Annotated in this window: 84 protein-coding genes and 3 tRNA genes; 39 read left to right on the top strand and 48 right to left on the bottom strand. The window is 69.0% G+C overall.

Annotated features, from left to right (window positions below; translation table 11 throughout):
* Nucleotides 1–158: 158 nt before the first annotated feature.
* A tRNA-Gly gene (locus tag ACIRGA_RS25800) sits at nucleotides 159–232 on the bottom strand.
* Between the two features lie 83 nt (nucleotides 233–315).
* Here ACIRGA_RS25800 and ACIRGA_RS25795 point away from each other — a divergent pair.
* From ACIRGA_RS25795 to ACIRGA_RS25755, 9 genes are all read left to right on the top strand, one after another.
* A tRNA-Pro gene (locus ACIRGA_RS25795) sits at nucleotides 316–389 on the top strand.
* Nucleotides 390–692: 303 nt separating this feature from the next.
* Nucleotides 693–1133: a GNAT family N-acetyltransferase gene (locus ACIRGA_RS25790; protein ID WP_400945246.1), complete on the top strand. Its 441-nt coding sequence runs from the start codon at nucleotides 693–695 to the stop codon at nucleotides 1131–1133.
* 60 nt (nucleotides 1134–1193) lie between these two features.
* On the top strand, nucleotides 1194–2360 hold the full coding sequence (locus ACIRGA_RS25785; RefSeq protein ID WP_400945244.1) for an ROK family protein: 1167 nt from the start codon (nucleotides 1194–1196) through the stop codon (nucleotides 2358–2360).
* 90 nt (nucleotides 2361–2450) lie between these two features.
* Nucleotides 2451–3470, top strand: a complete 1020-nt coding sequence (locus tag ACIRGA_RS25780; protein ID WP_400945242.1) for an ABC transporter substrate-binding protein — start codon at nucleotides 2451–2453, stop codon at nucleotides 3468–3470.
* A complete protein-coding gene (locus ACIRGA_RS25775; RefSeq protein WP_034313935.1) occupies nucleotides 3467–4228 on the top strand; it encodes an ABC transporter ATP-binding protein in 762 nt (253 codons plus the stop codon). Before ACIRGA_RS25780 ends, ACIRGA_RS25775 begins: the two co-directional genes overlap by 4 nt.
* Nucleotides 4228–5067 carry an ABC transporter permease gene (locus ACIRGA_RS25770; protein WP_400945239.1) on the top strand — a complete coding sequence of 280 codons (840 nt, stop codon included), beginning with the start codon at nucleotides 4228–4230 and terminating at the stop codon, nucleotides 5065–5067. Before ACIRGA_RS25775 ends, ACIRGA_RS25770 begins: the two co-directional genes overlap by 1 nt.
* Nucleotides 5064–6398, top strand: coding sequence for an LLM class flavin-dependent oxidoreductase (locus ACIRGA_RS25765; RefSeq protein ID WP_400945237.1), 1335 nt, complete (start codon nucleotides 5064–5066; stop codon nucleotides 6396–6398). Before ACIRGA_RS25770 ends, ACIRGA_RS25765 begins: the two co-directional genes overlap by 4 nt.
* On the top strand, nucleotides 6395–7297 hold the full coding sequence (locus ACIRGA_RS25760; protein ID WP_400945235.1) for a TauD/TfdA dioxygenase family protein: 903 nt from the start codon (nucleotides 6395–6397) through the stop codon (nucleotides 7295–7297). The genes ACIRGA_RS25765 and ACIRGA_RS25760 overlap by 4 nt, the downstream gene beginning before the upstream one ends.
* Before the next feature lie 25 nt (nucleotides 7298–7322).
* Nucleotides 7323–8540: an RNA polymerase sigma factor gene (locus tag ACIRGA_RS25755; RefSeq protein ID WP_400945233.1), complete on the top strand. Its 1218-nt coding sequence runs from the start codon at nucleotides 7323–7325 to the stop codon at nucleotides 8538–8540.
* On the opposite strand, the gene ACIRGA_RS25750 is transcribed toward ACIRGA_RS25755, so the two are convergent.
* Together ACIRGA_RS25750 and ACIRGA_RS25745 are read right to left on the bottom strand one after the other, a co-directional pair.
* Nucleotides 8537–8983: a nuclear transport factor 2 family protein gene (locus tag ACIRGA_RS25750; RefSeq protein WP_400945231.1), complete on the bottom strand. Its 447-nt coding sequence runs from the start codon at nucleotides 8981–8983 to the stop codon at nucleotides 8537–8539. The genes ACIRGA_RS25755 and ACIRGA_RS25750 overlap by 4 nt on opposite strands.
* Before the next feature lie 3 nt (nucleotides 8984–8986).
* Complete coding sequence (locus tag ACIRGA_RS25745; RefSeq protein WP_400945229.1) at nucleotides 8987–9862, bottom strand: TIGR03619 family F420-dependent LLM class oxidoreductase; 876 nt, start codon at nucleotides 9860–9862, stop codon at nucleotides 8987–8989.
* A 111-nt stretch (nucleotides 9863–9973) separates the two neighbouring features.
* Between ACIRGA_RS25745 and ACIRGA_RS25740 the strand changes: the two genes are divergently transcribed.
* A complete protein-coding gene (locus tag ACIRGA_RS25740; RefSeq protein WP_400945227.1) occupies nucleotides 9974–10771 on the top strand; it encodes a hypothetical protein in 798 nt (265 codons plus the stop codon).
* 387 nt (nucleotides 10772–11158) lie between these two features.
* Here the strand turns inward: ACIRGA_RS25740 and ACIRGA_RS25735 are convergent, their stop codons facing one another.
* Together ACIRGA_RS25735 and ACIRGA_RS25730 are read right to left on the bottom strand one after the other, a co-directional pair.
* Nucleotides 11159–11968: an Fpg/Nei family DNA glycosylase gene (locus ACIRGA_RS25735; protein ID WP_400945225.1), complete on the bottom strand. Its 810-nt coding sequence runs from the start codon at nucleotides 11966–11968 to the stop codon at nucleotides 11159–11161.
* A gap of 1 nt (nucleotide 11969) precedes the next feature.
* Nucleotides 11970–12443, bottom strand: coding sequence for a ribose-5-phosphate isomerase (locus ACIRGA_RS25730; protein ID WP_007034718.1), 474 nt, complete (start codon nucleotides 12441–12443; stop codon nucleotides 11970–11972).
* A 45-nt stretch (nucleotides 12444–12488) separates the two neighbouring features.
* Between ACIRGA_RS25730 and ACIRGA_RS25725 the strand changes: the two genes are divergently transcribed.
* Both ACIRGA_RS25725 and ACIRGA_RS25720 read left to right on the top strand, forming a co-directional pair.
* Entirely contained in the window at nucleotides 12489–13208 is a 720-nt protein-coding gene (locus ACIRGA_RS25725) for a 2-phosphosulfolactate phosphatase (protein ID WP_400945223.1), read from the top strand.
* A complete protein-coding gene (locus ACIRGA_RS25720; protein WP_400945221.1) occupies nucleotides 13205–14008 on the top strand; it encodes an MBL fold metallo-hydrolase in 804 nt (267 codons plus the stop codon). Before ACIRGA_RS25725 ends, ACIRGA_RS25720 begins: the two co-directional genes overlap by 4 nt.
* Here the strand turns inward: ACIRGA_RS25720 and ACIRGA_RS25715 are convergent.
* Nucleotides 14005–14625: a hypothetical protein gene (locus tag ACIRGA_RS25715; RefSeq protein WP_005158288.1), complete on the bottom strand. Its 621-nt coding sequence runs from the start codon at nucleotides 14623–14625 to the stop codon at nucleotides 14005–14007. The two genes, ACIRGA_RS25720 and ACIRGA_RS25715, sit on opposite strands and share 4 nt — an antisense overlap.
* Nucleotides 14626–14792: 167 nt before the next feature.
* Here ACIRGA_RS25715 and pepN point away from each other — a divergent pair, with 167 nt between their 5' ends.
* Entirely contained in the window at nucleotides 14793–17366 is a 2574-nt protein-coding gene (pepN, locus tag ACIRGA_RS25710) for an aminopeptidase N (RefSeq protein ID WP_400945219.1), read from the top strand.
* 76 nt (nucleotides 17367–17442) lie between these two features.
* On the opposite strand, the gene ACIRGA_RS25705 is transcribed toward pepN, so the two are convergent.
* Nucleotides 17443–17925 carry a DUF5130 family protein gene (locus ACIRGA_RS25705; protein ID WP_400945217.1) on the bottom strand — a complete coding sequence of 161 codons (483 nt, stop codon included), beginning with the start codon at nucleotides 17923–17925 and terminating at the stop codon, nucleotides 17443–17445.
* Entirely contained in the window at nucleotides 17912–18175 is a 264-nt protein-coding gene (locus ACIRGA_RS25700; RefSeq protein WP_400945215.1) for a hypothetical protein, read from the bottom strand. Before ACIRGA_RS25700 ends, ACIRGA_RS25705 begins: the two co-directional genes overlap by 14 nt.
* Before the next feature lie 278 nt (nucleotides 18176–18453).
* Here ACIRGA_RS25700 and ACIRGA_RS25695 point away from each other — a divergent pair, with 278 nt between their 5' ends.
* Complete coding sequence (locus ACIRGA_RS25695) at nucleotides 18454–18789, top strand: hypothetical protein (protein ID WP_400945213.1); 336 nt, start codon at nucleotides 18454–18456, stop codon at nucleotides 18787–18789.
* A 118-nt stretch (nucleotides 18790–18907) separates the two neighbouring features.
* Here the strand turns inward: ACIRGA_RS25695 and ACIRGA_RS25690 are convergent, their stop codons facing one another.
* A complete protein-coding gene (locus ACIRGA_RS25690; RefSeq protein ID WP_007034711.1) occupies nucleotides 18908–19402 on the bottom strand; it encodes an HNH endonuclease in 495 nt (164 codons plus the stop codon).
* A 419-nt stretch (nucleotides 19403–19821) separates the two neighbouring features.
* On the opposite strand from ACIRGA_RS25690, the gene ACIRGA_RS25685 reads away from it, so the two are divergent.
* Genes ACIRGA_RS25685 through ACIRGA_RS25675 form a run of 3 tightly spaced genes read left to right on the top strand, consistent with a single transcriptional unit; the run spans nucleotide 19822 to nucleotide 22768 of the window.
* Nucleotides 19822–20799: a mechanosensitive ion channel family protein gene (locus tag ACIRGA_RS25685; protein ID WP_400945211.1), complete on the top strand. Its 978-nt coding sequence runs from the start codon at nucleotides 19822–19824 to the stop codon at nucleotides 20797–20799.
* 20 nt (nucleotides 20800–20819) lie between these two features.
* A complete protein-coding gene (locus tag ACIRGA_RS25680) occupies nucleotides 20820–21215 on the top strand; it encodes a globin (protein WP_125676391.1) in 396 nt (131 codons plus the stop codon).
* Nucleotides 21215–22768 (top strand): glycoside hydrolase family 13 protein, encoded by a 1554-nt coding sequence (locus ACIRGA_RS25675; protein WP_400945209.1) that lies wholly within the window; start codon nucleotides 21215–21217, stop codon nucleotides 22766–22768. Before ACIRGA_RS25680 ends, ACIRGA_RS25675 begins: the two co-directional genes overlap by 1 nt.
* A 21-nt stretch (nucleotides 22769–22789) precedes the next feature.
* Here the strand turns inward: ACIRGA_RS25675 and ACIRGA_RS25670 are convergent, their stop codons facing one another.
* A complete protein-coding gene (locus ACIRGA_RS25670; protein ID WP_400945207.1) occupies nucleotides 22790–24241 on the bottom strand; it encodes an LVIVD repeat-containing protein in 1452 nt (483 codons plus the stop codon).
* An 87-nt stretch (nucleotides 24242–24328) separates the two neighbouring features.
* On the opposite strand from ACIRGA_RS25670, the gene ACIRGA_RS25665 reads away from it, so the two are divergent.
* Nucleotides 24329–24970, top strand: coding sequence for a DUF305 domain-containing protein (locus ACIRGA_RS25665; RefSeq protein WP_400945205.1), 642 nt, complete (start codon nucleotides 24329–24331; stop codon nucleotides 24968–24970).
* On the opposite strand, the gene ACIRGA_RS25660 is transcribed toward ACIRGA_RS25665, so the two are convergent.
* The 9 genes from ACIRGA_RS25660 to ACIRGA_RS25620 form a co-directional block, all read right to left on the bottom strand.
* Complete coding sequence (locus ACIRGA_RS25660) at nucleotides 24967–25257, bottom strand: hypothetical protein (protein ID WP_400945203.1); 291 nt, start codon at nucleotides 25255–25257, stop codon at nucleotides 24967–24969. The genes ACIRGA_RS25665 and ACIRGA_RS25660 overlap by 4 nt on opposite strands.
* Nucleotides 25258–25320: 63 nt before the next feature.
* Nucleotides 25321–25956, bottom strand: a complete 636-nt coding sequence (locus ACIRGA_RS25655) for a hypothetical protein (protein ID WP_400945201.1) — start codon at nucleotides 25954–25956, stop codon at nucleotides 25321–25323.
* Complete coding sequence (locus ACIRGA_RS25650) at nucleotides 25949–26368, bottom strand: acyl-CoA thioesterase (protein WP_400945199.1); 420 nt, start codon at nucleotides 26366–26368, stop codon at nucleotides 25949–25951. Before ACIRGA_RS25650 ends, ACIRGA_RS25655 begins: the two co-directional genes overlap by 8 nt.
* Nucleotides 26368–31341: an NAD-glutamate dehydrogenase gene (locus tag ACIRGA_RS25645; RefSeq protein WP_400945197.1), complete on the bottom strand. Its 4974-nt coding sequence runs from the start codon at nucleotides 31339–31341 to the stop codon at nucleotides 26368–26370. The genes ACIRGA_RS25650 and ACIRGA_RS25645 overlap by 1 nt, the downstream gene beginning before the upstream one ends.
* 343 nt (nucleotides 31342–31684) lie before the next feature.
* On the bottom strand, nucleotides 31685–34291 hold the full coding sequence (locus tag ACIRGA_RS25640; protein ID WP_400945195.1) for a hypothetical protein: 2607 nt from the start codon (nucleotides 34289–34291) through the stop codon (nucleotides 31685–31687).
* A 16-nt stretch (nucleotides 34292–34307) separates the two neighbouring features.
* The gene (ettA, locus tag ACIRGA_RS25635; RefSeq protein WP_400945193.1) at nucleotides 34308–35984 is read right to left on the bottom strand and encodes an energy-dependent translational throttle protein EttA; all 1677 of its coding nucleotides are present in this window, start codon (nucleotides 35982–35984) and stop codon (nucleotides 34308–34310) included.
* A gap of 96 nt (nucleotides 35985–36080) precedes the next feature.
* Nucleotides 36081–36530, bottom strand: coding sequence for a single-stranded DNA-binding protein (locus tag ACIRGA_RS25630; RefSeq protein ID WP_400945191.1), 450 nt, complete (start codon nucleotides 36528–36530; stop codon nucleotides 36081–36083).
* Between the two features lie 186 nt (nucleotides 36531–36716).
* Nucleotides 36717–37259 (bottom strand): hypothetical protein, encoded by a 543-nt coding sequence (locus ACIRGA_RS25625; RefSeq protein WP_400945190.1) that lies wholly within the window; start codon nucleotides 37257–37259, stop codon nucleotides 36717–36719.
* Between the two features lie 92 nt (nucleotides 37260–37351).
* Nucleotides 37352–39379: a cytochrome c oxidase assembly protein gene (locus ACIRGA_RS25620; protein ID WP_400945188.1), complete on the bottom strand. Its 2028-nt coding sequence runs from the start codon at nucleotides 39377–39379 to the stop codon at nucleotides 37352–37354.
* Between the two features lie 42 nt (nucleotides 39380–39421).
* On the opposite strand from ACIRGA_RS25620, the gene ACIRGA_RS25615 reads away from it, so the two are divergent.
* The gene (locus tag ACIRGA_RS25615) at nucleotides 39422–40060 is read left to right on the top strand and encodes a histidine phosphatase family protein (protein ID WP_400945186.1); all 639 of its coding nucleotides are present in this window, start codon (nucleotides 39422–39424) and stop codon (nucleotides 40058–40060) included.
* On the opposite strand, the gene ACIRGA_RS25610 is transcribed toward ACIRGA_RS25615, so the two are convergent.
* Both ACIRGA_RS25610 and ACIRGA_RS25605 read right to left on the bottom strand, forming a co-directional pair.
* On the bottom strand, nucleotides 40034–41191 hold the full coding sequence (locus tag ACIRGA_RS25610) for a sensor histidine kinase (RefSeq protein WP_400945269.1): 1158 nt from the start codon (nucleotides 41189–41191) through the stop codon (nucleotides 40034–40036). The genes ACIRGA_RS25615 and ACIRGA_RS25610 overlap by 27 nt on opposite strands.
* Before the next feature lie 108 nt (nucleotides 41192–41299).
* Nucleotides 41300–42478, bottom strand: coding sequence for an MFS transporter (locus ACIRGA_RS25605; protein WP_400945184.1), 1179 nt, complete (start codon nucleotides 42476–42478; stop codon nucleotides 41300–41302).
* 121 nt (nucleotides 42479–42599) lie between these two features.
* Here ACIRGA_RS25605 and ACIRGA_RS25600 point away from each other — a divergent pair, with 121 nt between their 5' ends.
* The 4 genes from ACIRGA_RS25600 (at nucleotide 42600) to ACIRGA_RS25585 (ending at nucleotide 45433) form a co-directional block, all read left to right on the top strand.
* Nucleotides 42600–43649 (top strand): LacI family DNA-binding transcriptional regulator, encoded by a 1050-nt coding sequence (locus tag ACIRGA_RS25600; RefSeq protein ID WP_400945267.1) that lies wholly within the window; start codon nucleotides 42600–42602, stop codon nucleotides 43647–43649.
* A 188-nt stretch (nucleotides 43650–43837) separates the two neighbouring features.
* Entirely contained in the window at nucleotides 43838–44227 is a 390-nt protein-coding gene (locus ACIRGA_RS25595; protein WP_400945182.1) for a peptidase inhibitor family I36 protein, read from the top strand.
* 242 nt (nucleotides 44228–44469) lie between these two features.
* Nucleotides 44470–44543: transfer RNA gene (locus tag ACIRGA_RS25590), tRNA-Arg, on the top strand.
* Nucleotides 44544–44785: 242 nt separating this feature from the next.
* Entirely contained in the window at nucleotides 44786–45433 is a 648-nt protein-coding gene (locus tag ACIRGA_RS25585) for an MFS transporter (RefSeq protein WP_400945180.1), read from the top strand.
* Between the two features lie 3 nt (nucleotides 45434–45436).
* Here ACIRGA_RS25585 and ACIRGA_RS25580 read toward each other — a convergent pair whose 3' ends face one another.
* Nucleotides 45437–45847 (bottom strand): MarR family transcriptional regulator, encoded by a 411-nt coding sequence (locus tag ACIRGA_RS25580; RefSeq protein ID WP_400945178.1) that lies wholly within the window; start codon nucleotides 45845–45847, stop codon nucleotides 45437–45439.
* Nucleotides 45848–45934: 87 nt separating this feature from the next.
* Here ACIRGA_RS25580 and ACIRGA_RS25575 point away from each other — a divergent pair, with 87 nt between their 5' ends.
* The 4 genes from ACIRGA_RS25575 (at nucleotide 45935) to ACIRGA_RS25560 (ending at nucleotide 49124) form a co-directional block, all read left to right on the top strand.
* A complete protein-coding gene (locus ACIRGA_RS25575) occupies nucleotides 45935–47011 on the top strand; it encodes a substrate-binding domain-containing protein (RefSeq protein ID WP_400945176.1) in 1077 nt (358 codons plus the stop codon).
* Between the two features lie 84 nt (nucleotides 47012–47095).
* Nucleotides 47096–47605, top strand: coding sequence for an AmiS/UreI family transporter (locus ACIRGA_RS25570; RefSeq protein WP_400945174.1), 510 nt, complete (start codon nucleotides 47096–47098; stop codon nucleotides 47603–47605).
* Nucleotides 47606–47631: 26 nt separating this feature from the next.
* Nucleotides 47632–48630: an aliphatic amidase gene (locus ACIRGA_RS25565; protein ID WP_400945172.1), complete on the top strand. Its 999-nt coding sequence runs from the start codon at nucleotides 47632–47634 to the stop codon at nucleotides 48628–48630.
* Nucleotides 48631–48659: 29 nt separating this feature from the next.
* Complete coding sequence (locus ACIRGA_RS25560; RefSeq protein WP_400945170.1) at nucleotides 48660–49124, top strand: SRPBCC family protein; 465 nt, start codon at nucleotides 48660–48662, stop codon at nucleotides 49122–49124.
* Here ACIRGA_RS25560 and ACIRGA_RS25555 read toward each other — a convergent pair.
* Nucleotides 49064–50479, bottom strand: a complete 1416-nt coding sequence (locus ACIRGA_RS25555; RefSeq protein ID WP_400945265.1) for an MFS transporter — start codon at nucleotides 50477–50479, stop codon at nucleotides 49064–49066. The genes ACIRGA_RS25560 and ACIRGA_RS25555 overlap by 61 nt on opposite strands.
* A 127-nt stretch (nucleotides 50480–50606) precedes the next feature.
* On the opposite strand from ACIRGA_RS25555, the gene ACIRGA_RS25550 reads away from it, so the two are divergent.
* Complete coding sequence (locus tag ACIRGA_RS25550; RefSeq protein ID WP_395881947.1) at nucleotides 50607–51035, top strand: winged helix-turn-helix transcriptional regulator; 429 nt, start codon at nucleotides 50607–50609, stop codon at nucleotides 51033–51035.
* Nucleotides 51036–51043: 8 nt separating this feature from the next.
* Nucleotides 51044–52018 (top strand): ROK family protein, encoded by a 975-nt coding sequence (locus ACIRGA_RS25545; RefSeq protein WP_400945168.1) that lies wholly within the window; start codon nucleotides 51044–51046, stop codon nucleotides 52016–52018.
* Here the strand turns inward: ACIRGA_RS25545 and ACIRGA_RS25540 are convergent.
* The 5 genes from ACIRGA_RS25540 to ligD (ACIRGA_RS25520) all read right to left on the bottom strand — a co-directional run bounded on the left by ACIRGA_RS25540 (nucleotide 51996) and on the right by ligD (ACIRGA_RS25520) (nucleotide 56754).
* On the bottom strand, nucleotides 51996–53384 hold the full coding sequence (locus ACIRGA_RS25540) for an amino acid permease (protein ID WP_400945166.1): 1389 nt from the start codon (nucleotides 53382–53384) through the stop codon (nucleotides 51996–51998). The two genes, ACIRGA_RS25545 and ACIRGA_RS25540, sit on opposite strands and share 23 nt — an antisense overlap.
* Before the next feature lie 32 nt (nucleotides 53385–53416).
* The gene (locus ACIRGA_RS25535) at nucleotides 53417–54781 is read right to left on the bottom strand and encodes a pyridoxal phosphate-dependent decarboxylase family protein (protein ID WP_400945164.1); all 1365 of its coding nucleotides are present in this window, start codon (nucleotides 54779–54781) and stop codon (nucleotides 53417–53419) included.
* 79 nt (nucleotides 54782–54860) lie between these two features.
* Nucleotides 54861–55394, bottom strand: a complete 534-nt coding sequence (locus tag ACIRGA_RS25530; protein ID WP_400945263.1) for a MarR family winged helix-turn-helix transcriptional regulator — start codon at nucleotides 55392–55394, stop codon at nucleotides 54861–54863.
* 109 nt (nucleotides 55395–55503) lie between these two features.
* Nucleotides 55504–55776 carry a hypothetical protein gene (locus ACIRGA_RS25525; RefSeq protein ID WP_400945162.1) on the bottom strand — a complete coding sequence of 91 codons (273 nt, stop codon included), beginning with the start codon at nucleotides 55774–55776 and terminating at the stop codon, nucleotides 55504–55506.
* 60 nt (nucleotides 55777–55836) lie between these two features.
* Nucleotides 55837–56754: a non-homologous end-joining DNA ligase gene (gene ligD / locus ACIRGA_RS25520; RefSeq protein WP_400945160.1), complete on the bottom strand. Its 918-nt coding sequence runs from the start codon at nucleotides 56752–56754 to the stop codon at nucleotides 55837–55839.
* Between the two features lie 46 nt (nucleotides 56755–56800).
* Between ligD (ACIRGA_RS25520) and ligD (ACIRGA_RS25515) the strand changes: the two genes are divergently transcribed.
* Nucleotides 56801–57766, top strand: coding sequence for a non-homologous end-joining DNA ligase (gene ligD / locus ACIRGA_RS25515; protein WP_400945158.1), 966 nt, complete (start codon nucleotides 56801–56803; stop codon nucleotides 57764–57766).
* A 13-nt stretch (nucleotides 57767–57779) separates the two neighbouring features.
* Here ligD (ACIRGA_RS25515) and ACIRGA_RS25510 read toward each other — a convergent pair whose 3' ends face one another.
* Together ACIRGA_RS25510 and ACIRGA_RS25505 are read right to left on the bottom strand one after the other, a co-directional pair.
* Nucleotides 57780–58826: a polymorphic toxin type 44 domain-containing protein gene (locus ACIRGA_RS25510; protein ID WP_400945156.1), complete on the bottom strand. Its 1047-nt coding sequence runs from the start codon at nucleotides 58824–58826 to the stop codon at nucleotides 57780–57782.
* A gap of 6 nt (nucleotides 58827–58832) precedes the next feature.
* Entirely contained in the window at nucleotides 58833–59135 is a 303-nt protein-coding gene (locus ACIRGA_RS25505; protein ID WP_400945154.1) for a hypothetical protein, read from the bottom strand.
* A gap of 174 nt (nucleotides 59136–59309) precedes the next feature.
* Between ACIRGA_RS25505 and ACIRGA_RS25500 the strand changes: the two genes are divergently transcribed.
* The 3 genes from ACIRGA_RS25500 to ACIRGA_RS25490 all read left to right on the top strand — a co-directional run bounded on the left by ACIRGA_RS25500 (nucleotide 59310) and on the right by ACIRGA_RS25490 (nucleotide 62008).
* On the top strand, nucleotides 59310–60125 hold the full coding sequence (locus ACIRGA_RS25500) for a DUF4097 family beta strand repeat-containing protein (protein ID WP_400945152.1): 816 nt from the start codon (nucleotides 59310–59312) through the stop codon (nucleotides 60123–60125).
* A gap of 128 nt (nucleotides 60126–60253) precedes the next feature.
* A complete protein-coding gene (locus ACIRGA_RS25495; protein ID WP_400945150.1) occupies nucleotides 60254–61510 on the top strand; it encodes a DUF222 domain-containing protein in 1257 nt (418 codons plus the stop codon).
* A 363-nt stretch (nucleotides 61511–61873) separates the two neighbouring features.
* Nucleotides 61874–62008 (top strand): hypothetical protein, encoded by a 135-nt coding sequence (locus ACIRGA_RS25490; RefSeq protein WP_400945148.1) that lies wholly within the window; start codon nucleotides 61874–61876, stop codon nucleotides 62006–62008.
* Between the two features lie 184 nt (nucleotides 62009–62192).
* Here ACIRGA_RS25490 and pip read toward each other — a convergent pair whose 3' ends face one another.
* On the bottom strand, nucleotides 62193–63137 hold the full coding sequence (pip, locus tag ACIRGA_RS25485) for a prolyl aminopeptidase (protein ID WP_400945146.1): 945 nt from the start codon (nucleotides 63135–63137) through the stop codon (nucleotides 62193–62195).
* 135 nt (nucleotides 63138–63272) lie between these two features.
* Between pip and ACIRGA_RS25480 the strand changes: the two genes are divergently transcribed.
* Entirely contained in the window at nucleotides 63273–64370 is a 1098-nt protein-coding gene (locus ACIRGA_RS25480; protein WP_400945144.1) for a glutamate--cysteine ligase, read from the top strand.
* A gap of 11 nt (nucleotides 64371–64381) precedes the next feature.
* On the opposite strand, the gene ACIRGA_RS25475 is transcribed toward ACIRGA_RS25480, so the two are convergent.
* The gene (locus ACIRGA_RS25475) at nucleotides 64382–64987 is read right to left on the bottom strand and encodes a DNA-binding response regulator (RefSeq protein WP_037347878.1); all 606 of its coding nucleotides are present in this window, start codon (nucleotides 64985–64987) and stop codon (nucleotides 64382–64384) included.
* A 456-nt stretch (nucleotides 64988–65443) separates the two neighbouring features.
* On the opposite strand from ACIRGA_RS25475, the gene ACIRGA_RS25470 reads away from it, so the two are divergent.
* Complete coding sequence (locus ACIRGA_RS25470; protein WP_400945141.1) at nucleotides 65444–66142, top strand: AraC family transcriptional regulator; 699 nt, start codon at nucleotides 65444–65446, stop codon at nucleotides 66140–66142.
* A 69-nt stretch (nucleotides 66143–66211) separates the two neighbouring features.
* Here the strand turns inward: ACIRGA_RS25470 and ACIRGA_RS25465 are convergent, their stop codons facing one another.
* Nucleotides 66212–67207 (bottom strand): DUF1702 family protein, encoded by a 996-nt coding sequence (locus tag ACIRGA_RS25465; protein WP_400945139.1) that lies wholly within the window; start codon nucleotides 67205–67207, stop codon nucleotides 66212–66214.
* Nucleotides 67208–67641: 434 nt separating this feature from the next.
* On the opposite strand from ACIRGA_RS25465, the gene ACIRGA_RS25460 reads away from it, so the two are divergent.
* The 3 genes from ACIRGA_RS25460 (at nucleotide 67642) to ACIRGA_RS25450 (ending at nucleotide 69929) form a co-directional block, all read left to right on the top strand.
* Nucleotides 67642–68247 carry a DNA-binding response regulator gene (locus ACIRGA_RS25460; RefSeq protein ID WP_396564849.1) on the top strand — a complete coding sequence of 202 codons (606 nt, stop codon included), beginning with the start codon at nucleotides 67642–67644 and terminating at the stop codon, nucleotides 68245–68247.
* Nucleotides 68248–68414: 167 nt separating this feature from the next.
* Nucleotides 68415–69194, top strand: coding sequence for a BTAD domain-containing putative transcriptional regulator (locus ACIRGA_RS25455; RefSeq protein WP_400945137.1), 780 nt, complete (start codon nucleotides 68415–68417; stop codon nucleotides 69192–69194).
* 48 nt (nucleotides 69195–69242) lie between these two features.
* Nucleotides 69243–69929, top strand: coding sequence for a winged helix-turn-helix transcriptional regulator (locus ACIRGA_RS25450; RefSeq protein WP_400945135.1), 687 nt, complete (start codon nucleotides 69243–69245; stop codon nucleotides 69927–69929).
* Between the two features lie 39 nt (nucleotides 69930–69968).
* Here ACIRGA_RS25450 and ACIRGA_RS25445 read toward each other — a convergent pair whose 3' ends face one another.
* A complete protein-coding gene (locus tag ACIRGA_RS25445) occupies nucleotides 69969–70589 on the bottom strand; it encodes an L-threonylcarbamoyladenylate synthase (RefSeq protein WP_400945133.1) in 621 nt (206 codons plus the stop codon).
* Nucleotides 70590–70941: 352 nt separating this feature from the next.
* On the opposite strand from ACIRGA_RS25445, the gene ACIRGA_RS25440 reads away from it, so the two are divergent.
* Complete coding sequence (locus tag ACIRGA_RS25440; protein WP_400945131.1) at nucleotides 70942–73263, top strand: sensor histidine kinase; 2322 nt, start codon at nucleotides 70942–70944, stop codon at nucleotides 73261–73263.
* Here ACIRGA_RS25440 and ACIRGA_RS25435 read toward each other — a convergent pair.
* The 14 genes from ACIRGA_RS25435 to ACIRGA_RS25370 all read right to left on the bottom strand — a co-directional run bounded on the left by ACIRGA_RS25435 (nucleotide 73260) and on the right by ACIRGA_RS25370 (nucleotide 87554).
* Nucleotides 73260–73868 (bottom strand): DNA-binding response regulator, encoded by a 609-nt coding sequence (locus ACIRGA_RS25435; RefSeq protein ID WP_400945130.1) that lies wholly within the window; start codon nucleotides 73866–73868, stop codon nucleotides 73260–73262. The genes ACIRGA_RS25440 and ACIRGA_RS25435 overlap by 4 nt on opposite strands.
* Nucleotides 73869–74087: 219 nt before the next feature.
* The gene (locus tag ACIRGA_RS25430; protein WP_400945128.1) at nucleotides 74088–74279 is read right to left on the bottom strand and encodes a hypothetical protein; all 192 of its coding nucleotides are present in this window, start codon (nucleotides 74277–74279) and stop codon (nucleotides 74088–74090) included.
* 269 nt (nucleotides 74280–74548) lie between these two features.
* Nucleotides 74549–75094 (bottom strand): carboxymuconolactone decarboxylase family protein, encoded by a 546-nt coding sequence (locus tag ACIRGA_RS25425; protein WP_400945126.1) that lies wholly within the window; start codon nucleotides 75092–75094, stop codon nucleotides 74549–74551.
* Entirely contained in the window at nucleotides 75066–75542 is a 477-nt protein-coding gene (locus ACIRGA_RS25420; protein WP_400945124.1) for a DUF6187 family protein, read from the bottom strand. Before ACIRGA_RS25420 ends, ACIRGA_RS25425 begins: the two co-directional genes overlap by 29 nt.
* Nucleotides 75535–76851: an FAD-dependent oxidoreductase gene (locus ACIRGA_RS25415; RefSeq protein ID WP_400945122.1), complete on the bottom strand. Its 1317-nt coding sequence runs from the start codon at nucleotides 76849–76851 to the stop codon at nucleotides 75535–75537. The genes ACIRGA_RS25420 and ACIRGA_RS25415 overlap by 8 nt, the downstream gene beginning before the upstream one ends.
* An 8-nt stretch (nucleotides 76852–76859) precedes the next feature.
* On the bottom strand, nucleotides 76860–77345 hold the full coding sequence (locus tag ACIRGA_RS25410) for a DUF6423 family protein (RefSeq protein WP_395881971.1): 486 nt from the start codon (nucleotides 77343–77345) through the stop codon (nucleotides 76860–76862).
* A 240-nt stretch (nucleotides 77346–77585) separates the two neighbouring features.
* Nucleotides 77586–77894 carry a DUF6235 family protein gene (locus ACIRGA_RS25405; RefSeq protein ID WP_400945120.1) on the bottom strand — a complete coding sequence of 103 codons (309 nt, stop codon included), beginning with the start codon at nucleotides 77892–77894 and terminating at the stop codon, nucleotides 77586–77588.
* A gap of 101 nt (nucleotides 77895–77995) precedes the next feature.
* On the bottom strand, nucleotides 77996–78145 hold the full coding sequence (locus ACIRGA_RS25400) for a hypothetical protein (RefSeq protein WP_400945118.1): 150 nt from the start codon (nucleotides 78143–78145) through the stop codon (nucleotides 77996–77998).
* Nucleotides 78146–78621: 476 nt separating this feature from the next.
* The gene (locus tag ACIRGA_RS25395; protein ID WP_400945116.1) at nucleotides 78622–78813 is read right to left on the bottom strand and encodes an acyl-CoA carboxylase subunit epsilon; all 192 of its coding nucleotides are present in this window, start codon (nucleotides 78811–78813) and stop codon (nucleotides 78622–78624) included.
* An 11-nt stretch (nucleotides 78814–78824) separates the two neighbouring features.
* On the bottom strand, nucleotides 78825–80528 hold the full coding sequence (locus ACIRGA_RS25390) for an acyl-CoA carboxylase subunit beta (protein WP_400945114.1): 1704 nt from the start codon (nucleotides 80526–80528) through the stop codon (nucleotides 78825–78827).
* Nucleotides 80525–80692 (bottom strand): DUF6222 family protein, encoded by a 168-nt coding sequence (locus ACIRGA_RS25385; RefSeq protein ID WP_400945112.1) that lies wholly within the window; start codon nucleotides 80690–80692, stop codon nucleotides 80525–80527. The genes ACIRGA_RS25390 and ACIRGA_RS25385 overlap by 4 nt, the downstream gene beginning before the upstream one ends.
* A 17-nt stretch (nucleotides 80693–80709) precedes the next feature.
* A complete protein-coding gene (locus tag ACIRGA_RS25380; RefSeq protein ID WP_400945110.1) occupies nucleotides 80710–81282 on the bottom strand; it encodes a flavin reductase family protein in 573 nt (190 codons plus the stop codon).
* Nucleotide 81283: 1 nt separating this feature from the next.
* Nucleotides 81284–81724, bottom strand: a complete 441-nt coding sequence (locus ACIRGA_RS25375) for a thioesterase family protein (protein WP_005154182.1) — start codon at nucleotides 81722–81724, stop codon at nucleotides 81284–81286.
* A 1-nt stretch (nucleotide 81725) separates the two neighbouring features.
* Nucleotides 81726–87554: an SDR family NAD(P)-dependent oxidoreductase gene (locus ACIRGA_RS25370; protein ID WP_400945108.1), complete on the bottom strand. Its 5829-nt coding sequence runs from the start codon at nucleotides 87552–87554 to the stop codon at nucleotides 81726–81728.
* Nucleotides 87555–87963: the final 409 nt, after the last annotated feature.

Below are 87963 nucleotides of genomic sequence, written 5' to 3'. Positions count from 1 at the left end.
GCCCAGCCCCCGCTCGGGGCTGGCGGCGTGGGGGGGGGGCTGGGCGGGGGGGCGTCCCCCCCCCCCCCCCCCCCCCCCCCCCCACCACCCCGGCCGATGTCTCCCTCTACACGAAAGAACCCGCAGGCCAGAAGGTCTACGGGTCTCGTTTGGAGCTGTGGAGCGGGTGACGGGAATCGAACCCGCGTAGCTAGTTTGGAAGACTAGGGCTCTACCATTGAGCTACACCCGCATGCCCCCGGAGTACCGGGTGCGAAAACAGCTTAGCGTGACCCGCTAGGCTGTGCGCACACCCCCCGGGAGATCGGGGAGTCACGGGATGTGGCGCAGCTTGGTAGCGCATCCGCTTTGGGAGCGGAGGGTCGCAGGTTCAAATCCTGTCATCCCGACTTCAGGCCTCTGGCCTGCGAGTTCACCGGCGTTTTGGCATGGCCGAGCCGGATCGAGGGCCGGCGTCGCACTCAGCGACCCTCCGCTTCGAGGGTTCGTTGCCGCACCAGGACGTGGACCGGCGACATCGACCGTGTGGATTTTGTTGCGTTGGATGACCCGAAACCCACACGGTCGCGCATGACCGGTCCGATCGCGACGGGTGTGTGGAAACAGGGACACTCAACGTCCCTGTTTCCACACACCCCTCACTCCAAGTCAGCGACCGACTTCCTCCGTGACTCTCCGCTTTAATCGGGATCATGGAGATCCGCCACGCCGTCAGCACCGACGCCCCCGCCGTGACCACGCTGCTCGCCGAGCTGGGCTACCCGGACAACAACGAAACCGACGTGCGCCGCCGGCTGGAACGCTGGGCCCGTCATCCCGAAGGCGCCGCGTTCGTCGCCGAGGCGGACGGCACGGTGGTCGGCGTCATCGCGGTGGTCGCGATCCCGCTTCTCGAGCGGCCAGGTTCCGGCGGACGGATCGTGGCCTTGGTGGTGGACGAGACCCGGCGCGGCTCGGGCATCGGTCGTGAGCTGGTCGCGGCGGCCGAGGCGGAGGCGCTGCGCTTGGGCTGCGACACCATGGAGGTCACCAGTTCCCGCCACCGGACCGGCGCGCACGCCTTCTATCGCGCCCGGGGCTACGAGGACCGTTGTGAACGCAGCGCCCGGTTCATCCGAACGCTGAACGCCTGACCAGCTCCCGGATGCTGAGAGCCCTAGGCCCACCGGCACCCGCTTGCGAACATCGGCACCGTGACCGGCAGGCGGAGCGCCAGTGCCAGCGCGGTGCTCCGCGTGGTGCTGGACGAAGGGGCGATAGCGCGCAGCACCATCGCGCGCCGCACCGGGCTGAGTGCCGCGGCCGTCACGGGGCATGTGGCGGAGTTGATGCGCCGCGGGTTCCTCATCGAGCTGCCCGAGGTCGCCGGAGCGGTCGGCAGGCCGTTCGTGCCGGTGGACCTCGACGCGGAACGCTTCGTGGTGTGCGGAGCGCATGTCGCGGTCGACCATCTCACCGTCGGGCTGCTCGACCTGCGCGGGAAAGTGTTGGCGCAGCTGGAAGCCCCGCATCACGGCGCCGAGCCCGCCGTGCAGGCCGCGCAGATCGCGGAGCTGCTCGACGACCTCCTCATCGGACACGCGCCGGAGCGGACGCCGCTCGGGTTGGGGGTGGCGACCGGCGGGTGGGTCGACGAGGCCTCGGGAACGGTGGTGGAGCACGGGTTGCTCGGCTGGCGAGGGGTTCCGTTGCGCGATCTGCTCACCGAGGTCACCGGTCTCGACGTCCGCGTCGACGGGCATTCGCGGGCACTCATCCACGCCGAACGCCTGCTGGGGCAACCGAGAGCGCGCAGCAGTGTCGTGCAGTTGTTCACCGGCAACGTAGTCGACGCCGCCTTCGCCACCGGTGACACCGTCCATCATGGACCGAGGTCGGCGGCGGGCGCGGTCGCGCATCTGCGGGTCGACGACAGTGACGAGCCTTGCCGCTGCGGGCGTTCCGGCTGTCTCGAAGCGACGGTGTCCGAGCGCACGGTGGCCCGTAAAGCCGCCGAAGCACAAATCATCAAAGAACCGGATTTCGCCGACGTGCTCCATTTGGCGGCATCGGGAAATAAAAGCGCCATCGCTATTTTCCAGGAACGCGCACGGATCATCGGACAGGCCGCCGCGTTGCTCTTCGACGTCCTGAATCCGGAAATCCTCATCGTGCTCGACCAGAGTGTACGCGACGTCGAAGGATGCCTTTCCACGATCCGGGACGAGGTCGCCCAGCGCTCCTGGATCTGCCAGGACGCGGCGAAACACGTTGTGGCGTCGAGCTTTCCGGGGACCGAGCTGGCAACGGCCGGCGGGGCGGTCATGCTGAACGCCCTCTACGAAGATCCGCTCTTCGCCAATCTCGCCAATGCCTCCTGAGTTACTTCACTAAATCGCAAAATTGACGCTCTCCGCCGGGCCTGCGAAGAATCTTCTTCAACGACGCGAACCCGAACGAAAGAGCCCACCGTGAAGAAACCAGTGCCCTTGATCGCCGCGCTCCTCGCCGGACTGGCGCTGTCGGGCTGCGGCGCCTCCGCGACCCCGGCGGGCGTGGCGGGCCAGCCGGAGAAGCTCGAACTCCGCTACCAGGGGTCGGCGAACAACGTCACCTTCCCCGAACTCGCCGAAGACCTCGGCTACTTCGGCCCGGTCAAACTCAAATGGGTCGGCAACACGATCAGCGGACCGCAGGACATCCAGTCCGCCGCGACCGACCAGACCGACTTCGGCGGCGCCTTCACCGGCGCGGTCGCCAAACTCGTCGACGCCGGCGCCCCGATCAAGGCCGTCGTCAACTACTACGGCTCCGACGCGAAGACCTTTTTGGGCTTCTACGTCAAGGCAGACAGCCCGATCCGCACGCCGCGCGACCTCATCGGCAAGAAGGTCGGCGTCAACACCGTCGGCGCGAACCTGGAGGCCGCCCTCGACACCTGGCTCAAACGCAGCGGCCTCACCGACGCGGAGATCGACCAGGTGCAGCTGGTCGTCCTGCCGCCGATCAACACCGAACAGGCCCTGCGCAACGGCCAGATCGACGTCGCCGCGCTCAACGGTGTCCTCCAGGACCGAGCCCTCGCGGGAGGCGGGGTGCGGCCCATCGTGAAGGACGTCGAGGCGTTCGGGCCGTACAACGGCGGGCCGTACGTGCTGCGGACCGACTTCATCAAGAAGTACCCGGAGACCACGAAGACCTTCGTGACCGGCGTGGCCAAGGCGATCGAATGGGCGCGCACCACACCGCGCGAGGAGGTCATCGCCCGGTTCACCAAAATCATCCAGAACCGTGGCCGCAACGAGAACACCGAAACGCTCAAGTACTGGAAGAGCACCGGTGTCACCAAGGGCGGGCTGATCTCCGACAACGACTACACGCTCTGGACGGACTGGCTCAAGCAGTCCGGGTTCATCAAGAAGGACCAGATCGACCTCAAGAAGATCTACACCAACGAATTCAACCCGTACCGCGAAGGCGGTGGCGCATGACCGCCAAGATCAGCCTCCGCTCGGTCACCAAGACCTTCGACACGCTGACCGCGCTGGACGACGTCTCCCTCGACATCGAGGACGGAACGTTCCTCTCGCTCGTCGGACCGAGCGGTTCCGGCAAGTCCACCCTGCTCGATCTGCTCGGCGGGCTCGCGAAACCCACCTCCGGCGAGGTCCTGATCGATGGGAAACCCGTCACCGGACCGGGTTTGGATCGCGGTGTCGTCTTCCAGCAGTACGCGCTGTTTCCGTGGCGCACCGCGCGCGCCAACGTCGAGTTCGGTCTCGAGGGCGGCACCCTGACCAAACGGCAGCGCGCCGAGCGAGCGAGGGAATTCCTTGACCTGGTCGGGCTTTCCGGCTTCGAGGAGCATCTCCCCCACCAGCTTTCCGGTGGCATGAAACAACGTGTCGCGATCGCGAGAAGCCTCGCCTACGACCCGGACGTGCTGCTGATGGACGAGCCGTACGCCGCGCTGGACTCCCAGACGCGTGAGCTCCTGCAAGAGGAACTGCGGCGGATCTGGCAGCGCACCGGCAAGACCATCGTCTTCATCACCCACAGCATCGAAGAGGCCGTCTACTTGGGACAGAAGGTCGCGGTGCTCACGTCGCGGCCGGGCAGGCTCAAGGACGTCGTCGACATCGACCTCGGCGACCGCTCGAACGACGACCTGCGCTCGGCGCCCGCCTTCGTGGCCCATCGCCACCGGCTGTGGGAACTCCTGCACGACGAGATCCGGAGGGCCGCCTGATGACCGCCACCCTCGATGCGCCGACAGTCCACACAGGACCGAAACCCGTCGCGCAACCTCACAAGAAGAAGCACAGGCTGAGCAAGGCTTTCCGCAGTTCGGCGGCGATCCTGCTGTTCCTCGCCGTTTGGGAGCTCGCTCCCCAGTACGTGCTCGACGAAGGCACGAGAACCTTCCTTCCTCCGCTGTCGGAAGACCTCGTCGCGCTCTGGGAGCTGATCCTCAACGGGCAGCTGGCCGACCATCTGCTGGCGAGTCTCGGCCGGTCCGCCGCCGGATTCGTGCTCGCGGTGGCCGTCTCGGTGCCGCTCGGCCTGCTGATCGCCTGGTACCGCCCGCTCGCCGAATTCCTCAACCCGTTGCTGGAGCTGGCCCGCAACACCGCCGCGCTGGCGCTGCTGCCGGTGTTCACGCTCCTGCTCGGCATCGGCGAGCTGTCCAAGATCGCGCTGATCGTCTACGCCTGCGTCTGGCCGGTGCTGCTCAACACGATCGCCGGGGTGAACACCGTGGATCCCTTGCTGGTCAAGGCCGCGCGTTCGCTCGGGCTGTCGAGCCCGAGCCTGTTCCGCAAGGTGATCCTGCCCTCTGCCGTGCCGACCATCTTCACCGGCATCCGGATGGCCGCGGCGTACTCGATCCTCATCCTGATCGCCGCGGAAATGGTCGGTGCCAAGGCCGGGCTCGGCTATCTGATCAACAACTCGCAGGTCAACTTCCAGATCCAGCAGATGTACGCCGCGATCATCACGGTCTCGGTGCTGGGCCTGGCCATCAACGCGGGCTTCGTCGCACTCGAGCGGCGGTTCTCCACCTGGCGTGTCAAGGAGAAGGCATGAACTCGCCGAAGAAACACCTGCACCTCAACGCGTTCGTGATGCCGAACGGTCATCACGAGGCGGCGTGGCGGCATCCGAGCACGGATCCGCACCGCGCCGCGACGCTGAAACACTACGTCGACATCGCCCGTACGGCGGAGCGCGGCAAGCTGGATTCGCTGTTCCTCGCCGACGGCGTCGCCTTGTGGGGCAACGTCCGCTACAACTCGCACACCCTGTTCGAGCCGCTGACGCTGCTTTCCGCGCTGGCCGGGGCGACGGAGCGCATCGGGCTCATCGCCACCGCGTCGACGACCTACAACGAGCCGTACCACCTGGCGCGGAAGTTCGCGTCGCTCGACCATCTCAGCGGCGGGCGCGCGGGCTGGAACATCGTGACGTCGGCGGGTGAGGACGAGGCCCGCAACTTCAATCGCGACGCCCGGCCGGCGCACGCGCTGCGTTACGAGCGAGCCACCGAATTCGTCGAAGTGTCCAGGAAACTCTGGGACAGCTGGGACGACGACGCGGCAGTGATCGACAAGGCGAGCGGGGTCTACGCCGACACCGACCGTATCCACCCGATCGACCACAACGGCCCGCATTTCCAGGTCCGCGGCCCGCTCAACATCCCGCGCCCGGTGCAGGGACATCCGTTGCTCGTCCAGGCCGGTTCGTCGGAGACGGGCAAGGAGTACGCGGCCCGGTTCGCCGAGGCGGTGTTCACCGCGCAGCAGACTTTCGCCGAGGGCAAGGCTTTTTACGACGACGTCAAGGGCAGGCTCGCGAAGTACGGCCGCTCGCCGGACGAGATCAAGATCCTGCCGGGGATCAGCCCGATCCTGGGCCGCACCGAGGCCGAGGCGAAGGAACGCGAGGCCGAACTCAACGCCCTCATCACGCCCGCGTACGGCGTGCGGCAGTTGTCGAACATGCTCGACCACGACCTGACGCCGTATCCGCTCGACGGTCCGCTGCCCGACGTCGGCACGTTCACCGAAGGCGCGCAGAGCCGGTTCGAGCTGGTCACCGGCCTGGCGCGGCGCGAGAACCTGACCATCCGCCAGCTGATCGAGCGGCTGGCGGGCGGCCGAGGCCACCGCGTCTTCGCCGGCACCGCCACGCAAGTGGCCGACCAGCTGGAGCACTGGTTCACCGAAGGCGCCGCGGACGGCTTCAACGTCATGCCGCCCACCCTGCCCGGCGGTCTCGAGGACTTCGTCGACCTCGTGGTCCCGGAACTCCAGCGGCGCGGGCTGTTCCGCACCGAATACACCACCACGACTTTGCGCGGCCACTACGGCCTCGCCCGCCCCGTCACCCGCACACCGGTAAAGGAGCACGCCGCATGACCGCACTCAACACCCAGGTCGAGGTCCGCAAGATCACCGGCAGGATCGGCGCGCAGGTCCTCGGCGTCGACCCGGCCAAGGAACTCGACGCCGCGACCGTCGCGTTCGTGACCGACGCCCTGCACGAGCACAAGGCGCTCGTCTTCTCGGGCGTCGACCTCGACGACGCGGGCCAGCAGCGGTTCGCCGAGCAGTTCGGTGAGCTGACCAAGGCGCACCCGACCGTCCCGTCGGTCGACGGTGAGCCGGCCATCCTGCCGGTCGACAGTGAACAGGGCCGCGCGAACCAGTGGCACACCGACGTCACCTTCGTGCTCAACCCGCCGAAGGCCAGCACGCTGCGCAGCCTGGTCGTGCCGCCCTACGGTGGCGAAACGCTGATCGCCAACTCGGCCGCCGCGTACCGGGATCTGCCGGAGCCGCTCCGGGCGTTCGCGGACACGCTGCGCGCCGAGCACACCAACGACTACGACTACGCGAAGGCGCCGGAAACCCTTGACGAGGCGGAGCAGGAACGCCGGAAGGTGTTCGTCTCGCAGAAGTTCCGCACGGTCCACCCGGTGGTGCGCGTGCATCCGGCGACCGGGGAGCGCGGGCTGTACATCGGCGGGTTCGCGCAGCGGATCGTCGGGCTGTCCAAGGGCGAATCGCGGGACATCCTGCGGCTGCTGCAGTCGTACGTGACGCGGCCGGAGAACGTCGTCCGGGTGAGCTGGGAGCCGAACCAGCTGGTGCTGTTCGACAACCGCATCACCCAGCACTACGCCGTCGACAACTACGACGACCTGCCCCGCCGCCTGAACCGGGTGACCGTGGCGGGCGACGTGCCGGTGGGCATCGACGGGGTGCCGAGTGAATCCCTCGAAGGCGACGCTTCGCACTACTCCCCCGTCGCCTGACGACCGAAGTGGTAAGACTGGCGTTGTGAAGGACGATCGTCAGGTGGAAGCGCTCCTGAGGGAGCTGGCCCCGCAGGTCATCGGGTTGCTGGTGCGCAAGCACGGGCAGTTCGACGCCTGCGAGGACGCCGTCCAGGAAGCCCTGCTCTCGGCCGCGCGGCAATGGCCGGAGCAGGGCATCCCGGACAGCCCGAAATCCTGGCTCGCGACGGTCGCCTCCCGGCGGCTGGTGGACGAGTGGCGCAGCGAGAGCGCGCGACGGCGGCGCGAGGAGAACAACGCGCTGATGGACCTGGCCGGTCCCGCTGAACCATCCGAATCGGACGACACGCTCACCGTCCTTTTCCTTTGCTGCCACCCTTCTCTGTCCGCGCCGTCGCAACTCGCGCTCACGCTGCGCGCCGTCGGCGGCCTGACCACGGGCGAGATCGCGAACGCTTTCCTGGTCCCGGAATCGACGCTCGCCCAGCGGATCAGCCGGGCGAAACAGACCATCAAGAAGGCGGGCGCCGAATTCGTCCTGCCGCCTGTCGGGGAGCTGGCCGAACGGCTCCGCGTCGTCCTCCAAGTGCTGTACCTGATCTTCAACGAGGGCTACACGACCAGCGGCGGCCCCGACCTGCACCGAGCCGACCTGACCGCCGAGGCGATCCGGCTGACCAGGCTGCTCCGGCGGCTCATGCCGGACGAGGACGAGGTCACCGGCCTGCTCGCGCTCATGCTGCTGACCGACGCCCGCCGGGCCGCCCGCGCCGGCGAGGACGGCTCGCTCGTCCCGCTCGCCGAGCAGGACCGCTCACGCTGGAACGCGGAAACGATCACCGAAGGGGTTTCGCTGGTGAGCGAGGCTTTGGCGACGGGTCCCGTCGGGCCGTACCAGGTGCAGGCCGCGATCGCCGCCGTCCACGACGAGGCGGCCACCGCGGCCGACACGGACTGGTCGCAGATCCTCGCGCTCTACGACGTCCTCGAGAAGGTCTCGCCGGGCCCTATCGTGACGCTCAACCGCGCCGTCGCGGTCGCGGAGGTCAACGGGCCGGAAGCAGGGCTCGAACTGCTGGCCACACTCGACGGCGACAGCCGGATGAGCCAGACGCACCGGCTCGATTCCGTGCGCGGGCATCTGCTGGAACTGGCCGGGGACACCGGTGCCGCGCGCGAGGCCTACCTCCGGGCGGCGGGCAAGACCGCGAGCGAACCCGAGAAGCAGTACCTGACCCGGCGCGCGGAGCGGCTCTCCTAGTCCTCGGCTTTGCGGGCCGTGGCCATGGCGCGTTCGGTCTCCCAGAACGCGCGCATCGACACGATCAGCCCGTCTTCGCGTACCCGGTAGACGAACACGCCGTCGGTGTCGACGCGATAGCCGCCGGGCAGATACGTCGTGATCGTGCCGACGTTCGCGACCTCGTCCCCGGCCGCGTGCGAATCGCGGATGGTGAACCGGAAGCGTTTGACGTTCGCGATCGTCTTGTCCCAGAAGGCACTGATCCCGTCGTGCCCGTGGTGTCCCTTGCCCTCTTCGTCGAACATCGACCGGCCGATCGGATCCTCGACGACGGCGTCCCCGGCGAAGAGGCCGAGCCAGGCGGCCTTGTCCCCGGCGGTGACGGCGGTCATCGAGCGGAACGCGGCCTGCCGCGCGGGCGGCTGTTCGGCAGCCGGATCCCAGCAGACGTCGACACCCATGGTTCAGTCTCCCATCTTCGCGATGATCTCGTCGCCGAACTTCTTGATGGAATCGAGCTTCGGACCGACTTCGGCGTCGAAACCGAGGCCGTCGAACACCCACGGCATGGTGATGATGTCGGTGACGCCGATGTCGCCCTGCTCGCGATAGCCGTCGAGACCGAACTTGTCGATGCAGACGGCCTGGTACTCGAAGGGATCGTCGGCGCGGCCCCGGTCGGCCAGCAGCCCGCGCAGCTTGGCGATCGTGTCGCGGAGATCGTCGAACTTCATCATCGCCGAAGACCAGCCGTCGGCGACGCGCGCGGCCCGGCGCAGCGCGACGTCGGTGTGACCGCCGATGTAGAACGGCACTCGCGACGGCGGTGTCGGGCTCATGCGGAGCTTGTCGAAGTCGAAGAACTCGCCGTGGAACTCGACCATCCCGCCGTCGAGGATCAGGCGCAGCACCTCGATGGCCTCGTCGACGCGTTTGCCGCGCTTCTCGTACGGCGCGCCGCACCAGCGGAACTCCTCGGGTGACCAGCCGACGCCGAGCCCGAGCCCGAACCGGCCGCCGGTCAGCGCCGCGACCGAGTTCACCTGACGGGCGAGCAGGACCGGGTTGCGGGAGCCGAGTTTGAGCACGGAGGTGTAGAACGTGAGCCGCTCGGTGACCGCGCCCATCGACGCGGCCGCGACCAGCGGATCGGCCCAGGGCGTCTCCTCGGTCCAGAAGCGGCTGCCGTCGGGCGTGTACGGATAGTCGGCCGAGACCGTTTCGGAGTAGAACAGGGAATCCGGGAGCGCGATCGACGAGAAGCCCGCCTCTTCGGCGGCCCGGGCGAGCTCGCCCAGCTGATCGAGCGGATTCATCGCGATCGACAGGGTGAACTTCATGGAGCCGAACTATAACGTGTTCTAGTTTCGCCCGCCAGTGCGCGCGGGAACCCCCGGCGGGTTCTCCGCGTTGATCCGGTCAAAGGCCGAACGATTCCTGGAGTTGAACCCATGGGCACCGCGATCTTCCTGATCGTGCTCCTCGTCGTCGTGGTCGGCGGCGGCATCTACTTCGCGAAATCCCAGGCGGCGGCCAAGAAGCGCCAGCTGGACGACGCGAAGGCGGACGCACGGCGCCTCGTCGAACGACTGGGCGGTCAGGTCATGAACCTCACCGGCACGGACACCGCCTCCCAGCAGGCGATGGCGGACGCGTCCGAACGCTTCACCGCGGCGGGCTCCCAGATGGAGCAGGCACAGACCGTCGAGCAGGCCCGGCTGGTGCGCGAGACCGCCATCGAAGGGCTCTATTACGTCCGCGCGGCGCGGCTCGCGATGGGCATGGACCCCGGACCCGAGCTGCCCGGCAGCGAAGAGCGCGATCGGGCGGGCAAGGTCACCGAGTACCGCTCGGTCGACGTCGAGGGCGAGCACTACGAGGCCTCGCCGGACCCGAGCCAGCGGACGCCGCACTACTACCCCGGCGGCCGTGTGGCAGGCCGTCCGGTGCCGCAGGGCTGGTACAGCGAGCCGTGGTGGAAGCCCGCGCTCGTCGCCGGTGCCTGGGGTCTCGGTTCGATGCTGCTGTTCAGCGCGATGTTCTCCGGGATGGCGGGGATCGCGAGCGCGTCGGCCTGGGAGTCGGGTTACGACGCGGGCCAGGAGGACGCGGGTGCCGCGGACGCCGGCGGTGACGCGGGCGACGCCGGAGGCGACATGGGCGGAGACGCCGGTGGTTTCGATGGCGGTGGCTTCGACGGTGGCGGCTTCGATGGGGGCGGTTTCGACGGCGGAGGCTTCGACTTCTAGCGCGGGCTGAAAGGGCCCTTTACCGCATGCGATGCGGTGAAGGGCCCTTTCGCTGCATCCAGACCCGAGGCTCGTCAGGCGGGCTGGCAGGTCGGACGGGTCGCGAGTGGCGATGTCACGTGATCGACTGGACGACACGCGTGATCCGGCGGACGACACGCGCGCGGGAACTCTCTTCCTTGTGCCCGACTGAAGTCCACTTAGATACCTGACCCACCCTTGGTTTCAACCCGAATCGCCTCACGACCACCGTGACTCCCGACTTGGCACGGAGGCATCCTCCGCGGCGCCCGCGCCGAGCTCAAAGATGTCGCGAAAGCCACTTTCGAGACGTCAGACGTCCCGAAAGTGGCTTTCGCGACACATCGCATCAGTGCCACCCGGCCGTCAGGCGGGCTGGCAGGTCGGGCACCAGAAGAGGTTCCGCGCCGCCAGATCGCTCCGCAGCACCGGTGTCCCGCACACGAGACAAGGCATCCCCTCGCGGCGGTAGACGTAGACCTCGCCCCCGTGCCGGTCCTGCCGCGGCGCGCGGCCGGTGACCTCGGGCAGATGCTCCGGCGCGACGGTGTCGATCCGTCCCACCCGGACACCGTGCCGCATCAGCGTTACGAGATCCGCCCACATGTCGTCCCACAGCCCGCGGTCGAGCGCGCGGCCCGGGACGAGCGGGGCGACACCGTGCCGGAAAAGCACCTCGGCGCGATACACGTTGCCGACGCCCGCCAGCACCGACTGGTCCATCAGCAGTGCCGCGATCGACGTCTTCGACCGCGAGATCCGGTCCCACGCCTTGTCCGGCTTCGCGTCACGGCGCAGCGGATCCGGGCCGAGCCGCGCCTTGATCGCGTCGACCTGGGGCGCGTCCAGGAGTTCGCACTGATTCGGGCCGCGCAGGTCTGCGGAATGCGTCGGGCCCGCCAGCCGCATCCGCACCTGCCCCACCGGCTCCGAAACGGGCAGTGGCTCGTCGGAGAACGTGCCGTAGAGGCCGAGGTGGACGTGCACCGTCCCGTGTGGACCGTAGTCGTGGAACAGATGCTTCCCGTACGCCTCGGCCTTCACCAGCACCCGGCCGTCCAAACGGGACGCTTCGGCGGCGAACCGTCCCTGCGGGCTGCTCACCTCGACCGGGTGACCGGCGAAACGGCGTTTGTGCAGACGTGCCAAGCGATGGAGCGTGTGCCCCTCGGGCATGTCAGTGCTCGGGGAGCGGCGGCGGCCAGCCGGTGTTCTCGTAGTCCAGGATCTGCTGGACGCGGCGGCCGTGGCGCTCGTCCGGGCTCGGCGGGGTCGCGAGGAACGCCTCGACGATCTCCGTGGCCTCTTCAGTGGTGTGCATCCGCGCGCCGACGCCGATCAGCTGGGCGTGGTTGTGCTCGCGGGTGAGCTTCGCGGTCTCGACACTCCACGCGAGGCCGGCGCGGGCGCCCTTCACCTTGTTGGCCGCGATCTGCTCGCCGTTGCCGGAGCCACCGACGACGATGCCGAGGCTGCCCTCGTCCGCGACGACGCGGCGGGCCGCCTCGATGCAGAACGCCGGGTAGTCGTCGGCCGCGTCGTAGACGAAGGGGCCGACGTCCTCGACGTCGTGGCCCTGCTCCTTGAGGTGGGCCACGAGGTGGTTCTTCAGTTCGAAACCGGCATGGTCGGAGCCAAGGTAAACACGCACAGCGCGGAGTCTGCCATCACGTTCCGGCGCGGGCATGCTGTGGGGGTGGACATCAGGCTCGAATGGGGACCCGAGGGTGTCGCCGCCTTGGGCGGGGACTGCGCCGTGCTCGTCATCGTCGACGTGCTTTCCTTCTGCACCACAACGGATCTCGTGCTCGGCAACGGCGGACGCGTGCTGCCCGTCCGCTGGCGCGATCGCCGCGGCGAGGAGGCCGCGAAAGCGCGAGGCGCCATCCTCGCGGGTGAAGAACACTGGACCTTGCGACCTTCGTCTGTGACGGAAATCCCTTCCGGCACGCTTCTCGCGCTTCCTTCACCCAACGGCGCCACGCTCTGCGACGCCGCCGCCACGACCGGTGCCGTGGTCTTGGCGGGATGCCTGCGCAACGCGACCGCCGTCGCCGCCCGCGCGGCCGAACTGGCGGACGGACGTCCGATCGGCGTCGTCCCCGCCGGGGAACGCTGGGGCATCGACCTGCGCACCGAAGCCAAGACGTTCGGACCGCTGAGGCCGTGTGTCGAGGATCAGCTCGGCGCAGGCGCGATCGTCGCGGCTCTGGACGGCTACGGCCGTCTCTCCCCCGAAGCCCGTCTCGCGGCCATCGCGGCAAAAGCGATCGACATCGCCGAAGCACTGACAGAGTGTTCCTCCGGGCTCGAACTCGCCGCGGCCGGGCACGCGAACGACGTGAAGCTCGCCGCGAAGCTCGATACGAGCGGCACGGTTCCCGTGCTGCGCAACGGAATTCTGGAGGATTCGTGACTTGGCTCGAACTCGCGGACGGCGTGTACGCCCGCCGTTACGAGGAGCTGGACCTGACCGTCGGACTCGTCGTGGGCAGCGAACGCTGCCTGGTCGTCGACGTTCGCGGTGACGTCGAGCAAGGCGCCGAACTGGCGGCTGCGGTACGCGAGATCACGCCGCTGCCGTGGTCGGTCGCCTACACCCACGCGCATTTCGACCACGCCTTCGGCACGACGGCGTTCCTGCCGTGCGATGTCTGGGCGCACGAAGGGTGCGTGGCCGAGCTGACCACCTACGGCGAGGGCGCGCGGCGCAAGTGGATCCAGCACTACCTGGGTGAAAACCGCCCCGAAATGGCGGAAGCGCTGGAGCGCACCACGATCACTCTTCCGGACAAACCGGTCGTCGACACCGCCGAGATCGATCTCGGCGGCCGCACGGTCGTGTTGCGGTTCCTCGGCCGGGCCCACACCGATCACGATCTGTTCGTGCACGTGCCCGACGCTGGCGTGATCTACGCGGGCGACGCCGTCGAGAACGCCGAAGCCGGCTTCAGTGCGTTCTCCTTCAACGACGGAAGTTCGCTGGCCGAGTGGCCCGGGGTGATGGACGCGATCCTGGCGCTGGAGCCGAAGAGCATCGTCGCCGGGCACGGGGACCCCGTCGACACCGCCTTCATCGAGAAGCACCGCGACGGGCTGCGCGAACTCGTCGCGCTCAAGACCCGGATCGCGGCAGGAGACCTCACGACGGACGAAGCCGTCGCGAGGTCCCCCTACCCCGACGACGTCACCAAGGCGGCGTTGGAGACCCCTTAGTCGAAGTTCAGGTCCCCGGACCGGGTGCGCTTCAGCTCGAAGAAGTCCGGGTAGCTCGCCAGCGCGCGGGCGCCGTCGAACACCTTGACGGCGTCCTCGCCGCGCGGGATCGAGCTCAGCACCGGGCCGAAGAAGGCGACGCCGTCGATGTGGATGGTCGGGGTGCCGACGTCCATTCCGACCGGATTCATACCTTCGTAGTGACTCTTTTTGAGCGCCTCGTCGTATTCGGTCGACTCGGCGGCCTCGGCCAGCTCCGCCGGGGCACCGATGGCCTCGAGGGTCTCCTTGATGACCTTCGGGATGTCCTTGTCGCCCTGGTTGTGGTGGCGCGTGCCGAACTCCGTGTAGAAGTCGCGCAGCGCCTCCTCGCCGTTCTTCTGCGCCAGCGCGGTGGCGACGCGGACGGGGCCCCAGCCGCGGCCCAGCAGCTCCTTGTACTGCTCAGGCAGGTCCTCGCGGCCGCTGTTGAGCTCGGACAGGCTCATGATCCGGAACCTCAGGTCGAGGTCGCGGTGCTTCTCCACTTCGAGGATCCAGCGCGAGCTGATCCAGGCGAAGGGACAGATCGGGTCGAAGTAGAAGTCGACCTTGGTCGTCTCGGACGGGGCGGTCATCAGGTTCTCCCAGTGCCATCGTCTTGGTGGGCCGGAACACACTCCGGTGCTACACAGCGAGCCAACATCGCGGCCGTCGGCGTTGTTCCCGTCGTCAGCACCGGCCTCGACATGATTGGATGCCAGTAGTTGGAAACCAAAACCGATACCGATGACCAGAGGTGCCAGTGCCCGCCCCCAACCTGACCCGAGACCAAGCCAAGCTGCGCGCGGAGCTGCTCGACGTCGAGTCCTACGACATCGAGCTGGATCTGACCGACGGCCGTGGCGGTCCCGGTGAGAAGACCTTCACGTCGAAGACGACGATCAAGTTCGCGAGCGCCAGAAGCGGCGAAGCGTCGTGGGTCGACATCGTCGCCGAGGGGATCGAGTCGGCCGTCCTCAACGGGACGGACCTCGACGTCAGCGGGTACGTCGAGGACAAGGGCGTCGAGCTGCCCGGGCTCGCCCAGTCGAACGAGCTCGTCGTGGACGCGGTCTGCCGGTACATGAACACCGGCGAGGGCCTGCACCGGTTCGTCGACCCGGTCGACGACGGCGTCTACCTCTACACGCAGTTCGAGACCGCGGACGCGAAGCGTATGTTCGCCTGCTTCGACCAGCCCGACCTCAAGTCGGTCTACCGGCTCACCGTGATCGCGCCGAAGGACTGGAAGGTCATCTCGAACGCGCTCATCGAATCCACGGAGGAGACCCCGGAAGGGGCCGTCCGCACCGTGTTCAAGGTGTCCGAGCGGATCTCGACCTACCTGGTCGCGCTGATCGCGGGCCCGTACAGCGAGTGGCGCGACGAATTCTCCGACGAGCACCGCACGATCCCGCTGGGCATCTATTGCCGCGCCTCGCTCGCCGAGCACATGGACGCCGACAAGCTGTTCACCGAGACCAAACAGGGTTTCGCCTTCTACCACGAGAAGTTCGCGACGCCGTACCCGTTCTCCAAGTACGACCAGCTGTTCGTGCCGGAGTTCAACGCGGGCGCGATGGAGAACGCCGGCGCGGTCACCTTCCTGGAGGACTACGTCTTCCGCAGCCGCGTCACCCGCTACGCCTACGAGCGCCGCGCCGAGACGCTGCTGCACGAGATGGCGCACATGTGGTTCGGCGACCTGGTCACCATGCGCTGGTGGGACGACCTGTGGCTGAACGAGTCGTTCGCGACCTTCGCGAGCGTGCTGGCCCAGGCCGAGGCCACCGAGTACAAGAACGCGTGGACCAGCTTCGCGAACATCGAGAAGTCGTGGGCGTACCGGCAGGACCAGCTGCCCTCGACGCACCCGATCGCCGCGGACATCGTCGACCTGCACGCGGTCGAGGTGAACTTCGACGGCATCACCTACGCCAAGGGCGCGAGCGTCCTCAAGCAGCTCGTCGCCTATGTCGGCCTCGACCACTTCCTCGAAGGCCTCAAGGTCTACTTCGGCAAGCACGCGTGGGGCAACGCGACCCTCGCGGACCTGCTGGGCGCGCTGGAAGAGGCCTCGGGCCGCGACCTGTCGTGGTGGAGCGCGCAGTGGCTGGAGACCACCGGTCTCAACTCGCTGAGCCCGCGCTACGAGGTCGGCGCCGACGGCACGTACACCTCGTTCGCCGTCACCCAGACCGGCGCCAAGCCGGGCGCCGGTGAGCTGCGGACGCACCGCGTCGCGGTCGGCGTCTACGACGAGGACGAGAACGGCAAGATCGTCCGCAAGCACCGCGTCGAGCTCGACGTCGACGGCGAGCGCACCGAGGTCCCGGGGCTCGTCGGTCTCCCGGCGGGCAAGCTCGTGCTGGTCAACGACGACGACCTGACCTACTGCACGATGCGGCTCGACCCGGCGTCGCTGACCACGCTGATCGACCGCATCGCCGACATCACCGAGCCGCTGCCGCGCACGCTGTGCTGGTCGGCGGCGTGGGAGATGACGCGCGAGGCCGAGCTCAAGGCCCGCGACTTCGTCACCCTGGTGCAGCGCGGAGTGCACACCGAGACCGAGGTCGGCGTGGTGCAGCGGCTGCTGCTGCAGGCGCAGACGGCGCTGAACTCGTACGCGAACCCGGCATGGGCGGCGGACAAGGGCTGGCCGGAGTTCTCCGCGCGGCTGCTGGAGCTGGCGCAGGGCGCCGAGGCCGGTTCGGACCACCAGCTCGCGTTCGTGAACTCGCTCGCCGGGTGCGTGCTCGACGACAAGACGCTGGCGATCATCGCGGGCTGGCTCGACGGCACCGCTCCGCTGGAGGGCCTGACCGTCGACACCGACCTGCGCTGGCGGCTGCTGCACGCGCTCGTCGCGCACGGCAAGGCGGAGAACCCCGAGATCGACACGGAGCTCGCGAAGGACGACACCGCCGCCGGACGACGTCAGGCGGAGCGTTCGCGGGCGCTGCGGCCGACCGACGAGGCGAAGGCCGACGCGTGGCAGCGGGCGGTGTACGACGACGAGTTGCCCAACGCGGTCAGCGACTCGCTCATCACCGGCTTCTCCCACCCGGGCCAGAAGCACCTGCTCGGCGGCTACGTGACGCGCTACTTCGAGGTCATCGACGAGGTGTGGCAGCGGCGCTCCAGCGAGCGAGCGCAGCCGACCGTGGTCGGGCTGTACCCGTCGTGGGCCGTCGAGCCGGCGACCGTCACGGCGTCGGACGAGTGGCTGGCCGGCGAGCACCCGGCGGCGCTGCGCCGTCTCGTGTCGGAAGGCCGGGCCGGGATCGTGCGGGCGCTGGCCGCCCGTGAGTTCGACTCGCAGGCCGGGATCTAGAAAAAGCTGAAGGGGCCCTTCACCGCATGTGCTGCGGTGAAGGGCCCCTTTGCTGCGTCTTATGCGGGAAGCTCCGTCAGTGCTGCGGAGCGCCCGCCTGGTCGCTCAGCATGCGGAGGGCGTTCACGAGGCCACCGACGAGGTCGCCTTCCTTGAACGAGGCCACCATGCTGGCCACGGCGAGCTTCGCGCCGCGGTCGGGCAGGCGGTGCCGGGCCTGCGAGCCCGTCACGATCTCGATCGCCCGCTGGCCCGGCGACACGGCGACGACGACGCCGTCGGCCGGGTTGTCGGTCGAGCTCAGCAGGCCTTCGGCGGTGACGCGGGTGTCCTCGCCGAGGTCACCCAGGTACACACTGAAGTCCAGGCCGGTCTCGCGGCTGGCGAGGGTCAGCGCCTCGTCCAGCCGGGCGAGCTGCTGGGTCGTGAATGGGCTGATCGGACCAGCCGGTTCGTACATCTTGGCGGCGGAAATCCGGCCGCTCGAAGTAACGGCGGCGCCGTAACCGGGCTCTTCGTCAACAGCGGTGGACGAATGGGTCAGTTCACCAGTTGCCACGAGCGCCTCCCGTCACCGAAGCTCCGTCCGCCGCGACGACGGCGGTCGCGCCGCCCGTGTTCGCGTGCGAATGCCTTGCGCCGACACCGTCGGGGTTGGCGCTCCACCACATGGCCGGGTACTCCCACGGCTGCCCCGGCCGGTACCGGGCGACGCCCGCGCCCTTCGACCGCAGCGTGGCCACTCCGCAAAGCGCGTAGATGGCCAAGGGGATCACCGCGAAGACCAGGATCGTCTCGACAAGGTTCACGCGCGTGAGCGTATCCGATGGCGTGCGGCCGCACCCGCTCGCAGGGCCCCTACCGCTCGTCGTCCGGAGAGGGCCGTCCGCCGCTTGCCGCGAAAGCGCTCCCACGTTGGGGCGAAGCCCTCAAGGCCGAAAGGTTGCAACTCAACGTACGGGCGGCCGCACCCGGCGCTGTCGTCTTGTCGCGGCCTTGAAATCCTCGTAGCTTTTTCACCTGTACGGGCCTTGCGCCCAGCTCCCCCACCCCAGCAGGTAACGCACCGGTCGCAGGAGGATATGTCATGCAGAGCACCCAGACACCCGGCCAGGCGATCATCGACGACGTTTCGTCACTCTTCGAAATTGGATTCGTCCCCGGTACGCGTGTGACGGCGGGCACACGGGTTACGCGCGGTACTCGGGTCACTCGCGGTACGCGGGTCACCGCCGGCACCCGGGTCACCCGCGGCACTCGCGTCACCCGAGGCACCCGCGTCACCGCCGGAACCCGCGTCACCCGCGGCACGCGAGTCACCCGCGGCACCCGCGTGACGGCAGGCACCCGCGTCACCCGGGGGACCAGGGTCACCCGTGGCACCCGCGTGACCTGCCAGAGCGACTTCTCGCTCGCCGCCTGAGTTCGAGCACGACCGGTCAAGTAGGGGACGGCGTACTCGTAACGAGCTTCACCACGGCATCATCGGCTCGCCCCGGCCGCCGAAAGGCAGCCGGGGCGCCGACGTGTTCAGGATGCGATCAGGCCGCGGTTCCCAGGTACGGCCGCCACAACGGGTCGGCCTCCTTCGAATGCGCGAGCAGCCGCCAGTGCGGCCCGTGCGGGGCCCTCGGCACGACGCGCAGGCGCCAGCCGATCTCGGAAAGCAGCTTGTCCGCCTTCCGGTGGTTGCACTTGGCGCAGCAGGCCACGCAGTTCGTCCAGCTGTGCGGGCCACCGCGACTGCGCGGGACGACGTGGTCGATCGTCTCGGCCCGTCCTCCGCAGTAGGCGCAGCGGTACCGGTCGCGGTGCATCAGCCCGGCCCTGGTCAGCGGCACCTGCGCGCGGTAGGGCACGCGCACGTAGGTGCTCAGCCGGATCACCGAAGGCACGGGCAGCGAGACCGTGGCGGCGTGCAGTTCGAGCCCTGCCGGGTCTCCGTGCACCACCTCGGCCTTGCCGCACATCACGAGGACCACCGCGCGCCGCAACGGCAGCGCCGTGAGCGGTTCGAACGTGGCGTTCAACAGCAATACCCGTCTGCGACCCCATGACGACGCTGAATTCGTAGTGGGTGCCGCCGTGGTCGACGGGTCCCGCCCTCTACGCTGTCCGGGCGGGCGGGCAACACCCCCTGGCCGCGTTCCCGGCCCGCCCGGTGGAGCCCCGTGCGAGGGGGCACCTCCCGGATGGGCGCGCAACACGACCTCCGGCGCCTGTCCGGCCACGGCTTGGCTCGGGACGCCGAGGGGGATGGGTTGTCGGTCTGGCACTCGACCACCTCCACCGGTGCAGGCATAGTCGACCACAGATCAGCCCCAAAGTGCACGTGTGTTACTGGACGTGTCACATGCGCGCGACCCGGCGGCCACATGAAGTTGGGTGTTTCGCATCCGCCGGGGCCGCGCGGCGTGACCGATCCCCGCCGAGTACGAAAGGACATTTCCTCTCCGTGAACCTGCTGCCCACCGAACCCCCGGCCTGCACGCGCGAGGCCGGCAGCCTGTGCTACCAGGTGTTCCAGGTCACAAAGAACGAATGGCTCTCCGCCTCCGCGGGCTGGCTGCTGACGAAGCCGCTCAGGATCCTGATGATCGTCGCCGTGGCGTTCCTGCTGCGCTACCTGGTGCGACGCCTGATCAACCGCGTGACGCGGATGCCGAGCGGCTCGTCGAAGCTGCCCACCCTCTTGAGACCGCTGCGGGAGAAGGCTCCCGAAGTGCTCGGGTCGGCGGTGATGGAACGACGCCGTCAGCGCGCCGCCACCATCGGCTCGGTGCTCAAGTCGATGGCGACGTTCCTGATCTACGGCCTCGCGTTCATCCTGGTGCTGGGCGAACTGGGCATCGACCTCGCGCCGATCATCGCTTCGGCGGGCATCGTCGGTGTCGCGCTCGGTTTCGGCGCGCAGAACCTGGTCAAGGACTTCCTGTCCGGCATGTTCATGATGATCGAGGACCAGTACGGCGTCGGTGACGTCGTCGACGTCGGCGAGGCGTCCGGCACCGTCGAGGCCGTCGGCCTCCGGATCACCACCTTGCGTGACATCAACGGCACCGTCTGGTACGTCCGCAACGGCGAGATACTGCGGGTCGGCAACTCGAGCCAGGGCTTCGCGGTGGCCGTCGTCGACGTCCCGCTCAGCTACTCCGCCGACGTCGAGAAGGCCACCGAGCTGATGGCGGACAAGGCGAAGACGCTCTTGGAGAGCGAAGGACTGGCGCCCAACGTGCTGGAGCCGCCGGAGATGCTCGGCGTGGAGACCGTCACCCCCGAAGGCATCAAGCTCCGCCTGACGGTGAAGGTCCGGCCGGGCAAGCAGTGGGCCGTGCAGCGCGCACTGCGGGCGCACCTGCTCGCCGCGCTCGACGAAGCCGGTTTCGAGCCGCCGCTGGGCCGCTTTATGTCCGCCGGCCCCGCCGCGCAGTAGGACAAGGGCAGAATGGAGCTGTGTCCGTGACCGAACCTGACCCCACCACCTTGTACGAAGCGATCGGCGGTGAACCCGTCTTCACCCGGATCGTCGCGCGGTTCTACGCCGAAGTCGCGGTCGACGAGGTGCTTCGCCCGCTGTATCCGGAGGAGGACCTCGGCCCGGCCGAGGAGCGTTTCCGGCTGTTCCTCATGCAGTACTGGGGCGGCCCGCACACCTACTCGGATCAGCGCGGTCACCCGCGGCTGCGGATGCGGCACGCTCCGTTCAAGATCGGCCCGATCGAACGCGACGCCTGGTTGCGCTGCATCAAGATCGCGGTCGACGAGGAGAACATCGAGGAGCCCTACCGCTCGCAGCTTTGGGCGTACCTGGAGATGGCCGCCAACAGCATGATGAACAGCTTCGTGTGATGGAGCGCGACGTGGCTTGGTGGGACCAGGCGGTCTTCTACCAGGTCTACGTGCGCTCGTTCGCCGATTCGGACGGGGACGGCGTCGGTGACCTGGAAGGCATCCGCGGCAAGCTCGGGTACCTGGAGCTGCTCGGGGTCGACGCGCTGTGGCTGACGCCGTTCTACCGCTCCCCCATGGCCGATCACGGCTACGACATCGCCGACCCGCGCGACGTCGACCCGATGTTCGGCACCCTCGGCGATTTCGACGTGCTGCTGACCGAGGCGCACAAACGCGGCATCAAGGTCACCGTCGACGTCGTCCCCAACCACACCAGCAACACCCACGCCTGGTTCAAATCGGCGATGGCGGCGCCGCCGGGGAGCCCGGAGCGGGATCGCTACATCTTCCGTGACGGCCTCGGCCCGCGCGGCGACCTGCCGCCGAACAACTGGGTCAGCGCGTTCGGCGGCCCGGCGTGGACGCGGGTGCCGGACGGCCAGTGGTACCTGCACCTGTTCTCGCCGCAGCAGCCGGACCTGAACTGGGCCAACCACGAGGTCGCCGCCGATCTGGAGCGGACCCTGCGGTTCTGGCTCGACCACGGCGTGGACGGGTTCCGCGTCGACGTCGCGCACGGCATGGCGAAACCGCCGGGCCTGCCGGACATGGACCCGCGGGTGAACCCGCTCGGGCCGAGCGAGTTCTACGATCCGCGCTTCGACAACGACCGCGTCCACGAGATCCACCAGATGATCCGCAAGGTGCTCGACGAGTACCCGGGCACCATGGCCGTCGGCGAGATCTGGGTGACCGACGAGGAGCGTCTCGCGCGCTATCTGCGGCCGGACGAACTGCACCTCGCGTTCAACTTCCGGCTCGTGCTCACGCATTTCGACGCGGACGCGCTGCGGACGGCCATCGAGCGGTCCTTGGCGGTGCCGAAATCCGCCGGAGCTCCAGCCACCTGGACGTTGGGCAACCACGACGTCTGGCGGCAGGTCAGCCGGTACGGCGGCGGCGAACGCGGCGTCCGGCGCGCCAGGGCGATGGCGCTCGTCGAGCTCGCCCTGCCCGGAGCGGTCTATCTGTACAACGGCGAAGAACTGGGGCTCGGTAACGTCGACATCCCGCCGGAAGCGCTCGCGGATCCGCGCGCGAAGACCTCCGGCCCCGAGTTCGGCCGGGACGCGTCACGGGTGCCGCTGCCGTGGGAAGGCGACCTGCCGCCGTTCGGGTTCTCGCGTAATCCGCGGACATGGCTGCCGATGCCGGCTTCCTGGGCGTCGGTGACCGTCGAAGCGCAGCTGGAGGATCCGGCGTCGACGTTGTCCCTGTACCGGCGGGCGATCGAGATCCGTAAGTCGCACAAGGCTTTTCGCGGTGACGAGCTCGAGTGGTACGGCGCCCCGGCCGGCTGTTTCGCGTTCCGGCGGCGCGGTGGCGGGCTGGTGTGCGCGCTGAACACGTCGGCGAGCCCGATCACGCTGCCGCCGGGTGAGGTACTGCTGTCGAGCGTGCCGTTGGTGAACGGGAAACTCCCGCCGGACGCGGCCGCCTGGCTCGTCTGAGCCAGGCGGCCGCTCAGGCGATCAGTTGTTCATGCCCGGGTGCAGCCTGTACTGCGTCTGGGCGTTGAACTGGTTCTGCCGGACGAACTTCGCCGGGAAGGTCCGCCAGTCGTTGAGGTCCAGGACGTCCAGGCCCTTCACGATGTCGGACGAGAAGATGTAGCCGTTGTACCAGTACGTCGACCACGTCCCACCGCCGATGAGCTTCTCGTTCGAGAGCGGGCCACGCTCCCAGAACGCGATCTCCTTCGGGTTCTTCGCGTCGGTGAAGTCCCACACCGAGACGCCGCCCTGGTACCAGGACTGGACCATGATGTCCTTGCCCGGCACCGGGATCAGCGAACCGTTGTGCGCCACGCAGTTCTCGGTCTCGGACTGCAACCGCGGGATCTTGTAGTAGCTGACGAACTCCAGCTTGCGGTCGTCGCCGCGGCCGGTGATCTGGTAGATGCCGTTGGCGCCGCGGGTGGAGCCGAACTTCTCCAGGCAGGTCGCCATCCCGCCGCCGCCGAGTTCGTCGGTGAAGACGACCTTGGTGGCGTCGTTGTTGAAGGTGGCGCTGTGCCAGAACGCGAAGTTCACGTTGTCCTGGACCCGGTTGATGACCCGCGGCTTGAGCCGGTCGGAGATGTCGATCAGGACGCCGTCACCCATGCAGGCACCGGCCATCAGGTCCTTCTCCGGCAGCGCCGTCAGGTCGTGGCAGCCCGTGGTCGCGGAGCGGCGGGTGCCGTCGGGGTTCGGGCCGCCTTCGTTGCCGCCGTCCGGGAACAGCACCGGCGTCGCGACCAGCGAGGCCTTCGCCGGCTCCTTCACCGGGACCTTGATGATCGACACCTTGTCGTGCGGCGGCTGGCAGTCGGGCAGGTTCGCCGCGGGCGCGTACGACGAGACGTAGATGTAGACGTCCTTGCCGCGCTTGTCCGGCACCAGGGTGTTGGTGTGCGAACCGCAGTCGGTCTCGACCGCGGCGACGTACTTCGGCGCCGCGAGGTTCGAGATGTCGAAGATCTTGATGCCCTCCCACGCCGACTTCTCCGACGCGGGCTTCGCGACGCTGTTGCACGAGTTGTCGCTGCGGGACGAGTCGGTCGACAGGAAGAGCAGGTCTCCGGAGATCGACACGTCGTTCTGCCCGCCGGGGCACAGGACCTGGCTGACGATCTTCGGGCGGTACGGGTTGCGGACGTCGAAGACGTTGAACCCGTCGTAGGTGCCGATGATCGCGTGGCCCTTGGTGAACGCGATGTCGGTGCCGGTCGAGTCCTTGGTGAACGGTCCCTGCTGCGGGACGTTCGCGATCGACCGGAGGTTCGGGCTGTGGACGATCTCGTCCACACCCGGGATCGTGGTCGCCGACGGTTCGGCGACGACGGCCGGCGCGACGAAAGCGCTGGAGGCCCCGAGGGCGGCGACTGCGGCCGCCGACACGAAGACCCTGGTCAAGCGACGTTTCAGCCCAGGCTGCAGCACGATATGGCTCTCCTTCCACCCAGCTTTACGAAGACCTTATTCCTTATTTAGGCTCAGCAGATACCGACCAACGGAGGAACTCCCGGGATGCGAAAAAGTTTGACATCGGCGCTGGTCGCCGCCGCTTTCCTCGTCTCGGGCTGCACCGGTGGACCGGAGCCCGCCGCACCGGCGCAGAGCGCTCCGGTGATCGTCCCCGGCAAACCCGGCGAGCAGGCGGGCACCGGCTCCCCCGGCCCGGTCGACCGCGATCAGCCGAACGAGGCCGACGTCGAGTACATGACGATGATGATCCCCCACCACCAGCAGGCGAAGGTGATGACCGATCTGGTGCCGGGCAAGACGGCGAACGAGCAGATCCGGGCGATCGCCGGGCGGATCTCCGTCGCGCAGGACGGCGAGGTCGCGATGATGAAGACCTGGCTGGCCGATCGCGGCAAGCCGGTGCCGGGCGAAGGGCACGCCGGGCACGGCGGAGGGCACGATCACGCGCTCATGCCGGGGATGGCGACCGAGGCCCAGCTGGCGGATCTGCGCGCGGCGAGCGGGGCGGCGTTCGAAAAGCTGTTCCTCGACCTGATGATCGCGCATCACCAGGGCGCGCTGACGATGGCCGAAGCCCAGCTCGGCAAGGGCGTGGAGGTCAAGGCGCAGGAGATGGCGCAGGAGGTCATCACCGGCCAGACCGCCGAGATCGAGCGGATGAAGACCATGCGCTCGAAGCTCTAGGCGTCGCCGGAGCCCATATCGCCGAAACCGGAGTCGCCGGAGTCGTCGTCGAGAGTGCCCGAGACGATCCAGGTCGCCAGCGCGGCGGCCTGGACGTAGGGCGCCGCCTTCGCCGCGGCCCGTCCGGCACTCTTGGCGCGGCCCCACTTCTCCGGGCGTTCGGCGCGTTCGGGCGCCTCCTCGCCCGGCGGGCGCTCGGTCCGCCACGGAGTCTCCTCCGGCCGGACCTCGGCGAGGAAGTCCGCGGTCGGGTCCTCGCCGTCCTTACCAGCGTCCTTGTCGGTCATGGAGACAGCCTGACACCGCGGGCGGCCGGAAGCCACCCGCGGCGTGAAGCGGTAAGAAAGCCGTCAGAACAGCAGCGGCAAAAGCGCGTGGCGGCGCTTGAGGACGGCGCCGTACCGGGCGTCGATGCGCATCCACGAATCCGTCGCGGTGACACGGACGACGTCACCGTCGATCGACGAGTCCACGAAACCCATCCCCGACAACGCGAACAGGCACCGCATCTGGACCTTGATCTCCAGCTCGTTGCCCGAAACGGTGAGCACCGCCTGGTCCATCAGCGACGCCGGCGGCGTGCCGTGCGGGCCGACGTTGTCGCGGGCGAGGGTGACCCCGCGCTCGGCCAGCTCCGAGATCACCGTCGCCGGCAGTTCGTCCACCAGCTGCCAGCGGCCGGGGGCGGGCAGCTCCGAATGCCACATCAGGTCGCGGGCCGGGCCCGGATCCATCCGCTCGCCGCCGGCGACGGTCAGCGCGGCGAGCAGCTCGTTCCCGGACACGGTGATGTCCGACGGCGTGATGTCGCCGGCGACGGCCCTGGTGGCGAGGACCTCGAACGGCGTGGCGCACCACGCCTCGACGACGCCGTCACCACGCTGCCGCAGCCGCACCAGCGTGTTCTGGTCGAGCCGGACCGCCCTGGCCACGAACGCGCCGAGCGTTTCGCGGTCGCCCGCGTCCGGGATGACGAGCTCAGGCATCCGCGAACCCCTTCTCCAGGAAGGCGCGTTCGTCCTCGGTCAGCCGCCGGGGCCGCTCCGACCCGGTGTCGTACGGCGCGAGCACCGTCTCCGCGGTGACCGCGACCTTGTCGGACTCGGCGGGCCCGGCGTGCACCCGATAGCCGAGCGTGAAGCTGGCGTGCTTCAAGTCCTTCAACGAGATCTCCACCCGGATGTCCTGATCGGACACCACGATCGGCGAACGGTAATGGACGGCCAGCTTCACCACCACGATGCCCTTCGGCAGTTCGGTGAGCCCTGCCCGGACGGCGTCCCCGAACAGCAGGGGAATCCGTGCCTCTTCGAGCAGGGTCACCATGTTCGCGTGGTTGACGTGCCCGTAGACGTCCATATCCGACCAGCGTGGCCGGATCAGGGAAATGTAGCTCACTACCTCACCGTGCTCCGGATCTGCCTCGCCGCCACCGACAGCGTCGCCAGGTCGAGCTTGCCGAACTGGCTGATCTCGTCCAGCGCGACACGGGCCCGCTGCAGCCGTGAGGCGTTCGTCTTCTCCCAGTGGGCGATCTTCTCGTCCGGGTCGGTGCCCGAATCGCTGTGCCGCAACGCGTCCAGCGTGATCGTCCGCAAGGAACCGTAGACGTCGTCCCGCAGCGCCAGCCGCGCGAGCGCGTGCCAGCGGTTGCCGCGTTCGAGACCGCTGATCGACGTCAGCATCTTGTCGATGCCGAGGTGGTCGGACAGCGCGTAGTACAGGCCCGCGGTCTCCGCCGGGGTGTGCACCGCGTCGATCCCCGCCTGCTGCTCGGCCAGCTCCGCGACGTCGGTGACGTCGAGCAGGCCGTAGGTGTGCAGCAGCAGCGCCACCCGTCCGGCGAGTTCCGCCGGAACGCCCTTCTCGATCAGCCGCTCGGTGTTCGCGTCCACCGAAGCGCACTCGACACCGCGAAGCAGCTCGTGCGCCCTCGGGGCCAGCTCGCCGACGACCCGGCCGAACCGGTTGATCTCGGCGAGCGGGGCCAGCGGCTGCGGCCGGTTGGTGAGGAACCAGCGGGCGGCCCGGTCGAGCAGCCTGCGGGTCTCGAGCATCATCTCGTCCGCGACCTCGGTCGCCACGACGTTGTCCAGCGCGTCGATCTGGGCCCACAGCGAGGGCAGGTCGTACACGTGGGTGACCACGGCGTACGCGCGGACGGCGTCGGTCGCGGTCGCGTTCATCTCCTCCATCAGGCGGAAGACGTACGAGATCCCGGCGCCGTCGACGACCTCGTTGGCCACCATCGTCGTGATGATCTCGCGCTTCAGCGGGTGCTGGAAGATCGCGTCGCCGAAGCGCTCCCGAAGCGGCTTCGGGAAGTACTCGGGCAGACGGCGCGAGAACACCTCGGAGTCCGGCAGCTCGCTGGCCAGCAGCTCGTCCTTCAGGTCGAGCTTGACGTGCGCGAGCAGCGTCGCCAACTCCGGCGAAGTGAGGCCCTCGCCCGCCTTCTCCAGGGCACGGAACTCCGCCGAACTCGGCAGCGCTTCGAGCTTGCGGTCGAAAGCGCCCTTCGCGACGAGCGCCGCGACGAGCCGCTGGTGCACCGAGACCATCGGGCCGGCGTGCGCCCGGCTGACCCCGAGCACGGCGTTCTGCCGGTAGTTGTCGGCCAGCACCAGCTCGCCGACCTCGTCGGTCATCTGCTCGAGCAGTTCGTTGCGCTGCTCGGCGCCCAGCGATCCGGTCGAGACCAGGTGATCCAGCAGGATCTTGATGTTGACCTCGTGGTCGGAGCAGTCGACGCCCGCCGAGTTGTCGAGCGCGTCGGTGTTGATCTTGCCGCCCGCGCGGGCGAACTCGATCCGGCCGAGCTGGGTCAGGCCCAGGTTCCCGCCCTCGCCGACGACCTTGACGCGAAGCTGGTTGCCGTTGACGCGCAGGGCGTCGTTGGCCTTGTCCCCGGCGTCGGCGTGGGTCTCGTTCTCGGCCTTGACGTAGGTGCCGATGCCGCCGTTCCACAGCAGCTCGACCGGTGCCAGCAGGATCGCCTGCATCAGGTCGTTGGGCGCCAGTTTCGTGACGTCGTCACCGAGGCCGAGCGCCTCGCGGACCTGCGGGCTGATCGGGATCGTCTTCGCCGAGCGCGAGTAGATCCCGCCGCCTTCGCTGATCAGCGAGCGGTCGTAGTCCTCCCACGACGAACGCGGCAGATCGAACAGCCTGCGCCGCTCGGCGAACGAGGTCGCCGAATCCGGGTTCGGGTCGAGGAAGATGTGCATGTGGTTGAACGCGGCCACGAGCCGGATGTGCTCCGAGAGCAGCATTCCGTTGCCGAAGACGTCACCCATCATGTCGCCGATGCCGACGACGGTGAAGTCCTCGGTCTGGGTGTCCTTGCCCAGCTCGCGGAAGTTCCGCTTGACGCTCTCCCAAGCGCCCTTCGCGGTGATGCCCATGGCCTTGTGGTCGTAGCCGACCGAGCCACCGGACGCGAAGGCGTCGCCGAGCCAGAAACCGTAGTTCGCCGAGACCTCGTTCGCGATGTCGGAGAACTTCGCGGTGCCCTTGTCCGCGGCGACCACGAGGTAGCTGTCGTCGCCGTCGTGGCGGACCACGCGCGGCGCCGGGACGGTCTTGCCCTCGACCCGGTTGTCGGTCACGTCGAGCAGGCCGGAAATGAACATCCGGTAGCAGGCGATGCCCTCGTTCAGCTGGGCGTCGCGGTCCAGACCGGCGTCACCCGTGGCCGTCGGCGGGCGCTTCACGACGAAGCCGCCCTTCGCGCCGACAGGCACGATGACCGCGTTCTTGACCGCCTGCGCCTTGACCAGGCCGAGGATCTCCGTGCGGAAGTCCTCCCGGCGGTCGGACCACCGCAGGCCACCGCGCGCGACGTCGCCGAAGCGCAGGTGCACACCCTCGATCCGGGGCGAGTACACGAAGATCTCGTACTTCGGCCGCGGCTCGGGCAGCTCGGGCACCGCGCTCGGGTCGAGCTTGAGCGCCAGGTACTGGCGGGAATTCCCGTCCCCGTCGGTGACGTGGTAGTTCGTGCGCAGGGTCGCGAGGATGACCGCCATCAGCCGTCGCAGGATCCGGTCCTCGTCGAGGCTCGTCACCTCGTCGACCAGCTTGCCGATCTCGGTGGTGAGCTGATCGGCCTGCGACGCGCGGGCCTCGTCGCCGAGCGTGAGGTCGAAACGGGTCTCGAACAGCCGCACCAGCGCGGTGGCGATGTCGGTGTGCGCGAGGACGGTGTTCTCGATGTACTCCTGCGAGAACGGGATCTTCGTCTGGCGCAGGTACCGCGAATACGCCCGCAGGATGGCCGCCTGGCGCCAGGTGAGCCCGGCGCGCAGGACGAGACCGTTGAAGCCGTCGACCTCGCAGTCGCCGCGCCAGGCGGCGTGGAAGGCGTCCTGGAAGCGGGTGCGGAGGTCGTCGTCCGCGTGGTCCAGGACCTGCGGATCGATCCGCAGGCCGAAGTCGTAGATCCAGGACCGGCCGCCGTCCTCGCGGCGCAGTTCGTACGGCCGCTCGTCGACGACCTCGACGCCCATCCGCTGCAGGACCGGGAGCACCTGGGAGAGGGTGACGCCCTCGCCGCGCAGGTACAGCTTGAAGCGCCGCTCCCCCGCCTCGGCGTCGGCGGGCAGGTAGAACGACATCGAGAGGTCGCCCTCGTCGGTCAGCGACTCCAGGGCGCGGAGGTCCGCGAGCGCTTCGAGCGCGGTGAAGTCCTCCTTGTAGCCCTCGGGGAACACCGCGGCGAACCGCTGCCCCTGCTCGCCCGCGGACTCCTCGACCAGCAGGCCGATCGCGACGCCGCTGTCGCCGGCGCGCTCGCGGCGCTCGGCGAGGATCGCCTCGACCATCCGGTCGTCCCAGCTGCGAACGGCTTCGTTGAGCCGTTCCTGGATGCGCAGGGTGTCCGGTTCGGAGCGCTGCGACGGATCGGTGTGCACGATGAAGTGCACCTGCGCGAGCACGGTCTCGCCGATGCGCGCGCTGTACTCCAGTTGCGTGCCTTCGAGCTCTTCGAGCAGGACCTCCTGCATCGCGAGCCGCGAACGGGTCGTGTAGCGGTCACGCGGGAGGTACACGAGGCACGAGTAGAAACGGCCGTACGGGTCGCGGCGCAGGAACAGGCGCAGCCGTCTGCGATCCGAAAGCGTGATCGCGCCCGTCGTCGTCGAGTAGAGCGAGTCGGTGTCGGCCGAGAAGAGGTCCGCGCGCGGCCAGTTCTGCAGCACTTCGAGCATCCGCTGGCCGGAGAAGGACTCCATCGGGAAGCCCGCGCGGTGGATGACCTCGCGGACCCGGTTGCAGACCACCGGGATGTCGAGCACGTTCTCGTGCAGCGCGGTGGTGGTGAACATGCCGAGGAACCGGTGCTCGCCGGTGACGTTCCCGTTGTCGTCGAACGTTTTCACGCCGACGTAGTACGGATACACCGGGCGGTGCACGGTGGACGGCGCACTCGCCTGGGTCAGCACCAGCAGCGTCGGCGCGAGCGCGGAGGCCGCCGTGTCCGGACCGGCGGTGAGGCTGCGCGCGGCCAGGCTGTCCTGGCGCAGCACGCCCAGCCCGGTGGCGAGGACCGCGCGCAGGGCGGGTTCGTCGCTGTCCGGGTGCGGGTTGTCGATCAGCTCGTAACGGCGGTAGCCGAGGAACGTGAAGTGGCCCTCGGCCAGCCAGCGCAGCAGCCGGGCGCCCTCCGCGACCTCGTGCCCGGGCAGCCGCGGCGGGTTCCCGTCCAGCTCGTCGGCCAGGCGGCGCGCCGTCTCCGTCATCTTGTCGGTGTCCTCGACGACCTCGCGGACGTCACCCAGCACCGAAGACAGCCGGTTGTCCAGCTCGCGGGCCCGGTTCGGGTCCGTGACCAGGTCGATCTCGATGTACATCCACGACTCGGCGGCCGAATTCGCCGGCGGCTCCGCCGGGTCGGCGTCCGGGTGGACCTCCAGCAGCTCACCGGTCAGATCGCGGGTCACCACCACGATCGGGTGCACGATGCGCTGCACCTGCACCCCGTCCCGCGCGAACTCGGCCGCGACCGAATCCACGAGGTACGGCATGTCGTCCGTGACGACCTGCACGACGGTGGCCTCACGCGTCCAGCCGTCTTCGGGCCCCGTCGGGTTCAGCAACCGCACCGCGGGGCGGCCGGGCATCCGGTCCTTCGCGAGCTGCAGGTGCGAACGGACGGCGCCGACGAGGTCGACCGGGTCGTCACCGAGAATCTCTTCGGCCGGGATGTGCCGGTAGTACAAGCGGATCAAGTCGCCGATCTCCGGGGCGTACGCCGCGGCGGCGTCGATCAGGTCGTCCCGGATCTGCTCCGGGTTCGCCGACCGGCGCCGGGCGCCATCCTCGGTGCCGACATCTTTTCCGGGCGGGGACGAGACTCCCGTCGAGCTCATTTGAGGCAACTCTCCACTGTAGCGAGATTGACACCGCGACCGGCACGACTCTGTACCGGCCAAGACCCAACCTACAGCTCCGGACAGTCGGCTCCACAAGGCCGGGTCATTCCCGCCCGTCGAAGATTTCCCTGCTCAGATACCGGAATCGCCGTGATCGGTTCAGCTACTCGCCGGTCACATCGGCGGTCTGTCCGGGCCGGCCGACACCTGGCCGCACCGGGGTGACCAGCACCCATTGCCGCGCGACGCCTCGGCGAGCGATCTCACCCGGTCAGCTGAATCGTTCAAGCCGACTGCGTCTCCCCTCGCGGTGAGCAAGGGACCTTTGCTACCGCCGGGGTCAGTCGCTCCCGTTGGCGCGGTGCCGGTCGTGGCCGTTGACCGGACGCTTTCCCGAGTCCTGGGAGCCGAGCTGCTTCACGAGAGCGGCGGCGCTGGCGGTGCCCGCCTGATGTTCGGCGAGCGCGCGGGCGAGCAGGTCGGCGAGACCGGCGTCCGGCGGCGGTTCGTCCTCCGCGATCGCGCGGGCGTAGCTCTCCGGGAACGGCGTGATCGGCCGCCAGGAACCGGTGTCGGTCAGCGGGTCCAACGCCGGTGGCATCCGCAACCGCGGCAGCCAGGGATCCGCGACCTCTTCCTTGGCGGTCGGGCGCGGGTTCTCCTGGGCACCGCCGCCAGGCGACGGATCTTCCCGAGGCGGCGGAGCGAGTGGGACGGCGGGTTCGCTGTACTCGACCGGAGGCTGTTCCCGGCGGGCACGGCCGGTGTCGGCGCGTTCTTCGATCACGGGCTCGGGGTGCACGGGATCCGCGGCGCCGTCCGCACGGCGACGGCCACCCCCCTGTCCGCCGGTGCTCGAGATCCCGAGCCGGTCCAGCACCGATTTCGCCGCCACGGAACCGTGTTCGGCGTCGTGCCTGGTCTTGCGCGAAGCGGGCGCCGAAGACCGGCGAGCGCGCTCTTCGGCCGCCCACTCGTCGCTCTCCCACAACGGCGCGGCGGTACCGGGCGGACGCGGCGGCGAGGCCTCCGCCGCCATCCGCGGCCGGGGCTCGGCCGCGGGCTCGGGAGCGAGAAGCAATTCCGGGACGACGGCTTCCGAAGCCGCCGGCTCCTCGGTCCGGGCAGGAGTCTCGGGCCGCACGGGCGCCTCTGGCCGCGCAGGCGTCTCGGCCTGGACAGGCGCCTCGGCGTCGGGCCGCCGCCGCGCGGCCGGGGTTTCCGGCTGGGCGACCGTTGGTTCGGACTTGACGGCCTCGCGAGCCGCAGGAGTCTCCGGACGGCGTCGACGCCCGGACTCCGCTACCGGACGCGAAACGGCCTGTGGCGCGGGTTCCGGTTTCGGCGGCGGCATCAGTTTCGGCGCGGCGGGTTCGGCCTTGGGCTCGAACCTGATCGACGGCTTGACCTTCTTCGGCACCCGACGACGCCAGTCGCTGTCGGACGCCGCCACTTCCCGAGCGGGCTCCGGACGGGACGGCGGCTTCAATACCGGCGCTTCGGTCTTTTCCGCGACCGGCACCGCAGGACGCTCCACCGGACGCGGTGGCTCGGCTTGACGCGAAGGTTCGGCGGGACGCGGCGGCTCGACCTGAGCCTGCCGCACCGGCGCGGGTTCCGCCGGCCTGCTCTGCCGCACGGGCCGCGACTCGCGACGGACCGGCGGCTCGGCCGCGGCCCGCTTCGGCGGTGCCACGTCGATCGGCGGCATCACCGCGGTCACTTCGGCCGCTTCCGGCGCGGGAACCGGCGTCGGAGCGGACGGCGGTGTGGGCACGGCGGACGACCGCGCGGCGACGGACCGCAGGACGTCGTCGAGGTCGACAGCGGCGTTCTCGGCGGAGCCGAACTCGCCGACCAGGACATTGCACGCCTGCCTGCGCGCACGGGCGTGCAGATGCTCGGCGGCCCGCGAACGGTGCAGGCAGCCGATGGCCTCTTCGGCCCGGCCGAGCCGTTCCTCGATCTGCGCGAGCTCCAGCCACAGCCGTGCCGTGACGGCGTGCAGGTCGTGGTCCCCGGTCCCGGCGACCGCCTCGCGGACGAGCATCCCCGCGGCCTCACCGGATCCCGCGGGCAGCAGGACACGGGTGGCCACCGCCAGCCGCAGCCACGCGGCCGGGGCGATGCCCGCGGCCCGGACGGGGGCATCGAGGATCGGCTGCGCGACCTCCAGCGCCATCTCCGCGTCGCCCCGGTCCAGCAACGTGCAGACCAGTTGCAGGATCAGCCTGATCCGGACGAGACCGCCGTCGTCCTCGGGGTTTCCGAGCTTTTCGAGCATGCCCAGCCCGGTCCGCGCGGCATCGGCGGCCGCCGTCAGGTCTCCGTGACGGCGACGGTGCGCCGACACCCCGACCCGCAGCATCGCGCGGATCAGCAGCTGCGAGTCCGCTGTCATCGAGCCGTCGCCAAGCACGAGCTTGTCCGCCTCGGCGAGCACCCGGTCCAGCTCCGCCTTCCGGCCGAACTGCGCCAGACAGCCGACGAGGTGGCACAACGCCTCGGCGCGGTGCGACGGCGAAACCGCCGGATCCGCCAGCAACGGACGCAACGCGGCCAGCCCGGTCAGCGGGATGCCGACGCTGCGCGCGCAGACCGCCAAGTCGATCCTCAGCCGGGCGGCGATGTCGCCGTAGCCCGCGTGTTCCGCGGCACGCAGGGCGGCCACGGCGCGGCCGACCGTCCGGGGACGGCCACCGAGCCGCACCCGGGCGCTCACCACCAGGCTCTCCGCGCGGATCCACTGCTCGTCGGCCCCGGCGGCCTCGGCGAGCGCGGCCGCGCGCTCCCCGAGGACCAGGGCGAGCTCGGGCGCCCTGAGGTGCAGGGCGTCCGCGCGTTCGATCAACCTGCCGACAGCGGACAGGGTTCCCCCGGTGGCAGCCGTCCGCCCACCCACCATGGTGGTGGGCGAGCCCGGCCGTTGGCGCTTGCTGGCTTCCACGGGGAACCCCCGGCCCTCAGTCGCGGGTCAGCTTGCGATGGGTGACGCGGTGCGGACGAGCCGCCTCGGCACCGAGACGCTCGACCTTGTTCTTCTCGTAGCCCTCGAAGTTACCTTCGAACCAGAACCATTGCGAGGGGTTCTCGTCCGTGCCTTCCCAGGCGAGGATGTGCGTCGCGACCCGGTCGAGGAACCACCGGTCGTGCGAGATGACCACGGCGCAACCGGGGAACTGCTCGAGAGCGTTCTCCAGCGAGCCCAGGGTCTCGACGTCCAGGTCGTTCGTCGGCTCGTCGAGCAGGATCAGGTTCCCGCCCTGCTTGAGGGTCAGCGCCAGGTTCAGCCGGTTGCGCTCACCGCCGGAGAGCACGCCCGCCGGCTTCTGCTGGTCCGGGCCCTTGAAACCGAACGCGCTGACATAGGCACGCGAAGGCATTTCGGTCTGCCCGACGTGGATGTAGTCCAGCTTGTCCGAAACCAACTCCCATACCGTCTTCTTCGGGTCGATCCCGCCGCGGTTCTGGTCCACATAGGACAGTTTGACCGTCTCGCCGATCTTGACCCGGCCGTCGTCCGGCTCCTCGAGCCCGACGATCGTCTTGAACAGGGTCGTCTTGCCGACACCGTTCGGCCCGATCACGCCGACGATGCCGTTGCGCGGCAGGTCGAACGACAGCCCGTCGATCAGCACACGGTCGTCGAAACCCTTGCGCAGCTTCTCGACCTCGACGACCACGCTGCCCAGCCGGGGCCCCGGCGGGATCTGGATCTCTTCGAAGTCGAGCTTGCGGTGCTTGTCCGCCTCCGCGGCCATCTCCTCGTAGCGGTCGAGCCGGGACCGCGACTTGGTCTGACGCGCCTTGGCGTTGGACCGGACCCAGTCGAGCTCGGACTTCAGCCGCTTCGCGAGCTTGGCGTCCTTCTTGCCCTGGACTTCGAGGCGCTCGCGCTTCTTCTCCAGGTACGTCGAGTAGTTGCCCTCGTAGCCGACGACACGGCCGCGGTCGAGCTCCATGATCCACTCGGCGACGTTGTCCAGGAAGTACCGGTCGTGCGTGACGGCGAGGACGGCGCCGGCGTAGTTCGCCAGGAACTGTTCCAGCCACAGCACGCTTTCGGCGTCCAGATGGTTGGTGGGCTCGTCGAGGAGCAGCAGGTCGGGCGCGGACAGGAGCAGCTTGCACAGCGCGACCCGGCGGCGCTCACCACCGGAGAGGTGGGTGACCGGCTCGTCCGGCGGCGGGCAGCGCAGGGCGTCCATCGCCTGCTCGACCGTGGAGTCGATCTCCCAAGCGTCGGCGTGGTCGAGCTCCTCCTGGAGCTTGCCCATCTCCTCCATCAGCTCGTCGCTGTAGTCGGTCGCCATGAGCTCGGCGACCTCGTTGAAGCGATTGAGCTTGACCTTGATGTCGCCCAGGCCCTCTTCGACGTTCTCTCGGACGGTCTTTTCCTCGTTGAGCTCCGGCTCCTGCATGAGGATGCCGACGCTGGCGCCAGGCTGGAGGAAGGCTTCGCCGTTACTGGCCTGCTCGATCCCCGCCATGATCTTCAGAACGGTGGACTTACCCGCGCCGTTCGGCCCCACCACGCCGATCTTGGCGCCGGGGTAGAACGCGGTGCTGACGTCGTCGAGGATGACCTTGTCCCCGACGGTCTTGCGCACCTTCTTCATGGTGTAGATGAACTCGGCCATACAAACGATCGTAGAGCGAGCCGATCGCGGCCTTGACGGCGGTCACCACCGAGCTACCGACAGTCAGCCCGATATCACTGAGTGAGCATCGGCACCTCACCCCACGGGTGCGTCCTCCAGTGCGATGACCATGGGATTCCCCGCGGGCGGCGGTACCGACGGGATCGCCCTGGGCCGATCCCGTCCCATCCGGTGGATCTCGGCCGAGCACCGCGCGAGGTTGGGGCCGATGGAGAAGGCCTCAAGCTCAGGTAGACCCAGAGGTGCCGGGATCTCCTCCGCCGTCTCGGCACCGCGAAGCCGCCCGGCCACGATCACCGGGTCGCCCTTGCTCAGGCAGGAGAACGCCGCCATCGCCAGCTTGCGCCAGCAGGTGACCTTGACCGCGAGCTGCCGCCCCTCGCCCCACTCCCCTCTTTCCTTGTCGTACCGGCGCTCGACACTGCGCAAGCCGAACGACACGACGTCGTGCCCGTGCACCCGCTCCGGATGGTGGATCGGTTCGCTGGTCAGGTTGCCGATCATGGTCACCCACGTTTCGCCCATCGCCATCACACTCGCCCTTCTCCTCGACCCGGGACCTTCCCGGTGTTTCCCTTGATCACAGACTGCCCCGGATCAAGGGCGTAAAAGGACGTGAGCCGGATCTGTGGACAACTCCGGGCGATGTGGGCTTCCTGTGGACAACTCGGACCGGAAAACGGCAACAGCGACGGAGATGTGGTAGCGGACTTACCGGTCCCGCGTCAGCTTGTACGTCGTGAAATCGAGGATCAGCTGGTCGCCCTGGACTTCGACGAAAAGCGAGAGCGGTGGCGGCGGGTTTCGCAGGTAGGCGACCGCGGACTCGGTGAACCGGACCTTGTCGTCGCTGAGCCTGGTGATGCCCCGCGGTTCTTCGAGCTTGGCGAGCCATTCGGCGTGTCCTGGGTCCACCACGGCGGTGTACGTCTTCGTGGCCCTGCCGGGACTCCGTTCGACGGCACGGAGGTAGTCGGCGTATCGAGCGTGGTCGAGGACGGCGCGGACGGCCGCGTCACACGTCGGCAACCCGACGGCCACCTGCGCCGAATCGAAGTAGGTTCCCTGGGGGACCCGGGCGTACGCGAGCCACACCCCTCCGGCGGTCCCGATGGCATGGCCGACGGGGTAACCGCCGGGCTCTCCGTCGTCGACGCACACGTACACGATCTTTTCGGGACCGTCGTGCTCTGTTTTGAGAAAAAGGTTCCGTTGCTCCAGAAGCTTGCGGACGGCCGCTCCGACGTCTGCCACTGCGCTCTCCCCACGATGGTGAACCTGCACTGAAACCCAGGTTCCCACCGTGGAAGGCGCCGCGGCCCGCTTGTCCTGTTGCGGCCAAAGCGCTACGAGCCGGAGCCAGGCCCCCGACCCTGATCGGCGAGTTTCTTCAGCATCGCGTTGTAGGCGTTCAGATCCGCGTCGCCCGAGGCCTCCTCGCGGCGATCCCGGCGCCGCGCCTCCCGCTCGTCCTGACGCGCCCACTGCACCAGCAGCGCGACGAGCACCAGCAGCACCGGCAGCTCACCGGACGCCCACGCGATCCCGCCGCCGAGCCGCTGATCGGTCAGCAGATCGGTGACCCACGGCAGTTTCAGCCCGCGGTAGAAGTCCTGCCCGAGCACGGTCTGCATGCTCATCAGCGCGATGCCGAAGAACGCGTGGAACGGCATGGCGGCGAACATCATCCCCAGCCGTCCCAGCGGCGGGAGCCGTCGTGGCGCCGGGTCGACACCGATCACCGGCCAGTAGAAGACGTACCCGGCGAGCAGGAAGTGCGCGTTCATCGCCAGATGTGCCCAGTGGTAGTTCAGCGCGGCGTCGAACAGGCCCGAGAAGTACAGGCCGTAGAAGGAACCGACGAACAGCAGCAGCGCGACGATCGGATGCGTCAGGAACCGGGAAAGCGGCGAGTGCACGAACGCGAGCAGCCATTCACGCGGTCCGGGCGGGGCGTCCTTGCCCGCCGCGGGCAGCGCGCGCAGCGCGAGCGTCACGGGTCCGCCGAGCACGAACAGCACCGGCGCCACCATGGACAGCAACATGTGGTTGCCCATGTGCACGCTGAACATCGCGGGCGCGTACCGCCCGATGCCGGACGACGTCGCGATCAGCAGCACGAAACAGCCCCCGAGCCAGGCGACCGTCCGGCCGGTGGCCCAGGTGTCGCCGCGGCGCCGCAGCCGCCGGACCCCGGCGAGGTACAGCCCGGCGAGAACGAGCGCGAGGGTGCCGTAGACGAGGTCGAACCGCCAGTCCGTGAGCAGCCGGAAGACGGTCGGCGGACCGTAGAGGTCGTAGCCGATCAACAGTTCCGTGGTCGACGGCTGGATGAGCGATTCCTGCGGCGGCGGGGTCTTCGCGAGTCCGGTGGCGATGCCGATCGTGATGAACATGATCAGCACCTCGACCGCGGCGAGCCGCAGCAACTGACCGCCGCCGGCGCCGTTCACCAGCCCGGCGACGCCCTTCTGCCGTTGCTGATGCCCGAAGACGCCGAGCAGCAGCAGCGCGACGATCTTCGCGACCACCAGCAGGCCGTAGTCCGTGGTGAACAGGTCGGCGATCCTGATCCGCACCAGCGCGTTGACGATGCCGGAGACCGCCATCACGATCCAGCAGACCAGTGCCAGCTTGGAAAACCGCGTCGCGGCGAGCTTGAGGTTCTCGCCGCGGCGCCAGCCGAGCGCGAGCAGCGCCACCAGGCCGCCGACCCACAACGCGGCGGCGACCAGGTGGTACAGCAGGCTGTTGGTCGCCATGTCGTGCGAGCCGCCGCTCGCGGAATGCCCCGTGACCGCGACCGGCACGAGGCCGCCGACGGACAGGAAGAAGACCACCGTCGTCCAGCCCCAGGTCAGCGCGAGACGGCAGCCGAGCGCGACCAGCAGCGCGATCAACGCGGTGAACAGCCAGGCTTTGGGCTGCTCGATGGCGTCCACGAGGTCGATCAGCACCTGCGGCGAGAGCACCTCGGTGAACGGGCGCCCCGCGCCGTCGGCGGCGGAGAAGAAGATCGACGCGGCGGCCGCGAAGAACCAGACCCACGCGGCGGCGCCCGCGACGCGGATGGCCGCGTAACCGTCGGCCGCCAGCGTGCCGGATTTCTGCGGCGGGACGAGGAACGCGGCGAGCAGCAGCGAACCCACGCACAGCACCGAAGCCGCCTCCGCGAGCACCCGGACGACGGTGATGCCGTAGCGGGTCACCAGCCCCGGGTCCGGGAGTCCGGCGATGACGTAACCAGCGCCACCGGTCAGCGCGACCAGGCCGACGGCCACCACCGCGGCCAGGAGCGCCCCGATCGACACCAGCGGCAGGACACCGGCCTTCCGCGCGGATGGGGCCGGTTTCGTCTCGGGGTCTGAAGGCACGTCACGAGGGTATGCCGGGCGCGCAACCGGCAAGATGGCGGCGTGCGGATCATCCTGCTGAGGCACGCCGAGTCGCTCGGCAACGTCGACGAGCTCGCCTACACCCGGATCCCCGACCACGCCCTCCCGCTCACCGACGCCGGCCGCGAGCAGGCGAAGCTGGCGGGTCCGGTGATCGAGGAGATCCTCGACGGGCAGCGGCCGGCGGTCTACGTCAGCCCCTATCTGCGGACGCGGGAAACGTTGCGGCTGCTGGACATCGGCGCGGCCTGCGAGCGGATCGTGCCGGAACCGAGGCTGCGGGAACAGGACTGGGGCAACCTCCAGGATCCGCTGGAGCAGGAGGTCCAGAAGCAACGCCGCCACGAGTTCGGGCACTTCTTCTACCGGCTCCCGTTCGGCGAGTCCGGCGCGGACGTCGACGACCGGGTCGCGGCGTTCCTCAGCGAGCTGGCTGCGTGCGGCGAAGATCACCCCGAAACCGTGCTGGTCGTCTCACACGGGCTGACCATCCGCTTGCTGTGCCGGCGGCTCTTCGGCTGGAGCATTGAGCTGTTCGAGTCCCTGTCCAACCCGACGACCTGCGAATACCGGGTCGTGGAGCGGGTGGGCGGCAAATGGACGCTGGACCGCCCGTTCCGCCAGTGGCGGGACTCACCCGACGGGGAGACGCAGGACTGAGGGAGCGAGGAGCACCACTCTCGTTCCCAGCCCCGGACTGGATTCGATCCGCGCGAAACCGCCGATCTCCGCCATCCGCGCGATGATCGAGTGCTCGAGGCCGAAGCCGTGCCGCCGGTCGCCGACGTCGAAACCGGCGCCGTGATCGCGCACCGTCAGACAGACCCCGCCGCCGATCTCCTCGACGCTGACCACGGCCCGCCTGGTCCCGGAGTGCTTCAACGTGTTGCGCAAGGCCTCCCTGACCGAGTCGTGCAGTGCCACGGCCGCTTCTTCCGCGAGCTCCGGCGCGCAGTCGTCCTGGATGACGACCTCGGCCCGCAAGCCCTCCGCGGCCATTTCGGCGGCGAGCAGCCGCAGCCTCTGGTGCAGCCCGATCCCTTCGGTGGATTCGTGTTCGAGACTGATCCGGATGCGCATCGCCTGGGCGCGAGCGGTGCGGCGGACGCGGTCGAGGCTGGCCGCCGGGTCGAGTTCGTCGGCGGGCGCGGGGATCGCGAACGACTCCATCACCTGCAGGACGGTGTCGTGGACGTCGCGGCGATGCCGTTCACGTTCCGCCGCCCGGCCCTGCTGCTCCCCGAATCCGAGCGCGAACCGCATCGAAGCGCCGACCACGCCGACGATCGCGAGTGACGCCACCAGCGCGGTCGCGAGCGTGAGCAAGAGAGTGAGCGAGGAGGCGGGGTGCAGAGCGGTGTTCAGCGCCACCGCGCCCCCGATGGTCAAGACCCCCGCCAGCGCGCCTCGCAGCAGGGCGCAGATCATCACCGTGCCCATCAGATGGGTCCAGGTGATCGACGTGATCGCGCTGTCCTGCGCGAACGGCGCGGCTCCCAGGACGAAGAGCGCGGCGAACCCGGCGTCGGCCACCGGGACCAGCCGCATACCGGCCGAAGGGCGGCGGAAGATCCAGACGGCTTCGGCGACGTTCGGCACCAGGTGCGCCAGCACGAAGATCCACAGCGCCGACCCGGTCGGCCCCGCCGTCCACAGCGCCTGCGCCAGCATCACCAGCCGGAACGCCACCGGGACCAGGATGAGCCAGGGCAACGTGGTCTGCACCAGCCGCGCCGGGATCCCCGGAACCTGATGACGGCCGGCCAGGACCCCTATGCCGCCTCCGAGCATCAGCACTCTCACGCCGCTCCTCCCCGGATCAGCCTGCCTGAAATGGCGACCAGGTCGCATTCATTTCAGTTTACGCTCGACAAGCTTGCCCGGGCTCCGGCGAAGATGTCAACGGGTGACGGGTTCGGCGGTCTCCTCCCGTTTCCGCGCCCGCGCCGCGCCCACCGCGGACGGCACGATCAGCGCGGCGGTCAGGCTGACGAACAGGAACGACACCGAAAGCGACGTCACCTGCGCGATCCCGCCGATCAGCGGCGGCCCGGCGAGGAAGCCGGTGTAGGCGATCGCCGTGACAAAGGCCAGCTCTCGCTCGCCTCCGGTTCCGTCGGCGCGTTTCCCCGACGCTCCCGCGAGGCTCAAGGCGATCGGGAAGGCGGCGGCCAGCCCCGCACCCGCCAGCGCGAAGCCGACGAACCCGAACACCGGAAGGCGCGCCACCGCGGCGAGCACCAGGCCTGCCGCGGCGATCCCGGCACCCACCGCCAGCGCACGCGTCGCCCCGAAACGGTTCTGAAGCCAGGCGCCCGCGAGCCTGGCGAGCGCCATGGCCAGGGCGAACCCGGAGTAGGCGAAGGCCGCGGCGCCCTCGCCGACCCCGTGCACGGACGTCATCAGCAGGGCAGACCAGTCCGAGCTCGCGCCCTCCGCGATCGCCGAGAACAGCGCGATGGCGGCGAGCAGCCAGAGGACGGGCCGTTTGATCGGCGGCACTCGCGGCTTCTCGACGGGTTCGGTGTGCACGGGCCGCGCGCCGGGCACGGCCGCGACGACGAAGGCCAGCACGACGAGCGCGGACAACGCGGCGACCGTGAGATGCCGTCCCGGCGACCACTCGTGCGACGCGGCGAATCCGGCGGCGACGGATCCCGCCAGCGCGCCGAAGCTGAACCCGGCGTGCAGGACCGGCATGATGGCCCGCCCGGACCGGCGCTCCACCTCGACGCCCGCGACGTTCATCGCCACGTCCAGCGCGCCGACGCTCGCGCCGAGGACGAACAACGCCCCGGCGAGCAGGACGACCGACGTGGAGAAGCCGATCATCGGCAGCGCGGCGCAGGCGATGATCGTGCTGCCCGCGACGACCGCGCGGGCGCCGTGGCGTTCGATCAGCCGCCCCGAAACCGACGCCGCGATCAGCATGCCGACGCTGGCGCCCAGCAGGGCCAGCCCGAAAACACCCGGTGAGGCGTTCACCCTTTCCGACAACGCCGGAGTCCGCGGTGCCCAGGAGCCGAGCGCGGCCCCGTTGAGCGCGAACACGACGAAAACGGCCGTACGGTCACGCATAGACCCCAGTCTCCCTTCGATTCTTCTTCCCCCAGAATGACTTAAGCGCTTCAGAAAGTCCACCCGCGCGGACCGGGACTAGACTGCGGCGGTGACCAGCACGCGACGGCGACGGCCGACGTTGGACGATGTCGCCGACGCCGTCGGGGTGTCGCGGGCGACCGTGTCCAACGCCTACAACCGGCCCGATCAGCTGTCCGCCCAGCTGCGGGAAGAGGTCCTTCGCGCGGCCAAGAAGATCGGGTACGCGGGACCGAACCCGACCGCGCGCAGCCTCGCCACGAGCCGCACCGGCGCGATCGCCGTCCTGCTCGACACGAACCTTTCGACGGCGTTCTCGGATCCCGCGCTGTCGCTCACCCTCGACGCGCTCTCGACCGTCGTCGACCCCGAGGGCCACGCCCTCCTGCTGCTCCCCGGCGACGGCGAGAGCGGCGGCCCGCGCCCGGAGCGGATCCTGACCGCGCAAGCCGACATCGCGGTGGCGTATTCGCTGGCAGACGGCGCGCCGGTGCTGCACGCCGTCCGGGACCGGGGGATGCCGCTGGTGGTGATCGACCAGCCGCATATCCGCGGTGCGGCCAGGATCGGGGTCGCGGACCGGGCGGGAGCGGCCGCCGCGGCCCGGCACCTGGTGGAACTCGGGCACCGGCGGATCGGGATCTTCTCGGCGCAGTGCCTCTCGGCGCCCCGCGGCGGGGAACTGAGCGTGGCCGAGGCCGGGAACAGCCGATTCCACGACAACCGCGAACGGATGGCCGGCTACCTGGAGACGCTGACCGAGGCGGGGATCCCGGCGGCGGACGTGCCGATCTGGGAGGCGTCCGGGCTCTCGGTCGAAGCAGCCCTGCCGAGCGCTTTCGGCCTGCTCGACCGGCACCCGCGGCCGACGGCGCTGCTGTGCATGTCGGACCTGTTGGCACTCGCGGCGATCTCGGCGGCCAGGCATCTCGGCCTGTCCGTCCCGGGTGATCTTTCGGTCGTGGGCTTCGACGACGTCCCGCCCGCTCGATGGTCCGAACCACCGCTGACGACCGTCCGGCAGGATCTCGCCGCCAAGGGACGGGCGGCGGGCGAGCTGGTGCTGGCCCTACTACGCGGGGAGAAGGCCCCCGCCCCCGCCGAGATACCCGCCGAGCTGGTCGTCAGGGACTCCACCGCGCCCGCGTAGCAGCCGATTTCGGCAAGCGCAAGGCGGTCCCGGTGATATGTGGACAACCCGCCCCGATCGAGCGGCGCACAACTACTTATCCACAGAAGTAGAAATGCGGGCAGACAAAGCCTTCCCCTCGCGTCATCGTGGAATCACACATTCACCGACGGCCATCGAGCCGCCGATTCACGGGGGAGAACCCAGCCATGCAACGACGTTTGACGAACCTGCGCGCCCGCCTCCCGCACGTGCTCCTGCTCGCCCTGGCAGGCCTGCTGACCAGCGCCGGCGTCGCCGGTGCCGCCACCGCGCCGCCCCAGCCCGACTGCCAGAAGGGCGAGTTCTGCGTATGGGGCGCGGAATCGTACGGCGGCGTGGTGCACAAATTCGACCTGCGCACCTCCAATCCCGAGGAATGCATTCCCCTGCCCGAAGGCTTCGACGGTCATTCGTTCGTGAACCGGCTGAGCCGGGACGTGACGATTTACCAGAGCGAGGAATGCACGACCGAAGGAGATTTCATCACCTATCCGGGTGGCGGCACCTATGTACCCCAGGGACCGTTCGTGATCCGCGCCCTCAAGATCTGGGACTGACCACCCCGGCGGTTCGTGCCGGTCGCTCGCGGAAGAGTCGACTCGCGACCTGCACGAACCCAGGGGCCGCTCCCCCGAAGCGGCCCCGGCCCGTGAGCGCGTCACCCCGCGTCGTGACGCGCTCACGGGTGTTCCAAAAAACGGTGGGCTCGACCTGAAACGATCTGGCGGTGTCGAACGATCGACAGGTTGGCGACGGCTAAGCTGCCGATGCTGGGCGACACCCAACGTCGCCGACGTCGGCCCTCGTAGCTCAGCTGGATAGAGCAAGAGCCTTCTAATCTCTAGGTCGCAGGTTCAAGTCCTGCCGGGGGCACGCCGCCAGAGGTCCTGCCGCGAGGCGCAACGCGCTTCGCGGCAGGGCTTCGAACTCGGGTGGGACGCCGTCGGGCCCGATTCGCCGCTCGTTCACCTTTCGACCGGGCAGTTCGTCAATTTTCCCCGGTACACCGGTGTTTCCGTCTGTCGGAAAGATCACGTCCGAGCCAAGCCGCGTGGCGGGCCACGGTTTCCCGTGAACTGGTCCATCCGCATCGCCGGTCGCTATAGGTTGTCTCCATGTACGTGCCGACGCCGACGCATCCCGACCAGCAGCCGACCGCCGGACAGCCCTGGTGGCTGGTCATCGGGCCGGGGTTCGCCGCGCTCATCGGCCTGTTCCTGCTCACCGTGATCTACCGTTTCGACGGCGAGTCGGCCCTGCGGATCGATCTGGCCATGTCGAGCCAGTCCCTGCTGTTGAATGGCGTCGTCTCGTACGTCGTCGCGGCCGCGCTCGCCTTCCCGGCGGGTCTGCTGCTCGGCGGGCGCTTCCCGACGGCGGTGACGGTGCCCGCGATCGCCTTGATGCTCCTCGGCGTGCTGGTGGTCGCCTTCGTCCCCAGCAGTGGCCTGCTCCTGGTCGGCCGGGTGCTCAACGGGCTCGGCGCGGGCGCCGTCCTGGGCGTGACCGTCGCGTTGATCCGCCAGCTCCAGGCCGGTCGCGGCGTCGCGGCCGGGTTGACGGCCGGGCTCGGTGTCCTCGCCTTGGTGATCGCGCCGGTCCTCGGCGGGCTGCTTTCGGACGTCATCGGCTTCCGCGTGGTGTACGTGGTGGCCGCGCTGTTCGTGGTCGTCGCGCTCGTCGTCGCCGGGGTCCTCGGCATCGTCGCGCTGACCAAGGCGAAAGCACCGGCACGGCCGATGTCGTACCCGCCGCACGCCTGACCTTCAGTCGCCGAGACCCCGCAGCGCCACGAGCACTTCGTCCGGCACGTCGAGCCGGGCTTCCACTCCCGACACCTTCGTGGCCACGCGCCGGTACGTCGCCCGGCCGCGGGCGCTGAGGTGGACGAGCACGCGGCGTCTGTCCGCGGCGTCGACCTCACGGTAGGCCTGCGCGGTGGTCACCAGTTTGTCCACGACCCTGGTCAACGTCGGGGCGGTGGCCAGCGTCCGGTCGGCGAGGTCGGCCATGGCGAGACCGCCCTTGCCGCTCAGCGCGTCCAGTACCAGCCACTGGTCCAAGGTGAGGCCTTCCTTGGCGAGCACCTGTTCGACCCTGGCGGCGACGGCCCGGGCGGCGCGGGTGAGCGAGCCGGTGAGCGACGTTCCGGCGGTCGTGACGCCGCGTGTCCCCATATCCCGTCCCCTTGCCAAAACCGGACACCCTCGCAATACTTCCAGGTGAAAGCACTTTGACCTTACCGGGCCACCGCACGGAGCGCCATGCCCCCACGCCTCGCCACCCGGCCCCGCGACGACACCTGGCGTGTGGCCATGGTGGTCCCGTTGCAGGGGCCCGCCGGGCTGTTCGGCCCGTCGTGCGAGGCGATCACGGATCTGGCCGTCCACGAGCTCAACGAATCCGGCGGCATCCTCGGCAGGCAGGTCGAGGCCGAGGTGGTCGACGGCGGCGGCAGCCCCGCGCGAGTAGCCGGCGATCTGCGGCGTCTCGTCGAGAGCGGGCAGGTAGACGCGGTGAGCGGCTGGCACATCTCGTCGGTCCGGCACGCGCTCGCGCCGGTCGTGGCCGACAGGATCCCGTACGTGTACACCTCGCTCTACGAAGGCGGCGAGCGCCGCTCCGGCATCTTCTGCACGGGCGAGACACCGCGCTGCCAGATCGAGCCGGCGCTGCGCTGGCTGCGTGATCACCTCGGCACCCGGCGCTGGTTCGTCGTCGGCGACGACTACGTCTGGCCGCACCGCTCGACCCACGCGATCCGGCAGTACGCCAAGGAACTCGATCTGCGCATCACCGGGGAGGCGTTCGTCGGGCTCGGCGCGGGCGATATGTCCACAGTGGTCCGTGAGCTCGAACAGTCCACAAGCGACGGTGTGCTCATGTTGCTGGTGGGGCAGGACGCGGTGCGCTTCAACCGGGCCTTCGCCGCGCACGGGCTCAGCGATCGGCTGGTCCGGTTCAGCCCGTTGATGGAGGAGAACATGCTCCTCGCGAGTGGCGCGAACGCCACCGGCAACCTCTACGTGTCCGCCGCGTACTTCCGGTCCATGGTCACCGCCGACGCCATGGACCTGCTCGGCCGCTACGTCGACCGCAACGGACCCGGCGCCCCGGCGTTGAACAACGCCGCCGAATCCTGTTACGAGGGGCTGCACACGCTGGCGGAACTCGTTCGCCGGGCGGGGACACCCGACCTGCCCGCGCTCAACGCGGCGATCGACGGCGTCGCCTACCACGGGCCACGCGGCACGATCGAGTTCCGCGGGCAGCAGGCCGACCAGCACGTCCATCTCGCGGTCGCCGACGGTTACGACTTCGAAGTCCTCACCAGGCTCTGAAATCCGCACTCTTGACTCGCTCCGGCACACCACATACTTTCATTTGAAATTATTCCACCTGATGCCGGTTACGCGGAGGTGCGCATGGGCAACGTGGGTCTGCTCTACGTCGGCGCCGCCCTGATGATCAACGGCCTGATGTTGCTCGGCCGGATACCGCCGCGGTCGGCGGCGGTGCTGAACCTGTTCGTCGGCGCGCTCCAGTGCGTCACCCCGACCGTGCTGATCGTCCAGGCGCACGGGAATCCGGACGCGATCCTCGCCGCGTCCGGCCTGTACCTGTTCGGTTTCACCTACCTCTACGTCGGCATCGCGAACCTCGCCGGCCTGGAGCCCGAAGGCATCGGCTGGTTCTCGCTCTTCGTGGCGGGCGCCGCCGTGGTGTACGCGGGGATCGCGTTCTGGCACGACGGCGATCCGGTGTTCGGTGTCATCTGGCTGTCCTGGGCGCTGTTGTGGACCTTGTTCTTCCTGGTTCTCGGCCTCGGCAAAGAACAGCTGACGCGGTTCACCGGATGGACCACCCTGCTGCTCAGCCAGCCGACGTGCACGGTGCCCGCGTTCCTCGGCCTCACCGGCGTTTACCCGTCCTGAAAACCGTTCGGAGAAAAGGAGTCTTCATGCGACACGGTGACATTTCCGCCAGCCCGGACACGGTCGGCGTCGCGGTGGTCAACTACAAGATGCCGCGGCTGCACACCAAGGCCGAAGTCCTCGACAACGCCCGCAAGATCGCCGAAATGGTGGTGGGCATGAAATCCGGGCTGCCCGGCATGGACCTCGTGGTGTTCCCGGAGTATTCGACGCAGGGCATCATGTACGACCCCAAGGAGATGTACGAGACCGCGGCGACGATTCCCGGCGAGGAGACCGAGATCTTCGCCGCCGCGTGCCGGGAAGCCCAGACCTGGGGCGTCTTCTCCATCACCGGCGAGCGGCACGAGGACCACCCGAACAAGCCGCCGTACAACACGCTCGTGCTCATCAACGACCGCGGCGAGATCGTCCAGAAATACCGCAAGATCCTGCCGTGGTGCCCGATCGAAGGCTGGTACCCCGGCGAGGACACCTGCGTCAGCGACGGCCCCAAGGGCATGAAGATCTCGCTGATCATCTGCGACGACGGGAACTACCCGGAGATCTGGCGCGACTGCGCGATGAAGGGCGCCGAGCTGATCGTGCGCTGCCAGGGCTACATGTACCCGGCCAAGGAGCAGCAGATCCTGATGGCCAAGGCGATGGCGTGGGCCAACAACTGTTACGTGGCCGTGGCGAACGCCGCCGGTTTCGACGGTGTGTACTCGTACTTCGGCCACTCAGCGATCATCGGCTTCGACGGGCGCACGCTCGGCGAGACCGGTGAAGAAGAGTACGGGATCCAGTACGCGCAACTCTCGGTGTCGGCGATCCGCGACGCGCGAACCTATGACCAGTCGCAGAACCACATCTTCAAGCTGCTGCACCGCGGCTACACCGGCGTGCAGGACGCCGACGAAGGCGACAAGGGCGTGGCCGACTGCCCGTTCGACTTCTACAAGCTCTGGGTCACCGACGCCAAGAAGGCGCAGGAGAAGGTCGAGTCGATCACCCGGGACACCATCACTCCACGGCACCCCTGACGAGGACGGTGCGCCCTAGACTCGACGCCATGGACAGGATCGACAGCGGCAGCCGGACGATCGCCGCCCCGCCCGAGACCGTCTACCAGGCACTCCTGGACCGGGAGTCGCTCGAAACCTGGCTGCCGCCCGAAGGCATGCGTGGCCGGATCGAACACTGGGATCCGCGGCCCGGCGGCGGTTTCCGGATGACCCTGACCTACCTCGACGCGTCCGCCGCGCCCGGCAAATCGTCGGACGCGACGGACGTCGTCGAAGTCGGGTTCGCCGACCTGGTGCCCTCCGAACGCGTTGTGCAGCGGGCCGTCTTCGAGTCCGAGGACCCCGCGTTCGCGGGCACCATGACGATGACCTGGGACCTGGCCGCCACGGGTGATGGCACCGAAGTGACCGTCACCGCGACGGATGTGCCGTCCGGCATCGGCCAGGCGGATCACGAGGCCGGGATCGCCTCTTCGCTGGCCAACCTCGCGGCCTTCGCCGAGACTCGCTGACGACCGGACACGACGACGAGTGCGGCGAGGACGGCCATCACCAGCGGCACGACCAGCGCCGCCCGGAATCCGCCGAGCGCCGCTTCGGGCGAACCACCCGCGCCCAGGGCGGCGACGTTGACGGCGGTCACCGCGGACAGCCCGAGCGCCGCGCCGAACTGGAACGCCGTGTACAGCAGACCGCCCGCGAGTCCTTGTTCGTCCTCGGCGATCCCCTCGGTGGCGACGATCGTCAGCGGACCGTAGGCCAGGGCGAAGCCGAGACCCAGGATGATCATCGACGGGAACATCGCCGCATACGTCCAGTCCAGGTCCAGCGGCAGGAAGAGCGCGTACGCCACGGCGGCGAGCACGAAGCCGCCGAAGATCAGCCGGGTGTTGCCGAACCTCGCCACCAGCCGCGGGGTCAGCGTCGGCGCGAGGATCGCGTCGATCCCGACCGCCAGCAGCGCCAGGCTCGTTTCCAGCGTCGACCAGCCCCGGAGTTCCTGCAGGTACAGCGTGACCAGGAACTGGAACCCGAAGAACGAGCCCGCGAACAGCAGGGCGCTGACGTTCGCCCGCACCAGCGGACCCGACCTCAGGATCCCGAGGCGCACCAGCGGCGCGGAGGAGCGGCGTTCGACGGACACGAAGGCCGCCAGCGCGGCCACTCCCCCGGCGAACGAGGCGACGGTCCAGCCCCAGCCCTGCGCGGGGTGTTCCAGCCGGACCACCGCGTAGGCGATCAGCAACATCGCCGCTGTGACGGTGACCGCGCCGGCGAAGTCCAGGCGACGCGGCACGCGTTCCCCGCCCGCGGGTTCCTTGATGAGCCAGAGCGCGGCGAGCAGGATGACCGCGGACAGGATCACCGGCGTGAAGAACACCCAGCGCCAGTCGATCCTGGTCAGCAGCCCGCCGATGACGAGGCCGAGCGAGAAGCCGCCCGCCCCGGTGCCGGCGTAGAACAACAGGGCCTTGTTGCGCTTCGGGCCCTCTTCGAAGCTCGTGGTGATGATCGACAGACCGGCCGGGGTCATGAAGGCCGCGGCGACGCCGGTGACGAACCGGGCGAGCAGCAGCATCCAGCCTTCGGTGGCGAATCCGCCCAGCCCGGAGAAGACCAGGAACACCACCAACCAGCCAAGGAACATGCGACGGCGGCCGTACAGGTCGGCGGCGCGCCCGCCCAGCAGCATGAACCCGCCATAACCGAGCACGTAGGCGCTCACCACGCCGCTCAGCGTCGCCGTCGACAGGCCGAGTTCGGCCCGGATGGACGGTAGCGCCACGTTCAGCATCGCGACGTCGATGCCCTCCAAGAAGATGGCGCCGCACAGCACCAGGAGCACGCCCCAGGCCCGCCCGCCCATCCGGTCGGCGCGCGGGGGCGTTCGTGAGTTGCTCAAGATCGGATCTCCCTCAGTGAACGGGAACCGACGGTTACTCATCAGCCGGTCGGTTCCCTCTTGTAACCAAGGAGATCTTCCGTCACCATCGATGACCATGGAAGAAGGCACTTTGAACTCACCTAGTCGTTGTGAACTCACCGAGGAGGACTACGAGGCCTTCCAGTGGGACACGCGCGAGGACTGCGAGGTCCGCCAGATCCTGGACCGGGTGGCGGACAAGTGGTCGCTCCTGGTGATCGCGCTGCTGGACCGCAACACCCTGCGGTTCACCGAGCTCAAGTACAAGATCGACGGCATCAGCCAGCGCATGCTCACCACCACGCTGCGGCATCTGGAACGCGACGGGCTGGTGAACCGGACCGTCTATCCGGTGGTGCCGCCCCGGGTCGAATACGCGCTGACGCCGCTGGGCATGACGCTGCACAAGACCATCCAGTCACTGGTCACCTGGACCGAGGACCACCAGAGCGAGATCGCCCTCGCGCGCGCCCAGTACGACAAACGCGTCACCGCCTAGGGAGCCGCATGGCCAGACTGTCGCGGGGGGATCCGTCACTGCTGCGGCGGCTCAACGCCATCGCCGTCCTGCGGGCGCTGTACGCGGCCGAGGAACTCACCCTCGCGGAGCTGGTCAAGGCGAGCGAGGTCTCGCGGCCGACGGTCGAGGAGATCGCCGCCGACCTCGGCGAACAGGGCCTGGTCGAGGAGGTGCCGCTCTCCCCCGACGCGCCGCGACCGGTGGGCAGACCCGCCAAGCGGTACCGCTTCCGCCCCGAGTCCGGCCACGTCGCCGGCCTCGAAATCGGCCCGCGCCAGACGTTGTGCCTCGTGGCCGACCTGCGCGGCGAGGTCGTCGGGAGGGCGCAGGCCGGGCTCACCCCGGAAATGGCCGCGGCCGACCGGCTCGGCACCGCGCGCCAGGTGCTCGGCGCGGCCGTGGAAGGCCATGCCAACGTGCGGCTGCTCGGCATCGGCACCACCGGCGTGGTGTCCGGCGGCAAGGTCGTCCGCGACCACCGCCTTCCCGGCTGGACCGGCCTCGACCTGCCCGCGGAGTTCGGCGGCGGCTGCCCGGTGCTGGCCGGGAACGACACCAAACTCGCGACGCTGGCCGAACACTGGCGCGGCGCCGCGCACGGCCTCGACGACGTCGTCTACGTGCAGGCCGGGCGCACTGTCTCGCTGGGGCTGCTGCTCGGCGGGAAGCTGCACGACGGCCACCACGGCGCGGCCGGTGAGATCGGGGCCCTGCGACAGGCCGGCGGGTCCGTCGAGCTCGTCGCCGCCACCGTCCTCGCCGTCGACCCGCAACTGGTGGTGATCGGCGGCGGGAAGGACCCGCTGGCGACGACGCTGCGCGCCGAACTGGCCCGGCTGTGCCTGTTCCCGGTACACGTCGCGACGTCGACGCTCGGCGAAGACGCGGTGGCGCTCGGCGCGGTCCGGCTGGCGCTGAGCCGGGTCGAACGCGAACTGTTCAGCGTCGCGGACGTCGCCTGAGCAGGCTGATCACCACGATCAGCACGGCCACCGCGCCACTGGTGAACAGCTGCGTCCGCGCGTCGGCGTCGGTCCACATGAGCACGAGAACACCGGCCATCGCGAGCAGCGCGACCCAGCTGAGCCACGGGAAACCCCACATCCGCACCGGCAGGTCGGCGGCCGTGCCGTCGCGTTCCGCCGCCTTCCGCAGCCGCAGCTGGGAAACGGCGACGAAGATCCAGACCAGCAGGATGTTCGCCCCGATGGCGTTCAGCAGGAACGGCAGCACGTGTTCGGGGGCGAGGAAGTTCAGCACCACGGCCATGAAACCGAAGGCCACCGACGCGAGCACCGCCGTCCGCGGGACACCCGTGCCGGACAGCTTCAGCATCGCGCGTGGCGCTTCACCGCGTTCGGCCAGGGAGAACACCATTCGCGAGGCGCCGTAGAGGTTCGCGTTGAGCGCCGAGAGCAACGAGGTCAGCACGACGAAACTCATCAGCAGCGCCGCCGACGGCACCCCGATCTTCTCCAGGATGGTGACGAAGGGGCTGGTGTTGGCCGAAGCCGACTCCCACGGCAGCAACAGCACCATCAGCGCCACGGAACCGACGTAGAACAGCAGCAGCCGCACGATGACCGTGCGCGTGGTGCGGCGGATCGAGCCCGCCGGGTCGTCGGACTCGGCCGCGGCGATGGTCACCAGTTCCATGCCACCGAAGGAGAACGCCACCGCGAGCAGACCGGTCAGCACGCCTTGAAGGCCGTTGGGCAGGAAACCGCCGTGCCCGGTGAGATTGCTCAGCCCGACCGGCGTCGTCCCCGGCAGGATCCCGAACACCGCCAGCGTGCCGAGTACGAGGAAGCCGACCACGGCGGTCACCTTGATCGCGCCGAACCAGAACTCGAATTCCCCGAACGAGCGCACGGCGAACAGGTTCACCACGGTCAGCACCGCCATGAACAGCAGCACCCAGGTCCACTGTGGAATCTTGGGCAGCAGCCCGTTCGCGATCCCCGCCGCCGCGGTCGCTTCGGCGGCCACCACGACCACCAGCAGCGACCAGTACAGCCAGCCGACGGTGAACCCGGCCCAGCGCCCGAGCGCCTTCTCCGCGTACACCGAGAACGAGCCGCTGCTCGGCTCGGCGGCCGCCATCTCGCCCAGCATGCGCATCACGAGCACCATGAGCAGGCCCGCGACCACATAGGACAGCAGGATGCCGGGGCCCGCGGTCTTGATCCCCGCGCCGGTGCCGACGAACAGCCCGGCACCGATCGCCCCGCTGATGGCCAGCATGGTGACGTGCCGCCGCCGGAACCCGGTGCCGAGCGATTTCGTCTCGATCGCGGTCACGGGTTCGGCGGGACCTGGTGCGGGCATGGTGGATCCATTCGTCTGCGGTACTGGCGAGCTCAACCGCGGGACAACTCTTCCAGCCGTTCGTGCAGCCGGTCGACGTGGTCCTCGCTTTCGGGCTTCATCAGCACGCTACGCAGGATCCTCGCGCCGTCCGCATCCGCGTCGACCCCGGTGTGACGCAGCCCGAACTGAGGCTCGCTCACCCGCAGCGTGCTGAGGAACACCGGTTCCCTGGCCGCGGCCATGCCGGTGCGCAGGATCCGCACGCTCTCCTGGTCGATCTTCGACAGCGAAAGCGGCTCCGTGCGGGGGAAGTAGGTGACGATGTCGAGTTCCGGTGGCTGGTACAGGTCGAACCGCTCGGAGTCCTCCAGCAGCTTCGCCCACCGCAACGCCGCGCGGCGCCCGGCCGCGAGCACCCGGCCAAGGCCGTCGGGCGTGGGCGGCAGCACCCGGAAGGTGAGCCACAACGCGGCGGCGGCCGCACCCGCGCGGGAGCATTCGAGACTGATCTCGCCGAGGTGCAGGTCTTCCGAGGTGAAGTAGGTGTACGGCGAATCGTGCAGGTAGAACCGGCCCGCGCCGGGATCCTTGAACAGCACGGCGCCGCACCCGTAGGGCTGGAGGCCGTGTTTGTGCGGGTCGATGACGATCGAGTCGGCCTCGGCGATGGCGAGCCACGGGGCTTCGGGCAGCCCTTCCGGACCGTCCAAACCGGACAGAAGGCGGAAGAATCCCCCGTAGGCGGCGTCGACGTGCACCCGGACGCCGTAGCGTTCGCGCAGCGCCAGTGCCTCGTGGATCGGCTCCACCGTGCCGAGCGCGGTCGTCCCGGCGGTGAGCACGACTGTGCCGATCTTCCCGGTGCGCAGCAGATCTTCGAGCGCGTCGAGGTCCATCGCGCCACGCCCGTCGACCGGCACAGTGTGCCCCTCGACGCCGAGCACGCCGCACATCCGGCCGTGCGTGTAATGCGCCTCGGCGCTGTACGCGATCCCCTTGCCCGGATGCGTTTCCCGCGCGACGAACAGTGCCTCGAGGTTCGCCATCGTGCCGCTGGTGGTCAGATGCCCCAGATGCTCCGTGTAGCCGAACATCGTGGCCAGCGCCCGGACGACCTCGCGTTCCATCTCGGCCGTCGCGGGACCGCCGTCGAGCGCGTGGTTGTTGGGGTTGACCAGCATCGCGCTCAGGTAGCCGACCACCGCGGCCGGATGCGGCGGTTTGAGCATCTGGCCGGCGTAGGACGGGTGGAAGAACGGGTAGTTGTCCTTCAGCCGCTCGGTGAGCTCCTCGAACGCCGCCTCGAACCGCCCGTCGGAGATCTCCAGTGACGGATGCGGCCGGACGGGGGTGAACGTCTCCGCCCACGCCTCGTTCGCCGTCAACGCCTGACCGAGCCAGTACCGGAAGTCCATCAAGGGCGCCCTTCGCTTCGTTCGGCTCCAAAAAACGTAGGAGTCGCCGGACGTGCCGCGCAACCGTCTTCGGTAGGGGTCAGCTCTCCCGGGCCCGCCGCTCTTCGCCCTTCTCCTCCAGCTGCCGGACGATCTCCCGCAGCGAAGCGGCCAGCTCGGTGCATTTCGCGGGGGTCAGCCGTTCGGTGACGAACGCTTCCTCCTGGTTGAACTCCGGGAAGAGCTCCCGCATCAGCCGCTCCCCTTCCGGGGTCAGCGCGAGCAGCACCAGCCGTCCGTCGACGGGATGTTTGCGCCGGGTGACCAGGCCGTGCGCCTCCAGGGTCTTCATGACCCCGGTCAGCGTCCCCTTGGTGATCCCGGACTCCGCGGCGACGTGCCTGGTCTCCTTCTCGCCGAAGATCCACACCACCCAGAGCACCACGAACGCCGTCCAGGTGAGGCCCGCGGTGCGCAGGACCGAGTTCTCGAAATGCAGCCGGACCGCCGTCGCGGCGCGGTGGAGGTTGGCCACCGCCTCCATCCGCTCCCACAGCAGCGGGATCCCGCCCAGTTTGGCCCGCACGGCGTTCTCGGTCTCGGCCAGCGTGTGATACCCGGTCAACAGCCACATCCTCACCGGCCCCGGAGGCACCAGCCCGGTGGGCACGCACCCCCGCGCACCCGCTCCGCCGATCGTATGCGGAACGGGTGGCCGTCCACAGTGGTCTTTCCGGGTAGCGCTAGGCGGCAGGCGCCAAGGGTGTCAGGAGATCCTGTCCTGTTTCGGACAATTCCGCGGGTACCAAGGTGCCGGGAACGCCTCCGTCGGGCATCCGGATCAGCCCGGCGTGCGCGAGGCGGTGGGCCGTGACCTGGTCACTGCACGGCAGGCCGTCGACGTAGAGATCCGGTTCCAGGCTGACGGTGATTTCGGCCCTGCCCTGTGCCACGGCCCGCAGCATGGCCAGGGCCCGGCATGAGAGGTCTTCGGGGTCTTTCGCTGTCTCGTTCATTCGGGGTCACTCCTCTGACCTGGGAGTTTCCCGTCGGACGCGGTTCAAACATGACACCGGTCACCGTTGGGGAACGGCCACCCGATACTCGGCGATGTCCCCGAACAGGTCGCCCATCTCCTCGACGCGCTCGAGCACCTGCTCGGCGGTGAACAGCAGGTCGGCGGCCTTGCGGCAGGCTTCGACCTCCTCCCAGGTCACCGGCGTGGAGACGGTCGGGACGGCGCGGCCGCGCAGCGAGTACGGCGCGATGGTGGTCTTGGCGGTGTTGTTCTGGCTCCAGTCGATGAACACACGGCCGGGGCGGATGGCCTTCGTCATCTTGGCGACGATGGTTTCCGGTGATCGGCGCGCGAGTTCCTCCGCGACGGCCTTGGCGTACTCGGAGGTGCGTTCGTCAGAGCGCGTGCGCACCGGGCAGTACAGCTGCATTCCCTTGTTGCCGCTGGTCTTCGCGTACACCGTGAGACCGTCTTCGGTGAGCAGGTCGCTGAGCGTCTCGGCCACCCGGCAGCAGTCGACGACGTCCGCGGGCGGACCGGGATCGAGGTCGAACACCAGCAGATCGGGTGATTTCCGCGCGCCACGCACACCGACCGTCCACTGTGGAACGTGCAGTTCCAGCGCGGCGAGATTGGCCGCCCACATCAGCGTCGGGAGATCGCCGACGACCGGGTAGTCGAGCGTCTCCTCCCCGCCCCGGCGGCCGCGGTTGGTGAGCCGCGCGGTGCGCACCCAATCGGGCGCGTGGCGGGAAACGTTCTTCTCGTAGAACGGTTCGCCGTCGACACCGTCGGGGAACCGGCGGAACGTGGCGGCGCGGTCGCGCAGATGCGGGAGCATGGCCGGGGCTATCCGGCGGTAGTAGTCGAGGACCTCGCGTTTGGTGAAACCGTGCGCGGGGTAGAGCACCTTGTCCAGATTGGACAGCGCCAGCCGCCGACCTTCGACCTCGACCGTTATCCGCTCCTCAGGCACCCTTCGACGATAGATCACCGGCGGCGTTTCCGGGGTACCGTGAGGCATGAGCACCGTGCCGGACGCGATCGCCCCGATGCTGGCGACCGACGGCGACCTGCCCACCGGCGGGTGGGGGTATGAGTACAAATGGGACGGCTACCGCTGCTGCCTGCGGGTCGCGCGCGACGGCGAGACGCGCCTGACCAGCCGCCGCGGGATCGACATCACGGCGACGTACCCGGATGTCACCGCCGAAGCGCTCGATGGTCACGAAGCCGTCCTCGACGGCGAGATCGTCGTCCTCGACGAGCAGGGGCGGCCCAGCTTCCCGATGCTGCAGACGCGGCACCTGCGCACCCCCGACGCGTCACTGCTGGAACGCAGCCCGGTGCACTTCTTCGCCTTCGACGTGCTGCTTCTCGACGGCGAAGGCCTGCTCGACGAGCCTTACGCGGCCCGGCGCGAGGTGCTGACGTCCTTGGGCGCCGGCGGCCGCATCGCCATCCCCCCGGGGTACACCGACGACGACATCTCCCCCGATCAGCTGCTCGACGTCGTCCGGCAGCACGGGCTCGAAGGACTGATCGCGAAGAAGCTGGACAGCCGCTACTACCCCGGCAAGCGGACACGGCAGTGGATCAAACGGGCGCTGTGGCACACCCAAGAGGTCCTGATCGGCGGCTGGCGCCCTGGCGACGGACGGCGCTCGGGAACGCTCGGCGCGCTGCTGCTCGGCGCCCATGACGAAGCCGGAGACCTGCGGTACATCGGCGACGTCGGGACCGGCTTCAGCGACAAGGTCCTCGAAGACCTGCACGCCCGGCTCGTTCCGCTGGAACGGAAGAAGCCGCCCTTCGCTTCGGAGGTCCCGCGCGATCGGGCGCGGCGGGTGCATTGGGTGGAGCCGGAACTCGTCGGGGAGGTCGTGCACCGGAACTGGACCCCGGACGGCCGTCTGCGGCATACGACCTGGCGGGGTCTGCGGGCGGACAAGACACCCGAGGACGTCACTCTGCCGACTCCAGGATGAACAGGGCTTCGGCTCACAGCGGCCGGATGGCGCCCGCCTGCTCGAATCTGTCACGGCGATCGAGGATCGCCTTGGTGACGGCCTCCGGGGTCAGCGCGCCCGGGCCGTACTCGTGTGCGAGATCGATACCCAGCTGCACGGACGCCTGATCGGCGGGATCGGTGGGATGGCCGTCCTTCCAATCGGCGGCGTTGGCTCCGGCGTGCAGGGTCCATTCGTCGATTCCACCCAGGGTGCCGACGTACCCGTAATGGATGTTGGACCAGACGTCGTACCGGATCTGCTCCCGCAGGCCCGGCATGGGGGTGAACGTGTTGTCCCCCGTGGTCATGTCCAGGATCCTGCCCTTGTGGTCCCACTGGGCACCGGTGTTCACGAGGTCGTACCACTCCTTGAGCGCCTCGACCTTGTCGCCGATCGAGGTGAAGGGATTCACCTTGTCCTTCAAGAGATCCCGGATGTGCTGGAGGTCCGGCGACAGCCCGTTGCGCACCATCTCGTCGGTGATGAACGCGAGAATGGCGTCGTATTCGGCGACCGGGTCCTCCGAGGCGGTCTGCGTGGTGACACCCGAGTCGAAGCCGTTGACCGACGCGACCCCTGCGGTGAGCAGGTCCCTGACCGCGTTGGCCACGATCAGGACGAAATCGCGTCGTTCCCCTTCGTCCCGCATGTTCGCGTAAGGCTGCTCGCGGTCGTCGACGGTCGCTCGGATCGACTGCTTCACTTGCGCGACTATCGACGCGAAGCGGTTGACGTGGTCGAACAGCTGCTGACAGGAGACCCTGACGTTGGTGGTCGTCCGGATGGTTCCCTCGACCCGCTGTGCGAACATCTCACCGGCCTTGTCCCGCCAAGCGTCTCGAAGATCGTTCGGTTCGACCCGGACCGGCGTGAAGGCCAGTGAGGCGTCACGCCAGGCGACGGCGAGCGCCTGGACTTTGTCCTCGTCGGTGTCGGGCCAGGCCATCGCGGGCTCCCGGCTCCCGCGGACCGCTTCGATCTCGGCTCTGACCGCCGCCCACAGCCCGTGGGCGTTGTTCGGCGGTGGCACGGCCATCCGGTGCTACTTCCCGAACCCGGAGGCCGCGTCCTGATCCGCCTTGGCATAGGTCGCCGCCGAGATCGTGGCGCCGTGGCCGTCCGCCTGCCACAACGCCGGGAGCGGATCGGCGTGGCTCAGCACCGAGACTTCCGCCGGCCGGTATTCGCCGAGGAAGGCCGTGCCTAGCGGATCGACGCCGATTCCGGCCCGCCCGGTTTCGACGGCCCGCCGGAACTTGCCCCACTCGCGTTCCATGTCGTCACCGATCGCGACGAGTTGTGCCCCGATCCGGTTCACCGTGGCGATATCCATGTCGACGGACATCGGGCCTCCCTTCCAGTCACACCATTGTCCGGCCGCTTCGCGAGGTGCGGATCGCCGTGACCTGTACCGGCCATGCCGTGTTCCCGGCGTGTCAGCGCCGTGGCGGTCCGGTGTCAGGGCGGTCGGTGATCGTTGCTTTCACAACGAGAGATCACCACCACCGAGGAGTTCGAGATGTCCGTTTTCCCCACCCCGCAGCCGATCGCCGCCACGCTGACCGTCGCCGGTGCCCGGGTTCGCCTCACCGCGAGCGAACGCACCGACACGGTGGTCCTGGTCGAGCCGATCGACGCCACGAGCAAGTCGGACGTGAAGGTCGCCGAGAACACCAAGGTCGGCTTCGACAACGGAGAGCTGTCGATCGAGACGAAGAAGGCGGGCGGCAAGAACGGCTCCGTCGCGATCACGATCGAGGTGCCCACCGGTTCCCGGCTGGTCCTGAACACGGCTTGGTCGGACGTCAACGCCGACGGCCAGTTCGGTGACTGCGCACTGGAGGTGTCGTCGGGGCAGGTCCGCATCGACCGCGTCGCCGCGGTGCGAGGCAACCTCGCGGCCGGCGAGATCGCGATCGGGCACGTCGCCGGGACCGTAGACGTCGACGGCGGCTCGGCGGCAGTCCGGATCGGCGAGGTCGAAGGCAGCGTCAAGTACTCGGGCGCGACCGGGAAGGTCTGGATCGGGCACGCTCGCTCCGACGTCGACCTCTCCGGTTCCAGCGGGAGCTTCGACATCGACCGCGCCGACGGCGACATCGTCGCGAAGGCGGCCAACTGCCCGATTCGCGTCGGACGACTGTCACACGGCGAGGCCGAACTGGTGAACGCGTCCGGCGGCATCGAGGTCGGCGTCGACGGGGACGCCGCGTCGGTGGATGCCAAGAGCACCAAGGGATCCGTGCGCAACTCGGTCGCGACGAGCGGCGAGGGCGGGGTCAAGGTCTACGCCCGCACGCGGCTCGACGACATCGTCATTCACCGCGCCGCGTGAATCCGGCGGTTCGGGCGGGTGGTCGCAATTGGTCGACTGATTGCGACCACCCCGCGAGCATTAGCGGAATGCGGCATAGTCTGAATATGCTATAGCACAGGTGTTCGACACGGCGTAACGTTGATCCCGTGGCCAGCGACAACACCTCCCCGACGACACGCACCGAGTGGTGGCGCGTCGACACGGCCACCCTGCACGCCCGCAAACAGGAACTCGAAGTCCTGAAACGAAAATTGGATGCCGAGCAGAACGCGATCCTCGCGGAAATCAATTCCCGCGGCGTGCGCGGGTGTTCGGGGCATGCGACGTTGACCGGGCTGATTCTTGAGGACTTCCTGGTCTCGGACAAGGAAGCCAGTGCCCGCGCCGACCGCGTGTTGGCCCTGCATCCTGGTCCGTCCCTCGGTGGGGACCCCGAACCACCCTTGGCGCCGTTGACGGCCGAGGCTGCGGCGGAGGGTGCGATCGGCGGTGGCCAGATCGACGCGATCATCAAGACGCTCGCGCGGATTCCGTCGACCGTGCCGGAGGAGAAGGTGCGGGGCGGGGAGAAAATCCTCGTCGAGCTGGCCCGGCGTGCGGGGCCGAAGCAGATCGCCCGCGCCGGACGCCGCCTGCTCGACAAACTCGACCCCGACGGGAAAGAACCCCGCAACGACGACCCGAAAGAGACCCGGCCGGAGCTGCGGTTCGTCAAGCACCGCGACGGCACCTTGGGGCTCAAAGCGAGGCTTGATCTGGAAACCTACGCTCGGTTGAAGTCCGACCTCGACCCGATGGCCAAACCGCACAAGGCCATCGACGGGGTGCGGGACTCCCGTACCCAGGATGAGCGCTTCGGGGATGCTTTCACCGACTATGTGCGGTTGAAGACCACCAGCCGCAACCTTCCCGGCCAGGCGGGCGAGGCGACGCACATCCTCATCACCATGTCCTACGACGACCTCATCAGCGACATCGGCGAAGCACACCTGGGCCTGGTGGGGCCGATCAGCGCGACCGATGCCCGCATCCTTGCCTGTGACGCCCGCGTGCGGCCCGGTGTCCTCGGCACCGCGGGCGAACCACTGGACATCGGCCGATCCAAACGCACCGTCTCCCTCGCCCAGAAATACGCGTTGACCATCCGCGACGGCGGCTGCGCGTTCCCCGGCTGCGACATGCCCGTACCCCGCTGCACCGCACACCACATTGTTTTCTGGCGGCACCACGGCGAAACGAAGATCGACAACCTCGTGCTGCTGTGCACCCGGCATCACCGGTTGATCCACCGCAGTGAATGGAAAGTCCGGATCGCCCAAGACGGGCTACCGGAATTCACCCCACCCGCCTACCTCGACCCGACCGGGACACCGAGGCGCAACACCATGCACCTCAGGACATAGACGAACCGCCGACGCTCGTGCCAGCCGCGAAAGCGGGTTCATAGACCGATGAGGAGCGTTGCGAAAGCCACTTTCGCAACATGTCCCAGCCGCGCCCCCTCAAGAGAGCCCACTCAAAGCGTTTTGGGAGACACCTTGCCGGGCAATGTCCCTTGTGGACACTCGGGCGAGGGTGAACCAGCCCGCAAAGGTCCGGTCACGCCATCTCCGCCTCACCCCCAATACGGGCCGAACCGAAGGACGTCCCCCATGTCGGCGAAACCGTCTAGGCTCGGAAACCACGATCCTGACGACAACCACCTGGAGGCGCTCGATGAAGTTGACTTGGGAAGGCTGCCTCAACGCGCGCAGCCCAGTCCGTTAGTGAACGATCCCGTGTACCGCAACGCGCCCTTGATCGCCGAGCTGGCCGAGCAGGGCACCACCATGCCGGACGCGTACCGCACGATGCTCGACGACAACCGGCGTCAGATCACCGACGCCTCGCGCTCGCGCTGAGTGTCGCGGGCGTGTCACGCGCCTCGATCGCCGCGGACTACGCGCTCACAGAAGGCTGCGCCGGCGACACGATTCTACGCACCCTCGCCCATCTGGAGACCCGCCACGGAGGCGCGTCCACCTACCTGACGAAGGGAGGAGCGAGCACGACCCATCTGCGGCAGGTAAGGGATCGCCTCCTTTCTTAATACCCAGCCGACGCGAACCGGTCCAGCGCCGCCAGTTTCCACGTCCGCTTCAGGTCGCTCGAGTGGTGCCCCGAATCGTCGTCGATCAGCAACTCCGCTCCGGGCCAGGCGCGGGCGAGTTCCCAGGCCGTGTCCACCGGACAGCTCAGGTCCCGGCGCCCGTGGATCAGCACGCCGGGAATGTCCCGCAACAGACCGGCGTCGCGGATCAGCGCGCCGGGTTCCAGCCAGCCCGCGTGGGAGTAGTAGTGCGTGATGATGCGTGCGAGCGCGAGTTCCCACTCGCCGATCGGACCATTGTGGACGGTCGCGCCGGGTTCCAGTGACAGCACGGTGTCCTCCCAGACGCACCAGGAACGGGCGGCCTCGATCCGCACCCGCGGGTCGGGATCTTCCAGCAGCCGCGCGTAGGCGGCGACCAGATCACCGGTGAGGTCGCCGCGGAAACGGGCCCATTCTTCGGGGAAGAACCGGCCGGCGCCGTGATACAGCCAGTCGATCTCGGACGGCCTCGTCGTGCTGATGGCACTGACGATGATCTCGGTGACCCGCTCCGGAAAACGCTCGGCGTAGGCGAGCGCGAGCGTCGTGCCCCACGAACCGCCGGTGACGAGCCAGCGTTCGATCCCCAGGTGTTCCCGCAAGCGTTCCATGTCCGCCACGAGATGATCCGTCGTGTTGTGCCGCATGTCGGTCGCCGGGTCGCTCGCGTGCGGGGTGCTGCGGCCGCAACCGCGCTGATCGAACAGCACCGCGCGATAGCGGGCCGGATCGAACATCCGCCGCATCCCCGGCGTGCAGCCCTGCCCGGGGCCGCCGTGCAGCATGACCGCCGGCTTCCCGGCCGGGTTCCCGCAGGTCTCCCAGTAGAGGACGTTGCCGTCACCTACATCGAGCAGTCCCTTGTCGTACGGCTCGGCAGGTGGGTACAGATCGATCATGAACCGAGACTAGACCGTCAGTGAGACCGCGAAACACTTTCGCCGCAACGAAGTTCAGCACACCGGCCCTTTCCTCGCCGCGTCCGAAGGGGCAGATTCAGAGATTCACCGGCTAAAACCCACGAACGGGGAACCATGGCCGTAGACGGCATGAACTACACCCTCGGTGTGGAAGAAGAGTTCGTCCTGCTCGACCCGATCGACGGTTCGGTCGCGTTGCGCGCGTCCGCTCTCCTCGAGAATCTCGCTCCCGGACCGGACGTCACCGGTGAGCTGATGCGGTTCCAGATCGAGACCGCGACCGGCGTCTGCCACGGCCTGGACGAGGTGCGCTCCGAACTGACGCGGCTGCGACAACTCGTCGCGGCGGCGGCGGAAGCCGACGGCTGCCTGATGGTGGCGGCGGGGATCCCGCCCGGCGACCTGCGGGGCGACACGCTCACGCCCGAGCCCAGGTACCGGCGGATGGCGCAGGCGTTCCCGGAGCTGATCCGCGAGGCCGGGACCTGCGCCTGTCATGTCCACGTCGGCCTGTCGTCGCGCGACCTCGGAGCACGCGTCCTCGCCGGGCTGCGGCCGTGGCTGGCCCCGCTGCTGGCGATCAGTGTCAATTCGCCGGTCGAGAAGGGCGTCGATTCCGGATGGTCGAGCAGGCGTTTCCCGCTCTGGGACCGCTGGCCGACGGCGAGACCGCCCGACGAATGGTCCGGAGCGGCCGCGTACGACCGCAGCGTCGGGGATGCCTTGCGCCATGGTGCCGCCCTCGACGTCGCGGGCGTGTACTTCTACGCCCGCCTTTCCCCGCGGCATCCGACGGTCGAGGTGCGGATCGCCGACGTCTGCCTGGCCGTCGACGACGCCGTGCTCCTCGCGGCGCTGGTGCGCGGGCTGGTCGCGACCTGCGCCGCGACGACCAGACCGCCGCGGGCCAGGGGTGCGCGGATCGGCGCCGCCTTGACGGCCGCCGCGCGCCGAGGTCTCGACGGGCCGGGCATCGACGTCTTCACCGGCCGGGAGACCGATCAGCGCGAACTGCTCGGCGAACTCGTCGAGTTCGTCCGGCCGGCGCTCACGGCGGCGGGCGACGCGGAAGACGTCGATCGCGGATTGGACTCACTGTTCGAACACGGGACCGGGGCGGCGCGGCAACGCCGGTTGCTCGCGGAATCGGCTTCACCCGGCGAGTTCGCCGCGGATCTCGCCCACGCGACGATGAACGTCCCGGCCCGGTAGACGGACCGGCGTCACAGCCAGCCGGACTCCCGGGCGATCCGCACCGCATCGACGCGGTTGCGGGCGCTGAGCTTCGAAACGATCGTCGTCAGGTAGTTCCGCACGGTGCCGGCGGACAGGAACAGTTCGGCGGCGATCTCGGTCGGGTCGGAGCCGACCGACGCCAGCCGGAGCACCTCGATCTCGCGGGCGGTGAGCGGACATTCCTCGCTGTCCCAGGCGGCGAGCGCCAGGTCGCCGTCGACGACGCGCCGTCCGGCGGCGACACCGCGGACCGCGTTGGCGAGCCGGTCGGCCGGCGCGTCCTTGCGCAGGAAACCGTTGACCTTCGCGGCCAGCGCCCGCCGCAGGGTTCCGGGGCTGCCGAGCGAGGTGAGGATCAGCGTGCGCACGGCGGGCAGTTGCTCGTGCAGTTCGGCGGCCGCGGTGAGCCCGTCCTTGCCCGGCAGATCGATGTCGATCAGGGCGATGTCGGGGCGCGCGGATTGGGCGAGCGGGAGGATCTCGTCGCCGCTGGCGCATTCGGCGACGACTTCGATGTCCGGTTCCAAACCGAGCAGCGCGACCAGGGCCCCCCGGACAATGTGCATGTCCTCGGCCACCAGGACCTTGATCATCGACCCCATCTGCCTTTCGCCTGCGTCTCGCCCACGAGCCGACGATACTATCCTCACACACACGTTCCACGAAATGGAAACCGGCCCTTGACCGCCGCGGGGGGACGCGGTCAAGGGCCGGTTCTGTGTTGCCGCGGGAATACGTTCTTCGGACCGCGCCAACACGGCCGGGGAGGTTCCGGCGTGAATGCGCTACCAGGAATTCTGCGGCCACCGGCCGTACGGATCCAGTGCGCGCACCACCGGCGGGCCGTGGTTTTCGCATGCTCCACACCCCGTGAAATTTTCACGTCGGCGCACACACGAATCCATATCCGGCGGTGAATCAAGCACTTCAGGAGAAGTGGCGGCGAACACTAGTGTCGGAAACAGCAAAGCATGCCAGAATTCCTCGAGCGAAAGGACGGCACAATGGATGAGACTGTCCGGCGAGCCGTGGAGCGAGCCATTGGGGCCATGAACGAGAAACTGGGTGAAGAGCTCACTATCGACGACATCGCCCGCGCCGCTACCTTCAGCAAATTCCATTTCACCAGGGTGTTCCAGCAGGCCACCGGGGTCTCGCCCGGCCGGTTCCTGTCCGCGCTGCGGCTCGACGAGGCCAAGCGCCTGCTGCTGACCACCTCGATCACGGTCGCCGACATCAGCCACCGCGTGGGTTACAACAGCGTCGGCACCTTCAGCACGCGGTTCAGCAGCCGCGTCGGCCTTTCCCCGTCCGCCTACCGGCGTCAGGGCGGTTTCCAGCGCCGTCTGGCCGGCGAGCCCCGGCCCGGCCCGAAGCGGGCGATCGTCCGGGGTTTCGTGTCGGCACCTCCGGAGATCTCGCCCGGTCTCGTCTTCGTGGGTCTCTTCCCCACGCGGATCCCCGAGGGCGCGCCCGTGCGGTACACGGTCATCGACGCGCCCGGCCCCTATCAGCTGACCGAGGTCCCGGAAGGCGAATGGCACCTCGTCGCGCACTGTGTGACCGGCCCGCTCACGCGCCGCGGTACCGGGTACACCGGACACCACGGTCCGATCACCGTCGAGCCGGGTGTCACCGCGCGGCTCGCGGACCTGCGGATGCGTCCCCAGCGCCTGTTCGACCCGCCGGTCCTGCTCGCGCTGCCCGACCTGCGGCACCGGCCGGAGCCGATCAGGCGCGCGGCCTGATCCGCTCCTGGCTGTCAGCAAAGGGCCGTTCAGGACGAAAACGTCTTGAACGGCCCTTTCCGCGGAACCTCAGGCGGACAGCCGGCCCGCCGCGGGGGCCAGACCGTTCCGGATGTTCTGCCGCCACAGCTCGTAGGCGGGCGTCCCGTCCGCGGCGTCCTCGGTGACCTCGGTCGAGTCGGCCAGTTCGACGGCCTCCTCGATGCTCAGCCCGGCGAGCGCCCGGGCGGCGCGCCGGGTGTGCGGCGGGACGAACGACGAGAACGTCCGCGCCTTAACCGCGAAGACGACGCCGAGCCCGAGCTCGTCCTGGTGCTCCCCCGCCGCCTCGCGCAGCCCCACCAGACCGGGCCGGTCGCAGCCGCCCGCGAAGGTCGAGGCCAGCCCGACCCCGCTCCACAGGTCCGGACGGCGTCCGGCCGGGAAGCGGTTCACCGCCGCGGCGACCTTCACCGGGTCTCCGCCGTTGATGAACCACAGCGCCCGCCCGATGCCCTGATCGCAGGCGCGCGGGAAGTACGCGGGGGCGCCCGCCCACGGGTACGGCTTGGGGACGAACTGCTCGCCGACCCATTTGCGCGTGTCGAAGTAGGCGCGGTCGAAGGCGTAACCGTCGACCGCCAGCCAGCTCATCGTCGGGTGGAACGGCACGCCGTCCAGATCCGGCAGCACCTTCTTCCACAGCGGCCGGGGCAGCCGGGCCATCGCGAACCCGATGCCGATGTAGGTCAGGAACACGTGCGGGAGGCCGGGGCCGCTCATCAGCTCGGCCGTGCGGTCCTTCCGCCCGCCGGGCATGACGTCGAGGATGGTGAACGCCATCGCCGCGCCCTCGTAGGCGAATCCGCGCATCTCCGGCTCGACCATGTCCAGCCGCCGTTCGGCCTCCCACAGCGCCGGGGCGTCGATCCCCCACTCGAAACCGCACACCACCGACTGCGGGATCGACTCCAAGCGGGCGGTCGACGGCGTCGGCGGTACTCCGAAGCCGCGCCCCTCGAAGCCGACCGAAGCCAGCGAAGGCGCGAACATGACCTTGCGCAGGGCACCCAGCAGTGAGCTCATCATACGTCCTTTGTGGATAGTGGCGGCTTCGCGCGAACCGGCTCGTGCCGAGGAGACCATGCCGCGATCGCCGCCCGATCGACGGCCGATCGAGGCCGGCGCCGGTACCGCCGAACAGGCCATTCCGGCCCGGCGGGAAATGGCGAGTTCACCCGTTCGCCGGACGGATTCACCGGAATGGAACGTACTCAACAGAGAATGAAAAGCACCGGGTATAGCAATTTTACCGTCTTCTGACCTGACAGCGAGTAATCGATCGCTTGCAGTTTCAGTACCCTCGAAGCCCCGGCATCGTCGCAGCTCACCGGCACCTTGATCATGCCGGGCAAGCCGCCGACAAAAGCGCAACCTTGTATCGTGCGATTCAGATTCACTCTTCCGGGTTTGCTATGTACACTGAGAGTTAGCGTGTTTCTGGGGAAGAGGAGGTCGGAGTGATCCGAGTCCTATTGGCCGAGGATATGCACATGGTCCGCGGCGCCTTGGTCGCTCTGCTGAACCTCGAACAGGACATCGAGGTCGTCGCGGAGGTCTGCTCGGGCGACAAGATCCTTCCGATGGCCGCGGAGTACCTGCCGGACGTCGCGATCATCGACATCGACCTGCCCGCCAAGGACGGGCTCGCGGCCGCTTCCGAGCTTTATCAACAACTTCCGAGCGTCCGAACGCTGATCCTCACCTCGCTCGGCCGCCCCGGCACCGTGCGCCGCGCGCTCGACGCGAAGGTCAACGGCTTCCTGCTCAAGGACGCGCCCGCCGACAAACTCGCCAACGCCGTCCGTTCGGTCGCCATCGGCCGCCGGGTGATCGACAGTGAACTCGCGTTGTCCGCCTGGGAAACGGAAGACTGCCCGCTGACCCCGCGGGAAGCGGAGATCCTCCGCCTCGCCGCGAACGGGCATACGGTCGCCGACATCGCGGCGGAGCTGTTCCTGTCACCGGGAACGGTACGGAACTATCTCGCCACCGTGGTCACGAAACTCAACGCCCGCAACCGGGTGGACGCCATCCGGATCGCCACCGATTCCGACTGGCTCTGATCGGTTCCGCGTCTTCTCTTTTGCCACAACCAGTTCATCGCTCCAAGTTGTGACGATCGCATACGGCACAACGAAGAAATCATGGCCCACCGGGTGTTTCCGGCACTGTTCCGAAGGTTCCGCCTCTGTCACCGTCATTGAGGGGGAGTCCGCCGGAGGGGCAGGGGATGCACGCGATGACCATCGGACCGGGTGACACGGCCAGGGTGCTGGGGCCGGTCGAGCTGCACATCGGCGGGGTCGATCGCGCGCCGAGCACGCCGAAACTCCTGCAGCTGCTGGCGATGCTGCTCATCCGTCCCGGCAAGACGGTCCACGTCGACTCCCTCGTCCACGAGCTGTGGAACGACGCGCCCCCACGCAGTGTCCGCCGGACCCTGCACACCTACGTCCACCACCTCCGCCGTCACCTCGATCCCGGTGGCGCCGGCGGCATCCTGGTCACCAGCTCGCCCGGCTACCGGCTCGAGATCGACGCGGGCGTGGTCGACGTGTCGGAGTTCCAGCGGCTCCACCGGCTCGGCCGCGACCTGCTGGACGAGGGCGACAACGCGGCCGCGGCGCACGCCTTCCGTACCGCGCTGGACCTGTGGTCCGGTCCCCCGCTGGCGAACATCCACTGTGGACCGACCTTGGCCGCCTACACCGTCTATCTGCTGGAGCACCGGCGCAACGCCCGCGACCTGTGGATCGAGGCCGAGATCCGGGCCGGCCGCCACCGGGAGATGCTCGGCGTGCTGCGGTCGCTGACCACCGCCGACCCGTTCGACGAAACCCTGCACGCCCACCTGATCCGCGCGCTGGGGCTCAGCGGGCGGCGCAGCGACGCGCTGGCGGCCTACGAGTGGCTGCGAACCAGGCTCGAGGACGAACTGGGGGTGACACCCTGCGCCGAACTGCGAGAGCTGCACCGGGAACTGCTCTCCGAGGGACATCCGATCCGTTGAACGAGCACCACCCGCCACCACCAGATCAAGGAAACTGAGGAGTCAAGCATGACCGCTCGCACCTACGGCCAGTTCTGCGGCCTCGCCCGCGCGCTCGAGATCATCGGGGAGCGCTGGTCCCTGCTCGTCATCCGCGACCTCGTGCTCGGGCCGAAGCGCTTCGACGAGCTCCAGCACGGCCTGCCGAAGATCCCGACGAGCATCCTGTCGACCCGGCTCAACGAACTCGAGCGGCACGGGGTCGTCCAGCGCCGGGTGCTCTCGCAGCTCGACGCCGGGGTGGTCTACGAACTGACCGAATACGGCAACGACCTCGACCAGATCCTGCTGCAGCTGGGTCTGTGGGGCGCCCGTTCGCTCACCGACCCGGCCGCCGACGACCTGTTCACCCTCGACGCGGCCATCCTGTCGCTGTACACGACGTTCCAGCCCGACGCGGCCCGCGGCGTCGACTGCGCGTTCGAACTGCACTACGGCGATCAGATGATCGTGCACGCCGTGGTCGAGGACGGTGCCATGACGGCCGGGGAGGGCCCGCACCCGAACCCCGACCTCGTCATCGAGCCGCGCGGCCCGGTCGTGCTCAAGCTGCTGAACGGCGAGATGGCCGCTTCGAGCGCGCTGACCTGCGGCGCGGTGGCCATCAAGGGTGAACCGGCGATGCTGGAGCTGTTCACGCGGCTGTTCCACATCCCCTCGGCCCCGTCGAAGGCCGAAGGGCTCGTCACGCACTGAACCCCTCCGCGCGCGGGACCGGGACGCCGGTCCCGCGCGTCATTCGAAGCGCGAGGTGTCGCCGGCTCCCCGGCGCACGATCTCCGGCTCGCCCGACGAGAAGTCGATGACCGTGGTGGGTTCGACCCCGCAGTCGCCGGAATCGATCACCGCGTCCACCACGTGCTCGAGATGTTCCTTGATGTCCCAGCCCTGCGTCATCGGCTCCTCCTGGTCGGGCAGCAGCAGCGTGCTCGACAGCAGCGGCTCGCCGAGTTCGCCGAGCAGTGCCTGGGTGACCACGTGGTCCGGGATGCGCACACCGACCGTCTTCTTCTTGGCGTGCATCAGCCGGCGCGGAACCTCCTTGGTGGCCGGGAGGATGAACGTGTAACTGCCCGGTGTGGACGCCTTGACCGCGCGGAAGACCGCGTTGTCCACGTGCACGAACTGGCCCAGCTGGGCGAAGTCCTGGCACACCAGGGTGAAATGGTGCCGGTCGTCGAGTTTGCGGATGCTCCGGATGCGATCGATGCCCTGCCTGTTCCCCAGCTGGCAGCCGAGGGCGAAACAGGAGTCCGTCGGGTACGCGATGAGCCCGTCTTCGCGCAGGATGTCGACGACCTGTCCGATCGCGCGTCGTTGCGGATTTTCCGGATGTACGTCGAAATACCTGGCCATGGGCAGAGCTTAGGGCCACCGGCGCCCGGCCGCCGCGAGCGCCCGCTCCGCGTGGCGTACACAGCGGCGTACACAGTGGAACCCCATGTCTTCCATCGTGGCGTGTTCCGCGATCGCGAGTGTGGTCCGAACGTCCCACACCCGCGCGGGTGACCACCGGGATTTCCCTGTCCCCGGCGGGGAAAACGCCGCCTTGATCATCCTCGGCCCGCCCTCGGAAGCGGGAACCGGGGTAACGAAGATGGGTTAGGATCCGAATCACACGGCGATGGAGGTCGTGCGACGGCCTCGGCCGTCGCAAGGGGGCAGCACGACAAGGATCAAGACGTCTTCTGTTACCACTGGGGTGCCCGTGCCGGAACAGCTCGCCGTGACCGCCGAACCTCTGGGTACCGCCGGAGTCGACCGGCGCCCGCGGCGGGCGCTGTTCCTCGCCGGGCTGATCATCACCGTCGTCTTCGTCAACTCCTGCCTGTTCGGTCTCCTCGCCGTCCTGTTCCGGCCGGGGATCGACTTCTGGCAGGGCCTGCTGGCCGTGCTGTACGTCGGGCCCGTCCTGGCGATCCAGCTGCTGTTCTTCAGCCGTCCCGCGGTCCGGCTCGACACCAGGCTCGCGAAGGCGATGCTGGTGGTGCAGGCGTGCCTGGCGTTCCTGCCGACCCTGCACTTCGACGCGGCGCTGAGCTCGCTGACCACCCTCGCGGCGGGCAGCGCGCTGCTGCTGTTCCGGCCGCGGACGGGCTGGACGGTATTCACCGTGTTCATGGCGGGCACGATCTGGATCCTGTGGACCTACGACGAGACCTGGCTCGGCGCGGTGTTCGACAGCGTCACCGCCGTCTTCTACGCCCTGGTCGTGTACCTGTTGACCTGGCTCGCACGGCTGGTCACGGAGCTGCACCAGGCCAGGACCGAGCTGGCGAGGCGGGCGGTCGCCGAACAACGGCTGGCCTTCGCGCGGGACCTGCACGACCTGCTCGGCCTCAGCCTGTCGGCGATCGCGCTCAAGGGCGAGCTGGTGCACCGGCTGCTGCGGAAGTCACTGGACCGGGCCCGTGAGGAACTCGCCGAGATCACCGGGATCGCCCAGCGGACGCTGTCCGACGTGCGGTCGGTGGCCAGGGGCTACCGGGAGCTGTCGCTCGACAAGGAATCCCGGACCGCGGTGTCACTGCTCTCGGCGTCGAACGTCGCGGTGCGGCTCGACCTCGAGCAGGTCGAGCTCCCGGTGAAGCTGCGCACGCTGCTGGCGAAGGTGCTGCGCGAAGGGGTCACGAACGTGCTCCGCTACACCGGCGTCGAGCACTGCGAGATCACCGTGCGCGAGGCCGGCGGCCGGGTCGCGCTGGAGATCGTCCACGACGGGACGGCGCACGAGGACGTCCCCGAGGAGACGGCCGCGAGCCTGCGCGAGGTGACCGAGGAGGTCGCCGGGCACGGCGGGGAGCTGAGCGCGGGTCCCGACGCGGCGGGCCGGTGGCGGCTGCACGCCGAACTCCCGGTGCCCGACCAGGTCGAGCCCACCGAGACGGCGCTGGCCGAGGGATCCGGTCACTGGTCCCGGATCGACGCCAGGAACGTCCAGTGGACGATGACGGTGGTCTTCATCGTCTTCAGCCTCTCCGCGATGGCACGGGCGTTCATGCTGACCGACGACGGCTGGTCCCTCGCGCTCATCGCCGGCTACCTCACCGCGTTGACCACGCTGCAACTGTCCTATTTCGCCCGCCCGAACGTCCGGCTGCGCTCGCGGCAGAGCTACGCGTTGCTGTTCGTGCAGGCCTGCCTGATCTTCCTGCCGCTGATCCCGCTCGGGAAGGCGTGGGTGAGCCTGCCCAGCCTGTTCGCCGGCACCGCGCTGCTGGTGCTGCCGCCCCTGGCGGGCTGGACGGCGTTCGCCGCGACCGCCGCCGGTGTGGTGCTGATCCGGATCTCCTACGGCACCGACTTCCTCGGCGGCTTCTACAGCTTCGCGTCCATCCTGAACACCGGGCTGATGGTGTTCGGTCTCATCTGGCTGATCCGGCTGGTGACCGAATTGGGCGAGACCAGGAAACGCCTCGCCGAGGTCGCGGTCGCGGAGGAGCGGCTGCGGTTCGCCCGCGACCTGCACGACCTGCTGGGGATGAGCCTGTCGGCGATCGCGCTCAAGAGCGAGCTGACCAGCCGGATCATGGACATCGACACCGATCGCGCCTCCGACGAGCTGCTGGAGATCCTCGGGCTGACGCGGCAGGCGCTGGCCGACGTCCGTTCGGTGGCGAGCGGCTACCGCGAACTGTCGCTGGATCAGGAATCCCGGTCGGCGCAGGCGGTCCTGGTGGCCGCCGACGTCCAGGTGCGGTTGGAGATCGAGCACGACGACCTGCCGACGTCGGTGCGGACCGTGCTGGCCGTGGTGCTGCGCGAGGGCGTGACGAACGTGTTGCGGCACAGCAAGGTCGAACGCTGCGAGATCGCCGTGCGGCGGACCGGCGACGGTGTCGCGCTCGACATCGTCAACGACGGTGTGGTGAACGGACGGCCGCCGAAATCGGAGCGGCCGGTGCGGGTGGAGGCTCCCGGCAGCGGCATCACGAACATGTCCGACCGCGTCGCCGGGCTGGGCGGGGAGCTGACCGCGGGGGTCGAGGCCGACGGGCGGTTCCGGCTGCGCGCCGTGGTGCCCGTTTAGATCCAGCCGGATTCCTTGGCGATCCGGATCGCGTCGACCCGGTTGCGCGCGTTGAGCTTCGACACGATGGTGGTCAGGTAGTTGCGCACGGTTCCGGTGGAGAGAAAGGCCTTCGCCGCGACCTCCAGGGTGTCGCGGCCTTCGGCGGTCAGCCGCAGGACGTCGATCTCCCGCGGGGTCAGCGGGCATTCCACGGTGTCCCAGGCGGCCAGTGCCAGATCGCCGTCGACCATCCGCCGTCCGGCCGCCACCCCCCGCACGGCGTTGGCGAGTTTCTCGGCGGGGGCGTCCTTCAACAGGAACCCGTTCACTTTGGCCGCCAGTGCCCGGCGGAGCGTGCCGGGCCGGCCGAGGCTGGTCAGGATCAGGGTCCTGACCTCCGGGAGCTGCTCGTGGAGTTCGGTGGCCGCGGTGAGACCGTCCTTGCCGGGGAGGTCGATGTCGATGATCGCGACCTGGGTGCGGGAAACCCGCGCGGCGGGGAGGATCTCGTCACCGGAAGCCACCTCGGACACCACTTCGATATCCGGTTCCAACCGCAGCAGCGCCACGAGCGCTCCCCGGACGATGTGCATGTCTTCGGCCACGAGAACTCTGATCGCCATGGCGCCGCCCCCTCACACACGCCCCCATGGCCCCAACATAAACACGCCCGCACGGAACGCGTTCCACCGTTCGGGTGGTGAGTCGGTCCGGCCAGGCCGGGCAGAAGGGGCACATGGCGACGGACCCCGCAGTCGGTCGGCTACTTTCCGTCGACGAGCCGCGCACAAAACCGGCCGCCACTCGCCTTCGGGGTGCGAGTGACGGCCGGAGGGGTGCTTTCAGCTCGCTTCGGCCAGCGGCGGGGCGGTACAACAGGCGCCGGTGAAACAGCTGAATGCCTCACCGCGGTGCTGGTTGGTCCAGTGGTCGAACCGGTCGATCACCAGCTCGACCCGGTTTCCGGCCGACCCGGTGTCGATCCCCCGGACGTCGAAGAGCGAGCGGACGTTGTCGGTCGCAGTGTTCGTCATCGATGGCTCCCAGGCTGTTCGGTGGTGTTCCTTCGATGAGGAAATCGTGCTGCTCAGGGCCTATGTGCGGCCAGTGCCATGCATCATCGCGGGGATGTGCTTTTCACCTACGCCGGAAGGCGCCGTCCGCCTGCTCCGTTTCCGCGATCATGACCGTCGAACGGAGTAATACGCGCCGTTGGTGGCAACGGAAAGTGGCGGGCCGGCCTCAGCACGACACGGTGACCGTTCGTGGTCACCACAGGCTTACCCGCACTCGAATGGACCAGTCAGTGTTCGAGCAACGTCGCCAGGCCCGCGTACCCGCCTTCTTTCAACCGCACGCCCGAAATCTTCGCGTAGGCGGCGTCGGCGCGGATCCCGAGCCCTTCCACCATCCGGTTCATGAAGTTGAACAGGGCGCAGACGAGGACGGCGTCGTGCAACGCGGTCTCGTCCCAGCCGGCCGCGAACACCGCTTCCGCGTCCGCGTCGGTCATCCGTGACGGCGTGCGCGTCAGCTTGCCTACGTAGGCCAGCACGGGCTTCATGCGGTCTTCCACGGGCGAGGAGTCGAGATCGGTCAGTGCGGCGGTCAGAAGCCCTTCCGGCACACCGAAAGCCTCCGCGGTGACGGTGTGGACCCCGTAGCAGTACTCGCAATCGTTGACGCCCGAGACGTAGGCCGCGATCAGCTCCCGCTCCCCCGCGCCGAACGCCGACGGCGCCCGCATGATCAGTTCGTGGAGATCCAGCAGTTTCGACGCGGGCGCGGGGAACTTCTGGAAGACCTGCAGCAGCGTGGCGTCAGTCGGCAAAGACCCGAGATAGGACATCGTGGGTACCGCTCCCCTTTTCCGGTGCCCGCCCATGTTCGGCGAACGCGTTGACGTCATCGCGACGCAGCCAGCAGGCCGCGAGGCAGGCCACCGAAGCCGGTCCCAGCCCGGTCACCGTGGCGGTGACCCGCGCGGTCGCGTGTTCCCATTCTCGGCGCAGGGACCCCGCCGCCGTCATCTCCGGACCTGCTTCGATCAACGGGCGGACCGCGCGCCAGCGGCGGATCCCGGCCTCGACGAGCGCGTCGGTGCCGAGGTCGAGCGCGTCGTGCCGGGCCTGGTCCACGGCGAGGGCGACCAGCGCGGGCTCGTCGGCGAGCCGGGCGAGCCCGACACCGGCGAGCAGGCGTTCGGCGTCCAGTCCCATCAGGATCACGCCCGACTCGGTCGAGGGAGCGTCGTCGACCGACGGCAGGGTGAAACGGGAGTCGTAGGGCTCAGACACGGGCGACGTCCTTCGTGGCCGTCCGCAGGCGCAGGTTCCCGGCGACAGCGGCCGCCACCCGGGCGGTGGCGACGCGATGGCCGTCGATGTTGCGGGCGGCCGGTCCCAGCGCCATCCCGGCGGCCGCGCCGACGGCGAAGACCCGGGGGGCGCCGAGGTAGGCGAAGGTGCGTTCGTCGAGCAGAGGCCAGCCACCGCGGTCGAGAACGGCCTCGTCGGGCATCAGGCCGTCGCCGATCGACGGCGTGGTGCCGAGCGCCAGCACGGCGTGGTCCACGGAAACCCGTGAACCGTCTTCGAGATGGAGGCCGACACCCGGCGACACCTTCGTGATCGCCTTGCCGCGGTGCACGATCAGCCGGCCTTCGGCTTCGGCCGCCTCGAGCGCCGGCCGGAACTCGAACATGATCGACGCGCGCCGGAAACGGCCCATCAGTTCGAGCCTTTCGGACCAGCTCACCCCGTCGAAGCGGGCGCGGCCCTCGGGACGGAAGAACGACGAGTTGACGTCGGCGCACTGGTAGCGCTCGCCCGCTTCGCGGACCACCCAGTGCACCTCGCGGCCTTGGGCGAGCCCGGTGGAGATCAGGTGCGCGGCGGTGAGGCCGGCGCCGACGACGGCGAGCCGTTTCCCGCCGCCGGGAACGGGTTCGTCCCAGTAGGTCACGCCGCGCGGCGGATGGCCGCCGCCCCACCAGGTGTCCGGTGCGGACCGGCGCTCCTCGCCGAGGCAGAGCACGACCTGGCGCGCGGTGACTGAGAAGCGGTCGGCGCGCACGGTGACGGCGTCCGAGGACACCCCAGCCGGGAGCACCTCGCGGACCGAACCGCGCCAGGTCCGTTCGGTGACATGGTGGCTCGCGGCCAGATGACGGCAATAGGCCTCGAAGACGTCGACGGGGACGACCGAACGATGCCCGGCCTGCGCCATGCGGATCTCCCGGCGCTCCACCGGTGTCAGCACCGACCAGTGCAGCCGCGCGAAATCCAGGAGTTCGCAGTCCCGGTAGCCCTCGACGCCGGGGTGGTGTTCGTACGGCGACCGCAGCACGCGCTGGCCGAGCAGATCGACGCGGTCGAAGAACCGGCCGCAGGGACGGCCGTCGCGGTCGACGATGACAAGATCGCGGACGCCGTGGTGCCACAAGGCGGAGGCGACGGCGAGCCCGGCCGGGCCCGCGCCGACGATGACCACGTCGGCGGCGGGCGGCGGTTCGGGGGTGATCGCCGCACGGGCCCCGGGGACGACCGGCCATTCCCGCCCGCGCGGCGATTCGAGCAGATGGGGCTCCGGGACGAAGGTGATCACCGGTGTGCTCAGCCGATCACGGTCACCGGGACGATCAGCTCGATCACGGGCCGCTGCTTCATCCCGTTGCTGATCAGTTCGTCCAGTGACTGCTGGGACTGCTCGGCGGTGTCGGTGGCGATCGGGCTGTAGCGGGAGTAGGAGTAGGTCGGCTTCCGCCCGCCGGCGTCCAGCGAGTACACCTTCAGCACGGCCTCGCCGGGCCGGACCTCACCGTCGTAGAAGGTGAGGCGGCGCTGATCCGGCGTCATGAAGGATTTCGAGAACTGGCGGGAAAGCACGAGGGTGTCGGCGTCGTTGACGAAGGTCGAGTCCTCGTCGGTGACGACCTGCATCGCGACCCAGGTCTTGTCGGTCAGGTTGGTCTCGGACTTGATCACCTGCCAGCGGCCCGGCTCGGGGAGATTGACGCTGACCGAGATGTCGTGCTCGGTGGTGTCGATCGCCCCGGAGATCATGAGCACCCTCCGGCGGACATCGGCGACCCCGGCCATCTGAATGTCACGCGCGCGCACCCGTGTGGAAACATCCAATCCCGGGAATTCAGGTGATGACATCTTTCATGCCTCCAGAGCTCGACGACCGCAATTCCAGACCGGCAGAATTTCCCCATCCGCAAACACTCGCAGAATTTCACGCCGAACTGGACGATGTCAAGGTGAGGAACACATGATCCACTGGTACGAAAGGTTGCCGGTATCGAGGCGCGGACTGGGCCGTTCAGCGGTACCGGCTCAGGGACTGTCGACGTCGTCGGCCCATGCCGCAGCGGGTGTGCCGTGCTCCAGCGCGCCGATGTAGACGATCTCGAACGAGGAATCGGTTCGCTTGAGCCCTATCCGGATGACGAGATCGTGTTTCACCAGAATGATGAACTGATGCGGGTCGCGGCCATCTCCGAAAATGTCGTAGATGAGAAAAGCGGATCCGTCGGCTACCGCGAACAGCGCTTCGTAGATAACATTGCGGTCAGCCTGCGGAGCATTGATCGCCCATTCTTCCAGCACCTGCAAACCCGACGTGAGCTGGAGGCGCATAGCCATCCGGAGGCCTCCTCGTGGTCTGGCCGGTTCGCGGGCGATCTTCATTCTCGCGCGCGCTATACCCGGCGGTCTTCTTTGTCCGTGCTGTCGTGCCGGTCGCGCTAGTTGTAGCCGAGGATGATGTGGTCGGCTGGGAAATCGTTTTCGGCGGCCTGCCTAGGCTCCGGGACGAACGCCACCGCGTCGGCCTCGCCGGCCGCACGCGGGTCGAGATCATCGGTCACGACCCAAATTCGCACCTGTGCCGTCATGACGTTCCTCCCGGCCTTCGATGAACGACTCACTTGACAACCAAGGATGGACCCGTCCGATCGGGAGCCGATCGTGACGTGGTCGAGGACGCCCGGCGTCCGCGATGAGCAAAGGAAAAGTCGCCGGTGACGGGGTGCCGGTAGTGCCCTTGTGGTACCCCGAAACCCAAGGAGCGCGCCATGACCGAACGTCTCGACCCGTACGAGATCTACGCCGAGGACGAGCTCGACGTCGACCTGCTCGGCCTGTCGTGGCCGGACCCCGCGGTCCCTGAGCAGCGGGATCGGCAATGAGCGCCGTCTCGGCGGGAGAGTAAGCGAACATGACAACGTGACTCGCGTGATCAGAGACGTAACTCGCGTGATCAGACGCCGCACACCCGAGTGCGGCGTCCAGTCACGCGAGTTACGTGCTTGATCACGCGAGTCACGTGTCCGATCACGCGAGTCACGCCTTCGCTCCAGCGAGCGAGACTTCAGCGCAGCGCCGAGGTACGCCAGGTCGAGCGGACGAGAGGCGACCAGGCCGACCGGGCCGGCGCGGCGGGCGGAGGCGCGGCCGAAGCCAGCGCGGTGAAGACGGCGACGAGCGCCGCCAGTTCGGCGTCTTCCGGGTCCCCCCGCAGGACCCGGAAGACCGGCGCACTGTCCATTCCGGACGGTGACATGGTTCCCCCGTTCAGATCGGGTGGTTGCCGTGCTTGCGCTGAGGCGCCGCCTTTCGCTTGTCCTGCAGCATGTCCAGCGCTCTGGCGACGGCGGAACGGGTGTCCGCCGGGTCGATGATGTCGTCGACAAGGCCGCGTTCGGCCGAATACTGCGGGTTCATGAACTCCTCGGTGTACTCGGCCACCAGGTGGGCGCGCAACGCGTCCGGATCGGGCGCGACGGCGAGATCCTTGCGGAACAACACGTTCACCGCGCCCTCGGCGCCCATCACGGCGATCTGGTTGGTCGGCCACGCCAGTGAGAGGTCGGTCCCGATGGACCGCGAGTCCATCACGATGTACGCGCCGCCGTACGCCTTGCGCAGGATGACCTGGATCCGCGGCACGGTCGCCTCGCAGTAGGCGTGCAGCAGCTGCGCCCCGTGCCGGATGATCCCGGAATGCTCCTGCTCGACCCCCGGCAGAAAGCCCGGAACGTCCACAAGGGTCACCAGCGGGATGCTGAACGCGTCGCAGAACCGCACGAATCGCGCCGCCTTCTGCGAAGCCGGGCCGTCGAGCACGCCGGCGAACACCACCGGCTGGTTGCCGACCAGGCCGACCACGCGACCGTCGACCCGCGCGAGCGCGCACAGCACGTTCTGCGCCCATCGCTCGTGCAGTTCGAAGAACTCGCCGTCGTCGGCCAGTTCCGAGAACACGTCACGCATGTCGTAGGGCTTGTTCGGCTCCACCGGGACGAGCTCGGCGAAGCGCGGCCGCCGGTCCTTGGCCGCGTCCTGTGACGGCTCACGGGGCGCGGGCTCCAGGTAGTTCGACGGAAGCAGCGACACCAGATACCGGACGTCGTCGAGGCAGCTCTCCTCGTCGTCGTGCACCACGGTCGCCACGCCGGACGACGCGCCGTGCACATCCGCGCCGCCCAGTTCGTCGTGGCTGACCCGTTCCCCGGTCACGGTCTCGACGACGTCCGGCCCGGTCAGGTACATGCGGGCGGTGTCGCGCACCATGAAGACGAAATCCGCGAGCGCCGGCGAATACGCCGCCCCGCCCGCGCACGGCCCCAGCACCACGCTGATCTGCGGGATGACGCCGGACGCCTCGACCTGGCGGCGGAAGATGCCGCCGTAGCCGTTGAGCGCCATGACGCCTTCCTGGATCCGCGCTCCCCCGCTGTCGTTGAGCCCGATCAGCGGCGAGCCGGTGGCGATCGCCAGATCCATCACCTTGTGGATCTTCGCCGCGTGCGCCTCGCCGAGCGAACCGCCGAAGACGGTGAAGTCCTGCGCGTAGACGAACACGCGCCGTCCGTCGATGGTGCCCGAGCCCGCGATGACGCCGTCGGTGTACGGCCGGTTCTCCGCCAGCCCGAGCCCGCTCGCCTGATGCCGCCGGTACAGCTCGACCTCGGTGAACGAATCGGGGTCCAGCAACAGATCCAGCCGTTCGCGCGCGGTGTGCTTGCCGAGCGAGTGCTGACGGCGGACGCCGTCGAGCCGTCCGTCGACGATATGTTCGCGCAGTTCCTCGCGCTGGGTGCGCAGCAACGGCATCGTCGGTTCCGGTGGGTGCACGGGTTCGGCGCCGCGGGCGAGCGGGATCACCCGCCCGTCGGTCCCCCTCGGGATCCGGGGGCGCCGCAGCCGGTCTTCCGGCAGCGGCACCACCTCCGAGTCCTCCGTGCGCTGGGCGCCCGGATCGCCCTGCAGGGTCACGCCGCCTCCCTCGTACCGGCCTCGCGCTCCAGCTCCTCGAGCTCGATCTCGCGCACGATGTCGCGCCAGCACACCCCCCGTCCGAGCCGGGGCATCGTGGTCACCACCGGCGGCCGGTCGGCCGAGGGCGCCGGGGCGGGCGTGGCGGATTCGTTGATGGTCATGACATTTCCTCTCCCTGTCAGGCCGATGCCCGTATGCGACCGTCGATCTGGTGGTAGCCGCCGCCGTAGAAGACCAGCGAGTCCTGCGCGGTGCCGCGGCTGGACGCGACCACCTTGCCGAGGAAGATCGAGTGGTCACCGCCTTCGTAGACCTCCGCCAGCTCGCATTCCAGCCAGGCCAGCGCGCCGTCGAGCAGCGGGGCGCCGGTCTGCGGCCCGGCAGTCCAGTCCACCGAGTCGAACTGCGCGATCCCGGCCGGGCGGCGCCAGTCCGCGAAGTACTTCGCCAGTTCCTTCTGGTCCGACGCCAGCACCGTGACCGCGTACGACCCCGCCGTCACGATCGCCTCGTGCATCCGTGCCGCGCGGGAAACGCAGCACAGCACCATCGGCGGCTCCAGCGACACGGAGGTGACGGCGTTGGCGGTCATCCCGTGTGCCCGTTCACCGCCGGCGGTCAGCACGGTGACCCCGGTGGCGAACTGGCCCATCACCTCCCGCAACCCGGACTGCGCGGACAACCGTCGTCGCGCGGCGGGTGTCGGCAGGCGTTTCAGCACCGGCCGCGAAGGTTCCTCCACTTCGCCCACGTCACTCCCCCTTGCCGTCGACCGCGTACGGGGCCAGCGCCTCGCGCAGCTGTTCGGGCACCCGGCTGGGCACCGTGGCCGTGTTCGGGCCGCGCATGCACGCGATCCGCTGCCGTCCGCGGGCCACCAGCCGCTCGCCCTCGGCGGTGAGGTGGACGTAGTCGAAGGTGAACTGGATCTGGGTCTGGGTCAGCTCTTCCAGCCGCAGCCGGATGGACAGCTCGTCGAACGCGGTGATCTCCGCGTAGAACTCGCAGTCCACCTTGAGCGTGAACAGCTTGAGGTCGTGGCGGACCTCTTCGAGCACCGCGGGCGCCTTCTCCTTCAGGAACATCTCGCGGCACCGGCCCTGCCAGCGCACGTAGTTCACGTAGTAGACGTTGCCCACCAGGTTGGTCTCTTCGAATCCGACCGTGTGGAGGATTTCGTAGTAGTCGGCCATGTCAGTTCTCCTCTCCCTGGAGCACCGCGAAGACCACGGGATCGGTCCGGTCGTTGACGGTCGTCACCCAGGTGGCGATACGGGCACCGCCGTGGGAAAGCACCGCCCAGCCGTCCGGGTCGACCCGGTGCACGGTGAGCGCCTGTGTCATGTCCCCGGTCTTGCGCACGCATTCCAGCGCGCTCCAGACCCTGGTGTGCGCCACCGAAAGCGGCTCACGGGCGTCCGCGGCGAGGAGTTCGCCCACCGCGAGCAGATCCTCGCCGAGCAAACCGGCCCAGTCCTCCGGCGTCCGTTCGATCGCCGTTTCGACGTCGCACGCGATCCGGCCGGTGCCCGCGATCGCCAGGGTGAGATCGGCGCTGTGCGACGCGCTCACCTCGACCCCGTCGGCCTCCGGTTTCCCGTCCGGGCGGTAGCGGATCTCGAGCGGCGCGTCGACGGCGCGGCCGGCCGCCAAGGCCGTCTGCGCCCGCCGTTCCGGCGTGGTCTCCACGGAAACGCCCACCGGATCCGGTTCGACGACGATCGCGCGGGACGAGCCGAGCAGCCGTTCCACGGAACGCTCCAAATAGGACCCGAGCATCGACGGGACCCAAGGTCCTTCGCCGTCACGTTTGCGCACCGCGCGCAGCTTCAGCCCTTCCCACCGCTCGACCAGCTTCCCGTCGGGGTTGCGGACGTCGAGGTCGTAGACGTAGCTGTCGCCGTCCTGCGAACGCTCGCGGGCGTCGAGGAGCACGTACTCCGGGTCCTGCTCGCCGGGTTCGGCCAGATACAGCCGCTCGATCCCTTGCGGCAGCAGGGTCGCGTCCGGCACACAGCACTGGATCGCGTGCATCATCGCGTCGCGGGTGCCCGGGTCGGCCAGGAGCTGTTCCTGCGGGAGGAACGGCGCGAACCAGTCGACCTCGGCGCCGGTCGCGATCTCCGCGACCGCGTGCCGCGCGCTGGCCCGCCGATAGCCGGTGACCCGCTGGAATCGCTTGCCCTGGAACAAGACCGTGCCGTAGAGCTCGGTCGTCGGGTCGACCGGGACGGGCGGCAGCGCGACGTCGCGGACGACGGTCTCGCCGAGCGGATCCGGCCGGGAGAACCGCAGCCGGGCCCGGAAATGGTCCGCGCTGAACCCGGTCTCCCCGCTGCGCAGCACCACGTCCACCGTTTCGGCGTCCCTGGCCAGCGCGGCGAGCCGGATTGTGGTCGATCCGCCCGGCGAGACGATGATCGGGCGCAGGAACTCGACATCGGAGAACACCGGCGCCGGCAGGGTTTCCGCGGCCAGCGCGGCCTTGGCGACCTGGGTCATCGCCTCCATGCCGATCACCGCCGGGAACAGCAGCTGACCGTCGAGCAGATGGTCGGCCAGATACGGGTCGCTGCCCGCGGACAGGTCGGCCTCGGTGATCAGCTCGACCCCCGGATAGTGCACGACCGCGCGGTCGACGAAGCGGGTCAGCGGCAGTTCGCGCTTCTCCACCGGCAGGGTGGCCAGGCCGGCGGTCCGGCCGCAGACGACCAGTACCGACGGGGCGGACGGATCGCCGACGACCTGGCGGAGGATCTCGATGCCCTCCTCGGTCGGGATCGGGGTGATGCCGTCGCGCATCAAAGCGCTGACCACACCGAGCTTTTCGCCCATCCCCGTCCCGGACCAGACCGACCATTCGAGCGCGATCGCGCGAGCCTGGGGGTGCTCCTGGCCGAACCTCACGGTCAGTTCGGTCATCCAGTCGTTGGCCGTGGCGTAATGCGCCTCACCGCGCAGGCCCGCCCGGCCGATGATGCTGCCGAAGGTCACCAGCAGCTTGATCTTGTCCTTGTCGACGGCGTCGAGGACGGCGTTGAGGCCGCCGATCTTCGGGGCCAGCGTCTTGCGGAAGCTCTCCTCGGTCAAGGAGAACAGCGCGGCGGGCTCGTTGCGGCCCGCGCCGTGCAGCACCGCGGTGACCGGGCCGAACTCGGCCTGCACCCGGCCGATCGCGTCGGCCACCTGTCGGGCGTCGGTGACGTCGGCGCGTTCGTAGCGGTAGGTGATACCCGCCGCCGCCATACGGCCGAGGTTCTCCGACAGCTCGGCGTCGTCGGCCGGATCGCTCCGGCCGAGCAGCGCCAGTTTCGCGCCGGAATCCTTGGCCAGCGCCAAGGCGCTCTCGGCGGTGATGCCCTTTCCGCCACCCGTGACGAGCAGGACGTCGCCGGTGTCCAGCGGGGTCCCTTCGGCCTCGGACGGGGTCAGCGCGGCGAGCTTCGGCACCGTGCGGACTCCGGCGGAGTCGTAGCGGACCTCGCTGAAGTCGGTGGTCGCCGCGACTTCGGTGACCACTGTGGACACCGCGGCGCCGATCGCCTCGGGGTCGACGGGGTCGAGGTCGGCCAGATCGACGATCGTGGTGCGGGCCGACGGGTCCTCCAGTCGGAGCGTCTTCGCCAGACCGGAGGCGCCGAAGCCGTGCTGCACCACGACGAACCGCGTGCCGTTGGGCGCGGCCAGCACCGCGCGGCCCGCGTCCAGGAACAAGCCGACGTCGCCGGAACCGCTGTCCGCGTTCAGGCACAGGAGGACACCGTCGCCGACGCCCGCCGTGGCCAGTGCCGCGCGCAGCGGCTCCGCCAGCGGATGACCGTCCGGGGCGAACGCCGTCCACTCGGCGGTGGAGATACCCGTCGTGAGATCGGGCGACGGCTTCGGCGCGGCGACGTACTCCACCGCGAACGGCCGGACCCACGGTCCGACCCCGGCGACCTCGGCCTGGTTGCTGTCGGCGGGTTTGGCGGTCTGCGCGAGTTCGTCGATCATCTCGGCGAGTTCGCCGAGGCACACGGTCGCGAAGTTCGGCATGCCCTCCAGCGCCGGACGGCCGAGCGCCCTGGTCACGTCGTTGACCAGCTGGCCGACGGTGATCGACGAAAGGTGAAGGTCGTCGAGGGGATGCGTGTCGGCGGTGACCGCTTCGAGCGGGAGCTCGACCCGTTCGGACGCGAGTTTGCGCAGAAGGTCGAGGGTGCTGCTGCCACCACTCTCCGATGCCGTTCCGGCCGGGGCCTCGGTGGCCGCGGCAGGCTCGGCGGCCCGGTCTCGGGCCAGGACGGCACCGATGGACGGCGCGGCCTCGCACGGGCTGGCGAGGAAGGAGAACTCGCCGTCCGCGGGCAGGGCCCGCACGACGCGGCCGTCGAACAGCGCGGACGTCTCCAGCGGAGCACCGAACGCGAACGCGGCGCCCGCCACCTTCAGCACCGGAGCGAGCGTCGGGCTGTCGGTGTCGATCGCGAGCGCCGGCGTACCGGGCGCGATCGTTCCGAACAGACCGGTGAGCACACGGCCCGGGCCCACCTCGATCACCAGGTCGCTGCGCTCGGCGACCTTCGCGGCCGCCTCACGGAAGCGGACCGGCAGGACCACCTGGTCGCGCAGCAGATCACGCAGGTCTTCGGCGGCGTGCAGGACATCACCGGTCACCGTGGAGACGACCGGCCGGTCGAGCCGGGCGAAGTCGAACGCGGCGAGTTCCCCGGTCATCGCCTCGGCGGCCGGGACGACCGCGGGCGAGTGGAAGGCGTGCGAGACGTTGATACGGGCGGCGGTGACCCCTTCCGTGCGGGCACGGGCGACCACCCGGTCGATCGCCTCCGCCGGTCCGGAAAGGACGGTCTGCTCGGGCGCGTTGTAGCCCGCGATGACGACCTCTTCGCCCTCGGCGAGCCCCTCGGCGACGCTCGGAGTGGCCGAGATCGCCGCCATGGCACCGTTTCCGTCGCTGGCGGTCGCCATCACCTTGCCGCGGATCTTGGCCAGCTTGAGGACTTCGCGTTCGGTGAGCGCGCCACCCCAGTGCAGGGCGGTGAGCTCACCGAGGCTGTGGCCCGCGACCGTGCCCGCCTCGATGCCGAGGCTCTTCAGGACGCGCAGCCCGGCGAGCGAGCCGGTGACGATGCGCGGCTGCGCGACGTCGGTGGCGACCTGGTCGGCGCCCGTGGACAGGGCCGCGGCGCGGTAGATGTCGTCGGCGTGCGCGAAACGTTTGCGCACCGCGCCGACCTTGCCCTGCCCGGAACCCTGGCCGGGGAACAGGAAACCGATCTTCGGGGCGTGGGAGCGGGCACCGGCGAAGATGCCTTCCTTGGCGGAGAAGACTTCCGGCTCCCCTTCACCGAGCAGGTCGAGGAGCTTGGCCAGTTTGCGCTCGGCGTCGTCCGGGCCTGCCGCGACGATCGCCGCGCGGACCGGTTTCCCGGACAGTTCCGCGGAAAGCGTGCCCGCGAGGTCCGCGAGCTCCGCGAACGAGAGCTTCGGCACGATCTCCAGCAGCCCGGTCACCCGGCCGCGCAGCGACGCGGCGTCGTCGGCGTCGAGGAGCAGCAGCTCGCTGTCCTGCCGTCCGGCGACCAGCGACCTGGTCCGCTCGTCGAGTTCCTTGCGCCGGGCCGCGCCCGGCGCCTCGGTGACGGTGATGTGCGAGTTGATGCCGCCGAACCCCATCGCGGAGACACCGGCGCGGATCGGCTGGTCCGAGGGCCACAGCCCGGCCTCGGCGGGGACGTACATCCGCGCGGAGTCGCCGACCAGCGACTCGTGCGGTTCGAAGTGGCCGGTCGCGGGCGGGATGACCTGGTGGTAGACCGCCAACGTCGCCTTGATCAGCCCGGCGACCCCGGCCGCGGCCTTGGTGTGGCCGATATTGCCCTTGATCGTGCTCAGCGCGGCCCGGTCGGCGAGCGGATCGGCGTCGCGGCGGGCGGTGGAGAGCGCCTCGATCTCGGTGGCGTCGCCCAGCGCGGTCCCGGTGCCGTGCCCCTCGAAGTAGGAAACGGTCTCGACGCCGTAACCCGCCTTGTCGTAGGCCCGCTTGAGCGCGAGGCGGTGACCCGACGCCTCGGGGCGGGTGATGCCGCCCTTGCCGTCGGACGAGACACCCCAGCCGCCGATGCTGGCGTAGATCCGCTTGCCCTGCGCGATCGCGTCCTCTTCGCGCATCAGCACGAGCATGCCGGAACCCTCGCCGGGCCAGAACCCGTTCGAATCGGCGTCGTAGACCTTCATCTCCCGCTTGGCGAGCGCGCCGGTCTTGGCGAACCCGATCACCTCGAACGGGTCGATCGACAAGTCGACACCACCCGCGACGGCGACGTCGAGGTCGCCCTCCGAAAGCGCGTTCGCCGCCGTGACCACGGAAAGCAGCGACGACGAACAGGCACCGTCCACAGTGAACCCGCCGCCGCCGAAGTCGAAGAAGTTGCAGACCCGGCCGGCGATCGTGTTCGCCAGCCCGCCCGCGAGCGAATCCTCGTCGATCTCCGGGAACGGAGCCTTGTACTGCGCCTCGAGATCGTGGAGGAACTCGGCGGTGTCGCCGTCCGCCCAGCCGCGTTCGGCGAGCGCCGCCGCGACCGTGCGGCGCACGTACGGCCAGCGCAGCCGCATGATGTTGGCACGCGAGAACTCGCCGGTGAGGCTGTTGCCGATGACCACGCCGGTCGCGGGCCTCGGCAGCCCGTCGCCCTCGGGGAAGCCCGCGTCCGCCAGCGCCTGCGCGGCGACGTCGAGGGCGAGCCAATGCGTGGTGTCGGTGGAGCGGAACGTACTGCCCGCGACCTTGTACTTGATCCGGTCGAATTCCCAGTCGCGGAGGACCGCGGCCTTCTGGGCGTAGAAACGGTCCGGCGCCTTGGGGTCGGGCGAGTAGTAGTCCTCGCGGTTCATCCGCTCGTCGGGCAGTCTCCGGAACGCCCGGCGGCCGGCGAGGACGTTCTCCCACAGTTCTTCCGGGGAACCGGCGTCCGGGTATCGGAGACCGATACCGACAATCGAAATCCGCTCAACGCTCATGCCACCGCACTCCCCTAGCTCTCAACCACTCAAGTCACGGAATCCGGTCCCGGCGCCGGCTCTGTCCCCAGAAACACGGCCGCCGTCCGTTCGCGCAGTCCGGTCAAGCATGAACCGGCGGTGGACGCGGAGTCTTCTCTCAACTTGTTGAACGGGATCGATCTTCCGGCCGAGCGACCCGGGCAAGGGCACGTTCGAGAGAGCGGGCACGAGAGGCCGGGGCGTTCTTGACCGTCCACAAGGGACGAAAATGAGACTGCCGTGCCCGATTCGGGTTCTATTTGAGGGGTAAGGCAAACGTGGCGTGGTCGGTGCGGGTGGGGGGGGGGGGGGGGGGGGGGGGGGGGGGGGGGGGGGGGGGGCCGAACCCCCCCCCCCCCCCCCCCCCCCCCCCCCCGCGCCAGACTCA

It is taken from the genome of Amycolatopsis sp. NPDC102389 (genome assembly GCF_044765885.1).
In the GTDB taxonomy this organism is placed as follows: Bacteria; Actinomycetota; Actinomycetes; order Mycobacteriales; family Pseudonocardiaceae; genus Amycolatopsis.
The sequence above is the reverse complement of the archived record's forward strand: the minus strand, read 5'-3'. Positions and strand labels throughout refer to the sequence as shown.

What these genes read in the sequence shown, in the direction of transcription:
- ACIRGA_RS25790 (WP_400945246.1), top strand. Translation starts at nt 693, where the DNA reads ATGGAGATCCGCCACGCCGTCAGCACCGACGCCCCCGCCGTGACCACG.
- ACIRGA_RS25775 (WP_034313935.1), top strand. Translation starts at nt 3,467, where the DNA reads ATGACCGCCAAGATCAGCCTCCGCTCGGTCACCAAGACCTTCGACACG.
- ACIRGA_RS25770 (WP_400945239.1), top strand. Translation starts at nt 4,228, where the DNA reads ATGACCGCCACCCTCGATGCGCCGACAGTCCACACAGGACCGAAACCC.
- ACIRGA_RS25765 (WP_400945237.1), top strand. Translation starts at nt 5,064, where the DNA reads ATGAACTCGCCGAAGAAACACCTGCACCTCAACGCGTTCGTGATGCCG.
- ACIRGA_RS25760 (WP_400945235.1), top strand. Translation starts at nt 6,395, where the DNA reads ATGACCGCACTCAACACCCAGGTCGAGGTCCGCAAGATCACCGGCAGG.
- ACIRGA_RS25750 (WP_400945231.1), bottom strand. Translation starts at nt 8,983, where the DNA reads ATGGGTGTCGACGTCTGCTGGGATCCGGCTGCCGAACAGCCGCCCGCG.
- ACIRGA_RS25745 (WP_400945229.1), bottom strand. Translation starts at nt 9,862, where the DNA reads ATGAAGTTCACCCTGTCGATCGCGATGAATCCGCTCGATCAGCTGGGC.
- ACIRGA_RS25740 (WP_400945227.1), top strand. Translation starts at nt 9,974, where the DNA reads ATGGGCACCGCGATCTTCCTGATCGTGCTCCTCGTCGTCGTGGTCGGC.
- ACIRGA_RS25735 (WP_400945225.1), bottom strand. Translation starts at nt 11,968, where the DNA reads ATGCCCGAGGGGCACACGCTCCATCGCTTGGCACGTCTGCACAAACGC.
- ACIRGA_RS25715 (WP_005158288.1), bottom strand. Translation starts at nt 14,625, where the DNA reads ATGACCGCCCCGTCCGAGACGACCAAGGTCGACTTCTACTTCGACCCG.
- ACIRGA_RS25695 (WP_400945213.1), top strand. Translation starts at nt 18,454, where the DNA reads ATGCAGAGCACCCAGACACCCGGCCAGGCGATCATCGACGACGTTTCG.
- ACIRGA_RS25675 (WP_400945209.1), top strand. Translation starts at nt 21,215, where the DNA reads ATGGAGCGCGACGTGGCTTGGTGGGACCAGGCGGTCTTCTACCAGGTC.
- ACIRGA_RS25665 (WP_400945205.1), top strand. Translation starts at nt 24,329, where the DNA reads ATGCGAAAAAGTTTGACATCGGCGCTGGTCGCCGCCGCTTTCCTCGTC.
- ACIRGA_RS25660 (WP_400945203.1), bottom strand. Translation starts at nt 25,257, where the DNA reads ATGACCGACAAGGACGCTGGTAAGGACGGCGAGGACCCGACCGCGGAC.
- ACIRGA_RS25655 (WP_400945201.1), bottom strand. Translation starts at nt 25,956, where the DNA reads ATGCCTGAGCTCGTCATCCCGGACGCGGGCGACCGCGAAACGCTCGGC.
- ACIRGA_RS25645 (WP_400945197.1), bottom strand. Translation starts at nt 31,341, where the DNA reads ATGAGCTCGACGGGAGTCTCGTCCCCGCCCGGAAAAGATGTCGGCACC.
- ettA (WP_400945193.1), bottom strand. Translation starts at nt 35,984, where the DNA reads ATGGCCGAGTTCATCTACACCATGAAGAAGGTGCGCAAGACCGTCGGG.
- ACIRGA_RS25630 (WP_400945191.1), bottom strand. Translation starts at nt 36,530, where the DNA reads ATGGGCGAAACGTGGGTGACCATGATCGGCAACCTGACCAGCGAACCG.
- ACIRGA_RS25610 (WP_400945269.1), bottom strand. Translation starts at nt 41,191, where the DNA reads ATGCTCGGAGGCGGCATAGGGGTCCTGGCCGGCCGTCATCAGGTTCCG.
- ACIRGA_RS25605 (WP_400945184.1), bottom strand. Translation starts at nt 42,478, where the DNA reads ATGCGTGACCGTACGGCCGTTTTCGTCGTGTTCGCGCTCAACGGGGCC.
- ACIRGA_RS25595 (WP_400945182.1), top strand. Translation starts at nt 43,838, where the DNA reads ATGCAACGACGTTTGACGAACCTGCGCGCCCGCCTCCCGCACGTGCTC.
- ACIRGA_RS25585 (WP_400945180.1), top strand. Translation starts at nt 44,786, where the DNA reads ATGTACGTGCCGACGCCGACGCATCCCGACCAGCAGCCGACCGCCGGA.
- ACIRGA_RS25580 (WP_400945178.1), bottom strand. Translation starts at nt 45,847, where the DNA reads ATGGGGACACGCGGCGTCACGACCGCCGGAACGTCGCTCACCGGCTCG.
- ACIRGA_RS25575 (WP_400945176.1), top strand. Translation starts at nt 45,935, where the DNA reads ATGCCCCCACGCCTCGCCACCCGGCCCCGCGACGACACCTGGCGTGTG.
- ACIRGA_RS25570 (WP_400945174.1), top strand. Translation starts at nt 47,096, where the DNA reads ATGGGCAACGTGGGTCTGCTCTACGTCGGCGCCGCCCTGATGATCAAC.
- ACIRGA_RS25565 (WP_400945172.1), top strand. Translation starts at nt 47,632, where the DNA reads ATGCGACACGGTGACATTTCCGCCAGCCCGGACACGGTCGGCGTCGCG.
- ACIRGA_RS25560 (WP_400945170.1), top strand. Translation starts at nt 48,660, where the DNA reads ATGGACAGGATCGACAGCGGCAGCCGGACGATCGCCGCCCCGCCCGAG.
- ACIRGA_RS25555 (WP_400945265.1), bottom strand. Translation starts at nt 50,479, where the DNA reads ATGGGCGGGCGGGCCTGGGGCGTGCTCCTGGTGCTGTGCGGCGCCATC.
- ACIRGA_RS25550 (WP_395881947.1), top strand. Translation starts at nt 50,607, where the DNA reads ATGACCATGGAAGAAGGCACTTTGAACTCACCTAGTCGTTGTGAACTC.
- ACIRGA_RS25545 (WP_400945168.1), top strand. Translation starts at nt 51,044, where the DNA reads ATGGCCAGACTGTCGCGGGGGGATCCGTCACTGCTGCGGCGGCTCAAC.
- ACIRGA_RS25540 (WP_400945166.1), bottom strand. Translation starts at nt 53,384, where the DNA reads ATGCCCGCACCAGGTCCCGCCGAACCCGTGACCGCGATCGAGACGAAA.
- ACIRGA_RS25535 (WP_400945164.1), bottom strand. Translation starts at nt 54,781, where the DNA reads ATGGACTTCCGGTACTGGCTCGGTCAGGCGTTGACGGCGAACGAGGCG.
- ACIRGA_RS25530 (WP_400945263.1), bottom strand. Translation starts at nt 55,394, where the DNA reads ATGTGGCTGTTGACCGGGTATCACACGCTGGCCGAGACCGAGAACGCC.
- ACIRGA_RS25525 (WP_400945162.1), bottom strand. Translation starts at nt 55,776, where the DNA reads ATGAACGAGACAGCGAAAGACCCCGAAGACCTCTCATGCCGGGCCCTG.
- ligD (WP_400945158.1), top strand. Translation starts at nt 56,801, where the DNA reads ATGAGCACCGTGCCGGACGCGATCGCCCCGATGCTGGCGACCGACGGC.
- ACIRGA_RS25510 (WP_400945156.1), bottom strand. Translation starts at nt 58,826, where the DNA reads ATGGCCGTGCCACCGCCGAACAACGCCCACGGGCTGTGGGCGGCGGTC.
- ACIRGA_RS25505 (WP_400945154.1), bottom strand. Translation starts at nt 59,135, where the DNA reads ATGTCCGTCGACATGGATATCGCCACGGTGAACCGGATCGGGGCACAA.
- ACIRGA_RS25500 (WP_400945152.1), top strand. Translation starts at nt 59,310, where the DNA reads ATGTCCGTTTTCCCCACCCCGCAGCCGATCGCCGCCACGCTGACCGTC.
- pip (WP_400945146.1), bottom strand. Translation starts at nt 63,137, where the DNA reads ATGATCGATCTGTACCCACCTGCCGAGCCGTACGACAAGGGACTGCTC.
- ACIRGA_RS25480 (WP_400945144.1), top strand. Translation starts at nt 63,273, where the DNA reads ATGGCCGTAGACGGCATGAACTACACCCTCGGTGTGGAAGAAGAGTTC.
- ACIRGA_RS25475 (WP_037347878.1), bottom strand. Translation starts at nt 64,987, where the DNA reads ATGATCAAGGTCCTGGTGGCCGAGGACATGCACATTGTCCGGGGGGCC.
- ACIRGA_RS25470 (WP_400945141.1), top strand. Translation starts at nt 65,444, where the DNA reads ATGAACGAGAAACTGGGTGAAGAGCTCACTATCGACGACATCGCCCGC.
- ACIRGA_RS25465 (WP_400945139.1), bottom strand. Translation starts at nt 67,207, where the DNA reads ATGAGCTCACTGCTGGGTGCCCTGCGCAAGGTCATGTTCGCGCCTTCG.
- ACIRGA_RS25455 (WP_400945137.1), top strand. Translation starts at nt 68,415, where the DNA reads ATGCACGCGATGACCATCGGACCGGGTGACACGGCCAGGGTGCTGGGG.
- ACIRGA_RS25450 (WP_400945135.1), top strand. Translation starts at nt 69,243, where the DNA reads ATGACCGCTCGCACCTACGGCCAGTTCTGCGGCCTCGCCCGCGCGCTC.
- ACIRGA_RS25445 (WP_400945133.1), bottom strand. Translation starts at nt 70,589, where the DNA reads ATGGCCAGGTATTTCGACGTACATCCGGAAAATCCGCAACGACGCGCG.
- ACIRGA_RS25435 (WP_400945130.1), bottom strand. Translation starts at nt 73,868, where the DNA reads ATGGCGATCAGAGTTCTCGTGGCCGAAGACATGCACATCGTCCGGGGA.
- ACIRGA_RS25430 (WP_400945128.1), bottom strand. Translation starts at nt 74,279, where the DNA reads ATGACGAACACTGCGACCGACAACGTCCGCTCGCTCTTCGACGTCCGG.
- ACIRGA_RS25425 (WP_400945126.1), bottom strand. Translation starts at nt 75,094, where the DNA reads ATGTCCTATCTCGGGTCTTTGCCGACTGACGCCACGCTGCTGCAGGTC.
- ACIRGA_RS25410 (WP_395881971.1), bottom strand. Translation starts at nt 77,345, where the DNA reads ATGGCCGGGGTCGCCGATGTCCGCCGGAGGGTGCTCATGATCTCCGGG.
- ACIRGA_RS25405 (WP_400945120.1), bottom strand. Translation starts at nt 77,894, where the DNA reads ATGGCTATGCGCCTCCAGCTCACGTCGGGTTTGCAGGTGCTGGAAGAA.
- ACIRGA_RS25400 (WP_400945118.1), bottom strand. Translation starts at nt 78,145, where the DNA reads ATGACGGCACAGGTGCGAATTTGGGTCGTGACCGATGATCTCGACCCG.
- ACIRGA_RS25395 (WP_400945116.1), bottom strand. Translation starts at nt 78,813, where the DNA reads ATGTCACCGTCCGGAATGGACAGTGCGCCGGTCTTCCGGGTCCTGCGG.
- ACIRGA_RS25385 (WP_400945112.1), bottom strand. Translation starts at nt 80,692, where the DNA reads ATGACCATCAACGAATCCGCCACGCCCGCCCCGGCGCCCTCGGCCGAC.
- ACIRGA_RS25375 (WP_005154182.1), bottom strand. Translation starts at nt 81,724, where the DNA reads ATGGCCGACTACTACGAAATCCTCCACACGGTCGGATTCGAAGAGACC.
- ACIRGA_RS25370 (WP_400945108.1), bottom strand. Translation starts at nt 87,554, where the DNA reads ATGAGCGTTGAGCGGATTTCGATTGTCGGTATCGGTCTCCGATACCCG.